Annotated in this window: 98 protein-coding genes, 3 tRNA genes and 1 riboswitch (2 of these 102 only partly in view); of the genes, 61 read left to right on the top strand and 40 right to left on the bottom strand. The window is 58.8% G+C overall.

Annotation, left to right across the window (positions count from 1 at the left end; genetic code table 11):
- The 3 genes from mfd to C1719_RS09720 all read left to right on the top strand — a co-directional run.
- A protein-coding gene (gene mfd, locus C1719_RS09730) for a transcription-repair coupling factor (RefSeq protein ID WP_102374920.1) crosses the window boundary here: on the top strand, positions 1–845 show its final stretch. It extends 2,608 nt beyond the left edge of the window; only the last 845 of its 3,453 coding nucleotides appear in the window; its start codon lies off the left edge, out of view; its stop codon occupies positions 843–845.
- A gap of 76 nt (positions 846–921) precedes the next feature.
- Positions 922–1,860 carry a DMT family transporter gene (locus C1719_RS09725; RefSeq protein ID WP_102374919.1) on the top strand — a complete coding sequence of 313 codons (939 nt, stop codon included), beginning with the start codon at positions 922–924 and terminating at the stop codon, positions 1,858–1,860.
- Between the two features lie 104 nt (positions 1,861–1,964).
- On the top strand, positions 1,965–3,023 hold the full coding sequence (locus tag C1719_RS09720) for a dipeptidase (protein ID WP_102374918.1): 1,059 nt from the start codon (positions 1,965–1,967) through the stop codon (positions 3,021–3,023).
- Positions 3,024–3,114: 91 nt separating this feature from the next.
- On the opposite strand, the gene C1719_RS09715 is transcribed toward C1719_RS09720, so the two are convergent.
- The 10 genes from C1719_RS09715 to C1719_RS09670 form a co-directional block, all read right to left on the bottom strand.
- Positions 3,115–4,083 carry a slipin family protein gene (locus C1719_RS09715; RefSeq protein ID WP_102374917.1) on the bottom strand — a complete coding sequence of 323 codons (969 nt, stop codon included), beginning with the start codon at positions 4,081–4,083 and terminating at the stop codon, positions 3,115–3,117.
- Between the two features lie 52 nt (positions 4,084–4,135).
- Positions 4,136–4,513: a GntR family transcriptional regulator gene (locus C1719_RS09710; protein ID WP_102374916.1), complete on the bottom strand. Its 378-nt coding sequence runs from the start codon at positions 4,511–4,513 to the stop codon at positions 4,136–4,138.
- A gap of 48 nt (positions 4,514–4,561) precedes the next feature.
- Positions 4,562–5,443, bottom strand: a complete 882-nt coding sequence (gene nrfD, locus C1719_RS09705; protein WP_180963555.1) for an NrfD/PsrC family molybdoenzyme membrane anchor subunit — start codon at positions 5,441–5,443, stop codon at positions 4,562–4,564.
- A 52-nt stretch (positions 5,444–5,495) separates the two neighbouring features.
- On the bottom strand, positions 5,496–6,299 hold the full coding sequence (locus C1719_RS09700; protein WP_102374914.1) for a 4Fe-4S dicluster domain-containing protein: 804 nt from the start codon (positions 6,297–6,299) through the stop codon (positions 5,496–5,498).
- Positions 6,300–6,379: 80 nt separating this feature from the next.
- The gene (locus C1719_RS09695; protein WP_180963554.1) at positions 6,380–7,036 is read right to left on the bottom strand and encodes a TorD/DmsD family molecular chaperone; all 657 of its coding nucleotides are present in this window, start codon (positions 7,034–7,036) and stop codon (positions 6,380–6,382) included.
- A 106-nt stretch (positions 7,037–7,142) separates the two neighbouring features.
- Positions 7,143–9,368, bottom strand: coding sequence for a molybdopterin-containing oxidoreductase family protein (locus C1719_RS09690; protein ID WP_102374912.1), 2,226 nt, complete (start codon positions 9,366–9,368; stop codon positions 7,143–7,145).
- A gap of 1 nt (position 9,369) precedes the next feature.
- Positions 9,370–10,191 (bottom strand): 4Fe-4S dicluster domain-containing protein, encoded by an 822-nt coding sequence (locus C1719_RS09685; RefSeq protein WP_180963553.1) that lies wholly within the window; start codon positions 10,189–10,191, stop codon positions 9,370–9,372.
- A gap of 298 nt (positions 10,192–10,489) precedes the next feature.
- Positions 10,490–10,912 carry a PaaI family thioesterase gene (locus C1719_RS09680; protein WP_245874472.1) on the bottom strand — a complete coding sequence of 141 codons (423 nt, stop codon included), beginning with the start codon at positions 10,910–10,912 and terminating at the stop codon, positions 10,490–10,492.
- A gap of 13 nt (positions 10,913–10,925) precedes the next feature.
- Positions 10,926–12,083, bottom strand: a complete 1,158-nt coding sequence (locus C1719_RS09675) for a hypothetical protein (protein ID WP_146007884.1) — start codon at positions 12,081–12,083, stop codon at positions 10,926–10,928.
- A 140-nt stretch (positions 12,084–12,223) separates the two neighbouring features.
- Positions 12,224–12,871: an NUDIX hydrolase gene (locus tag C1719_RS09670; protein WP_102374909.1), complete on the bottom strand. Its 648-nt coding sequence runs from the start codon at positions 12,869–12,871 to the stop codon at positions 12,224–12,226.
- 509 nt (positions 12,872–13,380) lie between these two features.
- On the opposite strand from C1719_RS09670, the gene C1719_RS09665 reads away from it, so the two are divergent.
- On the top strand, positions 13,381–14,004 hold the full coding sequence (locus C1719_RS09665; RefSeq protein WP_146007883.1) for a DUF2798 domain-containing protein: 624 nt from the start codon (positions 13,381–13,383) through the stop codon (positions 14,002–14,004).
- 48 nt (positions 14,005–14,052) lie between these two features.
- Here the strand turns inward: C1719_RS09665 and C1719_RS09660 are convergent, their stop codons facing one another.
- From C1719_RS09660 to C1719_RS09650, 3 genes are all read right to left on the bottom strand, one after another.
- Complete coding sequence (locus tag C1719_RS09660; RefSeq protein ID WP_245874470.1) at positions 14,053–15,219, bottom strand: 4Fe-4S binding protein; 1,167 nt, start codon at positions 15,217–15,219, stop codon at positions 14,053–14,055.
- The gene (gene gltX, locus C1719_RS09655) at positions 15,212–16,711 is read right to left on the bottom strand and encodes a glutamate--tRNA ligase (protein WP_102374907.1); all 1,500 of its coding nucleotides are present in this window, start codon (positions 16,709–16,711) and stop codon (positions 15,212–15,214) included. The genes C1719_RS09660 and gltX overlap by 8 nt, the downstream gene beginning before the upstream one ends.
- A gap of 188 nt (positions 16,712–16,899) precedes the next feature.
- Positions 16,900–18,714: a flavocytochrome c gene (locus C1719_RS09650; RefSeq protein ID WP_102374906.1), complete on the bottom strand. Its 1,815-nt coding sequence runs from the start codon at positions 18,712–18,714 to the stop codon at positions 16,900–16,902.
- A 656-nt stretch (positions 18,715–19,370) separates the two neighbouring features.
- Between C1719_RS09650 and C1719_RS09645 the strand changes: the two genes are divergently transcribed.
- The gene (locus tag C1719_RS09645) at positions 19,371–20,642 is read left to right on the top strand and encodes a response regulator transcription factor (RefSeq protein ID WP_245874468.1); all 1,272 of its coding nucleotides are present in this window, start codon (positions 19,371–19,373) and stop codon (positions 20,640–20,642) included.
- Here the strand turns inward: C1719_RS09645 and C1719_RS09640 are convergent.
- On the bottom strand, positions 20,639–21,412 hold the full coding sequence (locus C1719_RS09640) for a lipoprotein intramolecular transacylase Lit (RefSeq protein WP_102374904.1): 774 nt from the start codon (positions 21,410–21,412) through the stop codon (positions 20,639–20,641). The two genes, C1719_RS09645 and C1719_RS09640, sit on opposite strands and share 4 nt — an antisense overlap.
- Positions 21,413–21,484: 72 nt before the next feature.
- Here C1719_RS09640 and C1719_RS09635 point away from each other — a divergent pair, with 72 nt between their 5' ends.
- The 14 genes from C1719_RS09635 (at position 21,485) to amrS (ending at position 44,369) form a co-directional block, all read left to right on the top strand.
- Positions 21,485–21,772 (top strand): hypothetical protein, encoded by a 288-nt coding sequence (locus C1719_RS09635; protein ID WP_146007882.1) that lies wholly within the window; start codon positions 21,485–21,487, stop codon positions 21,770–21,772.
- Positions 21,769–23,121 (top strand): carboxylate--amine ligase, encoded by a 1,353-nt coding sequence (locus C1719_RS09630; protein WP_102374902.1) that lies wholly within the window; start codon positions 21,769–21,771, stop codon positions 23,119–23,121. The genes C1719_RS09635 and C1719_RS09630 overlap by 4 nt, the downstream gene beginning before the upstream one ends.
- 83 nt (positions 23,122–23,204) lie before the next feature.
- Positions 23,205–23,297: riboswitch (SAM riboswitch) on the top strand.
- Between the two features lie 8 nt (positions 23,298–23,305).
- A complete protein-coding gene (metK, locus tag C1719_RS09625; protein WP_102376022.1) occupies positions 23,306–24,568 on the top strand; it encodes a methionine adenosyltransferase in 1,263 nt (420 codons plus the stop codon).
- Positions 24,565–26,877: a replication restart helicase PriA gene (gene priA / locus C1719_RS09620; protein ID WP_102374901.1), complete on the top strand. Its 2,313-nt coding sequence runs from the start codon at positions 24,565–24,567 to the stop codon at positions 26,875–26,877. The genes metK and priA overlap by 4 nt, the downstream gene beginning before the upstream one ends.
- A 168-nt stretch (positions 26,878–27,045) precedes the next feature.
- On the top strand, positions 27,046–29,928 hold the full coding sequence (locus tag C1719_RS09615) for an ATP-binding protein (RefSeq protein ID WP_102374900.1): 2,883 nt from the start codon (positions 27,046–27,048) through the stop codon (positions 29,926–29,928).
- A gap of 152 nt (positions 29,929–30,080) precedes the next feature.
- Positions 30,081–30,965 carry a LysR family transcriptional regulator gene (locus C1719_RS09610; RefSeq protein WP_146007881.1) on the top strand — a complete coding sequence of 295 codons (885 nt, stop codon included), beginning with the start codon at positions 30,081–30,083 and terminating at the stop codon, positions 30,963–30,965.
- Between the two features lie 313 nt (positions 30,966–31,278).
- On the top strand, positions 31,279–33,852 hold the full coding sequence (locus C1719_RS09605) for a molybdopterin-dependent oxidoreductase (RefSeq protein WP_102374898.1): 2,574 nt from the start codon (positions 31,279–31,281) through the stop codon (positions 33,850–33,852).
- Positions 33,853–33,854: 2 nt separating this feature from the next.
- The gene (locus tag C1719_RS09600; protein ID WP_102374897.1) at positions 33,855–34,661 is read left to right on the top strand and encodes a 4Fe-4S dicluster domain-containing protein; all 807 of its coding nucleotides are present in this window, start codon (positions 33,855–33,857) and stop codon (positions 34,659–34,661) included.
- A gap of 33 nt (positions 34,662–34,694) precedes the next feature.
- Positions 34,695–35,945, top strand: coding sequence for an MFS transporter (locus C1719_RS09595; RefSeq protein ID WP_102374896.1), 1,251 nt, complete (start codon positions 34,695–34,697; stop codon positions 35,943–35,945).
- A 175-nt stretch (positions 35,946–36,120) separates the two neighbouring features.
- Positions 36,121–37,299, top strand: a complete 1,179-nt coding sequence (locus tag C1719_RS09590; protein WP_180963552.1) for an MFS transporter — start codon at positions 36,121–36,123, stop codon at positions 37,297–37,299.
- A gap of 1,101 nt (positions 37,300–38,400) precedes the next feature.
- Complete coding sequence (gene rpoD / locus C1719_RS09580; protein WP_180963679.1) at positions 38,401–39,543, top strand: RNA polymerase sigma factor RpoD; 1,143 nt, start codon at positions 38,401–38,403, stop codon at positions 39,541–39,543.
- A gap of 9 nt (positions 39,544–39,552) precedes the next feature.
- The gene (gene rlmKL, locus C1719_RS09575; protein WP_102374893.1) at positions 39,553–41,838 is read left to right on the top strand and encodes a bifunctional 23S rRNA (guanine(2069)-N(7))-methyltransferase RlmK/23S rRNA (guanine(2445)-N(2))-methyltransferase RlmL; all 2,286 of its coding nucleotides are present in this window, start codon (positions 39,553–39,555) and stop codon (positions 41,836–41,838) included.
- Positions 41,839–42,016: 178 nt separating this feature from the next.
- Positions 42,017–43,507 (top strand): AmmeMemoRadiSam system protein A, encoded by a 1,491-nt coding sequence (gene amrA, locus C1719_RS09570; RefSeq protein ID WP_102374892.1) that lies wholly within the window; start codon positions 42,017–42,019, stop codon positions 43,505–43,507.
- A complete protein-coding gene (amrS, locus tag C1719_RS09565; protein WP_342745911.1) occupies positions 43,500–44,369 on the top strand; it encodes an AmmeMemoRadiSam system radical SAM enzyme in 870 nt (289 codons plus the stop codon). The genes amrA and amrS overlap by 8 nt, the downstream gene beginning before the upstream one ends.
- 48 nt (positions 44,370–44,417) lie before the next feature.
- Here amrS and C1719_RS09560 read toward each other — a convergent pair whose 3' ends face one another.
- The 3 genes from C1719_RS09560 to C1719_RS09550 all read right to left on the bottom strand — a co-directional run bounded on the left by C1719_RS09560 (position 44,418) and on the right by C1719_RS09550 (position 47,402).
- Positions 44,418–45,746: an MFS transporter gene (locus C1719_RS09560; RefSeq protein WP_102374890.1), complete on the bottom strand. Its 1,329-nt coding sequence runs from the start codon at positions 45,744–45,746 to the stop codon at positions 44,418–44,420.
- 167 nt (positions 45,747–45,913) lie between these two features.
- Entirely contained in the window at positions 45,914–46,600 is a 687-nt protein-coding gene (locus tag C1719_RS09555) for a TetR/AcrR family transcriptional regulator (protein WP_102374889.1), read from the bottom strand.
- Between the two features lie 82 nt (positions 46,601–46,682).
- Positions 46,683–47,402: an SOS response-associated peptidase family protein gene (locus C1719_RS09550; RefSeq protein WP_102374888.1), complete on the bottom strand. Its 720-nt coding sequence runs from the start codon at positions 47,400–47,402 to the stop codon at positions 46,683–46,685.
- 260 nt (positions 47,403–47,662) lie between these two features.
- Here C1719_RS09550 and C1719_RS09545 point away from each other — a divergent pair, with 260 nt between their 5' ends.
- Complete coding sequence (locus C1719_RS09545) at positions 47,663–48,001, top strand: winged helix-turn-helix transcriptional regulator (RefSeq protein ID WP_102374887.1); 339 nt, start codon at positions 47,663–47,665, stop codon at positions 47,999–48,001.
- A 27-nt stretch (positions 48,002–48,028) separates the two neighbouring features.
- Here C1719_RS09545 and C1719_RS09540 read toward each other — a convergent pair whose 3' ends face one another.
- The 3 genes from C1719_RS09540 to C1719_RS09530 form a co-directional block, all read right to left on the bottom strand.
- Entirely contained in the window at positions 48,029–48,235 is a 207-nt protein-coding gene (locus C1719_RS09540; RefSeq protein ID WP_102374886.1) for a helix-turn-helix transcriptional regulator, read from the bottom strand.
- 1 nt (position 48,236) lies between these two features.
- On the bottom strand, positions 48,237–48,596 hold the full coding sequence (locus C1719_RS09535; RefSeq protein ID WP_102374885.1) for a DUF3796 domain-containing protein: 360 nt from the start codon (positions 48,594–48,596) through the stop codon (positions 48,237–48,239).
- A 141-nt stretch (positions 48,597–48,737) separates the two neighbouring features.
- Positions 48,738–49,727, bottom strand: coding sequence for a serine hydrolase domain-containing protein (locus tag C1719_RS09530; protein ID WP_180963551.1), 990 nt, complete (start codon positions 49,725–49,727; stop codon positions 48,738–48,740).
- Between the two features lie 429 nt (positions 49,728–50,156).
- Between C1719_RS09530 and C1719_RS09520 the strand changes: the two genes are divergently transcribed.
- The 6 genes from C1719_RS09520 (at position 50,157) to C1719_RS09495 (ending at position 55,165) form a co-directional block, all read left to right on the top strand.
- Positions 50,157–50,867, top strand: a complete 711-nt coding sequence (locus C1719_RS09520; protein WP_102374882.1) for a lantibiotic protection ABC transporter ATP-binding subunit — start codon at positions 50,157–50,159, stop codon at positions 50,865–50,867.
- Positions 50,864–51,655 carry an ABC-2 family transporter permease gene (locus tag C1719_RS09515; protein ID WP_219717845.1) on the top strand — a complete coding sequence of 264 codons (792 nt, stop codon included), beginning with the start codon at positions 50,864–50,866 and terminating at the stop codon, positions 51,653–51,655. The genes C1719_RS09520 and C1719_RS09515 overlap by 4 nt, the downstream gene beginning before the upstream one ends.
- 8 nt (positions 51,656–51,663) lie before the next feature.
- Positions 51,664–52,473 (top strand): ABC transporter permease, encoded by an 810-nt coding sequence (locus C1719_RS09510; RefSeq protein WP_102374881.1) that lies wholly within the window; start codon positions 51,664–51,666, stop codon positions 52,471–52,473.
- The gene (locus tag C1719_RS09505) at positions 52,460–52,891 is read left to right on the top strand and encodes a hypothetical protein (RefSeq protein ID WP_102374880.1); all 432 of its coding nucleotides are present in this window, start codon (positions 52,460–52,462) and stop codon (positions 52,889–52,891) included. Before C1719_RS09510 ends, C1719_RS09505 begins: the two co-directional genes overlap by 14 nt.
- A 79-nt stretch (positions 52,892–52,970) precedes the next feature.
- Positions 52,971–53,669 (top strand): response regulator transcription factor, encoded by a 699-nt coding sequence (locus C1719_RS09500; protein ID WP_425439805.1) that lies wholly within the window; start codon positions 52,971–52,973, stop codon positions 53,667–53,669.
- On the top strand, positions 53,657–55,165 hold the full coding sequence (locus C1719_RS09495) for a sensor histidine kinase (protein ID WP_102374879.1): 1,509 nt from the start codon (positions 53,657–53,659) through the stop codon (positions 55,163–55,165). Before C1719_RS09500 ends, C1719_RS09495 begins: the two co-directional genes overlap by 13 nt.
- Positions 55,166–55,449: 284 nt before the next feature.
- On the opposite strand, the gene C1719_RS09490 is transcribed toward C1719_RS09495, so the two are convergent.
- From C1719_RS09490 to C1719_RS09470, 5 genes are all read right to left on the bottom strand, one after another.
- The gene (locus tag C1719_RS09490) at positions 55,450–56,193 is read right to left on the bottom strand and encodes a 4Fe-4S dicluster domain-containing protein (RefSeq protein ID WP_102374878.1); all 744 of its coding nucleotides are present in this window, start codon (positions 56,191–56,193) and stop codon (positions 55,450–55,452) included.
- A complete protein-coding gene (locus C1719_RS09485; RefSeq protein ID WP_102374877.1) occupies positions 56,193–58,694 on the bottom strand; it encodes a molybdopterin-containing oxidoreductase family protein in 2,502 nt (833 codons plus the stop codon). Before C1719_RS09485 ends, C1719_RS09490 begins: the two co-directional genes overlap by 1 nt.
- Positions 58,695–58,828: 134 nt before the next feature.
- Positions 58,829–59,062, bottom strand: coding sequence for a hypothetical protein (locus C1719_RS09480; protein ID WP_102374876.1), 234 nt, complete (start codon positions 59,060–59,062; stop codon positions 58,829–58,831).
- Positions 59,063–59,163: 101 nt separating this feature from the next.
- Entirely contained in the window at positions 59,164–60,369 is a 1,206-nt protein-coding gene (locus C1719_RS09475) for an MFS transporter (RefSeq protein ID WP_102374875.1), read from the bottom strand.
- Positions 60,370–60,547: 178 nt separating this feature from the next.
- Positions 60,548–62,218, bottom strand: a complete 1,671-nt coding sequence (locus tag C1719_RS09470) for a response regulator transcription factor (RefSeq protein WP_102374874.1) — start codon at positions 62,216–62,218, stop codon at positions 60,548–60,550.
- A 378-nt stretch (positions 62,219–62,596) separates the two neighbouring features.
- Between C1719_RS09470 and C1719_RS09465 the strand changes: the two genes are divergently transcribed.
- The 5 genes from C1719_RS09465 (at position 62,597) to C1719_RS09445 (ending at position 67,666) form a co-directional block, all read left to right on the top strand.
- Positions 62,597–65,176 carry a molybdopterin-dependent oxidoreductase gene (locus tag C1719_RS09465; RefSeq protein ID WP_102376018.1) on the top strand — a complete coding sequence of 860 codons (2,580 nt, stop codon included), beginning with the start codon at positions 62,597–62,599 and terminating at the stop codon, positions 65,174–65,176.
- Positions 65,177–65,180: 4 nt separating this feature from the next.
- The gene (locus C1719_RS09460; protein WP_102374873.1) at positions 65,181–66,002 is read left to right on the top strand and encodes a 4Fe-4S dicluster domain-containing protein; all 822 of its coding nucleotides are present in this window, start codon (positions 65,181–65,183) and stop codon (positions 66,000–66,002) included.
- 10 nt (positions 66,003–66,012) lie between these two features.
- Positions 66,013–66,474 carry a VOC family protein gene (locus tag C1719_RS09455; RefSeq protein ID WP_102376017.1) on the top strand — a complete coding sequence of 154 codons (462 nt, stop codon included), beginning with the start codon at positions 66,013–66,015 and terminating at the stop codon, positions 66,472–66,474.
- 495 nt (positions 66,475–66,969) lie between these two features.
- A complete protein-coding gene (locus C1719_RS09450) occupies positions 66,970–67,326 on the top strand; it encodes a PadR family transcriptional regulator (RefSeq protein ID WP_180963549.1) in 357 nt (118 codons plus the stop codon).
- Positions 67,319–67,666, top strand: coding sequence for a DUF1048 domain-containing protein (locus C1719_RS09445; RefSeq protein ID WP_102374872.1), 348 nt, complete (start codon positions 67,319–67,321; stop codon positions 67,664–67,666). Before C1719_RS09450 ends, C1719_RS09445 begins: the two co-directional genes overlap by 8 nt.
- A gap of 63 nt (positions 67,667–67,729) precedes the next feature.
- Here the strand turns inward: C1719_RS09445 and C1719_RS09440 are convergent, their stop codons facing one another.
- Complete coding sequence (locus C1719_RS09440; protein WP_102374871.1) at positions 67,730–68,524, bottom strand: MerR family transcriptional regulator; 795 nt, start codon at positions 68,522–68,524, stop codon at positions 67,730–67,732.
- A 388-nt stretch (positions 68,525–68,912) separates the two neighbouring features.
- Between C1719_RS09440 and C1719_RS09435 the strand changes: the two genes are divergently transcribed.
- On the top strand, positions 68,913–70,694 hold the full coding sequence (locus C1719_RS09435) for an FAD-dependent oxidoreductase (protein ID WP_102374870.1): 1,782 nt from the start codon (positions 68,913–68,915) through the stop codon (positions 70,692–70,694).
- Between the two features lie 136 nt (positions 70,695–70,830).
- Here the strand turns inward: C1719_RS09435 and C1719_RS09430 are convergent, their stop codons facing one another.
- From C1719_RS09430 to C1719_RS09420, 3 genes are all read right to left on the bottom strand, one after another.
- A complete protein-coding gene (locus C1719_RS09430) occupies positions 70,831–72,219 on the bottom strand; it encodes a helix-turn-helix transcriptional regulator (protein ID WP_180963548.1) in 1,389 nt (462 codons plus the stop codon).
- Between the two features lie 102 nt (positions 72,220–72,321).
- A complete protein-coding gene (locus tag C1719_RS09425) occupies positions 72,322–73,044 on the bottom strand; it encodes a nitroreductase family protein (RefSeq protein WP_102374868.1) in 723 nt (240 codons plus the stop codon).
- A gap of 257 nt (positions 73,045–73,301) precedes the next feature.
- Positions 73,302–74,183 carry a LysR family transcriptional regulator gene (locus C1719_RS09420; protein ID WP_245874467.1) on the bottom strand — a complete coding sequence of 294 codons (882 nt, stop codon included), beginning with the start codon at positions 74,181–74,183 and terminating at the stop codon, positions 73,302–73,304.
- A gap of 291 nt (positions 74,184–74,474) precedes the next feature.
- Here C1719_RS09420 and proB point away from each other — a divergent pair, with 291 nt between their 5' ends.
- The gene (gene proB / locus C1719_RS09415; RefSeq protein ID WP_102374866.1) at positions 74,475–75,323 is read left to right on the top strand and encodes a glutamate 5-kinase; all 849 of its coding nucleotides are present in this window, start codon (positions 74,475–74,477) and stop codon (positions 75,321–75,323) included.
- Positions 75,324–75,494: 171 nt separating this feature from the next.
- Positions 75,495–75,962 carry an aminoglycoside 6'-N-acetyltransferase gene (gene aac(6') / locus C1719_RS09410; RefSeq protein ID WP_219717844.1) on the top strand — a complete coding sequence of 156 codons (468 nt, stop codon included), beginning with the start codon at positions 75,495–75,497 and terminating at the stop codon, positions 75,960–75,962.
- Between the two features lie 4 nt (positions 75,963–75,966).
- Here aac(6') and C1719_RS09405 read toward each other — a convergent pair whose 3' ends face one another.
- The 3 genes from C1719_RS09405 to C1719_RS09395 all read right to left on the bottom strand — a co-directional run bounded on the left by C1719_RS09405 (position 75,967) and on the right by C1719_RS09395 (position 77,556).
- Complete coding sequence (locus C1719_RS09405; protein ID WP_102374865.1) at positions 75,967–76,965, bottom strand: FAD:protein FMN transferase; 999 nt, start codon at positions 76,963–76,965, stop codon at positions 75,967–75,969.
- Between the two features lie 240 nt (positions 76,966–77,205).
- Positions 77,206–77,349, bottom strand: coding sequence for a zinc ribbon-containing protein (locus tag C1719_RS09400; RefSeq protein ID WP_102374864.1), 144 nt, complete (start codon positions 77,347–77,349; stop codon positions 77,206–77,208).
- Between the two features lie 12 nt (positions 77,350–77,361).
- Positions 77,362–77,556: a hypothetical protein gene (locus C1719_RS09395; protein ID WP_102374863.1), complete on the bottom strand. Its 195-nt coding sequence runs from the start codon at positions 77,554–77,556 to the stop codon at positions 77,362–77,364.
- Between the two features lie 85 nt (positions 77,557–77,641).
- Between C1719_RS09395 and C1719_RS15740 the strand changes: the two genes are divergently transcribed.
- Genes C1719_RS15740 through C1719_RS09380 form a run of 3 tightly spaced genes read left to right on the top strand, consistent with a single transcriptional unit; the run spans position 77,642 to position 79,953 of the window.
- Positions 77,642–77,965: a hypothetical protein gene (locus tag C1719_RS15740; RefSeq protein ID WP_180963547.1), complete on the top strand. Its 324-nt coding sequence runs from the start codon at positions 77,642–77,644 to the stop codon at positions 77,963–77,965.
- A gap of 39 nt (positions 77,966–78,004) precedes the next feature.
- Positions 78,005–78,781, top strand: coding sequence for an ABC transporter ATP-binding protein (locus C1719_RS09385; RefSeq protein ID WP_102374861.1), 777 nt, complete (start codon positions 78,005–78,007; stop codon positions 78,779–78,781).
- Complete coding sequence (locus tag C1719_RS09380) at positions 78,778–79,953, top strand: ABC transporter permease (protein ID WP_102374860.1); 1,176 nt, start codon at positions 78,778–78,780, stop codon at positions 79,951–79,953. Before C1719_RS09385 ends, C1719_RS09380 begins: the two co-directional genes overlap by 4 nt.
- A gap of 119 nt (positions 79,954–80,072) precedes the next feature.
- Here the strand turns inward: C1719_RS09380 and C1719_RS09375 are convergent, their stop codons facing one another.
- Positions 80,073–80,321, bottom strand: coding sequence for a hypothetical protein (locus C1719_RS09375; RefSeq protein ID WP_102374859.1), 249 nt, complete (start codon positions 80,319–80,321; stop codon positions 80,073–80,075).
- Positions 80,322–80,568: 247 nt separating this feature from the next.
- Between C1719_RS09375 and C1719_RS09370 the strand changes: the two genes are divergently transcribed.
- Entirely contained in the window at positions 80,569–80,802 is a 234-nt protein-coding gene (locus tag C1719_RS09370; protein ID WP_146007878.1) for a hypothetical protein, read from the top strand.
- A 116-nt stretch (positions 80,803–80,918) separates the two neighbouring features.
- Here the strand turns inward: C1719_RS09370 and C1719_RS09365 are convergent.
- Positions 80,919–80,993, bottom strand: a tRNA-Ile gene (locus C1719_RS09365).
- 159 nt (positions 80,994–81,152) lie between these two features.
- On the opposite strand from C1719_RS09365, the gene C1719_RS09360 reads away from it, so the two are divergent.
- Positions 81,153–81,227 (top strand) — tRNA-Val (locus C1719_RS09360).
- A gap of 137 nt (positions 81,228–81,364) precedes the next feature.
- Here the strand turns inward: C1719_RS09360 and C1719_RS09355 are convergent.
- Positions 81,365–82,300 (bottom strand): DUF1848 domain-containing protein, encoded by a 936-nt coding sequence (locus C1719_RS09355; RefSeq protein WP_102374857.1) that lies wholly within the window; start codon positions 82,298–82,300, stop codon positions 81,365–81,367.
- Positions 82,301–82,466: 166 nt separating this feature from the next.
- Between C1719_RS09355 and C1719_RS09350 the strand changes: the two genes are divergently transcribed.
- Positions 82,467–82,541 (top strand) — tRNA-Asn (locus tag C1719_RS09350).
- A gap of 539 nt (positions 82,542–83,080) precedes the next feature.
- Here C1719_RS09350 and trpS read toward each other — a convergent pair.
- From trpS to C1719_RS15735, 4 genes are all read right to left on the bottom strand, one after another.
- A complete protein-coding gene (gene trpS / locus C1719_RS09345) occupies positions 83,081–84,127 on the bottom strand; it encodes a tryptophan--tRNA ligase (RefSeq protein ID WP_102376014.1) in 1,047 nt (348 codons plus the stop codon).
- Between the two features lie 183 nt (positions 84,128–84,310).
- Entirely contained in the window at positions 84,311–85,804 is a 1,494-nt protein-coding gene (locus C1719_RS09340) for a basic amino acid/polyamine antiporter (protein ID WP_102374856.1), read from the bottom strand.
- A gap of 18 nt (positions 85,805–85,822) precedes the next feature.
- Positions 85,823–86,776: a histidine decarboxylase, pyruvoyl type gene (gene hdcA, locus C1719_RS09335; protein ID WP_102374855.1), complete on the bottom strand. Its 954-nt coding sequence runs from the start codon at positions 86,774–86,776 to the stop codon at positions 85,823–85,825.
- 321 nt (positions 86,777–87,097) lie between these two features.
- Positions 87,098–87,262, bottom strand: a complete 165-nt coding sequence (locus C1719_RS15735) for a hypothetical protein (RefSeq protein ID WP_180963546.1) — start codon at positions 87,260–87,262, stop codon at positions 87,098–87,100.
- Positions 87,263–87,524: 262 nt separating this feature from the next.
- Here C1719_RS15735 and C1719_RS09330 point away from each other — a divergent pair, with 262 nt between their 5' ends.
- Together C1719_RS09330 and C1719_RS09325 are read left to right on the top strand one after the other, a co-directional pair.
- Positions 87,525–88,226, top strand: coding sequence for an ABC transporter ATP-binding protein (locus tag C1719_RS09330; RefSeq protein WP_102374854.1), 702 nt, complete (start codon positions 87,525–87,527; stop codon positions 88,224–88,226).
- Between the two features lie 120 nt (positions 88,227–88,346).
- Entirely contained in the window at positions 88,347–91,565 is a 3,219-nt protein-coding gene (locus tag C1719_RS09325) for an FtsX-like permease family protein (protein WP_245874465.1), read from the top strand.
- A 57-nt stretch (positions 91,566–91,622) separates the two neighbouring features.
- On the opposite strand, the gene C1719_RS09320 is transcribed toward C1719_RS09325, so the two are convergent.
- Entirely contained in the window at positions 91,623–93,116 is a 1,494-nt protein-coding gene (locus tag C1719_RS09320) for a response regulator transcription factor (protein ID WP_180963545.1), read from the bottom strand.
- A gap of 220 nt (positions 93,117–93,336) precedes the next feature.
- Here C1719_RS09320 and C1719_RS09315 point away from each other — a divergent pair, with 220 nt between their 5' ends.
- From C1719_RS09315 to aroA, 19 genes are all read left to right on the top strand, one after another.
- Positions 93,337–93,573, top strand: a complete 237-nt coding sequence (locus tag C1719_RS09315) for a hypothetical protein (protein ID WP_102374851.1) — start codon at positions 93,337–93,339, stop codon at positions 93,571–93,573.
- Positions 93,574–93,600: 27 nt separating this feature from the next.
- Positions 93,601–95,865 (top strand): molybdopterin dinucleotide binding domain-containing protein, encoded by a 2,265-nt coding sequence (locus C1719_RS09310; RefSeq protein WP_102374850.1) that lies wholly within the window; start codon positions 93,601–93,603, stop codon positions 95,863–95,865.
- Between the two features lie 26 nt (positions 95,866–95,891).
- Positions 95,892–96,224: a 4Fe-4S dicluster domain-containing protein gene (locus tag C1719_RS09305; RefSeq protein ID WP_102374849.1), complete on the top strand. Its 333-nt coding sequence runs from the start codon at positions 95,892–95,894 to the stop codon at positions 96,222–96,224.
- 60 nt (positions 96,225–96,284) lie between these two features.
- Positions 96,285–97,793, top strand: coding sequence for an MFS transporter (locus tag C1719_RS09300; RefSeq protein ID WP_102374848.1), 1,509 nt, complete (start codon positions 96,285–96,287; stop codon positions 97,791–97,793).
- 349 nt (positions 97,794–98,142) lie between these two features.
- Entirely contained in the window at positions 98,143–99,531 is a 1,389-nt protein-coding gene (locus C1719_RS09290) for an MmgE/PrpD family protein (RefSeq protein ID WP_102374846.1), read from the top strand.
- Between the two features lie 47 nt (positions 99,532–99,578).
- Complete coding sequence (locus C1719_RS09285) at positions 99,579–100,889, top strand: trigger factor (protein ID WP_102374845.1); 1,311 nt, start codon at positions 99,579–99,581, stop codon at positions 100,887–100,889.
- A gap of 76 nt (positions 100,890–100,965) precedes the next feature.
- The gene (locus C1719_RS09280) at positions 100,966–102,165 is read left to right on the top strand and encodes an MFS transporter (protein ID WP_146007876.1); all 1,200 of its coding nucleotides are present in this window, start codon (positions 100,966–100,968) and stop codon (positions 102,163–102,165) included.
- 65 nt (positions 102,166–102,230) lie between these two features.
- A complete protein-coding gene (locus C1719_RS09275) occupies positions 102,231–103,466 on the top strand; it encodes an MFS transporter (protein WP_102374843.1) in 1,236 nt (411 codons plus the stop codon).
- 9 nt (positions 103,467–103,475) lie between these two features.
- The gene (locus C1719_RS09270) at positions 103,476–103,658 is read left to right on the top strand and encodes a P-loop NTPase family protein (RefSeq protein WP_102374842.1); all 183 of its coding nucleotides are present in this window, start codon (positions 103,476–103,478) and stop codon (positions 103,656–103,658) included.
- 267 nt (positions 103,659–103,925) lie between these two features.
- Complete coding sequence (locus tag C1719_RS09265) at positions 103,926–106,211, top strand: molybdopterin-dependent oxidoreductase (RefSeq protein ID WP_102374841.1); 2,286 nt, start codon at positions 103,926–103,928, stop codon at positions 106,209–106,211.
- A 27-nt stretch (positions 106,212–106,238) separates the two neighbouring features.
- Positions 106,239–106,574 (top strand): 4Fe-4S dicluster domain-containing protein, encoded by a 336-nt coding sequence (locus C1719_RS09260; RefSeq protein WP_102374840.1) that lies wholly within the window; start codon positions 106,239–106,241, stop codon positions 106,572–106,574.
- A gap of 177 nt (positions 106,575–106,751) precedes the next feature.
- Positions 106,752–108,872, top strand: coding sequence for an ABC-F family ATP-binding cassette domain-containing protein (locus C1719_RS09255; protein WP_102374839.1), 2,121 nt, complete (start codon positions 106,752–106,754; stop codon positions 108,870–108,872).
- Positions 108,872–109,381: a tRNA (cytidine(34)-2'-O)-methyltransferase gene (locus C1719_RS09250; RefSeq protein WP_102374838.1), complete on the top strand. Its 510-nt coding sequence runs from the start codon at positions 108,872–108,874 to the stop codon at positions 109,379–109,381. The genes C1719_RS09255 and C1719_RS09250 overlap by 1 nt, the downstream gene beginning before the upstream one ends.
- 590 nt (positions 109,382–109,971) lie before the next feature.
- Positions 109,972–110,658 (top strand): site-2 protease family protein, encoded by a 687-nt coding sequence (locus C1719_RS09245; RefSeq protein WP_102374837.1) that lies wholly within the window; start codon positions 109,972–109,974, stop codon positions 110,656–110,658.
- A gap of 15 nt (positions 110,659–110,673) precedes the next feature.
- Positions 110,674–111,465 carry a segregation and condensation protein A gene (locus C1719_RS09240; RefSeq protein ID WP_102374836.1) on the top strand — a complete coding sequence of 264 codons (792 nt, stop codon included), beginning with the start codon at positions 110,674–110,676 and terminating at the stop codon, positions 111,463–111,465.
- Entirely contained in the window at positions 111,462–112,385 is a 924-nt protein-coding gene (gene scpB / locus C1719_RS09235; RefSeq protein ID WP_245874464.1) for an SMC-Scp complex subunit ScpB, read from the top strand. The genes C1719_RS09240 and scpB overlap by 4 nt, the downstream gene beginning before the upstream one ends.
- Before the next feature lie 112 nt (positions 112,386–112,497).
- Positions 112,498–113,223 carry a pseudouridine synthase gene (locus C1719_RS09230; protein WP_245874576.1) on the top strand — a complete coding sequence of 242 codons (726 nt, stop codon included), beginning with the start codon at positions 112,498–112,500 and terminating at the stop codon, positions 113,221–113,223.
- 53 nt (positions 113,224–113,276) lie between these two features.
- Entirely contained in the window at positions 113,277–114,425 is a 1,149-nt protein-coding gene (locus C1719_RS09225) for a prephenate dehydrogenase/arogenate dehydrogenase family protein (protein ID WP_102374834.1), read from the top strand.
- A protein-coding gene (aroA, locus tag C1719_RS09220; RefSeq protein WP_102374833.1) for a 3-phosphoshikimate 1-carboxyvinyltransferase crosses the window boundary here: on the top strand, positions 114,415–115,343 show its 5' portion. It continues 400 nt past the right edge of the window; only the first 929 of its 1,329 coding nucleotides appear in the window; the start codon lies at positions 114,415–114,417; its stop codon lies off the right edge, out of view. The genes C1719_RS09225 and aroA overlap by 11 nt, the downstream gene beginning before the upstream one ends.

Below are 115,343 nucleotides of genomic sequence, written 5' to 3'. Positions count from 1 at the left end.
ATGTTCTCGTTGCGACGACGATCATCGAAAGCGGCATCGACAACCCGCATACCAACACGCTTATCATTGAAGATTCGCAGCGCCTCGGCCTTGCCCAGATGTATCAGCTCAAGGGCCGCGTGGGACGTTCCGCCACCCAGGCGTACGCCTACTTCATGTTCCCCGAGCGCGTGGCGCTTACCGAAGAGGCCGCAGCGCGGCTTACGGCTATCGACGAGCATAAGGATTTGGGAAGCGGCATGCGCATCGCGATGCGCGACCTCGAGATCAGGGGTGCGGGCAGCTTGCTGGGCGCCGAGCAGAGCGGCAATATGAGCGCGGTGGGTTTCGATCTGTTCGCGCAGATGCTGCAGCAGGCCGTGAACGCGACGCGCGAAGGCGACGTCAAGGCGGCGGACTCCCTTCCACCCGCGCTCTCCGATATCTCGGTCAACGTGCCCGCGCACACCTACCTGCCCGAAGAGTACATCCCCGATGCCGATGAGCGCGTGCTGCTGTACCGTCAGATCGCTTCGGCCGACACGGTGGATGCGGTCGACGATCTCTACGGGGCGACGCTCGCACGCCGCCCCGAGATGCCTCAGGCCGCGAAGAACTTCTTCGACAAGGCCCGCATCAAGGCGTTTGCGAACGAGCACGGCATCAAAACCATATCGGTTGTGGGAGGCAAGCTGACCGTCGAACCCATAGCGCTTTCCCGTGACACGGTGACCAAACTGCGCCGCCACAGCGCCCGCTACATTCCCTCATCGAAGAAGTTCTCCATACCGATGCGCTACTTCGATCTCAAGGAGGATCAGGGCGTTCTCGACGCCATTGCCGCTTTTCTGAAGGAGCTGGCATGACGAGGCTCTCTGCAAGCGCGGCGTCGCTGTTCGGGCTTTGCGCGCGCAGGGTCTTTCGTGCGCAAGGGGGGCATCGATGAGCGTGGCTGCGTCCGGTTCCGGGCGGCGTTTTGTCCGTGGCGTGATCTGCACGCTTGCGGGCGGAACGCTTTGGGGCTTCTCCGGCGCATGCGCTCAGTTTCTGCTCTCCGGTGCGTACGGCTTTACGCCGCTTGCCGTTACGAGTGCGCGCATGCTGGGCGCCGGCCTGTTGTTTCTCGTTTACATGCTTGCAGCGAACAGAGCAGGCCTGAAAGCCATGGTGACGAGCCGTTCGACACTGGCGCGCGTCGCGGTCTTCGGTGCGGTGGGCTTGTTTCTGAACCAGATCACCTACACCGTTGTGATCGATTACACCAATGCGGGAACCGCAACCGTGCTTCAATGCACGGGGATCGCGTTCGTCATGCTGTTCTCATGCCTTGCCGCCAAGCGCCTGCCGAAGGCGAAGGAGCTTGGCGGCCTTGCGCTTGCGATCGGCGCAACCTACCTGATTGCGACGCATGGCGATCCTTCGACGCTCGCCGTTCCGCTTCCCGGTCTTTTATGGGGCCTTGCGAACGGGCTCGCCTGCGCGTTCTACATCATCTACCCGAAACGGTTGCTCGAGCAGTGGGGAGCCGTTGCGGTGACGGGGCTTGGCATGCTTGCGGGCGGTATCGTGGCTACCGCGCTCGCGCAACCCTGGACGCTTTCGATTTCGCTCGACGGTGCGGGTTTCGCAGCGCTTGCCGCCATCGTGGTGCTGGGTACGTTTGCCGCGTTCACGCTCTACCTGCAGGGCGTTTCCGATATCGGCCCGGTGAGGGCGAGTTTGCTTGGGGCCATCGAACCGGTTTCTGCTACCGTTTTCGCATGGGCGTGGCTCGGCACGCAGTTCCCGCTGGCTGATTGCATAGGGTTTGCGCTGATGATCGTCATGGTTTTTCTTGTAACGTCATCGAAGGGCGAAAGGAACGCAGCGGGGGGCGATTGAGCGGGCGCGCTTTACCCGGTTCGCCCTGACCCTGTTTTGCGTTCGGGTCGGCTTGCATGGCCCTTCGGTGTTTGGTAGGGTTCGAACGGTTGAAATGAGGCGCGATGAACGCGGAAGTCGATTTGAAGGCAAGGTTGGGCGAAACGATGCAGGAAGAAACTGACTTGGAAAAACGGTTGCAGGTGTTCGATCTGCACTGCGATACGCTCGACCGACTCGCGTTGCGTCGATCGGCCGAATACCCGACGTTCGCTTTGCACGATGCCGATGTCTCCCCTGAGCGCATGTGCTCGCTCGCCGACAACGACGCGCATATATCGCTCGACCGGATTGCGCGGTACCGATGGTGCCAGTGCTTCGCTGTGTTCATTCCCGACGAGCTGCGCGGCGATGCCGCCTGGCGCTTTTTCGAACAGGTTCATGCCTATTTCGAGGGTCAAATGGCCGCCCACGCCGATCGCGTGCAGCAGGTTTGCGATGCGCGCATGCTCGAAGATCTGCTCGACGGCGGGAAAACCGCCGCGCTGCTCACGGTGGAAGGAGGCGCGTTCTTCGACGGGGGATCGCTTGATCGGGTCGACCGAATCGCCGAAGCGGGGGTGAAGATGCTGACACTCACGTGGAATGGGGAAAACGAGATCGGCAGCGGGCACGACACGGCGCACGGCCTGAGCCCCTACGGCAGGCGCGTGGTGTCGGCGCTCGAGGAGCGAAAGATCGTCGTCGATGTATCGCATCTGAACGATCGCGGGTTTTCGGACGTGTGCGATATCGCTACGCGACCGTTTGCGGCATCGCATTCCAACGCGCGCGCCGTGTGCGGGCACAAGCGAAACCTCGAGGACGCCCAGATTCGCGCCATCGCCGATTCGGGCGGCATCATCGGGTTGAACTACTGCGCGCAGTTCCTCAGCGACGTCCATGCCGATCCGACGCGCGACGACGTGCTCAGGCACATCGATCGCATATGCGAGGTCGGGGGAGAAGACGTGCTTGCTCTCGGCAGCGACTACGACGGCTGCGACGTACCGAGCTGGATCGGAAGCGCTGACAAGGTATCGGCGCTCCACGATCTCATCGGCGAGCACTTCGGCCAAGCGCTCGCCGACAAGGTGTTCTTCGAGAATGCGAGCCGGTTCTTCGCCCGTAACGAAGAGAAGTGAGATCGAGACACTCCGACGGATCCGCACGGCTTCTTGCCATTCGGATCCGTCGGGGGCGAATGGCTCGGCCTTCAGACGGGAAGCCCGAGCGCTATTTCTTATCGCCGAGGTTTTTCAGGGCATCCTGAGCCGGCGAGCCGATGCCGTCGCTCAAGGATGAGGGTACGGTCACCACGGTGCCGCCTGATTTCTTGATGCTTTCGTAGAGAAGATGCATGGTTCGAATCTTGAGAGCGTTCTCGTTTCCTTCGTATACCTGGCTCGATGCCGAGATCATCTCCGATATGTCCTGCTCGGCACTTGCCAGGACGAGGCGCGCGTTCTTCTCCCGTTCCGCTTGCGCCTCAAGCGACATGACGTCTTGCAGCTCTTCGGGGATGACGATATCGCGAATCTTCACCGAGAGGATGGCGATGCCCCAGGGTTCGGTTTCCCGCTCGATCACTTCTTTGAGTTCTTTGTCGAGCTGGTCTCTGCTGAGGGCAACCTCGGCGACGCTTGCGCGGCCGATGGCATCGCGCATGGCGGTCTGCGCTATGTAGAGCACGGCTGCGCTGTAGTCCTCCACCTCCACGCATGCCTTTTCGGCATCCCAGACCATCCAGAAAAGCACGGCGTCGATATCGACGGGAACGAGGTCTGACGTGAGGGTTTTCTCGGCGCCGAACGTCGTTGCGATCGTTCTCATGTCGATGCGGCACGCCGCTTGCTCGATGACCGGAATCATGAAAATAAGCCCCGGCCCCGCAACGCGGTTGAACGCGCCGAAGCGGAAGATCACGATTCGCTCCCATTCCATGGCGATGTGGATCGTCATGGAGGCGGCAACGGCTACGATGAGCGCGATGACGAGAGTCCAAAGGGTGAGCGCGCCGAAGCCGAAATAGGATACTGCGACGATGAGCGCGAACACGATTGTCGCTTGGACGATCGCAAACAGCGTTGCCCCGCTGCGAGTTGCCTTCGCAGGTATGAATGCGTTCGGCGGTTCGGCGAGCGCCGTTTTGCGGTCCGAGGTTCGTTCGGTTGGTTGATCTGCAAGGTTTTTCGTACGGTTCATGGCTTCTTCCCTGGTTCGCACGTGGTTGGATGGTTTGCGGGCGGTTCGGGCGCTACTGCTCGAATCCCTCTAACGCTTTGCTGAATCGCTTCTTCACATCTTCGACCGTCATACCCAGCTCGAGGCATTGTCTGATGCCTTCGGCCAGGATGACGTCTCCCGAGATATCGATTCCGTCATCGTCGGCTGCGATCTTCTCGACAAAGGCTCCCCGTCCGCGTTTCGAGCTGATGTACCCGTCGTGTTCGAGGCTTGTGTACACCTTGTTGACGGTATGGTAGTTCACGTTGAGATCGGCGGCGAGCGCCCGTACCGTCGGAAGCCTGTCGCCGTTTTTGTAATGCCCCGAATCGATGAGGTACATGAGCCGATTGCGAAGCTGGATCCAGATAGGGATGCCGCTATGTTCGTCTAACTCGAAAAGCGCCACCCTGTACTCACTTTCATATCGGTTTCCGTAATCATCGTTCGGTCAACCTTATCCGTACGGCGCGTTGACCATGCAGTACCGCAAGAGATAGCCGCCAATGAGGACGAGGGGGATTGCCAAGGCGGGCAATGCGGTAGTGCCTATTCTAGTGGAAGCCGCTTCGAAAGCCAAAGGCAGAAGCGCGCCAATGCAGGCAAATCCTATCCAGAAGAGCCGGGCGGTATCGCCTGCAAGCAAGCGGTCGATTGCTTGCGCTTCCGTCTGTACGAGCAATCCGTATGCGATATAGGCGCCCAAGCTGACGATTTCGAGGATTATTACGGCGGCATCGGCTTTCGCAAACGCGGCAATCAGGACGTTTCTCCTATCCGGTTGTTCGAACAGCGCGCAGGACGCCATGCACATGATTCCGCATGAAAGCGACGAGAACGTGAAAAGAACGGGCAGAAACGGATTGTTCCAGAGGGGGATGAAGTCGATGTTCGCAAGGAATACCCCCGTATACGCCATCATGGAAAACCCCAGCGCCACAGCGATGACCTCGACGATGCGGATGATGGTCGGTGCAATGCGGGTCAAGTTGAACAGGGCTATCGAACTGAGAAAGACGGCGCAGAGGACGGCCGCCGCCAGTGCGTAGGATCCGAAGGTGAGGACGGAGACGGTAGGGTGGAGGATCACGTAAAAGAACCGCTCTGGATGACCGAGGTCGATCAGAAGACTGAAGGCTCCCACGATGAGAAGGAGGGATGCGATCGGAAGGCCCCGTGCAAAGAGCGGTCTCGCGAGGCAGGACGTCCAAGCGAGCCGATCGCGCCCGCTCGGACGTCCTGCCAGCCAGAACAGGATATCGGCACCTGCGAGAACGGCGAGCATGCCCGCCCCTGTGCCGCCAAGAAACAGATACCATACGATGGAGCTGTCGAACACGGTTACCAATCCCGCCTTTCCCTGTAATGATCGAGGTGCTTATCGGGGTTCTTTACCGACGATCCTCGGATTTTGGGTTTCGCTTTCCTTTCTTCCTGCTGTTCCGCGCCGAAACGCCGAGCCCCGCAACAGCCGCCGCCGTCGCTGCTCCTGCGATGCCTACGATGGCAAGGTTCCCCCGGACCTCCTGCGGCTTTTGGCCCTCCCGATCGGCTTTTGCCGATCGGTAGTAGGTTTCGGTTATGTGCTCTCGCACGTCGAGGTCCCGTGTGCCTCGACCGTAGTACACCGCCGAATCGGGCGAGCAGACGCATCGATGCTCTCTGATGTATGCGTTGACGGCGCTGTTCGGATCGTCGAGGTCGCCGAATACCCGGATGCCTGCAACGCAGTCGCTCACGCACGCTGGTTGAAGCCCTGCATCGATGCGGTCGGAGCAGAAGGTGCACTTGTCGGCTACGTTGACGGGCTGCATTCCCTCGGCCTCGTAGGGAGCGGGGTCTTTCGCACCGTAGTGCCATTCGTCCTGCGTGCCGATCGACCGGGCTCCGAACTCGCAGGCGGTAATGCATACGCCGCAGCCGATGCAGAGCTCGTGATCGATCGCCACGATGCCGTCTGTTCGCTTTGAACTCGCTCCCGTGGGGCATACTTTTACGCAGAGGGGCTCGTCGCAGTGGATGCACGCATGGGGAAAGAAGAAGAGATCTCCGTTAGGCCATCGACCCCGCTCTACGCGATCGATGCTGTTTCTTGACGAGCCGGGTCGAAGAGCGTTGTTGAGCTGGCACGATACCACGCATGTTTGGCAGCCTATGCATTGATCCATGTTGATGGCCATTCCGTATCTCGTCATGGCAGCCTCCTTGCGCCGCAATCGCTTCCGCCATCTTATCACATAGCAGGATGGCTGCCCCGATGCTCGTTGACCGTCGGTCAGTCGGCTATCTCGGCAAGATGCTTCCTGTCATCTTGAAGAAACTCAAGCAAGAAAGATCCGAGTCCTCGGTAGAAGTCGGTCTTCGCACCGACCTGCATGGCTTCGGCGAACATCGGCGTCCAGACGAGCAAATGGTCGTCGAGGAATTCACGCTGTTTGACGAGGAGCCGCCGCCCTTCCGCCTCGTTGCCGTCTGCGAGTGCGGTGCCTGCCCGCGAACAGAGCAGTTGCTCGAATTCGAGCTCGAGCGAAACGTGGTCTTCGGCGAGCTTCCACGAGGGGCTCTTGTCGAGCCCCTCGCTTCGGTAGGCTGCGAGCACGCGGTCTCGCGCATCGCCCATGATGGTCCGATCGGTTGAGGTGTACACGGATTCGAAGGGATAGGACGCGTTTTTTGTGCGCGCCGTCCTCACGATGAAGAGCCGTGCAAAATCGACTGCGAGCTCGGTAATGGCATCGGATCCGCTTGCATCGAGGTACGCCTGCATGAGGCGCGCGCCCTCGCATGGCGAGCCTGCTGGTGTTTCGCCGCCGAGGGGCAGGCTGCCCAGATTTTCGAGGAGATCTTCGTCGATCTCCCGATTGAAGAGCCGGGCAAGCAAGCCGTAGGTTGCGGCTCGTTCTTCGAGGGTTGCAATCAGTTCCGCGCTCATGATGTTCCTTTCTCGGACTGGATGGGCGTTGCGTCGTTCGATCGAATCCTTCGGGATCGTGCGGGTTGCGCGACCCCGAAGGTTCAGTCGCGTTGCGATCGGGCCGTTATGCCTTCTCGATCTCGCATAGGGCGTCCTTGAAGCTGGGGAAGCCTGAAATCGGATCGAATACCCGATCGATGAGGAGGCAGGAGTTCGCCTGCTCCCATCCATGGAGGATCTCTACGTTGCCGGGATGCATCATGTTGGTGATGGCGACTTTGAACCGCACTTCGCCGAACTGGTTGTAGATCCTGACCGCATCGCCCTCGGCCAGACCGCGTGCCTCGGCATCCTCGTGGCTCATGTTCACGATGGGTTCGGGCATGAATTGGTTGAGCCAGGGAGTGTGGCGATACTTGCTGTGAACGTACCAGGGAACGCGGTTTCCCGTCGTGAGGATCAGCGGGTATTGCTTGGTCAGGTCGGGCGTTGAAATGGGGCTGATGTGGGGCTCTTCGTAGATGGGAAGCCCGTCGAACCCGAATTTCTCAAGCATGCCCGACTTGAATTCGATCTTTCCCGATGGGGTGGCGAAGCCGTTTTGCTCATACTGCTTCGGAGCCCATTCACCAGATAGAGGCAGTTCGTATACGCCTGGCAGTGCGTTCTGGATATCATCGACGGTAGCTCCCGACCCCCCGGCATCGAGGTAGGCTTGCATGGCGGCTTTGAGATCGCCGTGGAAGCACTCCTCCTCGAAGCCGAGCGCACAGCCCAAATCGAGCAGGAACTGCCAGTCCTCGCGTGCCTCTCCTGCGGGTTCCATGGCGGCTTGGCTGCCGATGATGCCGTTCGGCTGGGCTTGGAAGGGGGCGATGCGCTCCCAGCAAACAGCCGCCGGGAGAACCATGTCCATGTAGTCGTGGGTCCACGGGTTGAGATGCATGTCGACTGCGACGGCGAAGTCGAGCGTCGATACGGCTTCTTGGATCAACTGGGTCTGCGGAAAGTTCATGAGGTTCGTTCCCAGGAACACGCCGGCGTGAATGATTCCGTCGTTGATGTATTCGAGCAGACCGTTGTTCTGGTAGTACGTCGACATAGCCGACCACACCGGCCAGCGATCGACTCCCGCCCGCTGGTCGAGCAAGGGGCCCGAAACGTCGGTGAGCCTGAATGCGGCATCGGCGGTTCCCGTGACGCCCGGGGTGACTTTGCGGCAACCTTCGCGATCCCAGTAGCCCATGAGTGCCAAGAGCAATGTGATGGCGCGTGTGCTCTGAACGCCGTTGGAGTGATGCGTTGTCGAATGAGGGCTGACCCACATGGTGCCTTGGCCTGCTTCGGCCCACATGTGCGCGGCTTCGCGTATCTGGTCGGCGGGCACCCAGGTGATCTCCTCCGCTTTCTCTGGCGTGAACTCCTTTACGTAATCTCGATACTCGTCGAATCCTTCGGTCCAATTCTCAACGAAATCGTGATCGTACAGATCTTCTTCTATGATCACGTTTGCCATGGCAAGTGCAAGCGCTCCATCTGAACCGGGGCGCGGCTGCATGTAGATATCGGCAAGCTGCACGGCGGTCGGTGTCATGCGCGTGTCGATGACGATGTATTTGCACCCCGCCTTCTTCGCGTCGAGCATGCCCTTGTAGGCGGTCGGCTGCGGATACAGCGACCAGGCGATGTTGGAACCCCATTGGAGATGCACATTCGTTTCCGCGCTCGGCATCGTGGTCACGGTTGTGCCGTAGCACAGAATCCCCGACATTGCGAGCGCGAATGCGCATTGGGCGCCGCCCCATGAAACGTTCGGCGTGCCGAACAGGGCTGCCACGCGCTGAAACAGGGGTAGGTGCTCTTTCGGATCGCCCGAGTGAAAGGTGACCGAGGGTGCGCCGTACGTCTCTTTCGCCTTGTTGAATTCGGCGGCTATGGTTTCAAGCGCCTCGTCCCAGCTTATGCGCTCCCACTGAGGATCTTCGCCGATGCCCTTGTTCGGGTTGGTGCGTTTGAGAGGGTAGAGCAACCGGTTCGGATCGTAGAGGTATTGCAGGCTCGTAAGCCCCTTGAGGCAGGGTTTTGGCTTGGAGTGCTGATCGTTCCCTTCGACGCGGACGAGCTTGCCGTCTTTGACGGTGCCTTTCAGCCCGCAGAACACCGATTGGTTGCACATCGGGCATGAAGTGTAGCAGTGCGTTTCGCCGCCGTCATCGGCCGCATGCGCCGTTTTCGGGTTTGCCGTCTCGAGCCCCCCTGCTGTGATGGCCGCGGCTCCAAGCGCCGCCGCTCCGATGAAAGAGCGTCGGGAAATCGTGCCGAAAACGCGAGAGTTTCTTTGGGCGACCATGCTAGTCACCGTCCTTTCCTTCGACGCCCGCAAGGGCTTTCTTCTTTCCGCGGCTGTTACCCGCTGCAAACCCGATCCCCGCAGCTGCGGCCGCTACGGCGACGCCGGCGGCGCCGATGACGGCCATGTTGGCTCCTTGCTGTTCGCCCTGCGGCGTTGCGACGGGTTCGTCGAGCAAGAGCGAGGGCACGTCGGAAGCGGTGGTCATAAGCGTTTCGCGAAGGCTGATATTATGATCCCCCTTGACATAATACACCGATGTGCCGCGGAGCTCTTCGGCTCCTGACGATTCGATGTAGGCACTGACATCGCTGTTCGGATCATCGATATCGCCGAAGATCCGTGCGGCGTTCGGGCATGCGTCGACGCAGTGCGGCATAAGTCCGTTCTCGACGCGATCGGCGCAGAAGATGCATTTCTCGGCGACATCCGAATGCGGCGTGCCGTACGATTCGTACGGAGCAGGCGCATCGGCATCGAAGTACCAGGCATCGCGGAAGCTTATGGTGCGCGCGTCGTAAGGGCAGACCATCAGGCAGGCTCCGCACGCGAGACACGCGTCGTAGTCGATGGTCACGATGCCGTTTTCCCGCTGCACGCTCGCTCCGGTCGGGCAGACGTGTACGCACGGCGCGTTTTCGCAATGCATGCACGCGTGGGGAAGGGCGAAGCGATCCGCTTCGGGCCATGTTCCCAACTCGATCGTATCGACCGAGCTCCAGGCAACGCCGGGCCTCTGGTTGTTGTTCATCTGGCAGGTGATTACGCAGGTCTGGCACCCAGAGCACCGCGTCATGTCGATTACCATGCCGTATCGCGACATAGAATCCCCCTTTCGTTGAGCTGCGAAGCTCCACTTATCACAGTATGCGCTGTCCCGATAAAGCGGGATGGCCGAGACGGCGCGAGAACATTGCGGCTTCGATTCGAACATCCCTTTCTCTCTCCCCCGCAAATATTCTATATTTATATTATTATAGAACTATAGAATAATCAAGACAGAATGCCGAATGATTACCGGGTAGCGGAATTTAAAAAAGCGCGGACCCCGATCGGTAGTCGGGATCCGCGCTTTTCCGTTTGCCGGTATGCTTGAGAAGCGATTGTCGAAAAGAGCGTTGTCAGCGGTAGCAGGTGGCCGTCATCTTTGCGATGCATCTGCCGAGGTCGTCTTCCACAGTAACGGTGTAGAATCCTAAAGAGCGCCCCGATTTGTCCGCCTCGCAGGTTGCGATGAGCCTGCTTCCTTTCACCGTCGATATGAACTCGATCGAGTTGCTTACCGAGACCGTGGGGGATTCGCCGACGTTCGATGCGACGGCGAGGGCGAAATCGGCGAGCGTGAAAATGGCACCGCCCATAACGCCGCCCATGGCGTTGCGGTGGATGGGTTCGAGAGGGCATTCGCAGACGGCATGGCCTTTACGCGCTTCGATTATCTCGGCTCTGCACGCCTGGGTTGCGAATCGGTCGTCGGCGAAGAAAGCGCGAACTTCCTCGATCGGCGCCCCGTCGCATACCATAGGAGCTGAAGGCTCTGGCATGTTCGCCTCCATCCTAAGACGCATCGACGGGCGTGAGCGTGACCCCGTACGCTTCGATCCACTGCCCATCGGCGACGGTGATGGTGTGGCTTCCGCCCTTCGCCGCATAGTATCGGTCGGTGATGCTGTCGTCGTCCCATTCGAGGTCTTTCATGAGGAAGGCGGCGGCTTCCATGGACGCATTTACGGCCGAAGCGTCTTCGTACTTCACGGTATAGGTACCTGCCGGAATGTCGGTACCGACCAGGTACAGCCCGCTTCCGTACGGCGCGGCGGGGGAGAACTCGGCATCGGCGACCGCCATCATGCGTTGATCCGACACGGGAGAGAAAACGATGATATCCCCCTTTTCGAGATCGGCGTAGTAGTTGCCGAAATAGACCACCGATTCGGTGAGGTCGTATTCCTTGCTCGAAGAATCAGCGGCTTCGTATACGATGTATTGGGATTCGACGGTTGGGTCGCCTTCCATGAAATAGCGCCCCGGTTCGATGTCGACGCCGACTTCGTAGATGCCGTTCGAGATCATTCCGCCTTCGATCGTGTTGTCGTAGCTGTCTTTGCTGGCCATGATGTCGGAATAGCTGTACGTGAAGAGCGACGAGTAGTCGTCGCTATCGAAGTCGAAATCGTAACCATCGTCGTAGCCGTAGTTGTAGTCGTAGTCGTAGCCGTAGTCGTACGGATCGTAATAGCTGCTCGATCGGTTGGAATCGGCCATAACCGCCGTGCAGGCGACGCATCCGACGCATCCGCCCAACCCGAGCAATCCTATGAGGATGCAACCGACCAAGACCCAAGGCCACACTTTTTTCTTCGGCGGCTCCTGTCCCTGCATGCCATAGGGCGGATAGGGGGGCTGTTGAGGCGGCTGGTATCCCGTAGCGCCGTACGGGGGCTGTTGAGGCGGCTGATAGGGCTGCCCGTAAGGTTGCTGGTTGTAGTAAGGCTGCTGCTGATAGGGCTGCCCGTAAGGGCTGGACGGCGCGCCGTACTGAGACGTCGGCGGTTGGGGGATCTGCTGAGTATAGCCCTGTGGCATGGCCTGCCCTTGCGGAGCTGGCTGCTGGTGTACGGCCTGGTCCGATTGGGGCATTGGCTGGCCGTTCGGATCCATCGGTTCGTTGCTGTCGGGCGACGGGCTTGCGCCGTCGGGGTTCTGCTCGCTCATCGTATCTCCTTGCGCGATCGCGTACTCGGTTCGATTGACGTGATTGCCCCGAATGATATCACAGGACATCGCTGGGCCTTCTCTTCGCCGTCCCGTCGGCGGCCATAAAGCGCACAGTGCCCACAGGTATTAAGGGAACCTTAACCTGTGCTCAGGTCGATCGAAGGCAGCTTGTCTATGAGCTTGCGGTAAATGCGCTCGGCGATCCAGGGTTCGGTCGATATGCCGACAACCTCGTCAAGCGCCACCCATTTGACTCCGCTGTTTTCGTCGGGTTTGATGCGAAGCGGTTCGCTGGGCGAGGCGATGGCGAGGTAGGTTACGTTAAGGTGCAGATGCGAACCGACGTATTCGCCGCGTTTGACGTGCCCGTCAACCGTCAGCACTTCGAGCGAATAGATGCCGCACGGGGCGAGCCGCGCATCGGATATGCCCGTTTCCTCTTCAAGCTCGCGCAGCGCGACTGCGGCGAGATCGCATTGCCCGTCGGCGTGCCCGCCGATCCACGACCATGAGTCGTAGATGTTGTGGTACACCATGAGGGTTTTGGTTTTTGCGGGATCGACCGTCCAGATCGAGCACGCCATATGTGCGAGCGCCGAGCGGTCGAAGCAGTCGGGCTGGGTTTTGAGACAGTTGAGGATTACCTGTTTGTCGGCCGCTTCCTGCTCGTTGACGGGCTGGTAGGCGAGCACGTTGCGAAACAGGGTTTCCCGCTGGGAAGGGATGTCCTCAAAGGCCGTCCGGGGCGGGGTGTTGCCGGGAGGGGGCGAGTCCCGATGCTCCATCGTTCTCCTTCGAAGTCGGTACGTGCGGGGTCTTGCGAACGAGGCGCGCGATGCGCGCGAATCGGTGCGCGTGGGCAAGAGTATACGCTATGATGCGCATGTGAGGATATTCTATCGAGGCGGTTCCGTCGGATTCTGTGCGACGATGCGGGAGTATACTCGTATGATGATCAGGTAAGCACCTGATCATCGGTAGGTTATTCTTGGGTATTCCTGTTCGGGCGGCGTCCGAATCGCTTTACTCGCTCAGATGCGAGGTTCTGAAAGCCCAAAGCCAAAACAACTGCTTATCGAAGCTGCGTGCTTTGCATGCTTGCGAGCGGGCGGCATATGCGCTTTTTTGCCAGGCGTGCGACTTCGGTTTTCTTTCGCATGTTTGCGTGCGGCTGCGCTTTCAGCGGTTTCGGCCGAGCCGGTTCGCCGTGCGCAGCCGGCCTTTGCGGTTGCTTTGGCGTCGAAACCGATATCCGCCGAAAACCAAACGAGAGAAAGAAGGGTCAACGAACAACATGAAGCATACGCAGCAGATACGTTATAGAGATTGCATTACCGGGAAGGCGGGCGCCCCGCGCGACAAGGCGGGCAAGACCGTGTTTCAGATCATGATGGTGTTTTTCATGGTTGCCGTTATGGTCACGTTCAACTGGAATCTTCATACCGACGACCATTCGCCGTTGCATTTCGCGCTTTCCCTGTACGAGTACCCCGTCATGTTCGCCATTGCGTTGACCGTGCGGCTGCTGATCGCAAATCCGATCGTCGGGCGCTTTGCCGACAACGTGCTTGCGAAGCGTCTCGACGGCGTTGTCCGATCTGTTGCGATTACGCTTGCCAACGTATTGTTCATGGCCTCGATCATGGGCGTTTTCGGATTGGCCGTTACGGGAGGCGGCTTCGAAAACATCACATGGGAGGCGTATTCGTCGCTGTTCCCGGCGACGTGGATCGCGGCGTTCTGCTTCAACTTCTTCGTTGTCGGCCCGCTTGTGAAGATGCTCTACTACGGGTTCGTCGCCCCTGCGGTGGCCGCGTATGAAAACGAGTCCGAGAAGAAGCGCGTGTCGGCGGCGATGCGCGCGCTTGCGGGCAAGGGAGCGCTTGCGGCGAGAGGGGAGCGGGGCGAAAACGCCTAGCTGAAACCGACTGTCCGGATGCGCATCCGGACAGTCGGTTTATTTGTTTCAGGATTCTTCGTCCCGACTGCCTGCGGCGGGCAGGAGGGCTTCGGCCGTCGTCTCAACCATGTCGATTGCACCTTCGGGACATGCTTCGATGCAGATTCCGCATCCGATGCAGTAACGCGCGTCCATCGAGAGAACGCCGGTTTCGGGATCGGGGAACCGCGCACCGGTCGGGCAGGCTTTCGTGCATTCGAGCACGTTGGCGCAGAGGCTGCAGTCGGTTTCGGAAAGGTACACGGGGATGCGTTTCGCGATTTCCGGCTTGCGATCGATGGCTTCGAGCAGCAGCTGCCTTTTGGGGGTCATGGTCTTTTTCGTCATGCCCATGGGCACGAAGTTGTTGAAGACGTCGTCTTCGGCGAGGTTCAGCTTCGCGATGGCCCGTGCCCGTTCGCGCCGCTCGTAGAACTGCTGGAGCACTTCTGAGTTGCGCAGCCGGCGTTTTCCCGAAGCGATATCGCCTACGTCGCCCACCAGATTGGTAAAGGCGGCGCGGCGGTCGACCCCGGTGGGGTTTGCGAGGTTTTTCAGGAGCTGTTCCTTTTCGGGGATCTCGGTGGCGAACAGCACCTTTTCGCCCGTCCAGGATTCCGCCGATTCGATCGCGTGCGAGTAGAGCATCTCGGCCATCTCCCCGGCGCGCTCGCAATCGGCGCAGTAGCTCAGATCGCAGGCGACTTTCACTCGGATGTTCTCTGCGAGCACGAGCGTCCAAATTTCAGGGGAGAGGCACGCCAGGCATGGCAGTACGACCACGTTGGCCGCGGGATCGAGCCCCGGGAAGATGTTTTCCTTGCAGGTGAGGTAGACATCCTCTCCGCGAAGCGCAATGCGGCGGATGCGGGCATGCAGATCGATCATGGTGATGCGGGTTGAGGAAAGGGCGTCGCAGATGCCGAAGCAAATGCCGCATCGCGTGCAGAGTTCCTGATCGACAACCGGCAGATCGTCGTCGGAAAACGAGATGGCGCTTTTGGGGCAGGCGACTTCGCAGCGGTTGCAGGAAGCCCCTTTGTGGCGCACGCAGTAGTCACGCACGACGATCACCTTGGCGGGCGCCTTGTGGGGCTCCTCGCCCGAAGCCTCGCGTTCTTCTTCGCGGGCCATCGCCTCGTCGAACGTCTCTTCTGCAAGATTTTCGAGACCCTCGTCGCGTTCGTTAGCCACCGAACACCTCCGCAATAGTCTTGTCGATGCGCGCGAGCACGTCTTCGCGGGGAAGCAGCTCGATGCTTTCGAACAGCGGCGGCGAAACCATGTTGCCGCATACGGCCACGCGCAACGGCTGGAAGACGAGCTTGGCTTTCATATCGAGCGTTTCGGTGAGGGTGCGGCACGCTTCCTGCAGAGGCTCGCATTCCCACGCAACGCCCTCGTCGGCGAGGATAGCGCGGCATCCGCGCAGCGCTTCGTCGGCGCGGGCGCCCTCTTTCGCAAGCACCTTCGCCACGCTCTTCTCGTCGAGCTCTACATCGGCGCCCCAGAACATGTAGGCGAGTTTGTCTGCCGTTTCGTCGAGGCGCACGAGGCGTTCGGCGACGAGCGGATAGAGGGCGAGGTACCAATCGGGTCGCGCGGCGATGTCCTCGGCTGTGGCTCCCGCTTTGAACAGCCAGGGAAGCGAGGCCTGCACCCACTGGCCGGGGGTCATCTCGCGGATGTAGACGCCGTTCATCCAATCGAGCTTCGTTTCGTCGAACACCGCGTCCTTCTTGGTTACACGGTCGAGCGAGAACTTGGATGTGAGCACGTCGCGCTCGATGATGGTGGTTTCGCCGTCGAGGGACCAGCCCAAAAGCGCGAGGAAGTTCACGAGCGCATCGGGCAGGTAGCCACGTTCGCAGTATTCTTCCACCGAGGTGGCCCCGTGGCGCTTGGAGAGCTTCTTGCCGTCGGGTCCGAGGATCATGGACAGGTGTGCGAAAGTGGGCACGGGAAACCCGAGCGCCTCGTAGATAAGTATCTGGCGCGGGGTGTTCGAGAGGTGGTCGTCGCCGCGGATAACATGGCTGATCTGCATGTTTGCGTCATCGCAGACCACGGCGAAGTTGTAGGTGGGGGTGCCGTCGGTGCGCACGAGGATCATGTCGTCCATGACGTCGGCAGGAAAGCTCAGGGAGCCGTAAACCGCATCCTCGAATTCGATGGGGCCGTGATCGTCGGGAACCTTCAGGCGCCAGACGTGCGGCTCTCCGGCGGCGATGCGCGCAGCGGCAGCCTCGGGATCGAGCGCGCGGCAGGTGCGATCGTATCCGGCGTAGCCGCCCTCCTCCTTCTCGGCCGCCTCGCGCTTGGCGTCGAGCTCCTCTTTGGTGCAGAAGCAGGGATAGGCGAACCCGCGCTCCTTCAGGGTTTCGAGCGCCTCGGCATACGTGTCGGTGCGCTGCATTTGGAAATACGGGCCGAACGCGCCTCCGATTTCGGGGCCTTCGTCCCAATCGAGTCCGAGCCATTTCATAGCGCGAAGTATGATCTGGGTGTTCTCTTCGGTCGAGCGCTCGGGATCGGTGTCTTCGATGCGGAGGATGAACGTGCCGCCCATCGCGCGCGCGAACGCCCAGTTGTAGATTGCCGTACGCGCGCCGCCGATGTGGAGCATGCCGGTCGGGGAGGGTGCGAATCTTACGCGCACGGGTCGGTTCGATGAAGTGTCAGCCATCAGGGGTCATATCCTTTTCTGTGATCTCGAAAACGAACTCGTCTCAGCTTCGCCTATTCTACTGCAAGAACCGCAAGCGCACTACGCCGATAGTCTGTTGTTCGAATGAAGGATCGAGTGCGGGCGGCATAAGAAAAGCGCCGGATTCGGGGGAATCCGGCGCCGGGATGCTCTTGGCCGTGCAGCTTCTACGATGCGAACTCCGCTGCGTTTGCGCCGGCAATGCGGCCGAACGTGTAGATGTCGGCCATAGAGGTCGATCCGAGGCGGTTCGTGCCCATCTTATGGCCGGCGACCTCGCCTGCCGCGTAGAGTCCGGGAATCGGATTGCCCGACTCGTCGAGCACTTCGGCGTCGACGTTGATGTGGAGGCCGCCCATGGTGTAATGGACGGCGGGCTTGCACGTGAATATGTAGTAAGGACCCTCTTCGATCGGCACGAGGTCGGCGCGGAAATTGAAATCTTCGTCTTTGCCCTGCTTGCAGAATTCGTTCCAGCGCTCGATCGTCTTCTTGAGTTCCGCGGCGTCGATGCCGAACGGTTCGCATGCTTCCTCGATGGTATCTGCGGTGGCGATGAGGTTTCGGGCCGTCAGGTTCTCGTATTCGTGGATGTGCGTTTGCACGACGCCGGTTTCATCGGCGGCTTCCTGGGTGAAGAGCTCGTAGGCGACGCCGCCCGTTTGCGCGACGATGGCCTTGGATATGACGTCGCGACGGTCGAGTTCTTCGACGAAGCGGTCGCCTTCCTTGTTGAACATGATCGTGCGGCCCTCGAGGCGAAGGTCGTCGATGTAGATGAGCGCTCCCGTTTCGACGTCGCAGACGGGGTATGTTTGGATGTATTCCATGTCGATGAGCTCGGCACCGATGGCCGAAGCCATGTCGAGTCCTTCCCCCATAGCCCCTACGCAGTCGGTCGAGCCGATTTCCTTGCCCATATCGGCGTTGTATTGGGTGCGCTTCTCCACGTTGGATCCGAAGCCTCCCGTTGCGAGGACGACCGCTTTCGCCTTGAACTCGTAAGGCTCGCCCGAAACGGTGCTTTCCGCCTTGACGCCGGTCACCGCTCCGCTCGCGTCGGTTACGAGCTCGGTCGCCTTCATGTAGTCGACGAGCGTGATGTTGTCGAGCTTCTTGCACCGCTCGGTCAGAGCCGTCGTCATTGCGTTTCCGATATGCCCTTTGGGGATGATGCTCCTGCGCACGGAATGGCCTCCGAAGAACAGAAGGTTGTTCTCCCAGGAAACCCCGCCTTCGTAGGTGAGCCACTGCGTTGCGTCGAGCACGCCATGGGCGATGACGTTGACGAGATCGGGATCACCTATGTAGTCGCCGCCTTTGAGCATGTCTTCGGCCAAAAGCTCGGGGCTGTCCTCGATGCCTTCGTGGTTTTGGATCCAGTGGCCGGGTGCCGCCATCTCGCCGCCCGAAAGCGCTGTCGATCCGCCTCGGACGCCGAGCTTCTCGAGGAAGATGACTTTCTTGTCGAGGCGCGCCGCCGTGATGGCCGCCGCGAATCCCGCACCGCCCGATCCGACGACCACGATATCGGCCTCTGTCGGCATGTCCGCATCGATCGAAGGTGCCGCGTGCCCGTTTTTCTTGAAGTCGCTCGCTTTCGCCCCCGAGGCTTCGATGGCGCTTTCTACCGCCTGCATGAACGCCATGCTCGTCAGCGACGCGCCCGACACGGCATCGACGTCGAGCGTCTGGTTCTCCACGATGAGGTTGGAAAGCGTTTCCATGGCGACGTCGCCGATACCGAGGGTCTCGTTCGAGGACAGCACGGTGATGCGTTCGATGGCACCGTCCTTCATAACGACCTCTATGTCGAAGTTGCCGTGCTTTCCCATGCCGCTGCCGACGTAGGCGCCGTTGGCCGACGAGGCCGATTGCGGTGAACCTGTCGGCGAAGGGGAGCAGCCCGCCAATGCGAGGCCGCCGCATGCTGCCGCTACCGCCGAACCCGTGAGAAAAGAACGCCGTGACAATGCTTTCATAGGTATCCTCCTTATCTGGCTCGCCCGACCGAGGATTCTTTCGCTCGGTGCAGGCGGGCTATCTTTGTGGCCGCATCTTCGCGAGACGCTTCCCTGGCCTTGTGCGAGCCAACCGTATTCCGCAGAAGCAAGAGCGTCCATTGGCCTTGGGGGTTAAATGCATAACCCCCCGCGTAACCCCTTGCTTGTGGGAAGCGGTTCGCTATGATTGAGGCTCAGGGAGGCGTAAAACGGATGGTTGCGCGGCTGGGGCCGGGCGGGGTTTAGCCAACGAGGGGAGTCGAAGGTGATGCATACCGACACAGAGCCGGAGAGGGCCGATGTCCAACGCGGGGAAGCGCCGGGCGGACGGGGCGGTCTTTTCGCGCGTTGGCGCAACGTATTCGGGATCATCGGGTCGATCCCGTTTGCTTTCCTCGGCGTCGGGATCTACCGTGCGTGGCTCGCGACTTTTTTCAGGTACGAGGCGTTTCCCACGATAGGGTTCGCCGATTACGCCGTGTTCGAAGGGGCGATCGCCGTCGTCTCGTTCGCCCTTGCGTTCAGCGCCCGCCGCATCGNGCCGCCAGTGTTTTGCGGGGTACGAGGCTTTCCCCACGAGGGGGTTCGCCGATTCCCGCGGGTTAGAGGGGGGGCTCGCGGCCGTCTGGTTCGCCTTGGCGTCCCGCGCCCGCCGCATCGTTCCGCTGTGGTCCAACCGGACGGCTTCTGCGGCAACGGCGGTTTCGCTTGTTGGCGGATCGGCCCTCATCGTGCTCGATTGCTTCGTGCTGTCGACTGGCGCGGTCAAGCTCGTCGGCCTGGCGTTTGCGGGCGGCGGACTCGGCTCGCTCATACTCATGTGGGCGGAGTTCTACGGATCGCTCAATCCCATGCGCGTCGCTCTCTACCACGCGCTCGCCATCATGGTGGGGTGCGTCATCAAATGGGTTTTCATGGGGATGTCGGCGCCTTACCTTGCCTTTTTCGCCATCGTGCTGCCGCTCGTTTCGCTTGTCCAGGTGCGCTTGAGCATGAAGCGGCTGCCCGAGAGGGATCTGCCCCGCAAATACGACAAGGCCGAGGGAGGCGCCGCGTTTCCCTGGAAGCCGGTTCTGCTCATGTCGGCGTGTACATTCGCTTGCGGCTTCGGCGCCCTTCCCATGCAGCCGCTGGGCTTCGGAAACACGATAGGGGTCTTGCTTGTGACTTCCCTTGTGCTGTTCGGCGTTCTGTCGGAATCGAGGTGGTTCAACTTCGATACGATCTACCAGCTTGCCTTCCCGCTGTCGATCATCGCGTTTCTGTTCGTCGCCCCTTCGGTGAGCGCGAACGCCGTGGTGATGACCGCCTGCTACGATGCGGGCTACACGATGCTTTCGATGTTCATGATGCTCGTGCTGAGCAACATCACGTACCGCTTCGGCATCAGCGCGGTTTGGATAAACGGCATCGAGCGGGGCATTCGTTACCTTGTCGAAATCGCCGGCTGGGCGCTGTCGGCGACGCTGCCCCTGGTGGCTTCTTCCTCGGTGATCTCGGGAATCTACACGGCTATAGCGCTTGTGATGATCGTGGTGTTCGTAGTCGTGCTCTTCACGGAAAGGGGACTGTCGGCCAAATGGGGTGTCAGCTTGCACGACGGGGGAGGCATCGACGGCGCCATGTCGTCGAGCCGGCTTGCCATGCGCGTCTCAGACGTTTCGGCGAAACACGATCTGACCCCGCGCGAGGAAGAGGTGCTGCAGCTGCTCGCGCGCCGCGAATCGCCTTCGCAGATCGAGAAGAACCTCTACGTTGCCCATGGAACCCTCAAGGCGCACATCAGCCACATATACCGCAAGCTCGGCATTCACAGCCGCGAAGAGCTGTTCGAACTGCTCGAGGGGGAGGATTCTCGCCGACGCGAGCGCGATGGCGATTCGCCTGCAATCGGCTCGAACGGCTAGCTGCGGCTCTTCTTGCCCTTGATCGCGATGCCCGCCGCTATGGCAAGCGCGCTGGCGAGCAGCGTGGCTGCGAGCCAGACCGCCCCCATGCCGATCCAGAAATCGGGCGGGTACATGCAGATGAGCAGAGAATCGGCGGAAAACGTCCAGGTGCCGTTTGCGAAGAAGAGCGAATGGAACGCTGCGAAGAACCCGTTGAAGTCGATGACGACCCAGGCGGCCAAAAGCGCGAAGGCGACGATGACGACGAGCGGCGCGGCGATGAGCGTCATGCCGACGCGGCGCCTGCCGCCTGCGAAACCGAGGGCGATCAGGCTTGCGAGTGCGATGATCGCGCAGGCTGCGAGCGCGGGTGCGGCAGTCGATATCACGGCGTATACGTCGTCGAGATGGGAAAGCGCGTCTTCGGTGAGCGTGTAGCGCTCGTTCGCGTTCGCAAGCGCGATGGCGGGATCGTCCGAATCGGCGAGCACCTCGGGCGCTTCGGCGCTTGCGGCGGCCATGATCTGCTCGAGCACGTCGGCGCGCGGGATGCCGTCGACCGTGTAGTCGCGTGTGGCAACGGCCAGATCGATCAGGGTTCCCTTCGAGTACGGGGAAGCGTAGTCGGCGCTCGTCGCCTGCGAGAGCACTGCGGTCGTCGGCCGGGCGCAGCATGCCGCAAGACCCGCTGCGACAAGCGCGATGGCAAGCGCGACCGCTGCGATGACGGAGAGCGCAACGGCGAGGGCGCCGCCTTTGCGGGCGGCCTCGTTGGTTGAACCTGGCATGATGGGCGGCTCCTTTCCGGAGGTCGTCGTGCGCGCCGCGTGCGGCATCGCTTGCGTATGAACGTGCGTTCGATGGCGCAGGCGCTTATCTGGTCGGGCAGCGCTTCGGGTGCCATTGTACCCCTGGAAGAGAGACGATTCGGCACGAACCGGCGCTTCCACCAATCCGTCATCGGCGACGAGCCGCCGAAGAGCGTCGCTCGTTTCGGCTCTATACTGCTCGATGACGAAACGGTTCTCGGTTCCCGCGAATTTCTCGTGTTGATTATGATGGGGACGTGCGCATGGTTTCGTGATGCGATGACAATGCAGGAAGCAGAATTGGAATCGGTATTGTTGAGGGAGCGAGATACGTTATGAGACAGAACCGTCGCGAGTACATCGAGATACTGGAAAGCCTGGATGGGGATGTTCCCGGCAGAAAGGCTGCACTCGACTACGTGGAGGATTCCGATATCTGGGCGCATGGCGCTCCCGTTCCCTTCTCGTACGTTCCCAACCTTGTGGGGGCCGATGACGTATCGTTTCTCCGTTCGGTGTGCAAGACGACGCATGCGATCCTGACCAAGGTGATACATCGGTTTCTCGACGATCCGGCGTATCGCAAGCTGTTTCATTTTCCCGCCGAGGTCGAACGGCTCATCCTGCTTCCGTGCTGCTACGACGAGCTGCTTCCCCTTGCGCGGTTCGATCTGTTCCTCGACGAGGAAACGCGTGCTTTCAAGTTCTGCGAGTTCAATACAGACGGGAGCGGCGCGATGTCGCGCGATCTCGAGATAGGTCGTGCCCTGCAGCTTGGCGCAACCTATCGGGAGTTCGCCGAGCGCTATGCGGTCGGGCGGTTCGAGCTGTTCGATTCGTGGGTGGAGGCGTTCATGGCCGATTATCGCGCATGCCCGAATGCGAAGGAGCGGCCGACCGTCGCGGTGACGGATTTCCGCGAAAGCGGCGTGTTCAGCGATTTCAACCGTTTCATCGAGGCGTTCGAGCGGGCGGGCTACCCTGCGCGTTTCGTCGATGTCCGGGCGTTCGAATTCGACGGGGAGCATCTTGTCGATCCGGCCGACGGAACCGTCGTCGATGCGGTGTACCGCCGAGCCGTGACGAGCGAGATGATTCGGCATTCCGGCGAATGCGAGGCTCTCATCGATGCCGTAGCAGCGCAGAAGGTGTGCCTCATCGGGCATTTTCGAACGACGGTCGTTCATTCCAAGGTTGTTTCGGTGGTCTTGTTCGACGAGGAGACAAGGTCGTTTCTCACCGAAGAGGAGTGCGCGTTCATCGACGAGCACGTGCCTCGAACCTATCGTCTGAGGCGCGATTCGGATCTCGACATCGAAGCGGTCAAGGCCGATAAGGATGCGTGGATCATCAAGCCCGAAGACGATTACGGCGCCCATGGCGTATATCCCGGCGTCGAATTCGCCGAGGGGGACTGGGCCGAGATCGTCGAAAATAACATCGACGCCGGATACGTTGCCCAGGAATACTACCCGCCCCATAAGGTGGATCTCGTGGTTCCCGAGCTGCCCGAAGATGGAGACCGCTGCAAGGTAGAGGCATGGGAATCGATGCCCGGTCTGTACGTCTACAACGGCGAGCTTGAGGGAATGTACTGCCGATACGGAAAAAGAGGGATCATTGCGCTCGATCACGGCGGCCTGTGCGCTCCGACGTTCAAGGTCGATCGCGAAGAGCCGATAGCCTAATCGGCTCTTCCGAGCCTTGCGCCGCATACCCTTTTGCGATACCATCGTTGGGCTTGCGGCTGAGACCGCACGCGGAAGCACCCGTTTTATCAAGAGCCGGGGAAGAGAGTTGGCTCGAAGATCCCGGCACCAACCTGGCGCAAGAGCCAAGGTGGTCCTGCCGACACCGATGAAGGAGGAATTCATGGCAAACCAGCACGCGTCGTATCTGTTCACCTCGGAATCCGTGACCGAAGGTCATCCCGATAAAGTGTGCGATCAGATATCCGACGCCATTTTAGATGCGATCCTCGAAAAGGAAATCGAACTCGCCGAGGCGGGTTACGTTGCTCCCGGCGGGATGCCCGCCGATCCGGCGGCTGTACGCTGCGCATGCGAGACGCTTGCCACCACGGGCCTTGTGATCGTGACCGGGGAGATCCGCACGCAGGCCTACATCGACATTCCGAGCATCGTGCGCGCCGTCATCGCCGACATCGGATACAACCGTGCGAAGTTCGGGTTCGACAGCGAAACGTGCGGCGTCATGAACGCCATTCACGAGCAGTCGCCCGACATCGCGCTCGGCGTGGACCTTTCATGGGAGGCCCAGCACGGCGAAGACGGCGACCAGTACGACAAGGTGGGCGCGGGCGATCAGGGCATGGTGTTCGGGTACGCGTGCAACGACACCAAAACGCTCATGCCGATGCCCATCTATCTTGCCCACCGTTTGGCCGAAAGGCTTTCGGAGGTGCGCAAGAACGAGACGATGCCGTACTTGCGGCCCGACGGCAAGACCCAGGTGAGCGTTCGCTACGTAGAGGGCAAGCCGACGCAGGTGGAGAAGATCGTCGTGTCCACCCAGCATGCCGAAGATATCGAGCATGCGGCGCTGCGCGAGGAGCTCATCGCCAACGTGATCATGCCGGTTGTCGAGGCCGAGGGCGTCACGCTTGCCGACGACGTGGAGATACACGTGAACCCCACCGGGCGTTTCGTCATCGGCGGTCCCATGGGCGACGCCGGCCTGACGGGCCGCAAGATCATCGTGGATACCTACGGCGGCATGGGCCGTCACGGCGGCGGTGCGTTTTCGGGCAAGGATTGCACGAAGGTCGATCGTTCGGCGGCCTACGCGGCGCGCTGGGTTGCGAAAAACGTGGTTGCGGCGGGTCTGGCCGATCGCTGCGAGATCCAGATCGCCTATGCGATCGGCATGGCGAAGCCCGTATCGGTCATGGTCGATACGTTCGGAACGAACCATGTTGCCGAAGAGACGATAGCCGAAGCGGTGCAGCAGGTGTTCGACCTGCGCCCCGGTGCCATCGTCGATGCGCTCGACCTGCGCAGGCCCATCTACCGCAAAACGGCCGCTTACGGCCATTTCGGCCGCGAGCTTCCCGAGTTCACATGGGAGCGCGCCGACCGCGTCGAAGAGCTTAAGGCTGCCTGCGGGGTTTCGTGAGACTCGCCTCGGTCATACTCGACATTCCGACCCAATCGCTCGATTCGGCCTACACCTACGTTGTGCCCGATGAATTCGTCGACGCCGAGGTTGGCTGCGCCGTGCTCGTGCCGTTTGGGAATCGCCAGGCGATCGGCTACATCGTCGAGTTGAGCCAAATCGACGAGGGCGATCCGTTCGCGTTTTCGGCGCTCGGCCTCGATCCGTCGAAGCTGCGCTCGATCGGGCGGGTGCTGTCCCATTCGTATTTCGACGAGCTGGGCGCCCGGTGCGCGCAGTACTTGAGCGAGGAGTACATCGCACCGCTCTGTTCGTGCATTCGCCTGTTCACGCCTCCCGGCGGCGTGCCGCGCATGGTGCATACCGGTACGTATTGGCGCCTCGAGGAGCCTTCGATCGGGCCGGTCGACGATCGGTGGGTGCGCCTTGGGCCCGCCGCATCCGGCTTCGCTCCGAAGAAGACGGCCGTAAAGCAGAAGGCAATCGTCGACGCGCTCGCAGCGGGTGAGCTGCGGGTGGCCGAGCTGACTATGGAGCTCGGCTCCATCTCGTCTGTGCTCAAGACGCTCTCCGATAAGGGCGTGATCGAAATCGAATCGCGTCGTAGGATGCGCGGCCTTTGCGAGGGCGAAGCGGGGGCGGCCGGCTCGACGAGTTTCGTCGCGAGCGCCAAACCCGAGTTGACTTCAGGGCAAGCGGAGGCGCTCAAGGTTATCGGGGACGCCCAGAGGCGGGCTAGCGGGGAAGTCGTGCTCGTCGACGGCGTTACCGGTTCGGGCAAGACCGAGGTGTATTTGCAGGCGATCGAGGATGCCCTCGCCCGCGACGAGGGCGCCATCGTGCTCGTCCCCGAGATATCCCTGACTCCTCAGACGGTTGCGCGTTTTCGCGGGCGTTTCGGCGATACGGTCGCAGTCATGCATTCGCGCATGAGCCAGGGCGAGCGCTATGACCAATGGGATCTCATCCGCTCGGGTGCGGCCCGCGTAGTGGTGGGCGCGCGCAGCGCTCTTTTCACGCCGATGCCCCGGCTGGGTCTCGTTATCATCGACGAGGAGCATGAGGGTTCCTACAAGCAGGATTCCTCGCCGCGCTACAATGCGCGCGATGTGGCGGCGTGGATGGTGCGCGAGCGCGGCGCGACGCTCGTGCTCGGTTCGGCTACGCCTTCGATCGAAACTTTGTTCAACTGCGACAAGCGCGACGATTGGCATCGGGTGGTGTTGGCCGAACGAGCCAATGGCAAGCCGATGCCCGAGGTGACGGTGATCGATATGGCGCGCGAGTTCGGCAGCGGACATCGCTCCATGTTCTCGCGCAAGCTGACGAAGGCCCTTCTCGAAACCATCGAAGCGGGCCAGAAGGCCGTCCTCATGCTCAACCAGCGCGGGTTCGCGAGCTTTCTGCTGTGCCGCGAATGCGGGTTTGTGCCCGAATGCCCGTCGTGTTCGACGTCTCTTACCTATCACGAGAAGGGCAGCACGCTCGTATGCCATCATTGCGGGCATCGCGAAGCCGTGCCGCCGGTGTGCCCCGAATGCGGAAGCCCCTACCTCAAGAAGTTCGGTGCCGGCACGCAGCGCGTCGAGGCCGAACTTGCAGGCGTGCTCGAGGGGACGGGCGCCCATATCGTGCGCATGGATGCCGATACGACGTCGGCGAAGGGGGCGCATCAGCGCCTGCTTGAGGAATTCGCATCTTCGGGTGCGGCGGTGCTGCTCGGCACTCAGATGATCGCGAAGGGACTCGATTTCGACGATGTGACGCTTGTTGGCGTGATCAACGCCGATACCATGCTGAAGCTTCCCGATTTCCGCAGCGCAGAGCGAACGTTTGCGCTGATCGAACAGGTTGCGGGACGTGCGGGCCGCGCCGAGCTGCCGGGTCGCGTGATGGTGCAGACCTACTGGGCCGATTCGTGCGCGATTCGCGCGGCTGCAACCTACGATCGGTCGCTGTTCTTGCGCGATGAGCTGCCAAAACGCCGCCTTCTGAAGTACCCTCCCTACGTTCGCATGGCCAACGTTCTCGTATGGGGAAAAGACGAGCGCGCGGTCGAGGAGGCCGCCCGCGAGCTTTCCCGGGAAATCGAGCGCACGGTGAGGGAGCAAGCAGGGGATGGCTGGTCGGTGCTTCCCGCCAATCCCTGCACGCTCACCCGTTTGAGGGGAACGTATCGCTGGCACATCGTGGTGAAGGCTCCCGCTGGAGACGACGTGTCGGCCGTTCTCCTGCCGCTGTTTCGGAAGCGCAAGGCGAGCAAGACCGTCAACGTTGCTATCGACGTCGACCCCCACGACATGCTGTAGCCCTATCGTTACCGCGTTTTACGACTGGAACGGTTATCCTTACGGTAACGGTTGATTGTCAGTCGCCTCCTATTTGTTCAGTAGGTTCTAACATAAATTATCGGGTGGCTTTGCTCGATTCTGCCGAAGCTGACGAACAACGGGTTTGAGGAAGGATGGTATGCATCGATGAGAAGGCTTGCAGCCGTCGTCTTGGCGACGATCCTGGCTGTTTCGGCGTTTCCCCCTGCGGTGCATGCTGCGGATGGCGAGCCGGCGTCCGGGGCAGGGGCGTACAGCATGGGCTCTTCGAGCTCGGATGCTTCTTCTGGTGCCGATACCTCACGCGCTTCTGCCGATCTCCCCGATGTTGACATGCACGCCGATTCGGGCCGGGTGCTCAAGGTCGCCTTTCCTCAGGCGAAGGGCGTCAGCGAAACCGATCGGAACGGCATTCATGCGGGCATTTTCTACGATTGGCTCGTCGAGATTTCGAAGTACACCGGATGGAGCTACGAGTTCGTATCGGGCGATGTCGACGATCTTCTTCCCGGCGTGCTCGCGGGGGAATACGATCTTGTCGGCGGGATGTTCTACCGTGAAGAATACAAGGAAGCCGTCATCTATCCCGATTACATCATGGGTTCGAACTATTCGGTGCTGCTTTACAAAAAGACCGACCCCGATATCAAGAGCTTCGATTTGACTACGTTGAACGGCAAAACGATCGGGGTCAACGCGAATGCAACCGACAAGATCGCCCGTCTTTCCAATTTCCTCGATTTCAACAAGCTCGATTGCGCGATACGCTACTACGATGACGTGCAGTCGTATTTGGCCTGCCTTGACAATGGGGAGGTCGATATACTCCTGAGCAGCGATATCGACATGCGCGACGATTGCGATGTGGCGGCGCGTTTCAAATCGGAACCGTATTACATCACTGCGGCGGCCGACGAACCCGAGATCGCTTCGGAACTCAATCAGGCTATGATCAGCATCTATACGGCCGATCCGACGTTCGCTGACGAGCTCTACGAGAAATATTTCGCCGATGTGCATATAAACACGATCGGCCTCACCGACAAGGATCGGGCGTTCGTGGACCGGGCGGACCCCGTTCGGGTCGCCGTGGTGAAAGACCTCTATCCGGTCTATTACGAAAGCGGGGGGTCGTATCGCGGCATCGTCAAGGGCGTGTTCGACCTGATCGCGGAGCGCACGGGGCTTACCTTTGAATACGTTCCCGCCGAAAACTACCAGGCGGCACTCGATTTGGTGCTTTCCGGAGAAGCCGATGTGGTGGGCGGCTTCATGGACGACGAGTATTACGCCAACGATATGGGGCTTTCCCTCACCAAGAGCTACACCACGCTCGATGCCGTCGTGCTGCGCAACAAATCCTCCGAATACCCCTCGGACGGCCTTGTTCTCGCGTTGCCGCAGGGAAGGGATGTGCCTGTGGGCCTCAAGGCCTCGCGCGTCGAATACTATCCGTCCTACGAACTGTGCCTCGACGCGCTCAATAAGGGCAACGTCGATCTGACCTGCTTGCCTGCATCGTATGCCGAGGGCCTCTACATCAACCACTACTACGCCAACATCACTCCGGTTGCAGTCGATCACACCGATGCGAGCTACTCTATCGCGTTCCCTCAGCCGGTCGATTCGGAACTGTATTCCGTGGTCAGCAAGGCGGTCAACGGGTTTAGCGCCGAGGAGATGGAAACGGTGCTTTCCAAGAACGTCATCTCGCTCACCAATCGCCAGATATCCATCCAGTCGCTGCTCTACGACAACCCCGTTGCCACCCTGGCGGTGGGCCTTATCTTCCTCTTGCTCATCGTGGGCATCATCCTGCTCATCGCGCGCTCGAAGATCAGGAACCGCATCCTTGCCCTCAAGCTCGAAAAGGCTGTGGAGACGGGTCGGGCGAAATCGGATTTCCTCTCGCGCATGTCGCATGAGATACGGACGCCCATGAATGCGATCATCGGGCTTTCGACCATCGCCTCGCAGTCGGGCGAGGCCACCCCGGCAATCAGGACGAGCCTTGAGAAGATCAACACGTCGGCTCAGTTTCTGCTTGCCCTCGTAAACGACATCCTCGATATGTCCAAGATCGACAACAACAAGATGCAGCTCGAGTGCTCTCCTTTCGCGGTTCGGGCGCTCGCTGATCAGATGCAGAGCATGGTGGGCATTCAGGCCGAGGAAAAAGGCCTTGTCATGGTGACGGAGTGCAATGTGGAGGACGGGTGCGTGGTGGGCGATCACATCCGCCTGCAACAAGTGCTTGCGAACCTTCTATCCAACGCGTTCAAGTTCACCGATCCGGGCGGCACCGTGACGTTGACGATCAAGGAGGTCGCGCGCGACAGAGAAGCGGCCCGCATCCGCTTCGGCGTGCGCGATACGGGGATCGGCATTGCGCCCGACGATATCGAGCGCGTGTTCGAGTCGTTCGAGCAGGCGGCCGAGAACCGCACCAATGTGCAGGGGACGGGATTGGGTCTTGCGATCAGCAGCAACCTCGTTCGCATGATGGGCGGTGCGCTGAAGGTGAGCAGCGAAGTGGGCAAAGGATCGGAATTCTACTTCTCCATCGATCTGCCTATCTCGCAGGAGTGCGCCACGTGCGTCCAGGAGGACGGAGGCCATGCCGATGTGTCGCTTGCGGCGTCGACGCTGCTGCTGGCCGAAGACAACGACCTCAATGCGGAAATAGCGATCGCGCTGCTTGAGATGGAGGGAGTCGTCGTCAGTCGGGCGGCCGATGGCAAGCAGGCCGTCGACCTGTTTTCGGCAAGCGAGCCCGGCGGGTTCGACTTCGTGCTCATGGATGTGAAGATGCCCGTGATGGACGGTCTTGCGGCCGCGCGGGCGATACGCGAGCTCGATCGTCCCGATGCGAAGACGGTCCCCATCATCGCGATCACCGCCAATACCTTCCAAGAGGATCGTGACAGCACAAAGGAGGCCGGCATGGACGGCTTCGTTCCCAAGCCTTTCGATGCCGAGCAGCTCTACGACATCCTGCGTGAGTTCAAGGTGCGCGGCGAAGACGAGTAAGCGGCGGCTTTGCGAGAGGGCGGATCTGCGTGATTTGCCACTTGCGATCGTACTATAATGATGGCGTCTGCGATGCTGGACGGGTGTGCGCGGTGCACGCCGAATGCAACGCAGTCGAGACATGTCGTGTCGGATATGCGAGGGGGCGCATCGTGCATGTTGAATACATGAGAGAATTTCTGGTCGTTGCCGATGAGGGAAGCGTGTCGGTTGCCGCATCCAAGCTTCATATCACCCAGCCGGTCTTGAGCAAGCACATTCGCGCTATGGAAGACACATTGAACGTGCAGTTGTTTTTACGATCGCCCAAAGGGCTTACCCTCACGCCCCGCGGAAAACAGGCATATCATACGTTCAAAGACATAGTCAGCCGATACGATGATATCGTCTGTTTGTTCCAGCCGGAAAACAACGTGGTGTGCGGCCAGCTGCGCATGGGGATCCTCTCGATGGGGTTCGACCGCTATATCGCACCTGTCGTCGAGCGATTCAACCGGCAGTATCCGAACATTGCGATTTCCTATGCTACCGAAAACCCCCTTGACATCGTCGATGGCATTATCGACGGAGACCTCGATATCGGATTTCTTGGACAGGCTCGCTTTGACGACAAGGGGCAGATATCGTATCGCTGTATCGGCAAGGACGTCCTTCATGCAATCGTGCCCAAGGGCGGGCCGGTGGCACAGAGGGGATATATCGTTCCCGCCGATGTGACAGATGCGGTTCTCGTATGCTTGAAGATAAAGGAAACGACCGATGTGCTCAACGAGCTTGTGGCGACTGCCGGCTATAAGCCGAAGAGCATATTCGAAGTTGACGAAGTCGAAGTGGCCGCCTCGTTCGTTGTTTCCCTAAACGGGTTTTTCGTTATTCCCGATTTCATGTGCGATGTTTTCGAGGCATCGAGAACCGTAGAGATAGTCGACTTCGAATCGCCTCTCTACCTCCCGGTTTTCTTCGCCCATAAAAAGACGCTGAAAAATCAGTTCGTTTCGTTGTTCCTTGACGCTCTGCCGTCCGACGAGGCACGCTAGGGTCTACCGGCGCACGTGCTCGCCGCTGTGGCGCTCGCAGGGATTCAATCGACCTCGCATTAATGCGAGGTCGTGGTGTTTTTGTCTGCAAATGGCTTTTCACCAGCCCGGATTATCTATGCGTTTTTGGCATACGACGTATGAAGACAAGTCGTCTACCCAAGTTCGCGCACCGCTCTTACCATGCAATTGTGTTTGGACGAGTTCAATGAAGAACCTATCCGTTAGCAGAGGGGTCTCGAGGTAAGGAGAAGGCGGCCGGCCCCGATGATTGCTGAACAGTTGAGTAGGTAGAGAAAAGGGGGTTTGGCGCATGCCAGAGAAAACGGTCTACAAATCGACTGGTATGAATTCATTCGGCATCGGTGCAAACGTTGCTGAAGTCGATGTCAAAGACGACAAGATCATCCGCGTTCGTCCCATGCGATACGACAAAGAGTATTCCGAAGAGTACCTGAAGCCTTGGACCATCAAGGCGCGGGGCAGCGAGTTCCATTCGACGATGAAAGCGCTTCTACCGCCGTACGCATATGCTTACAAGAAGCGCGTGTACTCGAAGAACAGGATTCTCCATCCGTATAAACGTGCGGATTGGGACCCTCGGGGCGAGCGCAATACCGAAAATCGGGGAAAGAGCAAGTTCGTTCAGATTACGTGGGACGAGGCCACCGATCTCATCGCCGGCGAGATCAACCGTATAATCGACGAGTACGGGCTTCCGTCGATCTTCATCCAAGGAGACGGTCATGGAGAAACGAAGGTCGTTCACGCATCCCACGGGTGCGCCACGCGTCTCATGAACGTTTTGGGCGACGATTGGACCTATCAGGCCCGCCAGCCCGATAGCTGGGAAGGCTGGTACTGGGGCGCCAAGCACATGTGGGGCCAGGATCCGCTCGGGCAGTTCGATATGGGCAACCTGTTGCTCGACATTGCCGAAAACACCGATATGCTCATTTTCTGCGGATGCGATATGGAAACCACGACATGGGGTTGGCAAGGCCAGCTTCCGAGCCAATATTGCTTCTGGCTGACCGAAATCGGCGTCAAGCAGGTATACGTGTGTCCCGACTTGAATTACGGTGCGGCGGTGCACGCGGACAAATGGATTCCCGTGCTGCCCAACACCGATGCTGCCCTTATGGCCGCAATCGCCTACGTGTGGATGACCGAAGGGCTGTTCGACAAGGACTACGTCGACACCCATTCCGTCGGCTACGATTGGTTCGAGTACTACATCCTCGGCAACGAAGACGGGCAGCCTAAAACGCCGGAGTGGGCGGCACCCATCTGCGGCGTGCCGTCGCGCCAGATCAAGGCTCTCGCCCATGAATGGGCCAAGAAGCGCACAAGCATGGCGCACGGCAACGGCGGTTCGTTCATCCGCTCCTGCTATTCTCATGAACCGGCGCGCTTCGAGGTTGCCCTCATGACCATGCAGGGTCTTGGAAAGCCGGGCCGCAACGTGGTCAAGTTCATCGAATGGTATATGTACGGTCTTCCATCCCAGCAACCTGCTCCCTGCTATTCGAGCAACATGACCGTCGGGGCCGCTTATCGCGGATGGGATTTCGTGCAAACCAAGTCGTTTATTCCCAAGACGCTCGTTCCGAAGGCGATCATGGGCGACTACACTCCCGACAATCCGTTGACGTGGCAGGGCTATACGGTTGCCGGATGGCCTCGGGAAGATCAGTACACCACATACCAGTATCCTATCCCCGGCGCTCAGGGCATCCATATGATCTGGACGGATACGCCGTGTTGGACCACGTGCTGGAACGGTGGAAACTCCATGATCGAGGCGATTCGCAGCCCGAAAATAGAATGTGTCGTCGCTCAGCATATCTGGATGGAGAACGACTGTCTGTTCGCCGATATCCTGCTTCCGATCAACACCAAATACGAAGAGGAAGACATCGGACAGGATAACGGCGCTGCGCCGTTCGGTCTCATCTATTACGAGGAGAGGGCGGTCGAACCGCTTGGCGAATCGAAGAGCGACTGGGAGGCCGTTGGAGAGGTTGCCAAGAAGCTGGGCGTCTACGATGAGTTCGTAGAAGGAAAAAGCGTCGAGGACTGGATCAGGGTCGGCTTCGATGGCGCCGAGAAGCCAGGCGACATATCGTTCGAAGAGTTCAAGGACAAGGGATACTTCATTGCGCCGACGCTCGACGATTGGGAGGACCTGCCACGCGGCTTCGGCCCGTTCTGCGAAGACCCCGAGGCGCATCCTCTTTCTACGCCAACCGGTAAGGTCGAGTTCTACGCAACCGCGTTAGCCGAGCACTTTCCCGATGACGACGAGCGCCCGCCGGTACCCCATTTCATCCCGTACGGCAAGCGTCATCAGGAGAGTTTACTGCATTCTCGTTCCGATACGTATCCGTTTTTGATCGTTTCGAACCACCCTCGCTGGCGCATTCACGCGAACATGGACGATATTCCGTGGTTCCGCGAAATACCCACGTGCAAGGTGACGGGACCCGACGGCTACAAGTACGAACCGGTATGGATCAATCCGCGAGATGCCGAAAAGCGCGGTATCAAGAGCGGCGACATCGTCAAAATTTTGAATGATCGCGGCTGGGTTCTCGGCGGGGCTTACGTTACCGAGCGCATTCGGGAATCGGTTGTATACCAGGATCACGGGGCTCGCCTCGATCCGATCGAGTCGGGGGTTTCCGACCGCGGCGGAGCGAACAACCTTATCGCACCGACCAAAACCACGTCGCAAAACGCTCCCGGCGAAGTGACGAGCGGATTTCTCGTCGACATAGAGAAGGTTGACGTGTTCGACCTGGCTCGACAGTATCCGGAAACGTTTAACCGTCCGTATGACCCGGATGAGGGCGTAGCGATTGCAAGCTGGATTGAGGAGGCGTAAGCATGAAGACGTTTGTTGTTGATTTGGCTAAATGCAACGGCTGCTACGGCTGTCAGATTGCCTGCAAAGACGAGACGGTTGAAAACGAATGGATGCCTTATTCGAAGCCGCAGCCGAATACGGGCCACTTCTGGCTCAAGATGACCGAGAAGATCCATGGGCAGGTGCCGAAGGTTCTTGCCGAATACCGACCCACCCTGTGCCGTCACTGCGATGATGCTCCCTGCATGAAAGCGGCTCCCGAGGCGGTGTACAAGCGCGAAGACGGTTTGGTGATCATCGATCCGGAAAAGGCGCAGGATAAAAAAGAGCTTGTCGACGCATGCCCTTACGGTGCCATCTATTGGAACGAAGAGCTGTCCGTGCCGCAGAAATGCACAGGTTGCGCGCACTTGGTCGACGAAGGCAAGCTTCCTCATTGCGTCGATGCCTGCGCAACGGGAGCCCTGCTGTTCGGCGAAGAAGAGGAGCTCGCAGATCTCATCGCGCAATCCACGGACCAGTGGGATGTCGAAGGCACTAAGCCCCGCGTTTATTACGTAAACCCGTTCGGCCTGTTCGTTTCCGGCGAGGTGTGGGATGTGCAAGCCGATCTCGTTATCGAGGGCGCTTCCGTCAAACTGACCGATGCGCGGGGCGGCGTTCGTGAGACCGCGACAGACGGCTTCGGCGATTTTTGGTTCAAGCATCTGACGCCAGGTGTTTATACGCTCGACATCGAGGCGCCTGGTTTTGCGGGCGTGAAGGGGAGAACCGTCGAACTCGTCGAGAGTCTCAACATTGGGGATTTTCCACTTGAAAAGGAATAACGGGAATTTGACTATGCTCTCGAAAGGGGAGAAATGAGCACAAAATCCATTACGCTTAACAGCGGGAAAAGCTGGTTGCAGTTCTTTATCGTGTTTCTGACGGGCGTTACTATTGCCTTTGGCATGTTCAAGGTGCCGGTCAACATGCCCAACATCATGAATTTCTACGGTGTGGAGATGAGCCAAGTAGGATTGCTTATGTCCGTTGTCGGCCTCACGTGCATTTTCACCGCAATTCCCGCCGGCGCCATCATGCAGAAGATCGGCGCGAAAAAATTCGGCATCATCGTTGTCGCCGCCGGCATCGTGGAAAATGTGATCGGGGCTTTCGCGCCGACGTTCGAGATCCTTCTCGCCACGCGTTTCCTCGAAGGCATTTCCTACGGCTGCATGACCATGGTCAGCGTTGCCATCATCACAGCGAACTTCACTGCCGACAAGCGCGGTTTGCCAAACGGGATCTGGGTTATCTGGGTTTCGCTCGCTAACCTGCTCGTTGCTCAATTGGCGAACATGCTCGTTCCGTCGTTCGGCTGGCAGGGAGAGTGGATTGCTGCTGCCGTCATGCAGGCCGTCATGTTGGTTTTATTCATCCTGTTCGTGCAAGAACCCAAGGTGGCCGAGCCTGAGCCTGCTTCCAGCGGCAAGAAGCCGTCTGTTCTCGAAGGCTTGAAGGAGCCCGCCGTCGCCCTCATGTCCCTTGCGCTTGGCCTGCTGGCTGTTGGTTGCGGTTGCTATACGGGCCTGTATCCCACCTTCCTGCAGACTGGTCTCGGTTTCGATCCCGCTACTGCTAACAACATCATCTCCATCTCGACGTTCGGTGGCATGGTCGGATCTCTGCTTGTGGGCTGGGTTATCAACAAGACGGCCATTCGCAACAGGGGTATCCTGCTTGTCGTTGTAGCCGTTATCAGCGCCGTTGCGTTCGCCCTGCAGTTCAGGATACCTTCTTCCTTTATGATCGTGACGGCGTTTGCGGTTGTCCTTTCGGCCGTCACTCAATTCAACATGCCTATCGGGTTTGCGATGGCGCCCGACGCCATGAAGCGCCCTGAGTTTCTGTCGATGGGTTTGGGCTTGGTTATGATCGGTGCGAACGTGGGCGGCGCCCTCTCCACGTTCCTTCCGGCAAAGCTCGTCGAGGATGCCGGCGGCGTATGGACGGCCTGCGATTTTCTCGTCGTCGGATTTGCGGTGCTGGCGGCTCTATGTGCGCTCGGCGCGGCTCTGTACCAGCGCAAGTACGTTCTGAAGAACAGGGACGATTCTCCTGCGGCTTAGCGCAGTCGGCTGGAACTTACTAAAGTAGGATATTTTATTGCGCATCGTCGATCTTGGTTCCGACTTGGGATCGGCGATGCGAATGCGGGCGACGAGATTTGGCTTCGACGGGTTTCACCGCTCTGCTCGCACGCATAAATCTATTGGGGGAATAGTGAAAAAAGACTTCTCAGAAATGAATCCGTACGTACTCGCGATTCCCGTTTTGGCTATCGGGTTGCAGGACTCTGCCTCCGCATGCATTTCTCCAGCGATAGCCTCGATTTGCGCAACGTATCCCGAGATACCCGTTTCGACGGTGCAGTTGTTGGTGACTCTGCCGAGCATTGCGTGTTGCGTGGTGGCCATCTTCTACGGGTGGCTTTCGGTAAGGATCAATCCGCGCACGTTGGTTATCGCGGGCCTTGTGCTGTTCGTCGTCGGGGGAATGCTTCCGATGCTGCTCACGTCGTTTTACGGTATTCTCGCCTGTCGAATCGTTCTCGGAATGGGAGCGGGTTTGACGCTTCCCGCATGCGACTCGATCATCCCGCGATTGTACAAAGGCCGCTTGCGGGAAAATATGATGGGATGGAACATGACCGTAGGCGCGGTTGGCTGCACGATCATGATCTTTGTCGGAGGACAGTTCGCCGTCAAGGACTGGCATCTAAGCTTTCTCGGTTACGGCGTTGGTCTGATCTCGCTGGTTTTGGTGCTTGCGTTGCTTCCCCGCATCCCCATGGTGAAAGACGACAAGGGCGAAAAACCGACCATGTCGGCAGTCATGACGGGTGTCAAGTGGCTTGCGTGGATCGAGATCGCCGTATACTTCGTCGGCAATATGCTCGCCACTCTCGTCACCTCCAATCTGTCTTTGTTCGTGGAGGGGGCAGGTATCGGAACAGCTGCCGATACGGGGTTCGCCTTGTCGATCCAAATGATCGGCGCCGCGTTCGGAGCGTTTTTCTACGGCTGGCTCAAGCATCGGCTCGGCTACTTCGTGATTCCCTTTTCGTGGGGCCTCATGGCGTTGGGTTTCTTCGTCGTGTCGAATGGCGACTCCTTGACGGGCGTCTATGCGGGCATGGTGGTTGCAGGCGTGGGCGTCGGCATCGTATGGCCTGCCTACTGCATACGCATTACGGAGCTATGCAAGCCCGCGTCGCAGGCGATGGCCATCGCTATCGCCGGGGCGCTGCAGGGGTTCGGTAATTTCTTCAATCCTGTTATCGGCGCGTGGTGCGTTGCCCTGCTCGGCATTGGCTACGGTGCCGATCTGATTGCCGTGTCGTCGGGAGCGTTGACTGCGATATGCGCAATGGTGCTTGTTGCGTCGGTTGTTTCGAGAAAACGTGCCCGTCTCGGCGAGTGAGGAAGATGCGTTTCGGTTCGTGTGGTTACGATTCCGCCGATTCGGGCTGTTCGTTTTGCCTGGATTGCGGGTTCTGGAAATCGACAATGCGCCGTCACTGCGCATGAAGTGACATTATCGGAAAAAAGGAGTAGACCATGTGTTTTAGACCGCCCACCGCTCAAATGGATGAGAATTCGCCGGTAGGAGCTCCGGGTGCACCCGCCGCCCCGGGAGCGCCCAGTGCGCCGGGAGCACCCGGGATTCCCGCCGCCCCAGGTGCGCCTGGAGCAGCTAGCGTTCCGGGATCCGTTGTCGTTCCGAGTGCTCCCGCCGCCGCAAGGGGATCTTCTGCGCCAGGCTCTGTTGGATCGGAACCCAGCGCAGGAAGCAGCGCGGATTTCATGGGCGATGCCCCTGGAGCCAAAGTCCAGTCATGCGTGCCGACTTTGAAGGTGCAATCGAGCGAACCGAAAAAGAAGCCATTCGTTCCTCCGGTACCCGGGAAATAGCCCGGCTTCTTCATCCGATCACCGATACCGAACGTAGAAGGCCCAATTCTCTCCGCAGCTGAATGGCGGCGGGGAGGATTGCGCTTTGTTTATTCTGCGCCGCTTGCGGGGCTGTCAGACTTCATGCGGTCGGCCGCTTGTCTTTTGGCCTTGGCCGCGTTTGCGCTTGCTGTGTTCCGAATTCTGCCGATTCTGACTCAAAAATGGACCTGTGGCAAAATGTAATATACTGACTAACGATAATGAGCTGTATGATATTTTCGCCACCAGGCATTTTCATGATAATTATTCCAAAAACAATAAAGTAATAAATTGCATAATTGCCACAGGTCCAATTTTGTGACAGGATTCAAGAAATCGGGAACGTGGATGGGTGCAAAAGCCTTCAAGCAAGCTTCTTGACAAACAAGAATCGCTCTTCTGCTCGGACGAATTTTATGGTATATTAATTCGCTGAATCTTTGCGCCCAAAAACAGGCTTTCCAGCCTGGGCAACACGTTGATCGGAAAGGAAGACTACGTGGCTCCAGCCTCTAAGAACATCTCCTCTGCAAATGACTCCATCAGCGAGAACAACGAAATCGAAGAAGACATGATCGAAGACGACGATATGGACGTCGAACCGGATAGCGATCCGGTCATCGACGATTCCGCTGTCACCGATTCCCTCGATGACGATAAGATCGATACGAATTTCAACGACGAAGAGCTTCTTGAGGATATTCCCGAGGAAGAACTCAAGGCGACGGTGGAAGTGCAGCTTCCCAAAGTCGGCTCGAAGAGCAAGGTCAAATCGCGCAAGCGCTCAACCGATACGTCGGTCACCATGCTTACGGGCGACCCGGTGCGCATGTACCTCAAGGAGATCGGCAAAGTGCCGCTTCTGACCGCCGCCGAGGAAATCGATCTTGCCATGAAGATGGAAGCCGGCATCGAGGCGACCGAACAGCTCGAGCGAGCCGAAGAGGAAGGCATCGAGCTCGAACGCCGCGAACGCCGCCGCCTGACCCGCATCGAGCAGGTTGGTCTCGATGCCAAGCAGCAGATCGTTGAAGCGAACCTTCGCCTCGTCGTTTCCATCGCGAAGCGCTACGTCGGTCGCGGCATGCTGTTCCTCGATCTCATCCAGGAAGGCAACCTCGGCCTTATTCGTGCAGTCGAGAAGTTCGACTATACGAAGGGCTTCAAATTCTCCACGTATGCGACCTGGTGGATTCGCCAGGCCATTACGCGTGCGATCGCCGATCAAGCTCGCACGATCCGCATCCCTGTGCATATGGTGGAAACCATCAACAAGCTCGTGCGCATCCAGCGCCAGCTCCTTCAGGAACTCGGACGCGAGCCTACCCCCGAGGAAATCGGCAAGGAGATGGGTCTTCCCGCCGAGCGCGTTCGCGAAATCCAAAAGATATCGCAGGAGCCCGTATCCCTCGAGACGCCCATCGGTGAAGAAGAGGATAGCCAGCTCGGCGATTTCATTGAAGACGACGCTGCGGTGGTGCCTCCCGATGCCGCCAGCTTCTCGATGCTGCAGGAGCAGCTCTCGAAAGTGCTTGACGGGTTGGCGGAGCGCGAGCGCAAGGTCATCAGCCTTCGTTTCGGCCTGGAAGACGGCCATCCGCGCACGCTCGAGGAAGTGGGCCGCGAATTCGGCGTTACCCGCGAACGCATCCGCCAGATCGAGAGCAAGACGCTGGCAAAGCTGCGCCATCCCTCTCGCTCTTCCAAATTGAAAGACTATCTGGAAGACTAGCGCGGATACGTGGAAACCTACGAGTTTTACACACGGTGCGCGAGCGGCCTCGAACAGCTGCTTGCAACCGAATTGAAGAGTCTCAAAGCTCAGCGCGTACGTCCCCTCAAAGGGGGCGTTGCGTTTTTCGGCTCGATTGCCGATGCGTATCGCGCATGCCTGTGGTCGCGCGTCGCATCGCGCATTCTGCTGGTGCTCGCCCGTATCGAAGCGCACGACGCCGATGCGCTTTATGCGGGCGTGAAGCGCATCGACTGGCAGGAGCATATCGGCGAGGGCGCATCGATCGCCGTATACGCGCACGGCATGAACGATGCTTTGCGCAATACGCAGTTCACCGCAGTGAAGGTGAAAGACGCCATATGCGATCGCCTTCGCGAGGCGCGAGGAACGCGCCCCGATGTGCAGCCGAAGCGCCCCGATGTGGCGATCGACGTTGCCGTGCGAAACGCCAAGGCGACCATCTCGCTCGATCTTTCGGGAGAGCCGCTGCATCGTCGCGGATACCGAAAAGAAGGCGTTCAAACCGATGCTCCGCTCAAGGAGACGCTGGCGGCGGGCATCGTGCTTGCGGCTGGCTGGCGCCGCATGGCCCGACAGGGTGCTTCGTTCGTCGATCCCATGTGCGGTTCTGGTACGCTCGTCATCGAGGCGGCGATGATCGCCGCCGACAGGGCACCGGGCATCATGCGCGACTACTGGGGTTTTAGGGGTTGGGCGCAGCATGATGAGGCGGTGTGGGGCGATCTGGTTGACGAAGCCGATGAGCGGCTGGCGATCGGGCTTGACGGCATGCCGCGCATTGTGGGTACTGATCTCGATGAATCCGTCATTGCGATCGCCCGGGAAAACGCGAAGCGCGCGGGGTTTGCCGATGAGATCGTATTCGAGGTTGCGGACGCTGCGCGGCTGGGTGATGCGCTGAACGCCCCTGCAGGGTCTCGCTTGGGGATTCGAAGCGCCCAGGACAAAACCCCCGGAGGCGGCGGCTCATCTGAAAGCGGTCTTGGTCTCGTAGCTGTGAACCCGCCCTACGGCGAGAGGCTTTCCTCGGAGGCGCAGCTTCCTGCCGTTTACGCCGCGCTCGCAGAGGGGATCGGCCTTTTGCCTGAGGGATGGAAGCTTGCCGTCATTACGCCCGATGCCGCAATCGACGCGGCTCTGGGACTCGTACCCTTTGAAACGCTCTCCCTTTACAACGGCCCCATCGAGGCCGACCTTCGCCTTTACGATGTGGCTTCCCCCGATCGCATCGAGCTTTCCCTGATATCGCTTTCGGGTGCCGAGCGCTCGGTTGCGGTTGCGGAGAAGAACAGCGATCAGTTCGTTTCCCGATTCCGCAAGGTGGCGAAAGAGCGGATGAAATGGGCTCGAAAAAACGGCGTTTCCTGTTATCGGCTCTACGACGCCGATCTACCCGACTATGCGATGGCGATCGACTTGTACGAGGGAGCAGGCCGTTCGGCGGGCGAGCGGTTCGTGCACATTTCAGAGTACGAGGCGCCGTCTTCCGTAGATGCCGAGCGCGCCCAGCGGCGCTATCGCGACGTGCTCGCCCTCGTTCCTTCAGTACTGGATGTCGAAGCGTCTCATGTGTTTTCCAAGACGCGCAGACGCGATAAGGGCGGCGGCCAATACCGGGATGCCCGCGGTCGATCGCATGTTGCATGGACTGGAGAATCAGGGTATACGTTCGAGATCGATCTGGGAGGCTATCTCGATACCGGCATATTCCTCGACCACCGAAAGACGCGCGAGCTCGTGGGATCGATGGCCGAAGGGACTCGTTTTCTCAACCTGTTCGCCTATACGGGCACCGCGACGGTCCATGCGGCGGGCGGCCGCGCGGCAAGCACGGTAACGGTCGATCTGTCCCAAACCTATCTTTCCTGGGCTGAGCGAAACATGAAGCTCAACGGTTTTTCCGGTCGCAACCATGTTTTCGTCCGTTCGGATGTGGTGCGTTGGATATCGGAGGAGCGTGCGAGCAAGCGGCGATACGACCTTGTTTTCGTCGATCCGCCGACGTTCTCGAATTCGAAAGCCATGGGGAAGGACACCTGGTCGGTGCAGCGCGATCATGTTGAGCTGCTGATCGGGGTTTCGCGGTTGCTTGCAAGGGGCGGTCGCGCGATATTCTCGTGCAACCTGCGCTCGTTCAAGCCCGATACGGAGGCGCTCGAACGTTACGGCGTGCGGCTTGCCGATATCACGACCGAGACGATTCCCGAGGACTTCGTCCGCAATCCCAGAATTCACAAGTGCTACATCGCGGAGCGGATCGAAACTGCATAGCAGCGCCGAGAGGCGCGCGATGGGCTTCCTGTCGGTTACTGCTTCCGCACGGCGGCCGACAGCGCACAGTCGCTTTTGCACTGCTTCCTGCCAAATCGTTTTCAATTCCTTCTTAGGGGTTTCTGCCGTCTGTCGAACCGCGGTACAATCGCGGCATCGATTAAGACAGGAGGCCGCTATGTCGCTTGTTGCCGCATACATCGTTCCGCATCCGCCGCTTGCCGTTCCCGAGGTGGGAAGGGGGGAGGAGACCCGAATCGCCGATACGCTTTCGGGGTATTGCGAGGTCGCCCGCCGGATCGCGGCCCATGCGCCGGAAACCATCCTGATCGTGAGTCCTCACAGCGCCTACTACGGGGATTGGATATATCTCGGGGCTGGAAGCGCGGCTTCGGGATCGCTTGCGCAGTTCGGCGCGCCGCAGGTAGCGGCAGATCTTTCGTTCGACGAGGAGCTTCGCTGCGCGATAGAGGATCTGGCAGCCGAAAGGGGATTACCGGTTGGATGCGTGTCCGCTGCGGCACGCGAGCTCGACCACGGGATGCTCGTGCCCCTGTACTACATCGAACAGCGCTATCCTTCCGATAAGTATCGGACGGTGTCGATCGGCGGGTCGGGCGTCCACCGTGAAAAGCTGCTCGCGTTCGGTGCGTGCTTGGCCGAGGCTGCAGCCAGGATCGAGCGTAAGACCGTGCTTCTCGTCAGCGGCGATCTATCCCATAAGCTCAAAGCCGACGGTCCCTACGGTTTCGAACCGGCGGGCCCTCTTTTCGACGAGGGTTTTGCGCGGGTGGTCGAATCGGGCGATCCCCTTGCGTTCGCCGAGCTCGATCCCGTCATGTGCGAAGATGCCGCCGAGTGCGGGCTTTCGGGTTTCATCATGCTTGCGGGAGCCCTTGCCGAAGCGGAGCGGGAGAGCGGCGAGCCTTGGTCTTCGGAGCTTCTCTCGTACGAGGGCCCGTTCGGCGTTGGGTACGGAGTGGCGGCGTTCGAGCGCGAGGAGGCTGATCGCTCGCGCGAAGAAGCTTCGGCTGCCAAGGCGATGGCGGATGGGGACGGCGCCGATGAGGATGCCCAGGCTGCCGATTCGCCGGCATGTGAAGGCGGCGTCGGCGGCGTTTCGTCTGGCGAATCGATCGATGGATCCTGTGGCGACGACCCCCTTGCAGCGCTCGCTCGCCTGACGATCGAGCGATACGTGCGCGAGGGAGCGACTCCCGAAGCCCCTGCCTTGCCCGACGACTTGCCCCGACGCGCGGGGTGCTTCGTTTCGATTCACGTGGCGAGTACCAAAGAGTTGCGCGGCTGCATTGGAACGATCGAGCCCGTGCGGGCTGCATTGGCTCAGGAGGTGATCGCAAATGCGGTGGCGGCTTCAACGCAGGACCCGCGGTTTCCGGCGATAACCCCTGCAGAGCTTGCCGATTTGGATGTGAGCGTGGACGTTTTATTCCCTCCCGAACCCGCTCGGATCGCGGATCTTGATGCGAAGCGATTCGGCGTCATCGTGACCCAGGGCTTCAAGCGGGGTCTTCTGCTTCCCGATCTCGAGGGAGTCGATACGGTTGAGGAGCAGCTGCGAATAGCTTGCATGAAGGCGGGGATCGATTGGCGCGGAGGTTTCGACGGCATCGGAATAGAGCGCTTCGAGGTCGCTCGCCATGGGTAGCTCATCGGGCGCAGCGGGTGGCAGCATGCTTGCGTGCGGGGTTTGTCCGCATGGGTGCCGATTGCACGAAGGGTCTTTCGGCATATGCGGCGCACGAACCGTTCGCAGCGGAAAGGTTGCGAGTTTGAGCTACGGGCAGGCGACTTCGCTTGCGCTCGATCCCGTTGAGAAAAAGCCGTTTGCACGGTTTCATCCCGGTTCGATGATCCTGTCGTACGGAAGCTACGGGTGCAACCTCCGTTGTTCGTTCTGCCAGAACAGCGATATATCCATGGTGGACGCAGCGGGTTCTCTTCCGACTTATTTCATGTCACCCGAAAACCTGATCGAGCGGGCGATTGAATTGCGCGCACAGGGAAACATTGGCGTTGCGTTTACCTACAACGAGCCGTTCATTGCTCCCGAATACCTGATGGATGCGGCACGGCGTGCGCGCGGCGAAGGGCTTGCATCGGCGGCGGTCACCAACGGCTATGTTGCGAAACCCGTCTGGGATGAGGCGCTCTCTCATCTCGATGCCCTCAACATCGATCTCAAGTGCTTTTCCGAAGAGGGATACCGTTTGCTTGGAGCGCCTGGCGGTTTGGCCGTTGTCAAGCGCTCGATCGAAACGGCGCTGGAGGCGGGCGTGCATGTGGAGGTGACGACGCTGGTGGTTCCCGGCTTTTCTGACGACGAGGAGCTTTTCGAACGGGAATGCGCATGGATCGCCTCTCTCGATCCGTCGACGCCCCTGCATATTTCGAGGTTCTTTCCAGCTTATAGAATGATTGGTGCGCAGCCGACCCCGCCTGCTGTTCTCGGTCTTTTCCAGTCGATCGCCAAGCGCTATCTTGCGCACGTTTATTTAGGGAACGTATAGGGCTGCGACGCGCTGTCGGGCGACTGCGTCGCCGCAGCGAACGCGACCTCATGCGAGCGGATTCGGGAGGGTGCTGTGATGTGCGGGTTCGTCTTGTTCGCTTGCAGCCTTCTCGCACAATGCGGCAGGCAGATTTCCGAGTTCGTTTTTGAAGGTCTTCGCGGCAAAGGCGGCAACGCCGAGCATGACGAGTGCAACTCCGAGCGCAAGCGCCGGGGCGGGAACCGAGTCGAATCCTATTCCGAATATCAGCTGCCCTGCGGGCATAGCGCAGTTCGCTGCCGACATGGTGAGGGCGATCACCTTGCCGACAAGGTCTGACGGCGTCTCCATCTGCAAAAACGATATGCCGATGATCGAGAACATCGAGCACATCGCCATGGTCCATGAAAGGCTGACGAGCAGGATTCCGTAAACCGCCACCGGTGCGAGGGCGGATGCCGTAACGACGGCAATGGGGATGAAGCCGAGGGCTGCTCCGAACAGGAATCGAGGAGCTTTCCGAATGGGGAAGAGAGCGGGCTTGAGCGATATGACGACGCCGCCCGCAAGACCGCCGAGCGCGAGCGCCGCCTCGGCGAACCCCATCAGCTGGTTGGGGAGCCCCAGCACCTCGGTGACTATGTAAGGGGTGCCCACGATGATGAATGCCGACGCTACCAGATTGATGACGGTGGCGAGCAGAATCGTCTTCCACATAAGGGGGTTTAGCTTGAGGAAGGAAACCGCTTCTTTGATGTCGCCTTTGAGGATGGTTAGCGGACTGCCGCTCGATTCATGCCTAGCGGAGGGAATCTTGACGAAGACGATGATGAGGAGAGAAGAGGCGAGAAAGGCCCCTGCTGATACGGCAACGATGGGCGCAACGCCGAAAAACCCGAACACCAAACCGCCGAATACAGGGCCTACAAGACCGGTGAGCGCGCTGATCTGCGTGACGATCGCGGTGGCGGATGTGATTCGGTCGTGGGATACGACGGAGGGGACCGACGATTGGACCGTTGGCTGGTAGATGCTTTGGGCGGCATAGAGGACCATGAGTATGACGATGGTCAGAACGACGAGGTCGGCTGTTTGCGCCAACGCGAGGTAGGCGATCGAAGCGGCCGCCATGACGAGGTCGAGGACCGCCATGACGAGTTTCTTGTTCACGCGATCGGCGAGTACGCCCCCGATGGGCGTGAGGAAGATGTAAGGAACGAATGCGCAGGCCACCACGATTCCGTACAAGGTTGCCGAACCCGAAAGGTTCAGCAGGTAGAGGGGGAGCACGAACTTGAGTATCGCTTCGCCGAGCAACGAGAAGAGCTGTGCCGAAGCGACTGCGGCGAAGGGAGGGGTGAACAGGCGAGATGGGATGCAGGGTTTTTCGTTCATGATGTCCTTTCCTGTTAAACATACATACGGTTGGTATGTATAGTAGGTAAAAAGAATGCTGCGGAGCAGCGGGCGGCAAGTCGAGGTTTGGCGGCGGGGCGCGGGCTATGGCGGCGGGTCGCCTGTTGCCCAGGCAGCCTGCCGAGGCGGGGCGGGCTTTCGGGCGATCATGAGGCATCCTCTGATTCGAAGATCTCCGTATTCTCGTTGAACGTGTTGCGATATCGCTCAAGGGGCTCTTCGATGCCATCGGTGGCCAGCTCGACTCCGAGCACTCGGGCTATTTCGAGGTAGTAGGAGATGCGGGTTTGCAGTTCCTCGGGCGTTGCCATGCGAAACATCGGGCTTGCCCAAAGGTTGGCCAGCAGCACGAGCACTTCGGAGAATTCCTTCGGATGATCGGTTTTGATGGAGCCGTCGCGAACGCCCTGTTCGACGATGGGGCGAACGTAGCAAGGGGCGGTCTCCTCGAAAACCGATCGGTATTGCAGGCCGAGCAGGCGCGAATTCTTCACCGGATCGGTTGAAGGCGCGATGTGCGACCAGATTTCAAGTTGGGGTCCGTTGACCGATGCCTGGAAGAGCGCTTGCAGCTTTTCGGCGCCCGTCATGCGACCATCGTCGCGTATGAGCTTGAGTTCGCGGTAGAGGTTCTGGTTTTCACGATCGAGGGCTGCCGAGAGAATTTCATCCTTCGAGCGAAAGTGGTGGTAAACCGCGCCTTTCGTCAGGCCGCCAAGATTGTCGATGATATCTTGGATGCTCGTGTTGTCGTAACCCTTGGTGAAGAACAGCTCGAGTGCGACGTCGAGGATTTTCGCTACGGTCTCTTCGGGGTGCTTGTTGCGGGCCATGCGCATTCTCCTCTCGCTCGATCCATATACATACCAATGGTATGTATACTATAGATGAGCAAGGAGGAATGCAAGAGGTTTTTCAGGCTGTGTCGGAAGAGCATTCTCCGTCCTCCCAAAGCGGGCTTTGGCCGAGGATGGTGTTTTGAGAAGCGCTGCGGGCGGATTGCTCGGCTTTCGCATCGGTTGCGCCGCTTGCTTCGATTCCCCGGGAGGTGGCGATGAGCTCTATTCCCGTGCGATCGAATAAAACCTGGAAATCGGGTGAGAACCACAAGCCCAATTCGTGTTCGAGCAAGACAACCGGCATGCGATCGTGCACTGGCTCGACTGCAGCGTTCGGCGCGGTAGTCATGAGCGAAAAGCGGTCGTTTTGGTAGATGCCTGCCATAAACAGCAGGCTGCGCGGTCCGTCGAAACGATACTGCCGCTTGATCGGCTTGCCTGTGCGTTCGCTGAAAGACATTTCGGTTCTATGCGATTCGAAGAAACCGAAGGCTGGTATGACGCAGCGGCGGTTCAGGAGGGAATCGCGCCACAAGGCGCCTTTTTCGCCGAGCGCGGTTTCCGAACGGGTGTTGAACACGACGCCCTTTTTCCAGGGGACGGCATAACCCCATGTCTTTTCCGCAACGGCAAGGCCGCTGCTTTCGGAGACGATGAGCGGCACGATCGATTGCGGATAGGCATCGGCGCCGCGTGCGGGCCAATCCGGCATGATGTTGACATGGTTGTCGATCTCGATATCGCGAATGATCAGTTCGACTTCGTTGCGTGGAACCATGATGAAGTGCTTGCACATGCTGTCGCGTCCTTTGCTGCGAATTGCGCGCCTGTACCCGGTAAAATGATGATAGCGCAAACCGAGCGGGCTTTACAGGCGCGAGCTTTCGCGGATCACGAGCCCCCGCTCTTGCGAATGGCCGCGAATGTGCGATCCCGATACTTTCGTGGAGGCATTCTGGGAAATCTCTCGTACATGCGATCTTGCCTCCTTTTCCCCTTCATTGGTATCATATGAATACTAGCCTTCATTTTGAAACCAACCACGAAAGGCGTTCGATGCTCGACGAGTATGCAACGAAGCCGTCCCTTCCCGCTTGTCCGGTCGAAACCACGCTGGCGCTCATCAGCAATCGATGGCGGGTTCTCATCCTGCGCGACCTCATGGGGGGACCTCGCAGGTTCAGCGAGCTTAAAAAGAGCGTCGGCGCCATCACGCAGAAGGTGCTTACGGCGAATCTGCGCGCTATGGAGGAGAGCGGGCTCCTCACGCGCACCGTGTTTCCCGAAGTGCCGCCTCGCGTTGAATACGAACTGACCGATTTGGGCTACAGCCTCAAACCCATTCTCGACAGCATGCGGGAATGGGGCGATGGCTACAGGCGAAATTGCGGGTAGCCATCTTTTTCATCCGGCCGCCTTCGGTTATTCGAAATCGAATTCGAAGAGGACATCCAACGGCTCTTCCAGCACAAACGATATGCGAGCTGCAAGCTCGAGAGAAGGGTTGTATTTCGCGTTTTCGAGGCGGATGATGGTTTCTCTTCTGACGCCTACTTTTTTCGCCAGGTTTTCTTGGGTCAACCCCTTGAATTGCCGATACTGGCGTACGTGGCTTTTGAACCGTGTCATTTCACCCACCGATTCGATCCAAGCGATAGGTGTAGAAAGCCCATGCGTTCATCGCGCCCGCAAACCCGAAGGCGATGATCAGCAGCTCCGCGCGATACAGAAACGCAACGTCGGTGGATACGAAGCCGAAGAAGAGGCTCAGAGTGAAAATGCCCGTCAAAGTCCACTGAAAGACCGTTTGGGCTGCGAAGTACTTATTGCGGTAGAGCCTTTCGTCGGCATCGCCGAGTTTGTTCCACCAGTAGTATGCGAAGTTTCCGAAGAAGGCGAACGAAAGAAAGAAGACAGGCTCCCCTGTAATGCCCAAAAACCCGAGGAATCCGAGAAACCCCATAAGCCAATACAGCTTCTTCCATTCCATCCGATTCTCCTTAGTGATATATATGTATCATAATGTGGCAATTATAGCACTATTGGGGAAGAATGGAACAGCGATGCGGGGAAGATGATCGTGCGAATCGAAACATGCGGAGGCGTATCGTGCCCTGTTGGCGTACCTGAGTTAATCGCTCTTCAGGATCGAAAGGGCGAGCTTGTCCTCGGGCATGCTCAAGCCATTGACGCAATTAGAGAGCAGGGCAATCGCCCGTTTCTTGCTTTTGCTGAATGCGAGAAAGGTATGGAACAGGCCTGTCCTGCCGTTGTGCCAAACGATGTCATCGTCCTTTTCGATTACCCAACCAAGACCGATATCGAGGAGCCTATCGGAGTGTTGCTTCCGGTGGCTAAAGGTCAGATAGCTTCTTTCGTCGTAAAGGTTCATTTTCGCAAAAGCAATCATGTCGGCTGCATTTGAACAGATGCAGCCCGCAGGGGCGTATGCCGAGTCTTCAGACCACTCCCAGTTTCCGTAGTCGTTGCCTTTCTTGAAACCATGGACCATGTCCATTTTTCCCGAGTTACAAGAAGTCACCGAAAGCCCTAGATCGTTTTCGATAAAAGAGGTGATGCAATCGCGGTAGGAACCGCCCAACGCCTTGCCGAGTGTATGGCCTAATACCGAATATCCGAAGTTCGAATATCGGAACCGTCCCTTTCCCTTTTTTGGTTTGCGAGAGGCATCGATGATCGCACTGACGATCCAGTCGGATTTAAAGTCATCGAAGGGGTTGAACTGCCTTTTACTCGACGAGAGCGACCAGGAAACCGCCTCGAAGAAAGAATCGAAAAGCGCGGGGTCGCTGTAGCCCGAGGTATGCGTCGCAAGCTGGAGAAGGCTCGGGTAGACAATCCCAGGGGGCAGATCTATGTATTGGTCGATGGTGTCGCTGAGGCTCAGCATGTTTTCCTCAACGCATTTAGCAAGCAGGGTCGAAAGAACAACTTTCGAAACGGAACCGATTTCGTAAGCGCGGTATTCGGGTGCAACGGGGATGCCGTTGTTCCCAAAGCTCTTGATGGTGTCAGTGCCCTTTTCGTGCATTGCAAGGGTGAGCATCATGCCCGGTTTGTTTTTGCAGTATTTTCGGATCTTGTTTTCGTTAAATTGCATAAGAAAGCACCTATTCATCGGTTTGCCTTCATCATAGCGGAAAGGGTTCTGCTTATTCGAGCAGATGCGGCGGATCGCTTCGAAGATCTATTGGCTGGGGGCGATGCCGCAGCGTGCGCGGCGGCTCTCGGAGTGCGCAGCGGGTTGGGTTTCGACGCCCCTCGCAACGGTCGTTTTTCGCTCTCTTGCAACGCGAAAGCGTTTCGGCTTCGCCATCCTTGCGTTCTCCGCTTTGCATCCCGTCACCGCCGCCCAGCCTTGCTGCCCCTGCACTTTGCAACCCCTGCGCCTTGCGATCTCGTTGCGTCTGCGCGCCCCTGCGCAAAAAACCTTTCGGTCGTTACGGCTTCGTTAAACTTGCCGTTCATGCTGATATTCGCAACTGGAAGACATCCGATTTTCGGCGGATGCGAACGAAGGGAGTCAGCATTGGATTGCATGCTCGAGACGCACGGGCTCACCAAGCGCTTCGGCCGCGGCGACGCCGCCCAGACGGCCGTGGAGAACGTGAGCCTACACATAGGAAAGGGCGAAGTGTACGGGCTTTTGGGCCCCAACGGGGCGGGCAAGTCCACTACGCTCAAGATGATCTGCGGAATGCTCCGCCCCACGGAAGGCGCAATCGCCTTCGATGGGCATCCGTGGCGCCGCGATGATCTTTACGCCATCGGCTCGCTTATCGAGGAAGCGCCGATTTACCCCAACCTCACCGCACGCGAGAACCTTCGGGTTCGCACCACGCTGCTTGGACTTCCGGACGAGCGCATCGATGAGGTGCTGCGGACGGTAGACCTCGAAGGTACCGGAAAGAAACGCGCGGGACGCTTTTCCATGGGCATGAAGCAGCGGCTGGGCATCGCGCTTGCGCTACTCGCTCATCCGAGCCTTCTCATCTTGGACGAGCCCACCAACGGCCTTGATCCTATCGGCATCGAAGAGCTGCGCGACATGATCCGCGCATTTCCCGGGCAGGGCATAACGGTGCTCGTCTCGAGCCATATCCTTTCCGAGGTGCAGCAGATGGCCGATCGCATCGGCATCATCGTGCACGGTCGCCTTGCATACGAAGATGTGCTTCATCCTGCCGAGGATCTCGAGAAGCTCTTCATGGACGTGTGCCGGACAAAGGGGGCGGCATGATGGAAATGCAGGCTCGCACCACGCTTTTCTCGGCATTGCGTGCCGAGGCGCTCAAGTTCCGCCACGCGGCGCCCGTTCGCTTGGCCATCGTAATGGCTCTGCCGTTTGCGCTTTTGGGGGCTATGACGGGTTTCGGCGGCGCTCTTTCGTTTTCGCCCTGGAATTACTGGTACGCTCTGCTTATGCCCGTAACGATCGCCCTTGTCGCGGGGTGCGTGGCGAATGCCGATGCGCGTCTTAAGAATCGGCCGATCCTGGGTCTGGGCACGCCGCTCGGAATTTCGTGGTGGGCTAAAATCCTCTACTGCTTCGGTCTTTCGCTTCTCTCCAACCTCGTCGTTTTCGCGATCTATCTTTTCGCATCGGTCTTCGGCGGGGGAGGCCCTGATGCGGACATGTTGTTCGCGGCAGCGCTCACGATGCTTGCGGCGGCTCTCGCGGTAACGGTAACGAGTGCATGGATGATCCCTGCGGCGCTTTTCCTCACGGCTCGATTCGGCATGCTCGCAGGCATCTTTGCTCCGTTGGCGGTACAGCTTGTCGGCGGGTTCGCCTGGTCCGCGATGCCGGTCCCGCAGCTCTTTCCGCCGTCTGCGACTATGGTGATACCCACGGCGTTTCTGCCGGTGCTGCCGAGCGGCGAACCCCTCTCGGCCGATACGGTGCTCGGCGGTGCGCTTGCGTCGTCTGGCGCGCTCACATGGATCGGACTTGCGGTTGCCGCTGCGGTGTTCGCCGTCCTTTGCGCTGCGGGGGCGGCATGGCTCAAGCGATCGGAGGAGCTATGAGGCGGCGCATGACTTTTTCCGGCGCCATCCGTTCCGAGTTTACGCGTCTTGTGCGCTCGCCGCTTGCGCCCGCGCATCTTGTCTGCGCGCTTGCGGGGGGCTTTGCCTGCGGGCTGTACTTCGCCGTAGCGCCATGGGACGCCTCTGCGGGGGCGGATGCCTACGTGCAATTCCTTGGCGCGATGATGCCCCTTATGGCGGGCGTCGTCTGCGGGCTCGCGGTGGATGAGGAACGGCGTGCGGGCGGTCTTGCCAATCTTGCGGCGGTGCCGTCTCGCCGCATCGCTCTTGCCGCGCAGTGCACGGCGCTTTGGCTTATGGGACTTGCCGCCCTCGCTCTCGCTGTCGGGGTTTTCGCTGCGCTTCTGGCTGCGGCGGGTCGGCTTGCGTTGGATGGAGGAACGCTTGCCCTTTCGGTTGCGGGCCTCTCTTTCGGAAGCGCGCCTCTTTACGCGCTTATGATAGCGCTCTCGCTTCGCTTCGGGCGCAATGCCGCCATCGGCACGGGGGCGGCGGGACTCCTCCTCGCGTTCTTTTCGGTGGGGGGCCTTGCGCATGGCCTCATGACCGGCGAGCTTACGGCGGTGGGTTCGGGTCTGCTCGGCCTTGAGCCGTTTGCCTGGCCGGCGCGTTTGGGGTCTCTTGCAGTGGAGGCTGCAATAGCCGAAGCGCAGGGATCGGCGGCGATTTTCCTGCAAGTGGCCGATGCCGCAGCGACGACGGGAATCCTGTGCGCAGCTGCGACGCTGGCGGCTTTGACGGCGCTTCTTGCGTGGTTCGGACGATTCGAGGAGGGAAAAAGCCATGCGCAGTTCTGAAAAACGTTCGCATCGGGCGTCGGTTCTGCTTCTTGTCCTTGCGGCGGCGATCGTTGCGGCGGTTGCGCTGCTTCCAAGCTGCTCGGGCGGCTGGGGCGCGGTTGCCCAGTCGGTTCTCGATCGGCTTGTGCCCGGTCCTGTGGTTACGATGTGGGCACCGGTGCCGCATCCCGATTCCTATGTGGACAGTTACGGCGATGCGACGGGTGCGGGTACCAATTACGTTTACAAGGTGGATGCTGCAACCGGGGGAGGCGACCATCGCGAGATTACGATCATCTCCTTCGGCCGCAAGGCGAAAGGAGAAGGGTTTCTCGAGATCGATGCCAAGGGAGGAACAGGCGTTCACTACCGCGAGGTAACCGAAGCGGATGTGCCCGAAGGAGCCTTGACGGCGTTGCGGGGGGATGCCGACTGAGACCGCGGTGCCGTCTGGACGATGCCGGGCGGAAAAGCCGCAGCCAGCCGTTATCGAATCGTTAGAAACATCGGGTATCATGGCGAAAGCGGAACGAGGAAAGACGGGAGGCGCGATGGCGTGCATATTGGCGATTGACGATGAGCAGGCGATCCTTTCTGCGCTTGCGCGCGTGCTCAAGCGCGATGGGCACGATGTCGTATGCGCCGTCGAATCGGCGCGCGTGCCCGATATGGATCTTGCGCGATTCGATCTTATCCTGTGCGACGTGATGATGCCCGAGCTCGACGGGTTCGATCTTGTGAGGCGGATCCGACCATGCTTCGACGGACCGATCATTTTTCTGACTGCCAAGGTGGCGGAGGAAGATGCCGTTGTAGGCTATGGGCTGGGCGCCGATGATTACGTGCGCAAGCCGTTCGGTGCTGCCGAATTGCGGGCGAAGGTGGACGCGCACCTCAGACGAGAACAGCGCGAGCGCACGCATACCCTGCTTCTCGGGTCCGTGCGAGTGAATCTCGGTACCAAGGAGATCGCGGTGGGCGATACGCCCGTGCCGCTCACGCCCACCGAATACGAGATCTGCGAAGTCCTCGCTCGCCGACGTGGGCAGGTGCTTTCCCGAGAGCAGATTCGGGAAGCCGCCCTTGGCTGGGATAGCGATGCGGATGCCGCCGCTATATCCATGCATGTGAGTCGCGCGCGCAAGAAGCTCGGTCATGCGGGTGCCGATCCCATCGCAACCGTTTGGGGAATGGGGTACAAATGGCAGCTTTAAGGCCTTTTCGGCGGGGCATCCCCCTTTCTCTCGTCATCGTGCGCTACTTCGCCTACGTCATCGTGGCCGTCGGCATCGTATGGGTCCTGTCGTTTCTTGCGCTATCCGCAGCGATGAACGCAGGTGCTGTGTATCCTGCCAGTTACGGAGCGGGGCATGTCGACGAGACGGTCGAGGCGCTCCGTTCCGAGCGGGATTTCGATCCCGAATCGATCCCCACCGCCTACCGCTACGTGCGTCTGGACGATGCTGGCGCGGTGCTCGAGAGCGATTTGCCTGCCGACGAACTGGAATCCGCTCTGGACGTCGCGCGCAGCAGCCTTGAGGGCGATCGCGGCGAAATCGAGAGGGGGTCTGCCGCGGTGATCGGCCAAAACGGAGTCACCTATACGGTATTCGAACTTTCCGATTCCACGGTTTGCCTGCTTGCAAGCGAGTTCATGCCCCAGTTCGTCTCCCGCACGTTTCGCGATACCCTGCCTAATCCCCAAAACCTTATGCTGGTCGCCGCGTGCGCAGGAAGCATCGCTTCTGTCCTGCTCATCTCGCATCGCGCAAGCCGCACTATCGCACGCAAAATGGCGCCGCTCACGGATGCTGCCGACAGGATTGCGCAAGAAGACCTTGCGTTTACGGTGGGTTCGAGCAACGTGCGTCAGATAAACGATGTGCTCGAGGCGATGGAGCGCATGCGTTCTTCGCTCGAAGAGTCGCTTGAGGCGCATTGGCGCGCAGAACAGGCTCAGCGCAACCAGGTGGCTGCGCTTGCCCACGACCTCAAAACGCCCCTTACCGTGGTGCGGGCCAATGCCGACTACGTTGCAGAGGAAATAGAAGGCATGTCTGCCTTGAAACGCGCAGCTGATGCGGGTGGATCCGAAGACATCTCAGCCGCTGCGCGCGATGCCGCAGCGGCCGCGAAGCGGCTTGACGACTACGTGCGCCTGCTCATCGAAGCGTCGCACGGCGAAGCGGCAATCAGGGCCTGTGCGTTCGTTCGGCTCGACGAGTTCGCCGGCGAACTCGAGCGGGAGGTGCGCGCCCTTGCCCGCGCGGCGGGCGTTGCGCTTGAAGTCGATCGCGGATCGTCGCTTGCGGGAATGCGGTTGCAGGCTGATCGGGATGCGCTTGGCCGGGCTGTCGCGAACGTTGTGGCGAATGCCGTCGATCATGCGCGCGGGCGGATCGGTCTTGTTTTCGGGTACGATGCCGAAGGAGGATTTTTTACGGTGAGGGTCGACGACGACGGACCCGGGTTTTCTCCTGATGCGCTCGAGCACGGCTGCGAGCGGTTCTTTTGCGGAGATTCGTCCCGCACCGGCGCGCTGATGGGCGAGCACTACGGCATCGGTTTATCTGCGGCATCCGATGCGGTTATCGCGCATGGCGGCATGATCGAGCTTTCCAACAGAGTCGAGGAGTCGGGCCGTATTCTCGGCGCACGAGTCGTCTTGCGCATTCCCATATTCGGCGATCAGGCATCCTTGCGAAGGTAAGCCATATCTTGCAGCTGTATGCCGCCCTCGAACATCGGATGGTCGCAATCGTCTCTGAAGAGGTTCTCGTCCTTATGCGGAATGCGAAATCGAATCGTTTGTGGGCAATGCGGTACGAAGACAGGGGATGGGGGCCGATGAAGCACGGTGCAGGCGGTAGCGCACTCCCATCACCCCTGTAAACTAAGCGGGACTGAAAACTTTTGTTTCCAGTCCCGCTATCGGGGTTCAGCTCAGGTGAGGTCGCACCCCCCCTTTTTTTTGCATATGCGAGGCTCTCGCTTCTAGCCTTGGTCGCTTGACGTGGCGGCCATCACCTCGGCGACGGTGGCGTTCTTCATGCGCAGTTCGGTCGTGCAGATAACGTCGCTATCGAATTCCGTGAGGTTTTTGATGTCGGAATATACGTCGTCGGTCTTCGTGCGCGGCTTGGTGAGCTTGATGGCTTTTTCTACATCGTAGGGAATCAGCTGCTCCTTGGGCGGGTTCGGTTTCGCCACCCAGTTGGGCGTTGTGATGTCGGGAGACGGCATCGTTTCGATTTGGCGGACATCTCCGTACTTTTCAACCAGCTCGTCGATGGGGCCGAAGTCCAGGGCGCGCATGGGGCAGGCCGCCACGCAGGCGGGCAGTTGCCCTTTTTCCAGGCGATCGATGCACATGGTGCACTTGCTCATTTTGGTGCCGGGTTCATCGCTGGCGAACTTCGGAGCGCCGTAGGGGCACGCTTCGAAGCAGTTGCGGTCGCCAACGCAGAGATCCTGATCCACCAGTACGGCGCCGTATTTTTCTTCTTTGAAGACGGCGCCGTGATTGCAGGCTGAGACGCATACCGCGTTATCGCAGTGGCCGCAGCTAAACGCCAGGATGCCGATGGAGGTGTTCGGGAATTTTCCCTTCTCCCACATGTACACGCTCATCCATTTTTCCGGCCCGGGTCCGATGTCGTTCCAGTCCTTGCATGCAACCGAGCAGGCTTTGCAGCCGTAGCATCTGCCTTGGTCGAAGTAAAAACCGTACTGCGTCATTATTCATCGCCTACCTTCCTGATTTCCACAAGGCCAGCCGTTAGCAGCGCGCCCACGACGTGGGGCAGATGCGTGTCTCCTATGAGGAGGTTGCAGTTGCCGGCTGTATCGATGCCGTAGGGCATGAGTTTGGATTTGCGAACGTTATCGAACCTGGACCACTCGCCATGGCCGATGGATACCGTGCCGGGAAGCAGTTTGGAAGATACGTATGCGGTGATCTCCACTTCGCCGTATTGGTTGTACACTAAGACGCGGTCGCCCGTCTTGATACCGCGGTCTGCTGCGTCTGCCGGCGACATGCGGACCATATGATCGTAGCAATCGCCCTTAAGCCAGGGATTGCGGTCGTTGGATGAGTGCTGGCGGTATGTGGAAACCGGGGTGACCATCGACAGCGGGTAATTCTTCGTCCACGGATGGTAGTAGCTATCGTTTGCAGGAAGATCTTGGTAGGTGGGTTGCCAACGGGGATAGGCGTCCATCTTCCCGCCATAGCGGGTTTGGGTCAGATCGGTGTTCTTCACATACGAGCTCTCGAACTCGATCTTGCCCGACGGTGTTTTGAAGGGAGACCTGCCCCACGGTATGGTGTTCTTGAAGGGGTGGAACCATTCTCCCGGCTCGCCGGGAACACGGATGATGGGCATCTTCTGGAATTCCTCCCACGAGGGCGGCGTGACCCCGCTGTACTCCAGCATGCCGGTTTCGTCTTTGGCCCATTCCTCGTAAGCGGGCTTGTAGATGCGTTCGATAACCTGGTCGTCCCAGTCGCGCCAGTCGGTCACGTCGAGCATCTTCGGGCAGTACTTGTCTGCGAAACCGAGGCGACGCGCCAGTTCCATCCATACCCAGTCTTTTGAACGGATCTCCCCGGGAGGATTGACGCCCTTGCCTGCGAACAAGAAGTAGTTCTGCATGCCGGCGGGTGCACCCCAGTAGCGGTTGATGCCGAAGAAGTGCATGTCGGTAGATTCGAACTGGATGATCGGGGAGGGAAGCACGATGTCTAAAAACTCGATCGACGGCTGATCGGGATAGTATTGCCAGCCCCAGGAGAATTCCATGTCGGCGAAGCCGGCCATACGTTTTGAAACGTCGTGTTGGTTGTTGATATAGTTATTGGGGATGATGGCCATCTTCAGGTTGGGCAGCGGACTTCCCTTCGGGCAGCCGATGCGCCGGCGAAACTCCTCTTCGGTTATCTCACCGGCGGCGTAGAGCTTCTGGCAGTGCATGATCTCGGTGACTTTGTTGTTGTTGTTCGTGATGGGGTTCACCACATCGCCCTTGATCTGGCCGGTGTCGGGAACCGGGGGGAACACGCGGGGCTGGGTCACAAGAGATGCGCCGCCGCCTTCGCACCCGCCGGGAATGGAGAGGTTTCCGGTCATGGCCTGAAGGAGCATGGCCACCGCAGCTGCGTAATCGCCTAAGTTGCGCTTTGAGACGCCGTACATCTGCTGTAGGTGAACAGGCTTCATGGATGCGTAGTAACGGGCGAATTCGCGGATGGTTTCGGCGGGAATGCCGCAGATGGGTTCGGCCCATTCAGGGGTGTGCTCCACGCCGTCGACTTCGCCGACGATGTACTTGCGCCATTCCTCGAATCCTTCGGGCTCGACCCACTGCGCCACGTATTCATGGTCGTAGAGATCTTCGGTGTAGAGGACGTGGGCGACTGCGAGGCCGAACGCGGTGTCGGTGCCGGGGCGGATGGGGATCCACTGGGCGCCCAGGCACTCGGCGCTGACGTTGTACACCGGATCGATCAGGATGAACTTGCAGCCTCGTTCCTGGGCGAGCTTCATGTAGTAGGGAACATGGCCGAACCAGGCGACCATGGGGTCGAAGCCCCACAGCACTACCAGTTTGGAGTTAAGCAGGTCAGGGGCTTCGAAGCCGGGATAGGCGTCGCTTGTGCCTTTGATCAGGATGTCGGTCAGGCGAACGCCCAGATGGAAGTCCTCTGCCGCTGCGCCGCCCGAAGTGGAGTGGTCGCCCCAGCCGGTGATGGTGCCGGGCATGTAGGATGCAAACGGGAAGTCGGAGCTTTCGAATGCGACGTAGTAGCAGTAGTAGAGCCAGGGGTTATCGGGGTTTTCATCGGCCATCTGCTTCATTTTGCTGGCGATGGTGTCGAGTGCCTCTTCCCAGGAAATGCGTTCGAAGTGCCCTTTGCCGGCCCCTTTTTCGCCGATGCGCTTCATGGGGTACAACAGACGGTCTTCGGAATACAGTTCCTGGCGCCACGCGTGTCCCATGGGGCATGCGCGAGCCTGAAGCATGCCGGTTTGCACGGCCTCTTCGTTGTCGTCTTCGCGTGCAATGCCCGCGTTCACGGAATCGTCCGGTTCGATGGAAACGATCTTGCCGTCCTTCACGCCGCACTTTATGAGGCAAGTAGCATCCCAGCAGCCGTTGTTGTGGCACGTGGTGTAAAAATGCTCCACCCCCTCATGGCGCTCGCTGAGTTTCTCTACAATCGATTCTCTTGACATTGTGCCTCCTCTCTTATCAGCAATGCGATGAAAAGATACCTATGCGATGCGGGCAAGCGGTGTGCTCGGACGGGCGGCTGCGAAAAGCGGTCCTTCCAGGCGGGTTTCAAACTAACCCAGATCGCGAAAAACCGTTACTTTGCGGCGTCGGCAGTCGTGTCGCTGTGGAAATTCGAAAAACCGCCTACCGCTTTGGAGATGAATACGCCTTCCGCTTTGGAAAAAAGCACCTGCGTTGCCATAAGGTCTTTGATGGTGATGCCGAATGCACCCATCGCCTCCTTTTGGGTTTTGCCTTCGCCGATAAGCATGTTCAGCTTATCGGCCTTATCCTGCGGATCCAACGCCATGAATTCCGTCCGATCCATGGAATACCTCCTTCTGTCGAGACCAATACAATTCGATAGACTGCACGGCATGCGGGTGCGCGTTACAGCCGAAGCACCCAAGAGGCTCGAAGTCGCAGGGATCAGCTGCGATTCGCCTTTTCGCGTACGAGGACGACGCAGACCAAACCGACGACGGCCAGCGGTACGCAAAACGCGAGCGATGCGGTATTCCAGTTCCAAGCAAGGCCGGCGGCGACTACGGGGAAAACGGCCGAACCGATGACGATGCCGAGGTTCTGAAGGAAGGCGACGATCGCCATGCTGAAGCCGATCTTCTCAGGCTGATGCGTGAGCTCGGGGATGATGGAGAATGTGCCTGTTGCGCACGATGCCGAGAAGAACGCGAATCCGATTACGAATACGTAGATGAGCGTGATGTTGTCGGAGAAGCCGAACGTCAGGAATATGATCGCGCCTACGAATGCGAATACCAGCAGACCTTTGCGTGTTCCAATCTTGTCCGATACGATGCCCGATATGGGCCCGAGCGCCAGCACGCACAGGTTGGTGATGCTTGCGACGAAGCCCGAGGCCTGCGGATCCATCGAATGGACGTCTGCCAAGAATGTCGGGTAGAAGCTGCTGATGGCGCCTGCGTTGAATGCGTTCCATGTCATAAACGCCACGGCAACCATGATGATGCTGAACATGTCGGGCTTGCGCGTGACGCCGGTTGCGGTTTGCCCGTCTTCGGTTTTTTCAGCAGGTGGCTGCGAATAGCATAGCAACGCGAACACGAGGGTTGCCAGGCAAAGCGCTGCAGAAACCCACCAAACCGATCGCCACCCAAGGCCTGCGGCCAATGCGGGGGCGGTGTTGAACGCGAGCACGGTACCGGCGGGGAACCATACCGACCAAATGCCCATTGCCAAGCCCTGTTTCGCGCGTGGAATGATGGTTGCGATGGCGGCCGGCCCCACAACCGAAATCAAGCCCATCCCGATTCCTTCGATGAAGCGCGAAGCCAAAAGAATCGCCACGTTGCTGGCTACGGCTCCGATCGCGCTGCCGATGGCCAGGCTCGCGGCTGTGATGATGAGGCTCTTTTTGATACCCAGTTTCGCAAGGATAGCGCCCGCTGGAAACGCCAGCACGACGCCGATTATCGAGAACATCGACATAACCCAACCGATGTTCTCGTCGGTAAATCCGAGTTCGGGGATGATTATCGAAAACAGCGGCGGTGCTTTGAACATACTGTACGCCGATAAAATCCCGATGATGAAAACGATAGAGAAAACCAGCCACCGACGACCCATGGAAAACGATTGATCTTTCTCGCTCATGGTACCTCCCAGCTTTCGAATGACGTTGTCGTGAGTGCAACTTGCGGCGCTGTCCTGGCGGAGCGGTCTATGGGAGGGACTATAGCCGCCCTGCGCCGAAAGGACATCGAACGATTTGCGTTAAACGTGGTTCTGCCTCAAGCGAGATGCAGTAGGTGAAAGGAGGCGTGCTTGTTGATCAGGCGTTTTCAATTTCTGTTTGTTCGACTTTATCGATGAGCTCCTGCAGCGAATGGACGCCGCATTTACGGTAGATGTTGGCGATATGCGTCCTTGCGGTATAGTTGGATACCATCAAGGCGTTTTGTATGTATTCCGCATTGCGTCCCTTCGCCATGAGCACGAGCACCTCTGATTCGCGCGGTGACAGATTCGACTGTTCGCACACGGCCTGGCATTTCATTCTGAAATATCCGAGCGTCAACTGCCCCGATTTGGCATCGGGGGGCATGCGCGAAGCGGGCGTTTCTTGGGCTGGGGTTGCTTCTGCGCCTTCTTCGGCAAGCGTTTTTTCCGGAAACAGAAGGGCTATCCAATCGAGCGGGCTTCGTTCCATGCAGGTCATGGCGTAGATCAGCGCGATTATCGTTACCAGGCTGCTCACGTAAAGAGGATACAGAGGATCGGTTCCCGCAGCGCTGGCGAGCAGTGCCCCGGCTGCGATGGATACGCCGAACGTCGCGTACTCGACCGCACGGTTGAACCCGATGGCGAACGCCGAGGCTATGTCGTAGGCGCGAATGACCATCACGACGTACACGAGGCTCGTTATATCGACGATCATGAAACCGGCCATGATGGATATTCCCGCGATTTCTTTTGCGGCGGGCCAAGGATACATCGCGCCCATGATGCCGACGATGAATACCGCAATCGATATCCGACGGAGCAATTCGGGCGCTTGCCTGCCCGTCAGCTTGCTGTACGCCAGCATGGTGATCGTTCCCGCGATGGCGGCGCCGATGGCTGCATTGGGGGTGAAGGCGGCCAAAACAGGATTGCCGTTGGGCAGTATGCTTCCCTGCAGAAAGCCGAATGCCGCGCTGAATACGGCAAGGTTCGCCGTGCAAGCGGCAAGCGGGCGCATGGCGCCCTTATGGTCGCTCAGGCCGCGTCCTCCTCGATCGGCGCTGCGGACGGGCGTTTGGCGAATGCTGATGGCGAGCATGGCGGCTGATAGCGCCGGCAGCGTGACGAAGCAGATAAAGGCGATTTCGACGGTGAGGTGCCGTATGAAAAACGCTGCCAACGCGCCGATGACGAGGGAAACCGAAATGTATTTCGTCGCGTAGTTCGTTTCCGTTTCCGAGTAGAAGTGCAGCCATGCGAACAGCAGCAATGCCTCGGATGCGCCTGCGATGGCAACGAATACGGCGGTGGCGACGGACACTCCGAAGAACTGCGTGTATATGATTCCGATCGTCGCGATAACGCCCGTTGCCGCAACCCCCGATATTGCAAGCGGAGAGAGAAGCGGCTTTAGCACGTCTGTCTTGCGGCCTATCAGCGAGAGGCCGAAAAACGTTATCGCCAGAGCGACGTTCAAGGTAAGCTGCCGCAAAAGGAGTACGTGCGCATCGGGCTCGGCTGCCTCTGGCATGGTTGAAAAGTAAATGAGCAGAAAATGCCATCCCATCAAGATGCCGTAGCCTAAAAGCCTAAACGGAATGTTGGTGTAGCGAGTCCACGCGGGCGGGTCGCCTTTGCGTCCCGGTTCGGCTACGGGAGAGCCGGAGTCCGGGTGGCTTGCCGTAGAAAGGAGGGCTTCTGAGGCAGGTTTCTTCGTTGCGCTGTTCCGGGACGAGGTGGTCTTGTTTGCTGCGGTGTCATTTGGCTTTATAGCTTCCATAGTCCGTCCTCCAACTCGGCGACTACCTCAGCATGCTGTATGCGTCTGAGGTCTTTCAATCGGATCGAGGTATAGCCCGTTTGTATTTCGGGTTATACACTCGAACGAGGTTCCGTCCTGGCAGACGTGCCTATGGCTCCGGGCTTCAGCGAAAGCACCGACAATCATCATACTACATGGCGGCGAAAGGGGGGAAGGACGCGTTTTCGTTCAACGGCAACGCGGACGACGCTTTTGCTTGGTTTCCGCGAGAAAACGTGCGAAAACCAAGCGATCGAACGGTGGCAGGATGCTCGACGGGTATAGCTTGCTTTCCACTGGGCGCGGAAAGCAAGAGAAATGCATCCTGCAAACAAATGCCTTGAGGAAGGAGAAGCAATGCCAGAAACCGGTGGCAAGACGGTATACAAATCTTTGGGTCTCTGCGGCTTCGGGTTGGGCTCCAACTCCGCAGCCGTCGATGTTAAAGACGGAAAGATCCTGCGAATACGTCCTATGCACTATGACGAGAAATACGATTATGAAAGCATGCGTCCATGGAAGATCACGGCTCGAAACGGAGCTGTGCTCGAACCGAAGACCCATACGCTTCCGACGCCCTTGCAGTACGCGTACAAGAAACGCGTTTACTCGAAAAATCGCGTACCCTATCCGCTCAAGCGCGTGGATTGGGATCCGGATGGCGAGCGTCATCCCGAAACTCGCGGCGAAGCAAAATACGAGCGCATCAGCTGGGATGAGGCCACCGATATCATCGCCGCCGAGCTAAAGCGCATCTACGCCGAGTACGGCCCCTTTGCCGTCTTGGCCCAGATCGACGGCCATGGCGAGTCGAAGATTATCCACGCCGCGCACGGCTGTCCTGGCAAGCTTCTCGACCTTCTGGGCGGCTATACCCTGCAAGCCCGCCAGCCCGATTCGTGGGAAGGCTGGACCTGGGGCGCCAAGCACATCTGGGGCATGGATCCCGTCGGCAAGCAGGCTCATACCGAAAATCTGTTCAAGGATATCGCCGAGAACGGCGATTGCGTGATCATGTGGTCGGGCGACCCCGAGACCACGCCGTGGGGATGGGGCGGCATGATGCCCGGGCGCGTCGAGAGCTTCTTCACCGAGGCCGGCATCAAACAGATATTCATCACGCCCGACCTGAACTACGCCGCTGCAGCCCATGCCGACAAGTGGATCCCCGTGCTTCCCAATACCGATGCTGCGCTGCAATGCGCCATCGCGTACGTGTGGATGAAAGAGGGTCTGTACGATCGCGAGTGGGTCGAGTCCCATTCCGTCGGCTTCGATTGGTTCGAGCGCTATATTCTGGGTGGGGAAGACGGCGTCGCGAAGACTCCGGCATGGGCCGCTCCCATCACCGGCGTTTCTGCGCGTCAGATCAAGGCGCTCGCCCGTTACTGGGCCAAGCACGCCGTGTCGATCGGCCATTGCGCAGGCGGCGGGCTCATCCGCGCAGCCTATTCAAGCGAACCTGCTCGCTTGGAGGTATGCCTGCTCACCATGCAGCAGCTTGGAAAGCCCGGCGCCGGGCAGATCAACTTCATGGATGTCGGTCTGTTCGGAATCGACGATATCTATCCCTTCCCGCGCTGTGAGCTCCAGCCCGATATGAACTCCGTTTACCATGGTTGGGCCATGCTCACCGAACCGGTGAACTTCATTCCGAAAACGCTGATTCCCCAGGCTATCATGAACCCGCCGGTTCATTGGTCAGGCGGCCACGTTATCGCGGGCATGCCCGCTCAAGACCAGTTCATCGAATGGGACTTCCCGCAGCCCGGCGCTGGCGAGATTCATATGATATGGACTGACAGCCCCTGTTGGCAGACCTGCTGGAACGGCGGCAACGAAATGCAGCGCGCACTGCGCCATCCGAATCTGCAGTTCATCGTCGCCCAGCACCCGTGGCTTGAAAACGACGCCCTGTTCGCGGACATCATTCTTCCCACCACCACGAAGCTCGAAGTAAACGACATTTCCTCCGATTTGTTCTCTGGTCAGTACAACATGATCCTTCACGAAGAGCAAGCCGTGCCGCATGTCGGCGAATCCCTTTCCGATTGGGAGGCCGTGGGCGAGGTCGCCAAGAAGCTCGGTCTGTACGAGCAGTATGCCGAAGGCACCGAGGACGAGCTTATCAAGAAGGGTTTCGAGAATTCCGGGTGCGAGAAGTACATCAGCTACGAAGAGTGGATGGAGAAGGGTTATTTCGTCGTTCCTACCGCTGAGAACTGGGAAAACGATCGTCTGCACATGCGTCCGTGGTATGAGGATCCGGAAAGCGAACCGCTGTCGACGCCGACTGGCAAAATCGAGTTCTACTCCACTGCGCTTGCCGAGCATTATCCTGACGACGTCGAGCGTCCGCCCGTTCCGCACTTCGTACCGTATGGGGAATCGCATTCCGAGAGCTTGCTGCATCCGCGTGCGAAGGAATACCCGTTCTTGCTCATCACGAACCATCCTCGATGGCGCGTGCATGCGAACAACGACGACAACACCTGGATGCGCGAGTTCGAGACCTGCAAGGTCGAAGGCCCTGACGGCTATCTGTACGAGCCTATTTGGGTCAATCCGCTCGATGCCGGACGCTTGAACCTGCACGACGGCGACATCTGCAAGATTTTCAACGAACGCGGCGCGGTTCTGGGCGGCGTTCGTCTGAGCGAGCGCGTGATTCCGGGTGCGCTGTATCAAGATCACGGTGCGCGCGTCGACAGCATCGTTATCGGCGAGTTCGACCGCGGAGGCGCGAACAACCTCATCTGTCCGTCCAACACCACATCGAAGAACTGCCCCGGTGAGGTAACGAACAGTTTCTTGATCAACATCGCCAAGGTCGATGTGTTCGAACTTGCCAGGCAATATCCTGTCGAGTTTGCAAAATTCTACGACAAGGACACGGGTCATGTAGCCGAATCCTGCATCATCAAGGAAGGGGAGTAGCCCTATGAAGACCTTTGTCATCGATGTAGCCAAGTGCGTTGGTTGCCGCAGCTGCCAGTTGGTTTGCAAAGACGAGCATTGCGATAACGATTGGATGCCCTACGCGGCTCCCCAGCCCGATGTTGGCCAGCAGTGGCTCAACGTCGAAGAGAAGGAGCGCGGTCAGGTTCCGAAAGTCACCGTCTCCTATACGCCTATCATGTGCCAGCATTGCGAAAGTGCGCCATGCATGGCTGCAGCAAAGGACGGTGCCGTGTATCGGCGTGACGACGGCCTGATCGTCATCGATCCGGTGAAGGCGAAGGGCCAGAAGGCTATCATGGAGGCGTGTCCGTACCACAAGGTGTTTTGGAACGAGGAGCTCGACATTCCGCAGAAGTGCACCGGGTGCGCTCATTTGCTCGACGACGGCTGGTCTGTACCGCGCTGTGTCGAGGCTTGCGCCCACGACGCGCTGCGATTCGGCGATATCGAGGATTTCGCCGGCGAGCTTGGTGACGCGGAAAAGCTTCATCCCGAATACGGTACCGGCCCCAGCGTGTACTATCTGAATCTTCCGAAGCGCTTCATCGGCGGTGAGATCGCCGATCTCGAAGAAGAGGAAGTGCTCATCGGAGCCAAAGTCGTTCTTACCGATCTCGCTACGGGGGAGACGAGGGAGACCGAATCCGACGACTTCGGGGATTTCTGGTTCCGTCAGATCGAGCCGTCAGACTACAGCATCACGGTCGAGGCCGAAGGGTATATGCCACGCACCGTTTCCGATTTCATCTCGACGATCGAGAAGGATCTGAACGTCGGGACGATCGCCCTGTACCGTGCGTAAGGAGGCTTTCATGGAGCTGAGCAGCCAGCATTCGGGCATTTACTGCCGGGACATAGAAGAGTCCCTTGCGTTTTACGCCGACGTTCTGGGATTCGAGCTGTTGTTCGAGTCGCTTGCCATGGAAGGCGACAAGCCGCTGAAGATGGCGTGGATGCGCCACCCCGGCGGCACGGTGGTGGAGCTTCTGGAGCAAGAGGATAAGACGCCGCTCGAGACGGCCGCGGTTTCGCTCAACCACTTGGCATTTCGCGTTCCCGATATGGATGCGGCTGTGGCTCATCTGAAGGAGCACGGCGTCGAAATGGAGGCGGGGCCGTTCGATCCTCCGCTCGACTTCGATCGTGCATGCGATTTGGACGGCACGGTGTTCGCCGTGTGCAACGAGAAGGGCTTGAACATGCGCATCGCGTTTTTCAGGGGCCCGGGAAGCGAGCGTTTCGAACTCGTGCAGGACAACATTTCCGGCCTGTAGGTTAGAACCTTCGGCGGCGATGAAGCGGGGTGGGGCATAGGGCTCCGCCCCGCTTCGCTGCTGTTTCAGGGTATGCCGCTGCTGAAAACCGAAATCAGCTTCCATCGTAGATGAGGACGTTCCAGATACACGCTTTACCTCAGATTGTTGCAGGCCGGTGCCTTGTATCTGCTCGAAGTCAATCAAAAGCAACCTATCGGCATCCTGCAACGGCGTACTGCTTTTCCCGAGCTGGGCAAACGTGTCGCGATGCGCAAGGCAACGCATCCGAGGGTGGTTTCCAGGCCTTCAACTTGCAACAATCTGATGATTTCTGTGCACTTCGGGCCGCTTTCGCTATTGCGGCGGTCTCGGCGCCGATCGCGGAGATGCGATTCTGGGTTGGCTTGTTCCATACGGCGAAATGCCGGCTTTGTGACGGGCGTTCCTGCTTCTATTCATGCAAACTATTCTGTGATACTATGTACTAGTAATAAGTGCTACAGAATAGTAACCATGACAAAATGGGAGTTGATCGAGCTGGAGAACCTAACCGAAATGCTGAAAGGCGTGCTGGAGGGTTGCGTGCTGGAGATCATCAGCCGCGAGGAAACCTACGGCTACGAGATCACCCGGCGGCTGAACGCCCTCGGATTCGAGGACGTGGTTGAGGGAACGGTCTACACGATCCTTGTACGCCTCGAGAAAAACGGCCTGGTGGACACACAGAAGAAACCATCCGAGATGGGGCCTCCGAGGAAGTTCTACTCCCTTAACGAGAGGGGTCGGACGCAGTTGGAAGCTTTCTGGTCCAAGTGGGAGTTCGTCTCGGCGAAGATCAACGAGTTGAAAGGAAGCAAGAGCCATGCTTGATATATTCGAGAAGCTTATCGGCGACAAGAAGGAATACCGCGAGATGATGGCGCGGGTGAAGGCGTTGCCCGACGATTATCGGTTCGTGTACGAGAAGGCCCAGAAGTACATGTGGAACTTCACGGCAGGGGACGGAATGGACATGCTGAAGGTCCAGTACGATCTTATCGATCTCTTCGAAGCGGGTGCGGCGGAGGGTCGCCCTGTGCTCGACATCACCGGCAAAGACGTCGCCTCGTTTTGCGACGAACTCATACGCGATGCGAAAACGCAGGCTGGGAAGCTGCGCGAGAAGCTGAATCGCGAGATCGCAGAGAAACTGGGCGGGGGAGAAGCGTAAGTCCGATCTGCTAAAAGGCTGGCCGGGGATATCGGCCAGCCTTTTAGCAGTGGTTCCTATCCGCTACTTAGCAATGGGGAAGCATATTTCGGTAACGTAGTCTTTCGGGTCGACGTCGGGGCCGCCCTTCTCGTACACATCGAAGGGCGAACCTGCAACATGGTAGCCGTTCTCGTCGATCCACTGCATGATCCCCGCATATAGCGCGGTGAACGCCTCGGGGTCGTAGGGCCCTGAAAGCGTCGAGCACGCATGAGGGCCTCCTTCGATCGGGTGCGAGCCGGCGGTTCCTTCTGCAACGGGTACGGCTACCTCGATGTCGGAATCGTCGGCGCTGAAGTCCTCGTCATGGTAAAACGCCATCGGTGCTCCGAGCGCGGTGATACCGTTTTTGGTAAGAGAGGCGTCGAGCTCGGCGAATAGCTCCTGGAAATCCTGTACGTTTATCGCCCGGCGCACGCCGAAGACGGTTTGCGGCATGCGTTCTACCACCTCAACAGCAATGTCTTGCTTCATGATGTCGATGCTCCTTTTCAGTTTTTCGATATCTTGTTCCATGCGGTTAAGCACCCGCTGTGCTTTGCCGATTTCCGCTTCCAGCAACCGATGCTTTTCAAAAAGCGCCTGGGAGAGGAGTTCATCATCGGGGTAGGCCAGATGTGCCGCTATCTCGGGCAGCGAAAACCCGTACGATTTGAGCCTTAAGATCAGGCGCATGGTGCGAATCTGGTCCGCCGTGTAATAGCGGTATCCGTTTTCGGCGACATGAGCTGGACGCAGAAGCCCGATCTCGTCGTAATGGCGAAGCGTCTTCTTGCTTACAAAGCAGGTGCGGGAGAATTCTCCGATCGTCAACATAGGCTAGCCGTCTTTCCCTTTGGTTCCCTGAACGTTCGAGACCCAGTATGGGGTATGCCGTAACGGGAAGGTCAACGGTTGTTTGAAAAAAGTTCGATGCGCTGCAAAAAGACCGTCTGGCGGGCGGGCGCGCGACGATGGGGATTCGCGCAGGGGAGCTCAACTGCATGGCGATCACCGTGACAGGCTATGAGTGGAAGGGGTGCTTGGCGGCGTCAGGCGCATCGCCGCTCGCTCTCTTTTCGCTGATGAACGGCACCTAAGCGCTTGCGCTTAGGCATTTACCGAAAAATGAGCGTCATTGATAATACCCAAGCTTCGATGTTGGCTCTAGACTCCTTTTCGCATCAAGCGGAAAGCAGCGTTATCCGAACGGAAGGGGATCTGCATGGAAGAGAGAAATAGTATTTCGCGGAGAGGGTTTTTGAGGGGTACTGCAGCGGTTGCCTTGGGTGGAGCCGGTTTTGCCTTGGCAGGGTGTTCGCCCAATGCGGAGAAGCAAGAGCAGGCGCTTGCTTCTGGCACGTATGCAGGCACCGCAATGGGGCGTGCCGGAAACGTTACCGTCGAGTTAACCGTAAACAACGGCTGCATTGTGAAAGCGGCGATGATCGACAGCTCGGAAACTGCGGTCATTTCCGATAACGCCGCAGAAAGAGTACTTCGGGACATAGTGGAGTACCAGACGGTCGCCGTGGATACCGTAGCGGGCGCGACGCTTACGAGCATGGCTGTGATAAGCGCTGCGGAACTGGCTCTGAAGCAGGCGGGCGACATCGCTGCATTCAAGGCGGGGCCTGATTATCCCGCCCCTTCATGCGAAGACTGTTCTGCGGATGTCGTGATTGTAGGTGCCGGTTCTGCGGGGATGAACGCCGCCGCCAAGCTCATCGATGCCGGAGCAAATGTGATACTCGTCGAAAAGCAAGGATTTTTGGGCGGGGGAGACACTATGTTTGCATCAAGTGGGCTTGCCGGTGGGGGTGGCTACACTGTGTACAAGAAGGGAATAGCCGATTCGTCTGAGCAAGATTATCTTGATGCCAAGAAGAAAACGGCGGAGAAAAGCGGCCTTCCCGTCGACATCGATTGCCTGACCGCATATTCACTGAGAAGCGGTGATGCCGTCGATGCGTACATTGCCATCGGCGTTCCGTTTGGCAGGTATGCGAACTTCTCGAATACGATCATCGACGGCTCTTCTCCCGGAACCCATATCATCAAACGCTTATCTGAGCAGATGGATGCGAAGGGCGTTGATTACCGTTTGAACACCGCGCTTGTTTCGATCGTCAAAGAAGGCGATACGGTAACGGGAGTTGTGGTGGCAAACGATGCGGGCGAGTATACGATATCGGCCGGGGCCGTCTTGCTTGCTTGCGGCGGATTCGGAAACAACGAAGACATGCTCGCAGAGTACGCTGATGCTGCCGAATACTGCGGGCTTCCGCATTCGGGTTCGGCGTCGGCCATGGGTGAGGGAATTCTTGCCGCCGAGGCGATCGGTGCCGATATATGCAATATGACCGCCATCAAAGCCAACAACATATGCCACATAACCGATACCGGGGCGGTTATCTCCCTTGCCGCCATACAGAGCGTTGCTGTGCTCGTTGACGATACGGGCAAGCGCTTTATCAGCGAAACGGGCTCGACCGTTCATGAGAAGTCGGATGCGGAGTTGGGTCTGCCCAATCAGGAAGCGTGGGCGATATTCGATCAGACGACTATCGACGAGAAGAAGCTCATAAGCGATTACAACGATCTGGGCTACTTTGAAACAGGGGATTCGTGGGAAAAGCTGGCCGAAGCGATGGGGTTCGATGATGCGGCGAAGCATAATTTCGTCGAGACTATGGAAAGATGGCAGTCGACGGGCGTTGGGAATGTCGAAGAGGAGTTCGGCGCTAAGGTCGCCAGCGTGTTCGACAATCCTCCTTACTATGCGGCGCTGGTGAAGCCTGCGATGCAGAGCACCTATGGCGGCATTCGCACCGACCCCTCTGCGCGTGTGGTCGATTCGAGCGGAGGCGTCATTTCCGGACTCTACGCCGCTGGTGCGGTATCGGGACACGGCTGTTTCGGGAACGAGGTTGGGAACGGATTGGCTATTGCATCGGCATTCGGGATCATCGCCGCCGAAACGATTGCATCGGATCGGGCTCTGTAGCGATTGGGATAACGAGAGCTGTTGCAGCGAGGTCGAGCGCGTTCAAGCGTTCGACCTCGCTGCGTTAGAAGATGCCGCTCTCGGGCTGCTGCGCAATGATCGGGCGAGGAGAAGGATTCTTGTTGACGGTAAAGCGCTAGCCGTTCAACAGTTTGTCGAGTTCCTTCCTGGAATGGATATCGAGTTTCTTGTAAATGCTGCTGGTGTGAACCCGCACGGTGCTTTGCGCAAGGAAGAGCTCTTCGGCTATTTGCGCCGTGTCTTGCCCCTTTGCTAGAAGCAGGAGAACGGAAGCCTCTTTCGGCGTAAGGCGATGCTCTTCGGTAATCTTCGCGCATGAGGCGTTTTTCGGATCAACGCTTTGTTCCTTCCAGCTGAACTTATCGACGATGCTTCTGTCTTGAACGAGGATGATCGTGGCCGCGATGGTTACCAGAACCATGATGAGCGCAAGTACAGGAACGGAAATTGCCGTGTTGTGCACTTGCTCGACGACAACGAGCCCCAGCGTCTTGCCGATTTGCAGGAAAACTTTGTAGAGCCCGGCGAAGAGTCCTGCCAGATACACGGCCGATGATCCAAGTTGATGCCCCATTATGCAGGCGATGGCATACACCATGATAAGGTATATCTCGCTGCTTGCGTTCATGAGCACGAACGAGGGCACGGCCTGTCCTTCGACGAAAAAGGCCCCGATGAGTCCCGCGACGATGAAAAGCGAGGCTACGGTAACGAGATATCTGAAACTGAATCGCTTCGAGAAGAACAAAACGCAAAGCAGCACAAGCAACTCCGGGATGCCCATACCGACCTTGCTTATCCAGGTGAACATGTTTTGCCCGGTGGCTGCATCGCCAATGCCAAAGGCCAGGGCGAACGCCGAAAGCACGATGATGAGTTTCCAGGGGATCGAGGGCTTGTGGCTCATCTTTGCCGGAAGGCTTGCCGCGGGGAGGGAATAGAATCCCTTGAACAGCATGAACATGCTCATTAATGGAAGCAGGCACATGATCGCTTCGATCGCTCCTGCTTCGGTTACTTGATGCAGGCCCCATATCGCAAGAGCGATGAAATACGAACCTGTCCACGCGATGAGCATGTTTCGGGCGGTAAGGCAGCCATATAGTTCGAGCCAAAGGAGAAACAGAAGCGCATAGCCGACGCCTCCTCCAATGATGAGAAACGCTGCATAAACGCCGACGACTGGGCTTCCCACTGCGAAGACGGTGCCGAACCCCCCGAACAGGGTAAGGGCAAGCGCGAGAACGGCGGCTGGCGAGCGTTTGAAGAAGGGGCTAAACCGATACGCAAGGAAGGATAAAAGGAAAAAGCCTATTACTTCACCGAGATCAAACAAGAGATGCCCTTGGCTTCCCGTGTAGGAAGGGAATGCTTCCGAGTAGCTGACGAGCGACAGGATCCACCAGAGCCAAGCACGTGCAAGCCCGCATCCCAAAAATGCGAAAGATACTTTCGGGATGGCGCCGAGACGGGCGTAGAAGTGTTTGATTGTATCCCAGAACATGAATGCCGACCCTTGCTCGCATACTAAGGGCTCCATTATAGCGGAATATCAATTGCGGCTTGGCGTCGCCGTTCTATCTTCGGCTATTCAGTCGCGGGCCTTCTACCCGATAACCCCGAACGGCAGATACCCCGCTTTGCTCGGAAGCGAAGCGTCGCGGGCGAAACGGAACGGCTTTCCGAATTCCTTGCAGGCGAGGAAATAGTGGCTCAGGCCGATTCCCATGTCGATGTCTGAGAGCTTATACGCAAGCGACAGGGGTGCTTTGAGTTTCTTCTCGTATACGAGAACCTTCTCGTCCTGTTTCTCGAAATACCAGGGCTGCGTGTTCATTCCCGAGGGGGCGAGGCGAGCCGCTTGGATGCAGGGGTCGTCGGTAACGTTCGTTATCTCCTCGATCTCCTTGCGTTTGAACTGATCGATGCTCCGATGGATCGATTCAGGCGAATTGCCGAAGGCGATGACGACGAGATCCTGATCGGTGCCGGCGGCTTCGGCGTCTTTCGACGAGCCGAGCCACACGCTGCCGATGTCCAAGGCATCGAGCCATAAAACAAGCTGCTCGAAGAGAAAACCGGCTGCTTCCATTTCGCCCGGCGCGCCCTGCCCGCTTACGATCAGGTAATGCGGGGCATCGACATGAAAGCGTCCCTTGACCTTGCTGGTGAACCGGTGTTCGAGCGATACGCCGGGGTAGAGCGATTCGAATCCTTCGATCGCGTTCGATATTTCGCTTAGAACCTCTTGCCCCAAGGGTCGCATGTCGTATTTTCGGCATGATTTGCGCTGCGAAATCGAAGGGTAGAGATTCGTGGGGAGCTCCATAAGATCGCCTTCCTCGAGGTGTGCTGCAATAGCGTTTCGGCGGCACTATTGTATAGCAGGCGATGTACGTGCCGGTGAAGGTGCGCTGTATGATACGAGGTTGTAACCTGCATCGAAGCGGCCAATCAAGACGGGTTGCCCGTCGATGGCGACGGGCAACGTCGCATGCGCTACGCCCCAAAAAGCTCCGCTTGCAGAGCCTGCGGGCGCGCCGTTGCGTGCGAGAAGGCGAGACCGTCGGGTCGTTTCGACCCGTATCAGCCTGCGGAGGAGTCGGAGCGAAAAACCAGGTAATCCTTAAACTTTCGAACAGCTGGCGAAGCGTTTTTCATCGTGCGAACGGCGAAGCATATGCTGCGGTACGCCGGTACGTCGAGTTCTCTGAGCGTTAAGCGATAAGGAATTCTTTTCAATATGAGCTCGGGAAGGATGCTGATGCCGAGGCCCTTCTCCACCATGGCGAGTATGGCGTAGTCATCCCAGGTGATGAACTGCGTGTCGGGTTCGACGCCCCGTCTTTCCATGAGCTCGGCGACATCGGACGAGTTTTCGCGTTCAAGCATCATGAACGGGTAATCGCGTAGCGCCTTGATCGGCAGTTTCGCATATTCGGCAAGGGGATGGTTTTCGGGTAGGACGGCAAGCAGCCTGTCTTGCTCGAGGAATTCGGTTTCGAGATCGGATTGCACTGGCAGCCGTAAAAAACCGCAGTCAACGCGCCCGTCGAGAATCCAGCGCTCTATTTCCTCGTAATCCCCGAGGAGCAATTCGTATTCGATGCCGGGGTAATCGTTCTGGAATCGGGCAATGATGTTGGGAAGCCAATGCGTTGCCACGCTTGAGAAGGTGCCGATTCGGATGAATCCTTTTTCCAGTCCGTTGAGTTCGGCGATCCTGTCTTGCAGCCGCGTTTCCGCATTGCAGATTTCCTGCACGAGCGGGAGGACGGAAAGCCCTTCGGCCGTCAAGCTCAAGCGTGCACTGCTTCGTTCGAGCAGTGAGATGTTCCACTCGCTTTCGAGGTCGGCTATCATGCGGCTGATTCCCGATTGGGAGTAATCGAGTGCTGCGGCTGCTTTAGTGAAGCTGCCGCATTCTACCGCTTTGAGCAATGCATGATATTTCGTAATGCTCGACATCAAGCCTTTCATGAGGATGTATGAGAAAAACTCATATGATCAATGATAAAGTTCCGTTTTTGTTATATGCCACTTTATGGAATACTCGATCCAGTGTCAAGAACGATGGGGAACAAAGACAGGGAGGAGCTATGCGCGTGTATGGCATTGTTGCGGCGATGGGTTTGCTGCAGAGTGGCGATGGGCCTGCTGCGAGGTTTCTTAAAACGAGAACCGGTCATCCCCTGAATCGGCTTTTGTCAGAAACCGGTCGCGATCTTACGGTTGCGGCTTTTGCGGACGGGGCCGGGTATGTCGCATCTTTATAGAGAGAGGATCGTCGTCAAGGTGGGCACGTCCACGCTTACCAACGAAGCGGGTGGCGTCGACTTGCGATCTTTCGAGAGGCTCGCACGTGTTCTATCCGATATTCACGGCAGGGGCTATCAGGTGATACTTGTGTCATCGGGCGCGATAGCCATTGGGTCGGACAGGCTTGGCATGGAACCGAGACCGAAGAGTTTGCGGGCGAAACAGGCAGCTGCCGCGGTTGGGCAGTGTCGCATATTGTTTCTCTACGACAAGTTTTTCGGGGAATACGGTAAAACCACAGCGCAGATCCTTCTGAACGCCGACGATGTCGAGCGGGAGGAGAAGCGGGCGAACCTCGTAAATACGTTCGATACGCTGCTGGATATGGGAATCATCCCAGTCGTGAACGAGAACGATTCGGTGAGCTTCGGCGAGATCGAATCGGATGAGCGCTTATTCGGAGATAACGATGTGCTGTCGGCGATCGTGGCGGTTCTCTGCCGCGCGCATAAGCTTGTCATCTTGTCGGATATCGACGGCCTGTACGAGAGGGATCCGCGCTCGAATCCGAAAGCGAAGCTTATCGACGTCGTTGAAGACGTAGCCGACGTGGAGCGCTGCGCCGGGGGAGCGGGATCTTTGCGGGGGACTGGCGGCATGAAGACAAAACTCCAGGCAGCCGATTTAGCTACGCGCAACGGCATCGATGCCGTGATCTTGAACGGAAGACGCCTCGACCGCCTTTACACAGTGCTCGACGGAGGCAGGGCGGGCACTGTGTTCGCAGCCCGGCCAAAGGTTGTGCGAGATCAAAATGACGGCACTCCAAGATTTTCGCTTCGAGCTTGAATATGGCGGGGCGCAAGCCGTCGATAGACTACAATTGGGCAAGCGAATGAGGCGGCCGTTCGTTTGGGCGGGGCCGCCCCGAAGGTTTGCGCCGAAGCGCCGAAGCTGCGACCAGGCGGTGCAAAGATCGGAGGGCGTCGCTGTCTCTGCGACAGCGAAAGGAGGAGTGCGTTGATACGTGAGGCGACTGTTGGGGATATCGGCGATTTGGTTCGATTATCCGAGCTCTTGTGGCCCGGGCACGATGCGGGCGTGCTCGAAGAAGAATTGCTGTGCGATCTTCGCGATGCGGATGCGGCTTGTTTCCTGTCGCTGCGCGATGCCGATCCGAACGACCCCGGTTCGGGGGAAGAGGCTGTCGGTTTCGCTTGGTGCCGCTTGCGCCGTGATTACGTCGAGGGTACCGAAAGCAGCCCCGTCGGGTATCTCGAAGGGATATTCGTGGACGAGCGGTTTCGCGGGAGGGGTCATGCGCGCATGCTCGTCGGGGCGTGCGAAGCGTGGGCGGTATCGAAGGGGTGTTCGGAGTTCGCGAGCGATTGCGAACTCGACAACGGGGAGAGCCTCGCATTCCACCTGGCTTGCGGCTTCGCTGAAGCCAATAGGATCATCTGTTTCGCGAAGCGCTTGGACTCGTGATCGTTTACAACTTGATGAACCCGGAGATCCCGCTTGATTGGACGATGGTTCCATCATCAAGGATAAGCAGCGCTTCGATGCCTGGTGTGCGTTCGGCGAAATCGATCGCCCCTTGCGACCCGAGGGCGAATACGGTTGTGGAATAACCGTCCCCGTCGATCGAGTTCGCCGAGACGATGGTTGCGCTGGCGATATCGGTGGCTACGGGATAGCCCGTAGCGGGGTCGAGGATATGGTGATAGTGGATGCCGTCCTTTTCGAAGCAACGCTCGTAAAGGCCGCTCGTAACCACCGATCCCTGCCTGATCGGTACTGCGCCGATGAGCGTCGAGGGATCTGCAGGATTGCGTATGCCGATCGTCCAGGGCTTTCCATCGGGCTTCGAGCCGAAGGTCACGACGTTTCCGCCCAAATTGATGATGGCGTTCGAGAACCCCTGGCCTGCAAGCAGTGCGCGCAGATCGTCGGCTATGAAGCCCTTTGCCGTGCCTCCGACATCGATGGAGGCGGCAGGGTCGTCCAGCTGCGCCCAGAACCCGTTCTCGGTAGAGGCGAGCTTCAGCGCGCGCCAGTTGACATGGGCGAGCGCTTGTATGAGACTTGCCTGGTCGGGCACGGTTTTTTCCATGAAATCCCAAAGCCTGCATACCGCGCCCATCGTGATGTCGAAGACGCCTCCGCTTGCTTCGCAGTAGCGTAGGCTCGCTTCAAGCACGCGATACGTCTCTGCTGCAATGGGAACCTTTTCTCCCGAAGCGGCGTTGATGCGGGAGACATCGCTGCTCTCCAGATGGCGGGACAGGAGGTACTCGAAGGTTCTGCACCGTTCGACGGCAGCCGAGAATCCTTCACGAACGGTTTTTTCGGGAAGATCGTTTCGGTACGTCTGAAGCAGGATTTCGGTATTGAAAGCGAAGAACTTGCATGACCAGGCGCCTTTTGCATCGGGGCCCGATACGTCAACGGAGTTCTTAAGCGGTATGTCGGGAAGCATCTGCTGCATAAACCGATCATACCATGATCTTCGCTTCTGTTGACCTTCGCAATGCCGAGCGCTTTCCTTTGGGGTTCGAAGGCCCTTGCGCCCAACCGTCGAAAGCCCAGTCACCAGCGTTTGGGCGTCGCCGCGCTAGTCGCTGTTTCGTGGCATGAGAAAGGGCGCTTCCTGCTTGGGGGGGGGTGGTATGGAAGCGCCCTTTTGGAGTATGCCGCGTGGGGTTGACGCGGCCGGGTGGGTATGAGGTCAGTCGACCTTGGTGTATTCGCTATGCATGCAAGCGGGGCATGCGGGCAGTTTTCCGTCGTTATCGTAAAGGTGCACGAGGAACCCGCACTTTGTGCAGCGGTACGTGCCCTTTCCGGGTTTGTCGCCGGTTTTGTAGATCATGACATCCTCCGTTCAGTCCTGCGAAACCCATTCGTGGTACTTGCGCAGCTTGTAGTCGGTTACGGCATCGATGACGGTATAGAGGTACGTGTGGATGTCGTTGCCTTCGCGCTCTTCTTCCATGGCGTTGTCGAGAATGATGCGCTCGACTTCGGCCTTGCTTTCGTCGCTGGCGAGAACCCTTAAGAAACCGTTGAAATCCTTCATGATGTATCACCTCGTTTTCAAGTACATCATAGCAGTACAGAAGCTATATTCGTTGTCGGGAAGGAAACGGGGGAGATACGTTTGGGTGAAGAAGGCTAGCCGCTCGCACAGCATCGTTTCCGGCTATTTTTTTGCGCAGAAACTCGAAGAACGCGAATCCGATCGATACGATCGTGAGTACCGAAACGATGAGTTGGGACATCCCCGTCGCGTAATCGACTTGATTCGGATCGAACGCTGCGAGGGCGAGGTAGTAACAGCACCAGACAAGCCCTTGGGCAAGTATGAAAAACGTCAGATACTGGATGGCACGGGAGATCTCGGTGCGTTTGCTTTGACAGGTAAAGTTTTTTTGCACGTTGTTACCGAATGGCGCATGCGAATCGGTATACTTTTCAAAGCGGCTTGACAAGCCCTGTCCCGTAAACGAAACGAAGAAACGAGGCACATGGAATCAGCTATCCGAGCGCAGGGATTGCGGAAGACCTACCCGCTTTCCGCAAAGCAGCGCAAACTCGAGCACACTGAAGAGCGGCGAAAAACAGCCGTGGACAACCTTTCGTTCGAGGTGGTGAGAGGGGAGATCTACGGGCTGCTCGGTCCGAACGGAGCAGGCAAGACGACGACGCTCAGAATGCTTGCGGCGCTCATAAAGCCCGACGAAGGCGATGCGTGGATCAACGGATCGAGCATCGTGAGCGATCCGATGGGCGTGCGCGAGACGATCGGGTTTCTGACGAGCGAACTGAAGCTCGAAGAGGTGTTCTCGCCGGATTACCTGTTCGATTTCTTCTCGGAACTGCACCATGTCGATCATGGGGTGCGCGAAGCGCGCAAGCGGAGTCTGTTCTCGCGTTTCGGCATCGAATCGTTCGCCGAAACCAAGGTTGCCGATCTGTCCACGGGTATGAAGCAGAAGGTTTCCCTTGCGGTTTCGGTGGCGCACGATCCGAGCGTCATCATCTTCGACGAGCCGACCAACGGCCTCGATGTCCTTACGGCGAAAACGGTCACCGATTTTCTGCTTGAGCTTAAGGGGGAGGGCAAGACCATTCTGCTTTCCACCCATATCTTCAGCCTGGTCGAGAAGGTGTGCGACCGCGCGGGCGTCATCATCGGGGGGCGCATGGTTGCAAGCGGCACCCTGGAAGAGCTCACGGGAGATCGGTCGCTCGAGGATGCGTTTTTCGACATGTATCGCATGACGGTGGGTGATGCCTCGTGAAAAGCAGTGTGCTTACCATAGCGAAAAAGGAGCTTGCACGCTTCTTCAGCAATAAGGCGTCGGCTCTGATCGCCATCGTATTGCCGGGTTTGCTCATCTTCGGCATGTGGTCGATCATGGGCAATGCGATGTCGGGCATGATGGGCGGCGGCGATTCCGAACGGCCGACGATCGCCGTGGTCGATTGTCCCGCGAGCGTGGAGCAGCTGGCGGCGGCTTCGGGTATCGATCTGGTGGAAACGGCGAGCTTGCCGAGTCCTGAGGAAATGCGGGAGCAGATCGATGGCGCCGATGTTCAGGCATTCGCGGTGTTCCCCAAGGGGTTTGATGAGGCGGTGGCTGCCTACGAGACCTCGTCGGGGCAGATCGCTCCACGGGTCGAGGTGTATTACAATTCGGCGGATACCTCGTCGGCCAGGGCTTACGCTGCGTTCGTTGCGGTGCTCGACGCATACGAATCGTCTCTTTCGAACAAGTTCGACGTGAATGCCGGCGAGGCGATCTACGATGTGGCCGAAGACAAGGATCTTGCGGCAACGATCATCGTATCCATTGTGCCTATGTTGCTGCTCATTTTGCTGTTCAGCGGATGCATGTCGGTTGCATCCGAAGCGGTTGCAGGCGAAAAGGAGCGTGGAACGATGGCGACCATGCTTGCGACGCCGATCAAGCGCAGCGATATAGCGCTCGGTAAGATTTTGGCGCTCGCGCTCATCGGACTTGCGATCGCAGCTTCGAGCGCTATCGGCATCTTCGCCAGTTTGCCGAACCTGATGCAGGGCGAGTTCGATATAAACGTATACGGAGCACCCGAGTATCTGCTGCTGGCGCTTGTGATCTTCTCGACCACCCTGCTCATCGTCATGCTGATCACCGTGGTGTCGGCGCTTGCGAAGACGACGAAAGAAGCGCAGCTTTACCTGACGCCGCTTATGATCGTGGTCATGGTGATCGGTTTGCTCGGCATGTTCGGCGATGGCGCCAAGCCCGAGCTCGGCTACTACTTCGTCCCGCTCTACAACAGCGTGCAGTGCATGATCGGAATATTCACCTTCGATTTCCAGCCTGCAGCCGTTGTAGCGTGCGTGGCGAGCAACCTGGTGTATACCGGCATCGGCGTGTACGTGTTGCAGAAGATGTTCAAGAGCGAAAGGCTCATGTTCGCGCGGTAGTGCTTGCTTTCGGCTCGGCTCGGTGCAGTGCTTCGACGCCGAGCCGAGCGTGCATACGGTAAGCCCGTCGTGCTGCTGCGCACTGAAGCATCGCCTTCCGTACGGTTCCGATGGTGCCGCTATTTTGCCGGTGGATCGATTACGAGCGATCCGGGAGGTTCGGTTCCTCGGGGAATCAGCACGAGTGCATAGTCGCACGCATCCGCGATTCCCGCGACGGTTCCGCACTCGAGCGTGCCGCCTGTGGCATCGGCTTGGGTGACGAGCGCGTTGACGTAATTGCGCGTCTTTCCGATGCTCTTGCTGATGCCCGCTTGGCTTTTGCCCGAAGAGGAGATTGCTTCCCGTAGGGCGTCTTGTGCCTTCATCGTTCCTCCGAATTTCCTATATGCATAATACGTATTGTGTATATCTAATGTATAACTCTACCACATCTTGTGCCTATTTTCTACTAGGCGTAAACTGCGAAGTGCGCAGGAAGGGAAGTCAGGAGCGTCCACGCAGCCTTGTTCGTTCAAGGGATGCTCTCCGCAAGAAGAAGCCGGAGTTTCGGCTTCGGAAGGGAGTGGTTGCGTGGTGGATGATCGCGGAGACGAACATGGGGTATTGGTACCGATGGCTTTCGTTGACGACTTGGCGGAGGCTGCAAGTATTTCGGGCGATGTCGTGCAGGCTCTCGAATGCGTGCGTATCGCCATCGAGTCGGATCGATGCGATCCCGAGGTGTACATCGCCGGCGTCATCGGCGTTCTTTTGCTGGCCGCAAAGCACGTGCACGGCAGCGCCAATGCACTGAGCGACGAGGCCGAGCGCCTATTGGAGATAAAACGGCTCGAAATGAAGAAGTGAGCGATATGCGTCGTGCGTCCCGCCTGCCTTTTGTTGCGGCAGCCGCGAGGGGGTCGGGTGTCCGAGTGCCTGGAAAACAGCGAACCCCGACAAGCCGGGGTTCGAAAACGGTTTTATGGTGGGCCCAGCAGGATTCGAACCTGCAACCAAAGGATTATGAGTCCTCTGCTCCACCGTTGAGCTATAGGCCCGGGGTTAGCGTGCGCTTCTGGCGCGAGATAGTATTCTAACGCAAGTGAGCGCATACCGTAAGCCCCGAAAACCTATAAAACCAGATTCTCCCTTGCGCTCGGGCGGTAGGACCGCTAAAATACTTCGAGCACACGGAAAGCTTTTCGAAATGTGCATTCGGTCGCTTGGCTCAGCGGGAGAGCATCGCCTTCACACGGCGGGGGTCACAGGTTCAAATCCTGTAGCGACCACCATGAAACTCGAAAGGACCTTTGATATTCAAAGGTCCTTTTTCTGTATCTCGGGATCTCCCTATGTCCTGTTTTAGCGAACTCTGATTTGAATTATCTTTTCATGAAGCATGCAAAGCGCATGGGAAGTGTGCTGCAAGCTAGATGTCAAGCCGCGTTTGGGGGGTGATTAGACGGAGCGCCTTTCTTTCGGTAATCGTATCGCCTGGGTTGAGGCGATCGCAGAGCAGCTCGGAATCCGGATCGTATTTGCAGAGATTGCTCGGCGTGTTTGCGAGGCCCCCCGCGTTGGCGTAGCAATACACGCAGCCGTTCGCGCAGGTATCGTAAGCGCCGATGTCAACGCTGGTCATACAGTAGCATCCGTTCCGGCCAGCCGTCGCTGCGGCGTCAACCGCGCCGAACCCGATCGCATGCTCGACGAAAGCCGGGTCGATGCATCCTTTGCGCGCCATGCCCGCGGCATCGAGATCCATCGTCCCGCAACCGCCGACCTCCATGCCGTGTCTTGCTCCGATGGCGCAAAGCGCCCGTGCAAGGTCGGTTTCCTGCTCAACGGGAACGCATCGGAGGTTCTTCGCATGCATGAGCTGTTCGATTTTCGGATACATATCCAGAAAACTGATCCGGCATTGCGAGGTGAATCCTTCGAGTTTCTTCGCGAATACCTCGAAATAGCGAAGATGGTGCTCGACGGTGTAGCGGTCGCTTACGAGGATGGGGCTGTATCGCCAAACCATGCGATGCGAGCCGATGGCGGATGAAAGCCGCCTGAACGTTTCGACAAGCGCAGCTTTCGGGGGAAGCGCCGATTCGACATCGGTTCCGTAGGCGTTGAGCGTGAATTGGACGTAGTACGGATAGGGTTCGAGCTCTCCGAGGCAGTCGAGCATCGGCTCGGGGTTTTTCGTCCAGAATGCAATGCACTCGACGCTTTCCCGGTCGAGCGGTACGCGGGATACGCTCGATCGGTTCATGGGATTGCGCACGAGGGCGTAGCCGGCTTGCAGACGGTTGATGAGCCATTCCATGCAGAAACGCGGTATGTCGGTTCGGCGCGATGCGCTGACTATCATGGGAGTCCATTCTTCTGGGGTTTTGCCAGTATACCATACGTATGTTCGCTCTATGCCCGAGGCCCGTCGGTAACGTGTCGGAAAACTCCAGCTTGATTTGAAATTCGGTATTGCCAAACATCGGCGTTACGGTATAATTTCCACTTGCGCATGAAGCGCATGCCATTCCTCGGTAGCTCAACGGCAGAGCATCCGGCTGTTAACCGGAGGGTTGTAGGTTCGAATCCTACCCGGGGAGCCATAACGAATCTGTTCGAACCCCTTCGGGGGTTCGAATTGTTTTTTTCGGCGACTGCGTTGTTGCGGTTGCGGGAATGCAGATCGATTGCGCTCTAGGGGGGAGCCGGTGCGTTCGATGCGATGCGGACGGCTCGTTCGGCAGCTTTCGGTTCGAGGCGCTTCGGGGTGCTGCATAGCAAAATGAGTCTCGGTCAAGCTTGCGCGAAGGCCCGTGCGCGGAAATCAAGCGATTTTGCCAAAATAACTCGACAGTCCTGCGAAAACAGCGCACGAAAATGTCAAATTGAGAGATCGCCGCACATGGCTATACGAAACGCCCTGTTCAGCGCACTGGCGATTTCGCGACATTCATGCATGATCTTGCATTTTGCAGGACTGTCGAGTAAAAGTGGCAGAATCGCGCATATTCGTTGCATCGCCCGCAAAAGATCCGCAAAACAGCAGTCTATCGCGGGACTGCTTGCGGGCGATGGGTATCCAACGAAGCAAGGCTGCGGTTGGCCTCTTGAAGCGTGCGGCGGCTTGAATTCGGGGAAGCCCCTAATACACCATGCCCATCGTTTCGCGCACCTCGTCGAGCGTCGCGTTGGCGATGTCGTTCGCGCGACAGTTGCCTTCGTGCAGCACGTCCTCGATGTAATCCATGTCGCTTGCAAGCTCCGTCCTGCGCTCGCGGATGGGGGCGAGGTAGGCGTTGACGCTTTCGGTGACGTACTTTTTGAGCGTGCCCGAGCCTCCATCGCCGATCTCGGCGGCTATTTCGGCCTCATCGCGACCCGTGCAGAGCGCCGCGGTTGTCAGCAGAGCCGACACGCCGGGACGGGCTTCGGGGTCGAATGTGATGAACCGATCGGGGTCGGTTTGGGATTTCTTGATGAGCTTCGCCGTCTCCTCTGCGGTGGCTGAAAGCGCGATGGCGTTGCCGTAGCTTTTCGACATCTTGCGCCCGTCGAGGCCGGGGATGGCGGGAGAATTGTTCAGCAGGCCGTCGGGTTCGGGGAACACGTGGCCGTAGCGCTCGTTGAATCGGCGCGCGATCTGGCGGGTCTGCTCGATATGGGGCAGCTGGTCCTTGCCGACGGGCACGATGTTGCCCTTGCAGAACAAGATGTCGCATGCCTGGTGGACCGGGTAGGTGAGCAGCAGGCCCGAAAGCACGTGGCCCGAGGCGTCCATCTCGGCTTTCACGGTGGGGTTGCGCATGAGCTCCGATTCGGTCACGAGGGAGAGGAACGGAAGCATGAGCTGGTTGAGGGCGGGTACTGCCGAATGGGTGAAGATGATGGTCTTCTTCGGGTCGATGCCGCAGGCGAGGTAGTCGATCACCATGTTGCGCACGTTGTCGGCGATGTTGTCGGTGGTGTCGCGATCGGTGATCACCTGGTAATCGGCGATGATGATGCGCGTCGTTACGCCGAGGTCCTGCAGGGCCACGCGTTCGCGAATCGTGCCGAAGTAATGACCGAGGTGCAAACGTCCCGTTGGCCGGTCGCCCGTCAGCATGGTGTACTTTTCGGGATGTTCGGGTAGATCGGCGCGGATTTCGTCGGAGCGCTTGCGGCTCGCCTCGTAGCTGTCGATGCTCATGGTCGTTTCTCTTTCGTGGTCGTGCGGGTACGCAGATACGGTCACAAGTATAGCGTTTTTCTCGCCGTGTTTCGGAAGGTTGGCGCAAAAGGGATCCGACTCGCTGCATCGCACGGAGAAACCCCCTCGTTGAACCGATGCTGTGCGAGGGGGTTTGCGCGGGTGCATGAAAATCCGCTCGTGCTAGAAGTGGCCGAAGCTCATAACGGAATAGACGACGCCTGCTATGCCGAGCGCGATGACGACGGCAACGATGATCTTGTCGCGCTTGTTGAACAGCTGCGCCTTCGCGTTGTGCTGCTTGACGCCTACTATGTAGAGCGGGATGCCGATCGCGTATACGATGCAGGCGACCATGAGGTAGTTGAGTCCCGCTGCGTATATGAGCCACAGCCCATATGCCGATCCGATCACGCCGGTTACGATGGCGCTCGTGCGGCTGGCGAATATCCCCTTTGGATAACTGTCCTTTTTCAGCGCTATCTTGAACAGGAACAACGTGCAGAAAAGATAGCACGGAAGCGCCATGACGCTCGTGATGCTGATCATGGTCGTCCAGGCGTTGCTGCCGATGAAATACGATGCGATGAGCACTACCTGAATGACGATGGTGGTCCACAGAAGCGATATGGACGGAGCGCCCTTCTTGTTCTCCTTCTCGAAGGCGGTGGGGAAGATCCCGCTTTTCGACGCTGCGAACGGCATTTCGCCGAGCATGAGCATCCAGACGAGCCACGAGCTCAAGACCGAGATGATGACGCCTGCGTTCACCATGATCTCACCCCAGCTGCCAAACGATTGGAGCATGATGGCGGCCATCGACGGATCGGCCATTTTGCCGACCGCTTCCTGCGTATCGACGCCGAGGGGCAGAAGCGAGACGATGACGTACAGGCCGAGGGTCACAAGGAAGCCTATCATGGTCGCCTTGCGAACAGCGGCCTGCGACTTCGCCCTGCCCGATACCACGACCGCGCCTTCGATGCCCAAGAACAGCCACAGCGTTACGAGCATGGTCGATTGTACCTGCGGCATGACGTTGGACCAATCGAGCGTGAGCGCTACCCCGTCCTTCATGCCCCAGAAGCCCTCCATGAACACCGAGAACTTGAAGATGGTTGCGACGGCGAGGATGAAAATGATCACGGGAACCAGTTTGCCGATGGTGCCGATGATGTTCAGGAAGCTCGTCTGCTTCGCCCCGCGCAGGGCGAGGAAGTACATGATCCACGTGATGATGGACCCGCCGATAATCGAGGGGATGTTGTTTCCTCCGGCAAAGTCGGGGATGAAGTAGTTCAGGGTGGCCATGATGAGCACAGAGTAAGCAACGAGTGCAAAGCAGTTGCATATCCAGTACCCATACGCCACGAAGAACCCGATGAGCTTACCGAACCCTTTCTCGGCGTAGGCGTACAAGCCGTTGGTGAGCTCGGGACGCGCGGCCGAAAGGATGCGAAACGTGTTCGCGATGAACCAGATTCCCACGCCGGTGACGATCCAGGCGATGATGATGGCTCCTGCGGAAGCGTCCTGCGCCATGTTCTGCGGAAGGTTGTAGATGCCTCCGCCGATCATGGCGCTGATGACGATGCCGACCAGGCCGATGAGGCCTACTTTTTTCGAGTTGTCTTGGGTCGGTGCTCCGCTGGAACCAGAAGAGGTTTTATCTGCCATGATTCCAGTCCCGTCTCATTACCCTTGCGCGATGTCGGTAAGGGGTTGGAAGTCCATTTCCTTCAGCCAGCCGGTCAGGTTGATGTCGTTGAGCGACGTGAACCCATCGGCGGGAACCGCGTTGCGAGCCAGCGTGACGTAGGGGCCGACGGTGATGGCGTTGCCGATCTCGCCGGGCTTCATCATGCGATAGGCGAATCCGACATAGGTGCGATCGAACAGCACGTGGGAGTCGCGGCCGCATTCGACGACCGACCAGACGATCTCGCGACGATGGTCTTCGAGAAATGCGATCATGTCTTCTTCGTTGTCGTTTTCGGTCCAGACGCCCGCATCTTCGATGAACAGGTCGGCGGAGAAATCGCGATCGGCGGAAAGCGAGATGGCGATGAACGACCACACGCCGTAAGCCTGCCCGTCCTTGAGTTCGCCTTCCTTGGGGCGGTAGGCTGTGATGCCCTTGTTGGCGCAGATGGTGTGCGCGCCGGGGATCAGGTGATAGCGGCGGTTCTCTTCGGTGCCGAAGAGCTCTTTGCCGGCGTCGAGAAGCGGCTGGGCATCGAACACCTTGAGCTCGGAGCCGTCGAACTGCTCGACGGTGAACAGAGGCTTGCTCTTGCCCGAGTCGATGTCATCGTGTCGGGCGAGGTCGTAGCCCCAAACCTGGCCCGCCATGCCGCAGAACGAAGAAGCGGTCAGCATGTTGATCTGTCCGATGTAGGCATCGGCTGCTTCGGCCTTGTCGTAAGTGACGATGCGGTCGATCAGGCCGTCGTCGGTCTTCTCGACGGTGCCTGCCGACACCTTCAGGATCGATACGTAGCCGTTGCCGTAGGCGCCGGGCATGCCGTATCCGTCGCAGTAATCGTCGTAGGGGCTGATGGCTGTTTTGTCGATGTGGGGCGCGCGCATGTGCTCATGCTTGTGCTGGGAAAGTGCGAGGGCGCGGTTCCTTCTCTCTTCGAGGCTCATGGAAAATCCTTTCGTCTGGGACGCTTGACTTGTGTGTACAGAGCTCTTCTGCGCAAGCGGTGCGGTCTGCGAGTCGCGTTCGCGAAACGCGGCGGAAGTGCGGGCCGAACCGACTTGGGCGGTTAACCTGGCACCGATAATACGACCGAGAATCGCTGTGGGAGTGCGCAAGCGGAGATCGAAAACGTCTCGTGCCCTATTTGAAGCCCCGCTGTTGATTTCGAAAATGTGTTACATAAATCATCGTAAAACGAAGAGGAGCCCCGCAGGATATTCGACTCCTGCGGGGCTCCTCTTCGTTCACGTTTTCGACGCCCGATGCTACTCGTTCGCGTTCGACTTCGCGTCGCTTGCTGCATCTTGGGCGGCGTTTCTCGCATCGTGAGCTGCATCTTTAACGGCGTTACCCGCATCGTGGGCCGCATCCTTCGCTGCGTTCTTCGCGTCGGTTGCCGCATCTTTGACCTTGTTGGCGAAATCTGACATGGTGTCCTCCTGATGTCGTTGGCTTATGGGCATCGATTCTAGGGGTAAACCGGTCAACGTTGGATGAGGCGCGGCAACGGGCTGCCAACGAAACGGTTTCAGCGAGGGAGGCGGCCGATTGGCTTTACGATAATGGATGTCGAAGCCGTTTGCCGCCACGGCGGGTGCTTTGCGATGCGGAGGTTTTTCGCCGTGTCGGGGCTTTCGCCGCTTGCAGCGGGCGGAAGGCTATAATAAAGCGAGAATTGACTGAGGAGTCGGTATGGCTTTCGTTGAATTCCGCGATGTGCGGAAGACCTATAGGATGGGTGAAGTCGAGGTTGCGGCCGTCGACGGCATGACCTTCGATATCGAAGAGGGCGAACTTGTCGTGGTCGTGGGGCCTTCAGGCGCCGGCAAGACCACGCTGTTGAACATGCTAGGCGGGATGGACGGGGCCACGTCGGGAACCATCGTGCTCGATGGGAGGAGGGTAAGCTCGTTCGACACCAAGGAGCTCACGTATTACCGCCGTTACGACATCGGTTTCGTGTTCCAGTTCTACAATCTCGTGCAGAACCTCACGGCGCTCGAAAACGTGGAGCTCGCTTCGCAGATATGCAAAGATCCTCTTGATGCAGCCGACGTGCTTCGGCAGGTGGGCCTCGGCCATCGCCTCGACAACTTCCCAGCGCAGCTCTCGGGAGGCGAGCAGCAACGCGTCGCCATCGCCCGGGCGCTTGCAAAAAACCCGAAGCTTCTTTTGTGCGACGAGCCGACGGGCGCTCTCGACTACCAAACGGGCAAGGCCATCCTCGGGCTTTTGCAGGATACGAGCCGCGAAACGGGTCGCACGGTCGTTCTCATCACGCACAACCAGGCGTTCACGTCGATAGCCGATCGCGTTATCCACATCCGCGAGGGCAAGGTTGCGGGCGTGGAGGTAAACGAGCACCCCGTATCGGCCGAGACGATCGAGTGGTAAGAGCCGATGCGCAGCGCATTCGCTAAAGATTTTTGGCGGTCGATCTCGCATTCGTGGGGGCGTTTCCTCGCGATCGCGGCTATCGTCGCGTTGGGGACGGGGTTTTATGCCGGGCTTCGCATGACGGCGCCCGATATGAACCTCGCCGCCGATACGTATTACGACGGCACCGATCTCTACGATATCCGCATGCTTTCGACTATGGGCCTGACCGATGATGACGTCGATGCGCTCAAAGCCGTTGACGGCGTTTCGGGCGTCATGCCCGCTTACCAGATCGACGCAACGTCTCTCATGGGCGGCGAGCAAGTAACGGTGCGCATCCATTCGCTCGATGTCGCCGCAGCTCAGGCGAGCGATACCTCCGACGGCGTTACCGCCGTTTCCGATGATTCGAACTACTTGAATCGTCCGCTGCTCGTCGAGGGGACGTGGCCGGTGCAACCCGACGAATGCGTCGTTTCCGCCGATGCGGTTATGGCTGCCCCCCTTTCGATAGGCGATACGGTTGTGCTGACCGAAGGGTCGCAGGATCTCGGCGATGCGCTCAATGCGAAAAGCTTCACGATTACCGGGTTTGTCAGGTCTTCGTATTACACCTCGTCGGGAAGCCTCGGAACGACAAGCCTCGGCAGCGGGGCGCTTGCCCAGTACATGTACGTGCCCGAATCGGCATTCAAGGACGATCAGCCCTACACCGAAGTCTACGTTGCCGTTGCCGATGCGAAGGACGAGCGCGGCTCTTCGTCGGCATACGCCGAAAAAGTCGACGTGGTTTTCAAGGAGATCGAAGCGATCGCGTCAGCTGGGGAAGAGCGCAGGCTTGAAGAAATCAAGCGGGAGGCGCAAGACGAACTCGATCGGAACAAGGAGGACTTCGAGCGGGAGCGCGATGATGTAAATGCTCGGCTCGACGAGGCGAAGCAGAAGCTCGACGACGCGAAAGCCCAGCTCGATGATGCGAAGGAAACGCTTGACGCAACGCCGGCACAGCTCGACGAGGCTGCGGCGGCCATCGCGGCCAACGAGCAGGCGATCGCATCGGGACAGGCCGATTACGATGTGGGAGTTGCCGAGCTCGCGAATCAGCGCGCTGCAGCGCAGACGGGGTTCGACGAGGTGCAGGCGACCATCGACGAACAGCAGGCTCAGCTCGATACTGCACAGAGCACGCTTGCCGAACTTGAGCCCCAGCTTGCGGCTGCGCAGCAGCAGCTGGCGGGCATGCAGCCGGGCGATCCCGGCTACGACGAGCTTGCGGCCACGGTTGCTGCGCTCGACGAGAACGTGAAGAAGATCCAGGCGGCGTTGAGTCAGGGCATCCCTGCGCTCGAGAAGGCGCGTTCGGAATTCGCCGCTCGAAAGCAGGCTGTTGAAGAGGAGTTCGCGGCAGCGCAGTCCGAGCTCGATTCGGCCGCATCGGCCCTGTCGAGCGGGAGGGTGCAGCTTGATCAGGGGCGCGCTCAGCTCGAATCGGGAAAGCAGCGCTATGAAGATGGCAAACGGGAATACGAAGAAGGTCTGGCAGAATACGAAGAAGGCCTTGCCGAGTACGAGAGCCAGAAGGCCGAAGCGGATGAGAAGCTTGCCGATGCCCAAAAGGAGATCGACGATGCCCAGGCGAAGATCGACGGAGTCGACGCGCCCGAATGGTACATCATGGACCGAACGAAAAACGTCGGCGCCGAAAGCTTCAAATCGGATGCCCAGCGCGTTGATCAGATAGCGCAGGTGTTTCCCTTCATCTTCTTCCTGGTTGCTGCGCTTGTCGCCTTGACGACGATGACGCGCATGGTCGAAGACGAGCGCGTGCTCATCGGAACGTTCAAGGCGCTCGGTTACGGCAGGGCGCGAATTTCCCTGAAGTACCTTGCCTACGCGGGCATTGCGAGCGGGGCGGGCGCGCTCATCGGCATCGTTTCGCTTTCGCAGGTGCTGCCTGCGGTGATTATGAACGCCTACGGCATCATCTACACGGTTCCGGCCGCCCCTACCCCGATCGACCCTGCCATCGCGGCGTTGTCGGCGGGCCTTGGCGTCGGCGTGACGCTTGCCGCGACGGCGGCTGCCGCGATATCGACGCTGCGCGAACCCCCTGCAACTCTCATGCTCCCGCGCGCCCCTAAGGCGGGCAGGCGCATTCTTCTCGAGCGCGTCGGTTTTGTGTGGAAGCGCCTGTCGTTCTCGTGGAAGGTGACGTTCCGTAACATATTCCGATACAAGAAGCGATTTTTCATGACGCTCATCGGAATCGCCGGATGCACTGCGCTGCTGCTCACCGGTCTGGGTCTTTCCGATGCGATCAACGATATCATCACCAAGCAGTTCGGACAGATATATCAGTACAACGCGACTGTCGGGCTTGTCGAAGAGCCGACCGATGAAGATATGGATGCCGTTCGCGAGATCATGGAAGATACCGATGTGATCGGCGCGTACACCTATGCCGATACCACGCCCATGACGGCGAGCGCTCCGGACAGGAAAGATCAGATCGTCCACGTGATCGTGCCCGAAGACCCCGCGCAGTTCCAGGACTTCGTGACCATGCGCGAGCGCGTGGGGCAGACGTCTCTCGAGCTGTCGGGCGACGCGGTGCTTGTGAGCGAGAAGCTTGCGACGGAGCTCGGCCTCGGTGTGGGCGATGACCTGCTGCTTTCGAAGCAGGATGCCATTGGGAACACGACGGATGAGGGCTGTTCCGTTACGATTACGGGCATTATGGAGAACTACGTGAGCCAGTACGTGTTCATGACACCCGAGCTTTACGAGCGGGTCTCAGGCGATGCGCCCGAGTTCACGACGATCTTCGCGAAAGCAACCTCCGATTCGGCGTTGCGCTCGACTATGAGCGACCAGCTGCTTTCGCTTGAATCGGTGAAGACCGTCGGCTTCAACGACGAAACCATCGATTCGTACGAGAAGATGCTCGGAAGCGTGAATTCGATCGTCGTCGTGCTCGTGGTCGCGGCTGCCGCCCTGGCCTTCGTCGTGCTCTACAACCTGACGAACATCAACATCACCGAACGGCAGCGCGAGATTGCGACGCTTAAGGTGCTCGGCTTCACAACGCGCGAAGTCGACGCGTACATATTCCGAGAGATCATTCTGCTCACCGTGATCGGCTGCTTGGTCGGCTTGGTTTTCGGCGTGGTGATGGAAAACTTCGTCGTAGTAACCGCGGAAGTCGATCAGGTGATGTTCGGCCGTGAGATCCATGCGGCGAGCTATGTTATCGCGTTCGTGCTCACGATGCTGTTCTCGGTGCTCGTAGCGCTGGCCATGCGGCGCAAGCTCGCAAAGATCGACATGGTGGAAAGCCTCAAGTCCAACGAGTAGGCATTCGCCTGCTGCCCAGGGGGTTGGGTTTCCGCGTGACGGGCGGGTTCGCCTTGTTCAGCTTTCGGGCGATGTCTCGTCTTCGACGATGTTTATGAGATCCTGCTGCGAATGCACGCCCATTTTCTGATAGATGTGATACGTATGCGTTTTGATCGTTCGTTCGGCGACGAAGAGCTGATCGGCTATGTATTTGGCATTCCGCCCCTTGGCGAGGTAGAACAGTATCTCGCCCTCACGCGGTGTGAGATCGTATTTCTGGGCAGCGAACGAGCATTTCCGCTTGTAGGGGCGTTCGATGACGGTTGGGCTTGCTGGCTCTTGGTTCGTCTCGGCATTGGAAAAGCGCTCTTCGTCGTTGTTCACGATGAGCGGGTATTTGTTCGGATTGATTGCGGCGACGGTGATGTAGAGGCATACCGAGGCGACAAGGACGATGATGAACGCCGGCATGGTCATCATGCCGAGTTCCGTGGTGAGGAAAGCGCCGCACGCCCATCCTATGCCCTGACCGGCAACGATGAAGAGGCGGCCTCTCGAGAAGCAGTAGCATGCGGAGACGGATAGCAGGTTTCCCCTGAGAGACAACACGGTCGAATTCGTGAAATCGAAAAGATAGAGCACGACGAACAACACGAGCGAGAATATGAGCTGCCAGGGTGCTTCCGTGAACTCCATGAACAGCAATCCGCAGACGATTATGGGAAGAAACACGAGCTGGCTGTGCTCGAGCGAAAGCAGTTCGGGGCTGCGGGCCCGCAGTATGAAGAACAGGAGCGCCGTGCTGAGAAGGGCGATGCCCAAGATGGCGGGCGTGAGGCCGGTTCGTTTGATCGAATAGAAGATCAAACAGGCTACGACGCCGATGAGGATGCCGTCGACGAGCATGATGTAGGAGCCGTTGCGGTTGAATTTGCTCTTCTCGATGAGCCATTCGTCGTCGTGGATGTCCGTTTGCACCCAGCCATGGGAAAACGCCCTCATCAGAAACGCGAACGAGGCTATAACCGATACGCTTATGGCGATGATGTTGGTCGGTGATGACATGGCCGACATGCCGATCACCAGGCAGCTGCCGAGCGCGAACGACCAGAAGCTTATCTTCGTTATGTACGACTCGTCGATGCTTCCCTGCCCGTCAACCCATGCGCAGGCAAAAAAGCCGTTCGAAACGCCCCAGCATGCCCACGCTACGGCGACAAGCGCCAGGGGCATTTCGATGCCGGATAGCCGTTCGATCAAGATGGTCGTCGGCAGCAGGAGCTGCATCGCGAAAAAACCTGTTCTGACGGGAGTTGATCTGACGAAGGAGTCGCGTTTTTTGACCAGGCGGTACATGGCGAAGAATACGAGTGCCATGCTGATGAACATGATGCTGCGCAATCCGCCGACGACGGTTGAAGAATCGGATGTCGCCGTGAAGAACACCGGACTGTATATGCTTGTCAGGCTGCTTGCGGTGAAAAGCGTGAAACCGACGATCCCGAGCGCGGTTTTCTCTGAAAACCCTCCACTTACCTGGTTGTTCTCAAAACTAATACCCTGAGTCATACCCCCGCCTTTCCGCCCAGATAGTATCCAGAGTCGCATTCTGAACAAGCTAATCATATCCAACAACAGATGTGTCGAAAGCATCGAGATGAAAAACTCATCCCGTCAGTTTGCATGGTTCGAATTGCAGGTTCGTACATGCATCGTTGCTCGCGGAGAAGGGGGTCAAAAGCATTTATAGGGCAGGCTTATCGGACGGCTTAATTGTAAGGAGGTTCAAATGGCAGATCAAGAGGTGTTGGACAAATATGCGCCGACTCTCGACTTGCTGGAGACCAAGGAGGCGTACCTCTACGAAGGCGAACTGTATGTCAGATACGAGTTCCGCGACCCAGAAGAGCTGCAGGCACGTATGACGTATCACAAAGTGGGGGACGACAACGTGATATCGAGCGAAAACCTGATCATGCTTGGAATCTGGGCGCGCGCTCAAAAGAACGGCGAGCGTGTCAAGTAACTATGACGATGTTGAAAGGAGTTTTGCATGAGGGAGTGCTTTGATCCGCATGTGTACAAAAAGGATTGGCAATACCAAGAAGGCGATCTGACCGTTACGCGTACCTGTCAGTGGTCCGCGCCGGGATGCCATCAAGGTTGCAGCGTCTTGTTCTATACCGATAAGGATGGCAAGCTGGTCAAGATCGAGGGCGATCCCAATTCGGCTGTTACCGATGGCCGTCTGTGCATGCGCTGTCTTGCAATGGTCGAGGCGGTGTACCATCCCGATCGCATCATCCATCCCATGAAGCGTGCGAAGGAGGATCGCGGCTACGACAAATGGGAGCAGATCACGATGGACGAGGCGTATGACCTTGTTATCGAGATGGTGAACGATACGACTGAAAAATACGGTGCGAAGTCGATCTGCACCGGAGCGGGTACGGGCAGAAACGCCACCTGGCAGTCTAACGTTCTCGGGCACGGCGGCTTTGGCACGCCGAATGACAACGCGGGCCTCCTTGCCGGCAACTGCTGCTATACGCCGCGCATGCAGGCCATGAACGCGTTGTTCGGCTCTACGTTCATCGCCGACTGCGGCCAGCTCAACGAGAAGCGGTTCGACGAGCCCGAATATCGTCGTCCCGACCTGTTCATAATCTGGGGAAACAATCCGATCCGCGCCAACGCCGACGGCTTCTACGGGCATTGGATCATCGACTGCATGCGTCGCGGCAGCGAACTGTTCGTCGTCGACCCTCAGGTTACGTGGCTGTCCGCGCATGCGAAGATGTTCCTTCAGGTTCGCCCTGGTTCCGATGCCGCGCTCGCTTTGGCCATCTGCAACGTTATGATTGAAGAGGACCTCTACGATCATGAGTTCGTGGAGTACTGGTGCTACGGGTTCGACGAGTTCAAAGAGCGCGTTAAGGAATACACTCCCGCCATGGCCGCCGAGCTGTGTTGGGTGCCCGAGGAAAAGATATACGAAGCTGCGCGTTTGATCGCCAACGCCGGTGTGACGACGCTGCAGTGGGGCGTTGCCGTCGATCAGACGAAGTGGGCGAACGGCACTTCGCAGGCTATCGCCTCGGTGCAGATTCTCACCGGCAACATCGATAACCCCGGGGGTTTCGTTGCCATCGACTTCGGATATGTGCAAAGCGATATCCGCGAGAACGTATCGAAGCAGCTTGGACCCGAGGTTCGCAAAGACCGTTTGGGCGACGACGGCAATTGGGGAGCGCTCAACGCCATCGGCAAGGGCGGGCATGCGGTTCCCGAGGCGATTCTCCATGCTGCGGAGACGAGCGAGCCGTATCCCGTCAAGATGCTTTTCCTGTGCAGCACGACTGCCTTTACCAACATGGCCGGCCAGGCGCGTCGCGTATACGATGTATACAAAGAGATGGATCATGTCGTGGTGTGCGACCTGTTCATGACTCCGACGGCTATGGCGTGCGCCGACCTGTTCATTCCGATGGCCATGAGCTGCGAGCGCGATGGCGTTCGGGGCTGGTACACGCCTTTGCGCTCCATCGTGAAAGTTACGCAGACCGGGGAGGCGATCGGGGACGAGCAGATGATGCTCGAACTCGGCAAGCGTATGAATCCCGATCTGTTCTACTGGGACGATGTGCCCGAGATGCTCGAGTTCTGCACGAACAACATGGCCACCGTTCCAATCGAAGTCAGCCTTGAGGAGCTTCGCGAGAAGGTCATCATCTATCCGAAGTTCGAATACAACAAGTTCCGCAACGGCAAGCTTCGCTTCGATGGGCAGCTCGGCTTCAACACGATCTCCGGCCGCGTCGAGCTGTTCTGCAATATGTACAACAACGTCGGCATGGATCCGCTTCCGTACCACAAAGAGCCGCCCGAGAGCCCCTATTCGACGCCCGAGCTGTTCGAGCAGTATCCGCTCGTGTTGACGACCGGACGTAGGTCGTGGGAGTTCTTCCATTCAGAGCATCGTCAGCTCAAATCGATGCGCGAGTTCCATCCCGACCCCATTTTCGAGATCAACCCCATCGATGCCGAGAATGCCGGAATCAAAGAGGGAGATTGGGCCGTTCTCGAGAACTCGCACGGTTCGTGCAAGCTGCGCGCTCATGTAACCGACACCATGCTCAAGGGAGTGGTGAGCGCCGAGCACGGTTGGTGGTTCCCCGAGAAGGATCCGGAGGAGCCTTCGCTGTTCGGATTGTGGGAATCCAACATCAACTGCCTGACCGTGCAAGGGGACTTCGGTCCGAGCGGATACGGGTCTTCGTATAAAACGCAGCTCTGCAAAGTGTACAAGGCTGACTAGCCAAACCGAGAAAGGAGGATGGACTCATGACGCAACATGGTCTTTTGATCGACTACGAATTCTGCACGGGCTGCCATACCTGCGAAATGGCCTGCAAGGTTGAAAAGGGCTTCAAGGAGGGCGAGTGGGGGATCAAGCTCGCCGAAATAGGGCCTTGGAAGCTCGATGAGGATACCTGGGAATGGGATTATCTGCCCATGCCCACACAGCGATGCGACCTGTGCCAAGACCGCATCGACGCGGGCAAGGTTCCCGCCTGCGTGCACCACTGCCAATCGCTTGTTATGGAATTCGGACCCATCGAGGAACTTGCGAAGAAGGTTACCAAGCCTCGCATGGTGCTGTATTCGGTTCAGTAGGTGTTTTCCCGGCGCTGGGAGGCGCCGGGAAACGCTCATCGCTTATCAAAAGGGGGTTTCATGAGCGCACAAACAGCTTCATTAGGGGAGAAGGTCGAGCATGCCGTCAGGAACAATGTGACGCAGGCTCTTGGCCTCATATACGGTCTCGGCATGCTCACTTGGACGGCTTTCAATCAGATGAACAGCAACTACTGGTCGTATTTTCTGACTGAGATCTGCGGGTTGGAACCAACCGTCATGGGTACGGTCAAAGCGGTGACCGGCGTTGGGGAATGGTTCTTCGTCATCATTGCCGCCATCATTATCGAGCGGGTATGGCTCAAGCATGGTCAGTATCGAAGCTGGCTTCTCATCGCTCCGCCCGCAACGTTCGTCTGCCTGCTCATGACGTTTGTCGATCCGAGCTTCCTGGACATGGGTGCAAAGACGGCGTGGATGATATTTTTCCAGATCGTAGGGGGGTTCTTCTCGAGCTTCTTCATGATCGCCGCCACATCGATTGTCCCGGTGATCAGTCGCACCGAAGCCGACCGCACGTTGCTCTCGCAGCGCAAGGCTCAGGGCAACATGCTGGTCAAGGTTCTGTTTGCAGCGATTTCGCTGCCGGCCATCCTCGCCATCAACGGATTGGTGTACCGCGTCCCTGCTGGTGAGAATGCGCAGAACGCGGGACCCATGGGCTTTACGGTGCTGGCTTTGGTCTTCGGTGTCATCATGATCGTCATGTTCATCGTCATGTACAAGCGCATCGACGGGATGGATCCGACGCAGAAGCTCTGCGAAGAAAGAGCTGCGGCGAAGAAGCGCGGCGAGAAGGTTGCTCCGATCGACCCGGGCGAGAAAGTCGGGTTGCTCGAGATGATCAAGTACTGGATCACGAACCTACCCGCCATCATCGGCCTGTTCTCCGAGATCATCCGCTTCATTGCGCAGATGACCATCCAGAGCATGGCAATGTACGTGTTCACCTATGCATTCGGCGACGTCGCCATGGCCGCCGTTATGCTTACGGCGGCGAATATCACCGGTTTGATCGCGACGTTCGTCTCCGAACCCATTGCGCGCAAGCTCGGTATCCGCATCACGTATCTGGCGGGCATCGGCATTTCCTGCGTATCGATGATCTTCTGCTACTTTGTCGGTGCTTCGGGTGAAATGGCGTTCATCGTGTGCATTTGTGGTGCGTATTTCGGTATGAACTTCATGAACGGCACAATGATGGGCATGCAATCTAACGCCATCGCATACGGCGAATGGCGCGACGGCAAGACGGCGAAGGCTTTCATCATGTCTACGTTCCAGTGGTGCCCGAAGATCGCAAACGCCGTTGCGGGCGCTCTGACGGGCTTCGGGTTGGCCGCAATCGGCTTCGTGTCAGGCATGGAGGCGTCGCCCGAGCTCGCTCAAGGCATGATAAACATCATCTGCCTCATACCGGCGGTCGCGTTCGCCATTGCGTTTGTAGCCTTCTTCTTCGGATACCGCCTTCCCCCGAAGAAGATGGAGCAGATTGCAGCGGATCTTGCGCAAAGGGAAGACTCGAAGAAAGCCGACGCATCGGCTTAACGGTAAAGGGCCTCGGCAGCGGTGCTGCACGGCTGCCGAGGCTGTATGGAAACGGAAAAGAAAGAGGTATCCGATATGTGTTTCAGGCCAGCTGAAATCGATATGAGCAAAAAGTGCCCCCAGTGCGGCGCGCAAAACGATTTCGATAACGAGGCATGTGATCAGTGCGGGGCGAAGCTTCCCAGCGCCCCGAAAGTGGGCTCGGCGCCAGGCGGTCCCGGCGCCCTCGGAGCGCCTGCGGCTCCCGGAGCGCCGAAAGCTCCCGGGGCTCCGAAGCCGCCGAGTGCACCCGGAGCGCCGAAGCAATAGACGGCGCGTACGAACTTACGGCGACAGAAGGAGTAAGGTCATGGATTTGGGATCGATGTTTGCTCGCACTATTGTTGATACGAATTACGATCGGCTTCCCGACGAAGTTGTCGAAGCCTCGAAGATGGCGATCCTCGATACGCTGGGCTGCATGCTTGCGGGAAGCGGAGCGGGCGAAGGCGTCGAGGGCGTCGTCGGGCTCCTCGATACGCTCGGGGGCGCTGGCACGTGTACGGTGGTCGGCTTCGGAAAGCGCGGAAACGAAGTGCTTGCAGCCATGGCGAATGGTTCTTTAGCCCACAGCATCGATTACGACGATGCCCATGACGATGCGTTTGTCCATCCGAGCGCGTCGGTGGTTCCCGCAGCGCTTACGGTAGGCGAAAGCATGTCCGCATCGGGCAAGGACCTCATAGCCGCAGTGGCGGTGGGCAACGATCTCATATGCCGGCTTGGTTTCGCCGTTTCCAACCCACAGGAAAACGAAGGGCTGCTCTGGATGCTTCCCGTGCTCCTCGGCACGTTTTCGGCAACCGCCGCATCGGCCAAGCTGCTCGGCCTGAATGCGGAAGAGACCGAAAATGCGCTCGGCATCGCCTACAACAGGGCGGGAGGAACGAAAGAGCTCGTCATCGAGTCCGGTGCGCTGCGCGGCTTGTACGGGATGTTTCCCAACATGACGGGCGTTCTCTCCGCTTTGCTTGCGAAAAACGGCGTTCCCGGCCTCAAGGAAACGTTCGGCGGTAAGGCGGGCTTTTTCTCCGTCTACTACGACGGCGTTTTCGACCAGAGCGCATTCGCCGACATGGGAGAGCGATTTGAAGGTGCGGGCGTGTCCATCAAGCCGTGGCCGTGCTGCCGTTTTACGAACTCCCATGTCGATGCGGCACTCGGTTTGGCGAAGGATAACGACATCGATGCGACGGCGGTGGAGCGGGTCACGCTCTACTACGCCGCCGATGACGTGAAACGCTGTCTTGAGCCAGAGGATGCGCGGAAAAACCCGCCGTCGATACCCGGGGCGAAACTGAGCCTGCCCTTCACGGTTGCTCAGGCGATCGCCTATCGGAAAATCGAGATCGGCGATTTCTCCCTCGAGGCGCTGAAGGATCCGCTGCTGCTCGATCTGTGCTCGAAAACCGTATACGAATACGACGAAAGCCTGAAAAGCACGCTCTCGAAGACCATGCTGCCGGGAAAGGTGCGCATCGATTTAGAGGATGGGCGCGTTTTCGAGCGTCGGGTCGATGCGGTGTACGGTCATCCTAAAAACCGAATGCAGTGGTCCGACCTCGCGCGCAAGTTCCGGGACTGTGCTTCTTATGCGAGGCACGCCATGGACGACGAGACGGTCGAGGCGATCATCGACGCCGTTCGGCATCTGGAAGACGTCGACGACGTTTCGCGCCTTATGGAGTTGGCGAAGTAGCTGCAGGATCGACTGCGAATTCAAAATTGCGGATACGGGGGTAAACCATGAATTTCGAACGGCTTGAGAAGGCCGCGGGGGCGGCAGGCGCTCTTGAGATCGAGGTGTCAGTGTCCTCGGATGACGTCGACGAGCTGCTCGGCGAGTTCTACGAGGTGCTGGCGAGCTGCCGAAATCTCGACGAGCGGTTGCCGTGGTCCGAGATCGAAGACCGGCTTTCGGATTCTCTTCCGGCCAAGCACCTCAGGGAGCTGCGGCGCGATTTCGTCATCGGCCGGGTAACGAGCGATGCTTTGCGTGCTCTCGACGTTACCCCCGCGCTAACGCCGAAGATTCACGCGCTCGAATATCCCGAGAAAGGTGTCCCGTATTCGTACTCCCTTGCAGTGGTCGAGCGTCCCGATCTCAGCCTGAGCTCGTACGAGCCGGTGAGCATAGAGATGGACGAGACGATTGTTTCCGACGAAGATCTTGAAAAGCGCGTTGCAAATCTTCTCGATCAGCATGCGCGATACATTGACGATGATCCTCGTCCCGTCCGCATGGGCGACCATGTGAAAGTCGATGTCATGACGAAGCTCGGCGACGAGACGGTTGTTCGCCTGTCGGGCAAGGGCATGATTCTCGACGTGGACGGGGAGTCTATGCCCGCGCCTTTCGTCGAAGGGATGATCGGCATGGATGTGGGCGAAACGCGGACGATACGCTACGAGGTTGAACGCCCGCGGTCCATTGCCCCCGACGACGTGGATCGGTTCGTTGCTACGGTTACGGTGCTGAGTCAGCAGCGCAAGATGGCCCCCGATCTGACCGACGAGTGGGTGCAAGGCGCTTTCCCCCGCGTTTCGTCGGTCGGAGAGTTTCTCAACGGGCTGCGCCGCGATATGGAGTTCGACGCTCTCGTCCTCGATAAGGATACGAAGGCCCATTTGGCGAATATTGAGCTGGAGAAACGCCTTCAAGGGGACATCAACGATGATTTCTATCAGGCATCGTACAAGGCCCAGATGGACAAGCTGGAGCGGGATCTGGCGGCTCGCGGCAAGACCCTTGATGATTACTTCGAGGAAGAGAAGACCAACGAGCAGGAATTTAGCATGAAGATGCTCATCCGTTCAGGGGAAAGCCTCAGGCAGGGATTCGCTCTCGAAGCCCTCTTCGACGGACGGGGCATGGAGCTTGTTCGGGGAGACCTCGAAACGGCGCATGCGAAGCTGTTCGGGTCCGAATCGTTTGACGAGGAGGAATTGAGGAAGAGCGGCAGGTTCCATCTGGTCGAGGGAGCCGCGAAAAGGATAAAGGCCATAAGCTGGCTTGTCGAGACGGCGGAGGTATCCGCTGTGCAGGCGAAAGGCTGACCGATGCGCGGCCGTGACGGAAAGCGCGCATGCGCCGTGCCGCTCGCGGTTGAACGTCGAGCAATGATCGAAGAGATTGGATGTCGCCGAAATGTCTCCCGAGCGGTTGTGGAATCGCAAATACGTTCACGTGCTCCTCATGGAATCCGTCATGCAGATGGCGTTGTACCTTACGAGGCCCATCACGGCAAGCTATGCGGTTTCACTCGGCGCGTCGGTCGCCCTGGCTGGTTTCATCGCAGGACTCCTTGCAACGGCGGCCATGGCGATACGTCCGATAAGCGGGTCCCTTTCGGATGTCTTCAGCAAGAAGAATCTCCTTGTGGCGGCTTCCGCGATCTTCGCGGTTTCCGCGCTCGGCTGCGCGACCGCGACGACGACGCTCGCTCTCGCCATATGGTGCGCTATGCAGGGCTTCGCCTTCGCTTTCAAATCGACGTTGGTTATCTCGATGGCCTCCCTCGTCGTTCCGAAAGGATCGCTGGGAAGCGGCGTGGGGTGGCTGAGCATCGCCTACACCTTGGCGTGTGCGCTCGGCCCGGCGATCGGATCGTCGCTGGGTTCGTCACTTGGGTACTCCTCCGTGTACGTTCTGTCCGCCTGCCTGCTTATCGTCGGGTTCTTTCTTGCGATCGCGTTCAAAGCGCCGGAGCCTGCATCGGGGCGCAAGGATGTGCATCGTCGCATCGGAAACTTCGCGAATCTGTTCAAGCCGAGCAAGATGTTTTATGGGCCTGCGGTCGCCTATTCGGTCGTAGCCGGACTCATGATGATCGCTCAGGGGACGAACAACACGTTCCTCGTGCTTATGGGCGAGCAGGGATCGATTCAAGGCGCGCCGTTCTACTTCGTCGTGTACTCAGTCGTTACATTGGCTTCGAAGCCTCTGGCCGGCAGGGTCAGCGATCGCTACGGCGTGTCGGTGGTCGTTGTGCCCGCGCTTGTCGTCGCGATGGCGGGCATGGTTCAGCTGTCGGTTTTTCATTCCGCCCTGTCCGTTTGCGTTGCGGCTGCCTGCATGGCGGTAGGGCAGGCGTCGGCTTATGCGGCCGTTCAGGCGGAATCAGTAAGGGGGGTCGACGAGAGGAAGCTCGGGAGGGCGGCGAACACGTTTTACATCGGGCCGGACATCGGAATGGGTCTCGGTCCGGTTCTGGGGGGTTTCGTGCTGCAGACATGGGGCGCTCCGGCGACCTTCGCATTCAACGCGATCGCGATTCTCTTGTCGCTGCTTGCGTTTTTGGCGTACAGGGCGGCGAGGAGGTCGACGGCCTGAGGTGAACGAGCCGCAAGATCAAGCGCCGCCTCGTCGGCGCGCATAGGTGAGATTAGGTGGGGGATATGCATTCGTGGATAAAAGGAATCATTTCGTATTTCAAGGTTGAACATGCGATCGTGCTGATCCCGGTTTGCTCGTTTGCGGTGTTCGACAGCGCGTTCAGTGCATTTTCGTCAGTGTTGGCGATGATAGGCGAGCAGTTTCCCGACGTTCCCGTCGTCGTCATACAGATGGTTTTGTCGGTGCCTTCGCTTCTGTCCATCCCCGCTATGCTTCTTTCGGGATTTCTCGCGTCGTATGTGAGGAAGCGTTCGATCGGGCTTGTCGCGCTGGCGATCCTGTTTGTCGGCGGCATGATACCGGTGCTGTTCCGTGCGCAGAGCATCTACATCCTGTTTGCGAGCAGCGCCCTCATCGGCATCGCTCAGGGGCTTATGCATCCGCTCGCCTCGGCGATCATCTGCGAGGGATGGTCTGGTGCGCAGCGTGGCAAGGTGCTCGGGTTCAAGCAGGCGGCCAACTACGTTGGCGCGGCGGTTGTCGCGCTGGTGGTCGGGTATCTCGCCTTGACGGGATGGAGCAACGCATACTTGGTTTACCTAGCCGTCATCCCCGTTTTCCTTGTTACGTTCTTTCGTTTGCCGAAAGGCGGGATCGAACGGAAGCTCATCGACAGGGAAAACAAGGCCGATGGGATCAAGGAGCTGTTCACACCCAAGGTCGTCTACCTGCTTCTCCTGTTCATGGTGGCTGCTCTGTTCTCGTTCGCGTTTCATTCCAACATAGCGATGATGGTCGGGGAGAAAGATATGGGAACGTCGGCCGACGTGTCGAAGATAACGTCGCTCAACTATCTGGTGGCGTTCGTACTGGGGATAACGTATGGAAAGCTTTCGGGAGTCATGAAGGACAGGACGCTCGCGTTCGGCTTTGCGATCCTGGCGATCGGTTTGGCGATCGCGTCGTTCAGCACGTCGTTTCCCATGCTCATGCTCGGTGGGATCCTATTTGGCTTCGGGTCGGGAATCCAGGAGGTGAGCACCATCTACTATTTGAGCAACGAAGCGGAAAAGCGCGCAACGATGGCGATATCGCTCGGCCTCGTGTTCGTCAACATCGGCATCACGTTCTCGCCGATCGTTGTGACGGCGCTCAAAACGGCGTTGTTCTCGTCGGCGACCGCTTCGGCGGGGATGCTCGTGGGCGCCTGCGGGTTCGCCGCGCTCGCCGTCGTCGAGGTTCTCTACAGGAATCGCATGCGCAAAAAGGTATCGAAAGCCGAAAGGGAAGGGAGGTAGGCGGAAGCGATGGCTGGATGCTACGAATGCAACCACTGCGGGAAATGCACGATGCCCGATCTTCCCATTGCGGCCATGGTCCTCGTCTGCATCGATTGCGGTCGAGAGATACAGCCCGGGGAGAATCCGAAGAAGTGCGCATGCTGCGGCAGCGAGCGCATCGAGTACAAACGCGGGGGATCGGGTGCCTAGTACTGAGAGTCATAGGATGGAAAGCTGGAGCTGGGACGTTGAGAAAAGTGCGTTTGATCGGCACTTTCATACCTTCTAGCAGATGGCAGGATTTCACTTCGGATCGAAGATGGAGATACGGCACGGGAAGGGACGGGCGGGGGCGTTTCGGCCGGATCGACCCAGTGCCAGGCGCAGGCGGCACCGGAAATCGCGTGTGAATGCGGCGACGGAACGCATGCGCAATGCAAGGGACAACGAGTGCTAAACAGGAGAGGAGTATGCAGGATGAGTGAGTTACGGAGAGTTTCGGACACTCCCGCTGTCGAAGAGCTTGCCGACGGCACCAAGGTGTTCCGTACCGCCCAATGGTCGCCTCCGGGGTGCCATGGCGTCGGATGCGGGTTGAAGGTATTCGTGAAAGATGGCAAGCTGGTAAAGGTGGAGGGCGACCCAGAACAGCCGATCACCAACGGGCGCCTGTGCGTGCGGTGCCTGACGCTTCCCGAGTATTACTACCATGAGGATCGCCTGCTGTATCCGATGAAGCGCGATCGCGACAAGCGCGGCAATCCCGATGCTTGGGAGCGTATCAGCTGGGACGAGGCGTACGACATCCTGGTTTCCAAGTACTGGGAGATCCGCGAGAAGTACGGTCCTGACAGCATCTCGGTGTGGACGGGCACGGGCCGCGAGGCAAGCGCCTACCAGTTCCAGCTGTGCAACCAGGTGTTCCACAGCCGCACTGCCATTCACGCCAACGGAGGCTGGTCGTGCATCATTCCCCGTCAGACCGCCATGGACTGGGTTCTCGGGTGCGCTTACGTGGAATACGACGGAGCATTCGGTTTCAAAGACCGCTACGACGATCCTCGCTACGAGCTTCCGAAGTACATGCTCGTCTGGGGCCGCAACCCGCTCTGGTCGAACCCCGACGGCCTGTTCGGCCACAGCGTCATCGACATGATGAAGCGCGGCACGAAACTGATCGTCGCCGATCCGCGTGCGAGCTGGCTTGCCATGCATGCCGAATATCATCTGCAGCTGCGCCCCGGTACCGACACCGCGCTTGCGATGGCTCTGAACAACGTCATCATCGAGGAGGATCTGTACGACCACGAGTTCATCGAATACTGGTGCTACGGCTTTGACGAGTACGCCGAGCGCATGCGCGAGATGCCTCCCGAGAAGGCCGAGGAGATCACCGGCGTTTCTGCCGACGACATCAGGGCGGCGGCGCGCTGCCTGGCCCAAAAGCCCTGCACTGCCTCGGTTGGTTTGAAGGTTGACCAGAACCCGAACTGCATCCAGATCGGCCATGCGGTTTGGGGTATCTTCGCAATCTGCGGCAACCTCGACATTCCCGGCGGCGTCAAGCTCGGGCAGACGATGAAAAACGGCGGGTCCACTGGCCGCGGCGGCGTCGGCATGACGGTGCAGAAGGAAGACGAGAACCCCATTCCCATCGCCGGGCACGAGCAGTATCCCGCTATGGACTTCATCATCAATACGACGCAGCCGGACTGCACGCTTGACACCCTGCTTACGGGAAGCCCGTATCCCATAGAATACCTGTTCATTCAGAGCTCGAACTTCATCTCGTCCTGCATTACTCAGCAGCCGATGCGTTGGCTCGAGGCGTGCCGCCACAAGGAGTTCTGCGTCGCCACCGACATCTTCATGAACCCCACCATCCAGGCGCTCGCCGACCTTGTCTTGCCCGTATCCACCGCGCTTGAGCATGAGGGTCTGGTCACGTTCCACGGATGCAACCAGCCCGGTCAGTTCAATGCGCTGACGAAGGTGCTCGAGCCCGAGGGCGAATGCAAATCCGACCTCGAGATCATGCTTGACATCGATCATCGCATCAACCCCGATCGCGACCCGAGCGAAGTGAAGTGGAAGGATACGCAGAGCTATCTGACCGATAAGATCCAATCCATTCCCGATGCGGACATCGACTACCCCACGCTACAGGAATGGGTGTACGGTCAGTACGAGGTTCCGTACAAGCAGTACGAGCTCGGGCTTCTGCGTGCCGACGGCAAACCCGGGTTCAAATCTCCGACGGGACGCGTCGAACTGTACAGCACGGTTATGCAGCACCTTGGCGAAGATCCCCTACCGTACTACGAGGAGCCGCGCTTCTCGAAGATCTCGCGTCCCGAATGGGCGGAGGAGTACCCGCTCACGTTCGTGACGGGCGCCCGTCAGGTGACGTCGTTCCATACCGAGCATCGCATGATCGAGTCCTTGCGCGAGATCCATTCCTACGCAACCGTCGAGATTCATCCCGCCATGGCCGAGAAGCACGGCATCCACGAGGGCGATTGGGTGTACATCGAGAATCCGTGGGGCCGTTGCAAGATGGTCGCGAAGATCACCCCGGTCGTGAAAGAGGATGTTATCAGCTGCGATCACGGTTGGTGGTATCCCGAAGACAAAGACAAGGAGCTCTATAGCGTTTGGAAGTCGAACATCAACGAGCTCATGCCCCACAAGGAGATAGGCAAGCTGGGCCTCGGCTCCCATTACGGTGCCATACCCTGCAAGATCTATCGCAGCGAAGGCTAGCGACGGGAAGGTGGAAGGAGGATTACCATGGCTACATATGGATTGATGATAGACAACGAATATTGCACGGGCTGCCACTCCTGTGAGATCGCATGCCGCAACGAGCTCGGTCTTCCGAAGGGTCAATGGGGTATCAAGCTTTTAGAGCTCGGTCCCTGGAAGAAGCTCGACGGAAAGTGGGAGACCAAGTTCGTTCCCGTTCCGACGACGTACTGCAACCTCTGCGCCGACCGCGTTGAGGCGGGCGGCGTTCCAGCGTGCGCCCTGCACTGCCTTTCGGACGTCATCGAGTACGGCACGCTTGAAGAGCTCGCCGTCAAAATGGCTGAGAAAGGCGAGAAATGCTCAGTGTTTCTTCCGTAATCTGCGCCGCCTTTTGAGACCGCGTGCAAACTGATGCGCATATGAACGCCCCTGACCGACGGTCGGGGGCGTTTTTCGCGGCTCGCCGAAGCTCCTCTGTGCAAAGCGTGTGCAGTCTCGGTTCGATCAAACGTTTTCATTTGCGCTCAAGCGGTCGAACCGATACCATATGCCCTCGTGATTATGCAACTCGAACATATCTCCAAGGCGTTCGGCAGCCGCGTGCTGTTCTCCGACGTGACGTTTCGCCTCGAAGAGCACGATCGGCTTGCGCTCGTGGGCCCTAACGGAGCAGGCAAGACCACGTTGCTCAACATCATCTCGGGCGAAGAAGACGCCGATGAGGGCCGTGTGCTTTTCGCGAAGGGCGCTGCGGTGGGCTACTTGGAGCAAGAGGCGATCGAAATGGAGGATCGCCCGATCTTCGAGGAGGTTATATCTTCGCAGACGGAGATTCTCTCCGCCGAACAGCATTTGCGCCGTCTCGAGCATGCGCTCGGCGACGATCCGACCGAGGCGGAGCTCGCCGCATGCGGGCGCGCCCGCGACATGTACGAATCGCTCGGCGGCTACACGCTCGAGCCGCGTGTGCGAAGCGTGCTGTTCGGTCTCGGCTTCAAGGAAGAAGATCTCGAGCGCTCGACGACGGAGTTCTCGGGCGGCTGGCAGATGCGCATCGCGCTCGCGAAGCTGCTCATCCGAAACCCCGAGGTGCTGCTGCTCGACGAGCCGACCAATCATCTCGATCTCGAAAGCGTGAAGTGGCTCGAGGGGTTTCTGCGCGGCTATGCCGGTACCGTCGTCGTGGTCAGCCACGACCGCGCGTTCATGGACAACATGGTCGATCGCGTGGCTGAAATCGACAACGGCGAGGTCGCGCTTTACAAGGGCAACTACTCTGCCTACCTGCGCGCCCGCGAGGAGCATATCGAGCGCTTGAAGGCAGCCGCTGAAAAGCAAGCCGAGGAGATCGCCCATATGGAGGCGTTCATCGAGAAGTTCCGCTACAAGGCAACCAAGGCGAAGCAGGTGCAGGATCGCGTCAAGAAGCTCGAGAAGATCAAGCGCATCGAGATTCCCGAAGAGAAGAAGAAGGTCCATTTCAACTTCAAACAGCCGCCTCGTACCGGCGATAAGGTCGTGGGCGTCGAGCACGTGCAGAAGCGCTTCGGCGATCATGTGGTTTACGACGATTTGAACGTCGCCCTCTACCGCGGCGATAAAGTTGCGCTTGTGGGTCCCAACGGGGCGGGCAAATCGACGCTTCTGAAGATGGTGGCGGGAGCGCTCGCGCCCGATGCCGGAACGATCGACTACGGCATCCACGTGACGAAGACCTACTATGCGCAGCATCAGCTCGAAGAACTCAACTCGGGCAACACCGTGTTCGAAGAGCTCGATCGCGTAGCCCCCGGGTGGTCGATCTCCCAAGTGCGCACCTTGCTCGGCGCCTTCCTTTTCGTAGGCGATGCGGTCGAGAAGAAGGTCAGCGTGCTTTCGGGCGGCGAGAAGAGCCGGCTTGCGTTGGCGAAGATGCTCGTCGCGCCCACGCCGCTGCTCTGTCTCGACGAGCCGACGAACCATCTTGATATCGCAAGCGCCGATATTCTCGAGCAGGCTTTGCGTCAATTCGAGGGGACGATCCTGTTCATAACGCACGATCGCCATCTCATTCGCGGTGTTGCGAACCGTATCATCGAAGTTCAGCCCGGCAAGGTGACCAATTACGACGGCGATTACGATTACTATCTCTTCAAGAGCGGACAGCTCGATGGCGAACGACCCGAAGGCTCGTCGCTTGTCGATGAAATGATCGGCGATGCAGCCTCTGCGGGTTCCAAGGGGCCTTCCGCGAAAGGGACTTCGAAGGGCAAGGGCGGAAAGGCGGCGTCGAAGGCGACCGTCGTCACCGTGAACCGCCGTGGGCGCGGAGAATCGGCGAAACCCGAGGAAGCGGCCGAAGCCGTCCAGCTGACCGCTCCGCGCGGCAGCGCGCCGAAAACCAAGGAGCAGAAGCGCAAAGAGGCTGAGGCCCGCAACCGCGCCTACGCCGCGCTCAAGAACCATCGCAAGCGCATCGAAGAGCTCGATCGTCAGATGGAAGCCGACAACGTGCGCATGGACGAGCTCATGGAGCTTATGGCCGATCCGTCGTTCTACACCAATGAAGACGCATCGAGCGACGCGATAGCCGAGCATGCCAAGCTCAAACAGAGGCTTGCCGCCGCCGAAGAGGAATGGTTCACGCTCACTGAAGAGCTCGAAGAGGAGTTGCGCCGCCAGCAGGAGGATGCGTGATGGATTGCGAGGGGGGCGCCTTTCGGGATCGCACCGTTGCGGCCGGGCGTTTGCACATCGTGCTCTTCGAGCCCGAGATTCCTCAGAATACGGGAAACATCGCGCGAACCTGCGCCTGTACGGGAGCCGTGCTCCACTTGGTCGAACCCATGGGGTTTCGCTTGACCGAAAAGCATCTTGGGCGTGCGGGACTCGATTATTGGAACCAGGTGGAAATCGTTCGGCATTCGTGCACGGCTGCGTTTCTCGAAGAGCACGCAAAGGCCGAACTTCACTTCTTCACGGGTCGCACCGACCGCTCGTATGCCGAAACCGCTTACGGTGCGGAGCCGTTCCTTGTATTCGGGCGGGAGAGCAGAGGGATCGACGAAGATATTCTTTCTGCGCATAAGGAGCAATGCGTGCGCATTCCCATGCGCGACGGGCTTCGCAGCCTCAACCTTTCGAACGCCGTCGCCATCGGAGCGTACGAGGTTTTGCGGCAGCGGCGTTTTTCCGGCTTGATGTAAACGGGCGGGCGCTGTGCGGGATCGAGCGTTTTCTCGGGCGCGGTTTCGAATTCCTATTGCCGTCAAGGCTCTAGGGCGGTTGCGCAAGCTCCTCCGAGGGCGGCTGCGCAAGCTTCCTCCGAAGTCGCGAGGTTGCGTGCGAAATCGGTCACGCCCATGGCTTCCTGCCTGAAAACTTGCCGAAAATGGCGGTCAAGGGAAGCTTCTGTTGCCATTTGGGCCTTGCAAGAGAGGTTTTCGGTGTTGCTCGGGCAAGGGAGAATGCGTTTCCCCTGTTCACAAAAAAGTAAGAAGATACTGAGCGCGCTTGGTTCTGACAGAAGCATGCCTTGACAGCCATTTTCGAGGTGATTTCGGTAAGGGAAGTACTTGAATACAATCCGAAGCGCACGAAAATCATCAGATTGCCGCGCACGGTCGAGAACGCGCGCGAAACCGCCCTGCGCGCGCCGTGCCGCCGCCTCTTTACCCGCAGACCTGTTTTCAGCTGCGGGCTTTGCGGGGCCGGACCGGCGTCGTGCTCGACCAGTTGTGAAATTTTCTGCGCTTGGGCTTCGGCGGCGCGCACTCAGGGTAGACTATCAACCACTATGTTTAACGCAATCGATATCCCATATCTCATCTGCAGCGTTTTGAGCTTCGTGCCGGCCATCGTGTTTCACGAGGTGTCGCACGGGTTCGCCGCATATCGGCTCGGCGATCCCACGGCGAAGAGCCAGGGTCGTCTGTCCCTCAACCCGCTCAAGCACATCGATCCGTTCGGCACCGTCATCATGCCCGCGCTGCTCATGCTCATGGGCATGCCGGTGTTCGGCTACGCCAAGCCCGTGCCCTACAACCCGCGCTACTTCAAAGATCCGCGCAAGGGCGATCTCATTGTGGGGCTCGCGGGTCCTGCGGCCAACCTGGTCATGGCTATCGTGGCGGCGATCGTGGCCTGGGCGCTCTCTTCGGTATCCTATGGCCTTGCGGTGCAAAACGAGCTGTTCATGTACTTTTACTACCTGTTCTTGCCGATGTTCGGGCTGATCAACCTGTTCCTCATGTTCTTCAACCTGCTGCCCATCCCGCCGCTTGACGGGTCGAGCATCTTCGCATTCATCCTTCCGGCGAAATACTTGCCGAAGTACTACCGCATCCAGCAGTATGCGCTGCCCATATTCATGATCGTCGTGATTCTCGTGCCCTACGTTCTGCACGTGAATCCCATCGGCGTGTATCTCGACGCGACGGCGTACAACCTTGCGGGCCTCTTGTTCCCGCCCGGGCTTATCTGATAGCGGAAGCCTGCCATGTCGTACAAGGTTCGCATAGAGAGCTTCGAGGGCCCGTTCGATCTGCTGCTCTATTTGGTAAGCAAGCAGAAGGTCGATATCGGCGCCATCTCCATCACCGAAATAGCCGATCAGTACCTCGCCGAGGTATCGCGTATGTCGAACCTCGATCTCGATGTAGCGAGCGATTTTCTGCTCGTGGCATCGACTCTGCTCGAGATCAAGGCGGCAAGCCTCATCCCCCAGGAGAAGTCGGCGGTCTCCGAAGAGTTTCAAGAAATACCGGCCTCGGAAGCCCGCGACATTTTGGTCGAGAGGCTTCTCGAGTACAAGAAGTTCAAGAACGCGGCTGCGGGGCTCCATGCGCGCTTCGTGGCGGAAGGGCGCATGCATGCGCGGCCCTTCGGCCCCGATCTGAACTTCCTTTCGCTCGTACCCGATTACCTCGAGCGCGTAACGCTCGATGCGCTTGCGTACCTGTGCGCTGAAATGTACGCGCGCCGCGATATTTTCCTGCTGGAATCGGAGCACATTGCGGCCAAGCCCATTCCGGTCGAAGTGCATGTGCGGGCTATCCATCAGCGCGTCAAGAACAGCAAGCAGCTGCGCTTCTCCGATTTGGTCGATGCGCAGACGCCTGCGCCCATCGTGGTCGTCACGTTTTTGGCGATCCTCGAACTTTACAAGCGGTCCATGGTGACGATCAGGCAGGAAACCTCGTTCGGGGATATCGACATCGCTTTCATAGAGGGCTCGGGCGAACTGATTTTCGATGGCGAGGAAGCCATTACCTCGATAGGGAGTGAGTGATTTTGTTTTCAGGGTTGCAGGATTACCAGCTGAGGGGCGCGCTCGAGGCGATGCTCTTCGTAACCGACGAGCCGGTGAGCACCATCACGCTTGCCGATATGCTCGAAGTGGAGCCGGGCGAAGTGGAATGCGCGCTTGTGGATTTGCGCGCTCAGCTCGAAGACGAGAATCGCGGCATACAGCTGCGCGAGGTTGCGGGCGGATGGCGCCTTTTCACCCATCCGGTATACCACGAGCTCATCGAGCGCTACGTGCTTTCATGGGATACGCGCAAGCTTTCCCAAGCTGCCATGGAGACGCTCGCCATCGTGGCGTACAGCCAGCCCATCACGCGGGCCGGCGTGGCGTCGGTGCGCGGCGTCAACTCGGACAGCTCGATTAACTCGCTTGTTGAAAAGGGACTTGTGCGCGAAGCGGGTACCGAAGACGCGCCCGGTAACCCGACGCTCTACGCGACGACGCGCACCTTCCTCGAGAAGTTCGGATTGCGCTCGACGGCCGATCTCCCCGATATTGCCGAGTATGCGCCCGATGACGAGACGCGCGCCTTCATCCGCGAGCGCCTGAGCGCAACCCGCTCGGACGCGCCGGTCGATGGGGAAGACGGATACGGTGATTTCGAGGCGCAGTTCGACATCGACGAGATGGCCCAGCGCGCGACTGACGCGCAGGGGGACAGACGCGCCGGCGACGTCGGGGAAGGCGACGAGCGCGCTGTGAAAGGCGAGTGCGCGGCCGAGAGCGCGGAAGACGATGCGAAACGTGCAGCTTACGGTGCGCAGGACGACGGGGCGCGCGTCGGGCGCGAGGAACTCGACAGCGGACAACCTTCGGGTCAGGCGATGCTCGCCGCCGCCATGGCCTCGGGTTTCGGTGTGGTGGAGAAAATCGATTTCGATGAGCTCACCTTTGAAGAATAGCGAATCGGTGCAAGATCCCGGAAACGCGGATGACCCCATGTCGGCTGGCCTCGCGTCTCCCGACTCTTCGGCAGAGCCTGGATGCGGTGTCCTGGAAGAGCGCGTCTATCCCATGCGGCTGCAGAAGTTCCTCGCTCGGGCAGGCGCGGCGAGCAGGCGCGGGTCGGAAAACCTCATGACCGCCGGACGCGTGACCGTTAACGGACGGGTCGTCACCGAGCTTGGAAGCAAGGTCGATCCGCTTGTCGATGAAGTTGCGGTGGACGGCATCACGGTGCGTCTGTCTGACGAGGCGGTTACGATTGCGCTCAACAAGCCTTCCGATGTGGTTACGACGATGAGCGATCCGCAGGGGAGGCGCTGCGTCGCCGAGCTCGTACCGACCGACCGCTATCCCGGGCTCTATCCCATCGGCAGGCTCGATCGCGATACTACGGGACTTCTGCTCTTTTCGACCGATGGCGAGCTGGGCCATGGCCTGCTCCATCCCAAAAGCCACGTCGAGAAGCGCTACATCGCCCGCGTCGAAGGCGTTCCCGCCGAAAAAGATCTCGAGCGGCTTCGTCGGGGAATCGAACTCGACGATGGAATGACGCTGCCCGCGCATGTCAAGCTGCTTCGAACATGCGGCAATCCCGCAAAGCGGGCCGATCTCGAGATTCGCATTCACGAAGGGCGCAAGCGCCAGGTGCGGCGGATGTGCGAGGCGATAGGTCATCCGGTCGCGTCGCTTCATCGCACGGATTTCGGAGCGGTTTCGCTCGGGGATCTTCCCGAAGGCTCATGGCGGCGAGTCGAAGGCGAAGAACTTGCGGCTCTATATGGCGCTTTGCGCTGATGATGCTAGAATAACTTTACCGAACCGAATGATCTAAGGAGTGGGCAGCGGGCATGTCGGCATGCGTTACAAAGATTGCAGTGATAGGGTTGGGCCTCGTGGGGGCTTCGTTTGCAGCGGCATACCGCGAGCAGTGCCCCGATTCGGAAGTTCTCGGCATCGACGTCTCGCCCGAGACGAATGCGCTTGCGGTCGAGAAGGGCTGGGCGACGGCAGCGCTCGCTCCCGACGACCCCGCTTTCGAGCAGTACGTGAGAAGCGGCTGCGAACTCGTGGTCATCGCCACGCCCATCGCCGCCGTCGACGAGTACTTCGAGCGACTTTCCGCATGGGATTATCGCGGCATCGTGACCGACACCGCTTCAACCAAAGCGCATGTCCTTGCGGCGGCAGAGCAGCTTCTGCCGTACCCTCATAACTTCGTGCCCGGCCACCCTATGGCGGGCTCCGAGGTGAATGGCATCGAAGGTGCGCGCGCCGATCTGTTCAAGGGCGCCCATTGGATCCTCTGCCCCGACGAGAACACGGCTGCCGAGCATTTCCAGCTGCTGCACGAGATCGTGACCGGCATCGGCGCTCGCGTCATATCGCTTTCACGGGAGGAGCACGACGAGGCGGTTGCGGTCGTGAGCCACGTGCCGCATATCATCGCTTCCTCGCTCGTGGAGCTTGCGAGCCGTCATGCTGACGATCAGCAGGCGCTGTTTCGGCTGGCGGCAGGCGGTTTCAAAGATTCCACTCGCATCGCTGCAGGATCGCCGAAGCTCTGGAGTGGCATCGCCTTCGACAACGCCGAAGCGCTCGGGCGCGGGCTCGACGAGATCCGCGAGATCATAGGCCGGTTCGCGCATGCCCTCGAGACGGGGGATCGCGAAACCATGATCGCGCTTCTGTCCGCAGCGGCGGATGCCCGCCGGGCGCTTCCCGCAGCCTGGGTTCCGAGCACGGAAAAGCTGCTCGAAGTGCGCATACCCATGGAGGATCGCAAAGGCGTGGTGGCGGAGGCCACCACCATCGCAAGCCAAGCAGGATGCAATATCCAATCCATCGAGATCGACCATATAACCGAAGACAGCGCCGTTTTAAGCCTCGTTCTGACTGACGAAGGCGATGTCGGGCAGCTGTCCGCGCATCTCATACAAGCAGGTTTTTCGGTATCGTTCAGCCCGTTGAGTCCAAAGGAGCATACCCATGTCGACTGAAGCTGGCAAGACCGTCATCCGTCCGTTGTCCGCGCCGATCACCGGTTCAACGCGCGTTCCCGGCGATAAGAGCATCTCGCATCGGGCCGTGCTGTTCTCGGCGATGGCCGAGGGAACCTCGCAGATTTCGGGCATTCTCGATTCCGCCGACGTCCGCTCGTCCATACGCGCCGTCGAAGCGCTCGGCGCCGAGGCATCGCTCGAAAAGCAGCCCGACGGCAGTTTGGCCGGCGGCATAACGGGGTGGGGCGAGCGCGGTCCCGTGCAGCCGGATGAACCCATCGACTGCGGGAACTCTGGTACGACAGCGCGCCTGCTCATGGGCGTGCTGGCTCCCTGGCCCGTCAATGTGACCATCACCGGAGACGATTCTTTGCAGAAGAGGCCCATGCGGCGCATCACCGCGCCTCTCATGAAGATGGGCGTTCGCTTTTCTCCCGAAGGGAAAGAGAACCTGCCGATCACGGTAACGGGAACGAAATCGCTCAAGGCGATCGTCTACGACGCTCCCATGGCATCCGCCCAGTTGAAAACATCGATCCTACTTGCCGGCGTGTACGCGAGCGGCACGACGACGGTCAACGAGCCGTCGGAATCGAGGAACCACACCGAGCTTATGCTGCCCGAGTACGGCATCAAGACGACGGCCGCCGCCCGTACGGCGAGCGTCGTCGGCCCGAGCGTTCCGAAGGCGGCCGAGGTCATCGTGCCCGGCGATCCTTCTTCGGCGGCGTTTCTCGTGTGCGCGGCGCTGCTCAAGCGGGGAAGCTCCATCCAGATAGAGAATGTGAGCCTCAATACGGCCCGCATCGGGTTCACCCGCACGCTCGAGCGCATGGGCGCCGATATCGCGGTGCGGCATACGGGCTCCGAGGGCAAAGAGCCCTACGGTGTGATCGAGGCTGCCTATACCGGCAC

Source organism: Raoultibacter massiliensis (genome assembly GCF_900199545.1).
Taxonomy (GTDB): Bacteria; Actinomycetota; Coriobacteriia; order Coriobacteriales; family Eggerthellaceae; genus Raoultibacter; species Raoultibacter massiliensis.
The sequence above is the reverse complement of the archived record's forward strand: the minus strand, read 5'-3'. Positions and strand labels throughout refer to the sequence as shown.

What these genes read in the sequence shown, in the direction of transcription:
- C1719_RS09225 (WP_102374834.1), top strand. Translation starts at nt 113,277, where the DNA reads ATGTCGGCATGCGTTACAAAGATTGCAGTGATAGGGTTGGGCCTCGTG.
- C1719_RS09485 (WP_102374877.1), bottom strand. Translation starts at nt 58,694, where the DNA reads ATGTCAAGAGAATCGATTGTAGAGAAACTCAGCGAGCGCCATGAGGGG.
- C1719_RS09290 (WP_102374846.1), top strand. Translation starts at nt 98,143, where the DNA reads ATGGATTTGGGATCGATGTTTGCTCGCACTATTGTTGATACGAATTAC.
- C1719_RS09465 (WP_102376018.1), top strand. Translation starts at nt 62,597, where the DNA reads ATGCCAGAAACCGGTGGCAAGACGGTATACAAATCTTTGGGTCTCTGC.
- C1719_RS09305 (WP_102374849.1), top strand. Translation starts at nt 95,892, where the DNA reads ATGACGCAACATGGTCTTTTGATCGACTACGAATTCTGCACGGGCTGC.
- C1719_RS09590 (WP_180963552.1), top strand. Translation starts at nt 36,121, where the DNA reads ATGAATCCGTACGTACTCGCGATTCCCGTTTTGGCTATCGGGTTGCAG.
- amrA (WP_102374892.1), top strand. Translation starts at nt 42,017, where the DNA reads ATGTCGCTTGTTGCCGCATACATCGTTCCGCATCCGCCGCTTGCCGTT.
- C1719_RS09375 (WP_102374859.1), bottom strand. Translation starts at nt 80,321, where the DNA reads ATGAAGGCACAAGACGCCCTACGGGAAGCAATCTCCTCTTCGGGCAAA.
- C1719_RS09440 (WP_102374871.1), bottom strand. Translation starts at nt 68,524, where the DNA reads ATGTTGACGATCGGAGAATTCTCCCGCACCTGCTTTGTAAGCAAGAAG.
- rpoD (WP_180963679.1), top strand. Translation starts at nt 38,401, where the DNA reads ATGGACGTCGAACCGGATAGCGATCCGGTCATCGACGATTCCGCTGTC.
- C1719_RS09495 (WP_102374879.1), top strand. Translation starts at nt 53,657, where the DNA reads ATGGCAGCTTTAAGGCCTTTTCGGCGGGGCATCCCCCTTTCTCTCGTC.
- C1719_RS09285 (WP_102374845.1), top strand. Translation starts at nt 99,579, where the DNA reads ATGAATTTCGAACGGCTTGAGAAGGCCGCGGGGGCGGCAGGCGCTCTT.
- C1719_RS09675 (WP_146007884.1), bottom strand. Translation starts at nt 12,083, where the DNA reads ATGAGCGAGCAGAACCCCGACGGCGCAAGCCCGTCGCCCGACAGCAAC.
- C1719_RS09690 (WP_102374912.1), bottom strand. Translation starts at nt 9,368, where the DNA reads ATGGTCGCCCAAAGAAACTCTCGCGTTTTCGGCACGATTTCCCGACGC.
- C1719_RS09315 (WP_102374851.1), top strand. Translation starts at nt 93,337, where the DNA reads ATGGCAGATCAAGAGGTGTTGGACAAATATGCGCCGACTCTCGACTTG.
- C1719_RS09445 (WP_102374872.1), top strand. Translation starts at nt 67,319, where the DNA reads ATGCTTGATATATTCGAGAAGCTTATCGGCGACAAGAAGGAATACCGC.
- C1719_RS09530 (WP_180963551.1), bottom strand. Translation starts at nt 49,727, where the DNA reads ATGCAATTTAACGAAAACAAGATCCGAAAATACTGCAAAAACAAACCG.
- C1719_RS09250 (WP_102374838.1), top strand. Translation starts at nt 108,872, where the DNA reads ATGGATTGCGAGGGGGGCGCCTTTCGGGATCGCACCGTTGCGGCCGGG.
- C1719_RS09630 (WP_102374902.1), top strand. Translation starts at nt 21,769, where the DNA reads ATGAGACAGAACCGTCGCGAGTACATCGAGATACTGGAAAGCCTGGAT.
- C1719_RS09600 (WP_102374897.1), top strand. Translation starts at nt 33,855, where the DNA reads ATGAAGACGTTTGTTGTTGATTTGGCTAAATGCAACGGCTGCTACGGC.
- C1719_RS09330 (WP_102374854.1), top strand. Translation starts at nt 87,525, where the DNA reads ATGGCTTTCGTTGAATTCCGCGATGTGCGGAAGACCTATAGGATGGGT.
- C1719_RS09355 (WP_102374857.1), bottom strand. Translation starts at nt 82,300, where the DNA reads ATGATAGTCAGCGCATCGCGCCGAACCGACATACCGCGTTTCTGCATG.
- C1719_RS09715 (WP_102374917.1), bottom strand. Translation starts at nt 4,083, where the DNA reads ATGAACCGTACGAAAAACCTTGCAGATCAACCAACCGAACGAACCTCG.
- C1719_RS09340 (WP_102374856.1), bottom strand. Translation starts at nt 85,804, where the DNA reads ATGGCAGATAAAACCTCTTCTGGTTCCAGCGGAGCACCGACCCAAGAC.
- hdcA (WP_102374855.1), bottom strand. Translation starts at nt 86,776, where the DNA reads ATGAGCCTCGAAGAGAGAAGGAACCGCGCCCTCGCACTTTCCCAGCAC.
- gltX (WP_102374907.1), bottom strand. Translation starts at nt 16,711, where the DNA reads ATGGCTGACACTTCATCGAACCGACCCGTGCGCGTAAGATTCGCACCC.
- amrS (WP_342745911.1), top strand. Translation starts at nt 43,500, where the DNA reads ATGGGTAGCTCATCGGGCGCAGCGGGTGGCAGCATGCTTGCGTGCGGG.
- C1719_RS09325 (WP_245874465.1), top strand. Translation starts at nt 88,347, where the DNA reads ATGACGGCGCCCGATATGAACCTCGCCGCCGATACGTATTACGACGGC.
- C1719_RS09310 (WP_102374850.1), top strand. Translation starts at nt 93,601, where the DNA reads ATGAGGGAGTGCTTTGATCCGCATGTGTACAAAAAGGATTGGCAATAC.
- C1719_RS09545 (WP_102374887.1), top strand. Translation starts at nt 47,663, where the DNA reads ATGCTCGACGAGTATGCAACGAAGCCGTCCCTTCCCGCTTGTCCGGTC.
- C1719_RS09555 (WP_102374889.1), bottom strand. Translation starts at nt 46,600, where the DNA reads ATGGCCCGCAACAAGCACCCCGAAGAGACCGTAGCGAAAATCCTCGAC.
- C1719_RS09720 (WP_102374918.1), top strand. Translation starts at nt 1,965, where the DNA reads ATGAACGCGGAAGTCGATTTGAAGGCAAGGTTGGGCGAAACGATGCAG.
- C1719_RS09395 (WP_102374863.1), bottom strand. Translation starts at nt 77,556, where the DNA reads ATGAAGGATTTCAACGGTTTCTTAAGGGTTCTCGCCAGCGACGAAAGC.
- C1719_RS09490 (WP_102374878.1), bottom strand. Translation starts at nt 56,193, where the DNA reads ATGACGCAGTACGGTTTTTACTTCGACCAAGGCAGATGCTACGGCTGC.
- C1719_RS09400 (WP_102374864.1), bottom strand. Translation starts at nt 77,349, where the DNA reads ATGATCTACAAAACCGGCGACAAACCCGGAAAGGGCACGTACCGCTGC.
- C1719_RS09425 (WP_102374868.1), bottom strand. Translation starts at nt 73,044, where the DNA reads ATGGAGCTCCCCACGAATCTCTACCCTTCGATTTCGCAGCGCAAATCA.
- C1719_RS09510 (WP_102374881.1), top strand. Translation starts at nt 51,664, where the DNA reads ATGACTTTTTCCGGCGCCATCCGTTCCGAGTTTACGCGTCTTGTGCGC.
- C1719_RS09450 (WP_180963549.1), top strand. Translation starts at nt 66,970, where the DNA reads ATGACAAAATGGGAGTTGATCGAGCTGGAGAACCTAACCGAAATGCTG.
- proB (WP_102374866.1), top strand. Translation starts at nt 74,475, where the DNA reads ATGTCGCATCTTTATAGAGAGAGGATCGTCGTCAAGGTGGGCACGTCC.
- metK (WP_102376022.1), top strand. Translation starts at nt 23,306, where the DNA reads ATGGCAAACCAGCACGCGTCGTATCTGTTCACCTCGGAATCCGTGACC.
- C1719_RS09420 (WP_245874467.1), bottom strand. Translation starts at nt 74,183, where the DNA reads ATGTCGAGCATTACGAAATATCATGCATTGCTCAAAGCGGTAGAATGC.
- C1719_RS09500 (WP_425439805.1), top strand. Translation starts at nt 52,971, where the DNA reads ATGGCGAAAGCGGAACGAGGAAAGACGGGAGGCGCGATGGCGTGCATA.
- C1719_RS09320 (WP_180963545.1), bottom strand. Translation starts at nt 93,116, where the DNA reads ATGACTCAGGGTATTAGTTTTGAGAACAACCAGGTAAGTGGAGGGTTT.
- C1719_RS09475 (WP_102374875.1), bottom strand. Translation starts at nt 60,369, where the DNA reads ATGAGCGAGAAAGATCAATCGTTTTCCATGGGTCGTCGGTGGCTGGTT.
- C1719_RS09725 (WP_102374919.1), top strand. Translation starts at nt 922, where the DNA reads ATGAGCGTGGCTGCGTCCGGTTCCGGGCGGCGTTTTGTCCGTGGCGTG.
- C1719_RS09665 (WP_146007883.1), top strand. Translation starts at nt 13,381, where the DNA reads ATGAAGCATACGCAGCAGATACGTTATAGAGATTGCATTACCGGGAAG.
- C1719_RS09615 (WP_102374900.1), top strand. Translation starts at nt 27,046, where the DNA reads ATGAGAAGGCTTGCAGCCGTCGTCTTGGCGACGATCCTGGCTGTTTCG.
- C1719_RS09370 (WP_146007878.1), top strand. Translation starts at nt 80,569, where the DNA reads ATGGCTTTCGTTGACGACTTGGCGGAGGCTGCAAGTATTTCGGGCGAT.
- C1719_RS09685 (WP_180963553.1), bottom strand. Translation starts at nt 10,191, where the DNA reads ATGTCGCGATACGGCATGGTAATCGACATGACGCGGTGCTCTGGGTGC.
- C1719_RS09670 (WP_102374909.1), bottom strand. Translation starts at nt 12,871, where the DNA reads ATGGAGCATCGGGACTCGCCCCCTCCCGGCAACACCCCGCCCCGGACG.
- C1719_RS09605 (WP_102374898.1), top strand. Translation starts at nt 31,279, where the DNA reads ATGCCAGAGAAAACGGTCTACAAATCGACTGGTATGAATTCATTCGGC.
- C1719_RS09460 (WP_102374873.1), top strand. Translation starts at nt 65,181, where the DNA reads ATGAAGACCTTTGTCATCGATGTAGCCAAGTGCGTTGGTTGCCGCAGC.
- C1719_RS09640 (WP_102374904.1), bottom strand. Translation starts at nt 21,412, where the DNA reads ATGCCAGGTTCAACCAACGAGGCCGCCCGCAAAGGCGGCGCCCTCGCC.
- C1719_RS09635 (WP_146007882.1), top strand. Translation starts at nt 21,485, where the DNA reads ATGGCGCAGGCGCTTATCTGGTCGGGCAGCGCTTCGGGTGCCATTGTA.
- C1719_RS09535 (WP_102374885.1), bottom strand. Translation starts at nt 48,596, where the DNA reads ATGGAATGGAAGAAGCTGTATTGGCTTATGGGGTTTCTCGGATTCCTC.
- C1719_RS15735 (WP_180963546.1), bottom strand. Translation starts at nt 87,262, where the DNA reads ATGTCAGATTTCGCCAACAAGGTCAAAGATGCGGCAACCGACGCGAAG.
- C1719_RS09595 (WP_102374896.1), top strand. Translation starts at nt 34,695, where the DNA reads ATGAGCACAAAATCCATTACGCTTAACAGCGGGAAAAGCTGGTTGCAG.
- C1719_RS09505 (WP_102374880.1), top strand. Translation starts at nt 52,460, where the DNA reads ATGCGCAGTTCTGAAAAACGTTCGCATCGGGCGTCGGTTCTGCTTCTT.
- C1719_RS09265 (WP_102374841.1), top strand. Translation starts at nt 103,926, where the DNA reads ATGAGTGAGTTACGGAGAGTTTCGGACACTCCCGCTGTCGAAGAGCTT.
- C1719_RS09455 (WP_102376017.1), top strand. Translation starts at nt 66,013, where the DNA reads ATGGAGCTGAGCAGCCAGCATTCGGGCATTTACTGCCGGGACATAGAA.
- C1719_RS09560 (WP_102374890.1), bottom strand. Translation starts at nt 45,746, where the DNA reads ATGAACGAAAAACCCTGCATCCCATCTCGCCTGTTCACCCCTCCCTTC.
- C1719_RS09385 (WP_102374861.1), top strand. Translation starts at nt 78,005, where the DNA reads ATGGAATCAGCTATCCGAGCGCAGGGATTGCGGAAGACCTACCCGCTT.
- C1719_RS09430 (WP_180963548.1), bottom strand. Translation starts at nt 72,219, where the DNA reads ATGTTCTGGGATACAATCAAACACTTCTACGCCCGTCTCGGCGCCATC.
- C1719_RS09540 (WP_102374886.1), bottom strand. Translation starts at nt 48,235, where the DNA reads ATGACACGGTTCAAAAGCCACGTACGCCAGTATCGGCAATTCAAGGGG.
- C1719_RS09300 (WP_102374848.1), top strand. Translation starts at nt 96,285, where the DNA reads ATGAGCGCACAAACAGCTTCATTAGGGGAGAAGGTCGAGCATGCCGTC.
- C1719_RS09270 (WP_102374842.1), top strand. Translation starts at nt 103,476, where the DNA reads ATGGCTGGATGCTACGAATGCAACCACTGCGGGAAATGCACGATGCCC.
- C1719_RS09700 (WP_102374914.1), bottom strand. Translation starts at nt 6,299, where the DNA reads ATGACGAGATACGGAATGGCCATCAACATGGATCAATGCATAGGCTGC.
- C1719_RS09260 (WP_102374840.1), top strand. Translation starts at nt 106,239, where the DNA reads ATGGCTACATATGGATTGATGATAGACAACGAATATTGCACGGGCTGC.
- C1719_RS09550 (WP_102374888.1), bottom strand. Translation starts at nt 47,402, where the DNA reads ATGTGCAAGCACTTCATCATGGTTCCACGCAACGAAGTCGAACTGATC.
- C1719_RS09435 (WP_102374870.1), top strand. Translation starts at nt 68,913, where the DNA reads ATGGAAGAGAGAAATAGTATTTCGCGGAGAGGGTTTTTGAGGGGTACT.
- C1719_RS09240 (WP_102374836.1), top strand. Translation starts at nt 110,674, where the DNA reads ATGTCGTACAAGGTTCGCATAGAGAGCTTCGAGGGCCCGTTCGATCTG.
- C1719_RS09275 (WP_102374843.1), top strand. Translation starts at nt 102,231, where the DNA reads ATGCATTCGTGGATAAAAGGAATCATTTCGTATTTCAAGGTTGAACAT.
- C1719_RS09245 (WP_102374837.1), top strand. Translation starts at nt 109,972, where the DNA reads ATGTTTAACGCAATCGATATCCCATATCTCATCTGCAGCGTTTTGAGC.
- C1719_RS09515 (WP_219717845.1), top strand. Translation starts at nt 50,864, where the DNA reads ATGATGGAAATGCAGGCTCGCACCACGCTTTTCTCGGCATTGCGTGCC.
- C1719_RS09695 (WP_180963554.1), bottom strand. Translation starts at nt 7,036, where the DNA reads ATGAGCGCGGAACTGATTGCAACCCTCGAAGAACGAGCCGCAACCTAC.
- C1719_RS09405 (WP_102374865.1), bottom strand. Translation starts at nt 76,965, where the DNA reads ATGCAGCAGATGCTTCCCGACATACCGCTTAAGAACTCCGTTGACGTA.
- C1719_RS09230 (WP_245874576.1), top strand. Translation starts at nt 112,498, where the DNA reads ATGCGGCTGCAGAAGTTCCTCGCTCGGGCAGGCGCGGCGAGCAGGCGC.
- C1719_RS09480 (WP_102374876.1), bottom strand. Translation starts at nt 59,062, where the DNA reads ATGGATCGGACGGAATTCATGGCGTTGGATCCGCAGGATAAGGCCGAT.
- C1719_RS09680 (WP_245874472.1), bottom strand. Translation starts at nt 10,912, where the DNA reads ATGCCAGAGCCTTCAGCTCCTATGGTATGCGACGGGGCGCCGATCGAG.
- C1719_RS09470 (WP_102374874.1), bottom strand. Translation starts at nt 62,218, where the DNA reads ATGGAAGCTATAAAGCCAAATGACACCGCAGCAAACAAGACCACCTCG.
- trpS (WP_102376014.1), bottom strand. Translation starts at nt 84,127, where the DNA reads ATGAGCATCGACAGCTACGAGGCGAGCCGCAAGCGCTCCGACGAAATC.
- C1719_RS09650 (WP_102374906.1), bottom strand. Translation starts at nt 18,714, where the DNA reads ATGAAAGCATTGTCACGGCGTTCTTTTCTCACGGGTTCGGCGGTAGCG.